This window comes from Mycolicibacterium iranicum (genome assembly GCF_002101705.1).
GTDB classification, from domain to species: domain Bacteria; phylum Actinomycetota; class Actinomycetes; order Mycobacteriales; family Mycobacteriaceae; genus Mycobacterium; species Mycobacterium iranicum.
The window spans coordinates 1-114,170 of record NZ_LQPC01000076.1 but is presented as its reverse complement, the minus strand read 5'-3'; the positions used below and the strand labels follow the sequence as shown (position 1 = coordinate 114,170).

The following is a 114,170-nucleotide window of genomic DNA, read 5'->3' as shown; positions in this document are numbered from 1 at the left end:
CTGGTGATCGCTTTGGTGATCGTCAACAGTTCCCGGCAACAAACGGTGGTGGCACCTTTGCCGTCGCAACCCGAGCCGACCTACACGCCCTCCCCCACCACGACATCAAGGACCCCGACCACGAGGACCCCCACGACCAGGCCGTCGACGCCGGTGCTTCCGCTTCCGACACTGCCGAGTTCGCCGACCACCCCGACCGAACCGGCGTTCCCCGGCGCCACTGACGCCGTCGTCTACACGGTCGAGGGCACCGGCCGCGCCATCAACATCACCTACGTCGACACTGGCGGTCTGCTGCAGACCGAGTTCAACGTGATGTTGCCGTGGAGCAAGGAAGTGTTGCTGCCACAGCCCGGCGAGACGTCGGCGAGCATCAGCATCATCAATGTCGGGCGTGAAGTGACGTGCTCGATCTCGGTCAACGGCGCACAGATGGATATGCGGACGGGCGCAGGTCTGACGATCTGCACGCCGGAGCGTTAGTCGAGCGGTCGGTGCGGCGCGTGCACCGGCAGGAACAGCACCAGCCCGAGGACCAGCACGAGCACCAGCCCGCCCATGCCGGCTCGGTAACTGTCGAACACGTCGATGAACAACGAAAAGAGCCACGGCGCGAGGAAAGTCGCGGCGCGCCCGGCCGTCGTGTAGAGCCCGAACGTGACGCCTTCTTTTCCGTGGGCAGCCATTCGCATCATCAGCGTGCGAGCCGAGGACAGGGTCGGACCGATGAACAGGCACAGCAGCAGGCCGCACACCCAGAAAGCCATGACGCCAGAAAGCACCATCAGCGTCAGCCCGACCACGATCATCGCCACCAGGGAGGCGAGGATCACCGGCTTCGACCCGACCCTGTCGTCGACGCGTCCGCCGACCACAGCGCCCAACGCGGCGACGACACACGCGGCGACCCCGAACAGCAGCACGTCCGCCTGAGAAACTTCGTAGACGTTCACACCGAGCACCGCCCCGAAGGTGAACACCCCGGTCAGGCCGTCCCGGAACACAGCGCTGGCACCCAGGTAGTACACGACGTTGCGATCGCGGCGCCACTCGGTGCGCACCTCCTGCCACAGCCGCCGGTAGGCGCTGAGGAAGCCGACCCGTGGCGGCTTCTCCTGCGCGTGCCTGGGCGTCAGGATCAGTAGCGGCAAGGCGAAGAGGGCGAACCAGGCGGCCACCAGCAGCATCGCCGCGCGCACGTTCTGCCCGTCGTCGACCGGCAACGCGAGCAGGCCGCGGGTGTCCCCGTCTCCGGAGATGAACCCCAGATACACCACGAGCAGAGCCAGCACACTGCCGAAATAGCCCAGCGCCAAACCGAATCCGGAGATCCGCCCGGATGTCAGCGGTGTGGAGAGCTCGCGCAGCATCGCGTTGTAGGGCACTGTGGCCAGCTCGCTGCACGCCGCCGTGCAGGCCAGCAGTATCAACCCCGGCCACAGATAGCGATGATCGTCGCGGATCAGGCTCAGCGACGCGGTCAGCAGCACCACCATCCCGGTCAGGATCGCCAGCGCTCTGCGCCGCCGGGACGGCGCGTCCACCCACACCCCGGTCACCGGCGCCAGCAGCGCCACCACCAGCCCGGCCAACGCCAGCGCACGTCCCAGCCAGCTGGCCGGCGTGGTGTCGCCCGGCAGATCGTCACCGACAGTCGTGGTCAGGTACACCGTGAACACGAATGTGATGACGATCGCGTTGATCGCGGTGGCTCCGAAATCCCACATCGCCCAGGCCGCCACACGCGAACGGGTCGCGGTATCGGTAGGCGGACCGGTCGTGCGCGACACGTCGCTCATGGACGCCCACGATATAGTCCGGCCCATGCCAGTACCCGCTCCCCGCGCGGACGCCCGAGCCGTCGTCACCGGCGCATCACAGAACATCGGCGAGGCGCTGGCCGTCGAGCTCGCCCGCCGCGGCCACCACCTGATCATCACAGCGCGCCGTGAGGAGGTGCTCAACGCGCTGGCCGAGCGGCTGCGCGCGGAGTACGGCGTGACCGTCGAGGTGCGCGCCGTCGACCTCGCCGATCCTGCGGCGCGCGACATCTTCTGTGAGGAGCTGGCGACGCGCGACATCTCGATACTGTGCGCAAACGCGGGCACCGCCACGTTCGGACCCGTTGCCAGCCTCGATCCGGAAGGTGAACGGAAACAGGTGCAGCTCAACGTCCTCGGCGTGCACGACCTGGTTCTGGCGGTGCTACCCGGCATGGTGCAACGCCGGGCGGGCGGCATCCTCATCTCGGGGTCCGCGGCAGGTAACTCCCCCATCCCCAACAACGCCACCTATGCCGCCACCAAGGCGTTCGCCAACACGTTCAGCGAATCCTTGCGCGGGGAGGTCAAATCGGCGGGCGTGCACGTCACGGTGCTGGCGCCAGGGCCGGTGCGCACCGACCTGCCCGACCCCGACGAACAGTCACTCGTGGAAAGGCTGATCCCCGACTTCCTGTGGATCGACACCGAGTACACGGCGAAGGTCTCGCTGGATGGGTTGGAGCGCAACAAGATGCGGGTCGTGCCCGGCGTCACGTCGAAAGCGATGTCGGCGGCCAGCGGCTACGCGCCCCGCTCGATCGTGGCCCCCATCGTCGGTGCGGTCTACAAGAAGCTCGGCGGCGACTAGCCTCCCCGCCGGAATGGCATTCCGGCAGCGAAAGTCGAAAGCAGGCCTGCCGGAATGCAATTACAGCGCGCCAGCGTCAGCGTCTGCGCCTGCGCCGGCCCGTGCCGAAGATGCTGCGGGTGATCTCACGTCCGATGACGGTGCCGGCTGACCGCATCGCGCTCTTGAATGCCGGGTTCGCCATCATCTGGTCGAGGAAGCCCGGCTCTTCCCGCTGCGCGGGCGCGGGCATCGGTGGGACCTCGACCGGCGGCGGTACGTACACGGGCGGCGGCGCCGGCGCAGGAGGCGGCGCCAAACTCGCGGCAAGCCGTTCGTAGGCCGAGTCCCGATCGATCGTCTGACCGTACTCCGCCTGCAGCGGACTGGCTTTGGCCGCGGCGGCGATCGCGTCGGGTCCGATGGTGTCCATCAGTGAGCGCGGGGCGCGAATCCTGGTCCACGCCACCGGCGTGGGCGCGCCGCGGTCGGAGAGCACGGTGACGATCGCTTCGCCAATGCCGAGCGACGTCAGTGCCGACTCCAGATCGTAGACATCGCTTTTCGGGTAGGTACGCACGGTCTTCGCGAGCGACTTCTGATCGTCGGGCGTGAACGCGCGCAACGCGTGCTGGATGCGGGCACCCAACTGGCTGAGCACCTCTTTGGGAATGTCGGTCGGCATCTGAGTGCAGAACAGGACCCCAACACCTTTGGAGCGGATCAGTTTGACCGTCTGTTCGACCTGCTCCAGGAACGCCTTGGATGCGTCGGCGAAGAGCAGGTGGGCCTCGTCGAAGACGAACACCAGCTTGGGCTTCTCGATGTCGCCGACCTCAGGCAAGGTGGTGAACAGGTCGGCAAGCACCCACATCAGGAACGTCGAGAACAGCACGGGGCGCGTGGCCTGGCTGCCGAGTTCGACAAGGGTGATGATGCCCCGGCCTGAGGGGTCGACGCGCAGCAGATCGCCGGGTTCGATTTCGGGCTCACCGAAGAACGTGTCGCCGCCCTCGGCTTCGAGGTTGACCAGGGCGCGCAGAATCACCCCTGCCGTTGTCGTGGAGACCGCGCCGATTGCCTTGAGTTGCGGCTTCCCCTCGTCACTGGTCAGGTACTGGATGACGGAACGCAGATCCTTCAGATCGAGCAGCGCCAGCCCCTGCTGGTCGGCCCAGTGGAAGATCAGGCCGAGCGTTGACTCTTGAGTCTGGTTGAGTCCCAGCACCTTCGACAGCAGAATTGGCCCGAAGCTGGTGATCGTCGCGCGGACCGGCACCCCGGTTCCCGACGTGCCCAGCGACAGGAACTCGACGGGATAGGAGGTCGGCGTCCAGTCGTCGCCGGTGTCGGCGGCGCGCTGGGCGACTTTCTCGCCGGGCTCCCCGGGTCGCGATAGTCCGGACAGGTCACCCTTCACGTCGGCCATCACCACCGGCACTCCGAACGACGACAGCTGCTCGGCGAGCACCTGCAGCGACTTCGTCTTACCCGTTCCGGTGGCACCTGCGACCAATCCGTGCCGGTTGAGCATGGCAAGCGGGATTCGTACCCGCGCCGCGGGGTTGCACACGCCGTCGACGACGACCGCCCCGAGCTCCAGCGCTGTACCTTCGACGGCGTAACCCGAGGCGATCTGCTGCGCCGGAGTGCTCGTGGGCTCCGTAGTCATGCGACGAACCCTATCTGGGCAACGCCGCGATTCGGTGGGTGTGGGCAGCCCGTGTCAAGCCCCGGGTCACTGCGGGGCTTACTGTTGAGCGCTGTGCGCGATGAACTGGTGTGGATCGACTGTGAGATGACGGGCCTGGACCTCAAGTCCGACCGCCTGATCGAGATCGCAGTATTGGTGACCGACTCCGAGCTGAACATCCTGGGGGACGGCCTCGACGTGGTGATCCACGCCGACGATGACGCGTTGGACTCGATGATCGACGTCGTCGCGCAGATGCACACCAAGTCCGGCCTCATCGAGGAGGTGCGTGCGTCGACCTTCGACCTGGCCACCGCCGAAGACATGGTGCTGACCTACATCCGGGAACACGTCAAGACGGCCAAGACGGCACCGCTGGCAGGCAACTCGATTGCCACCGACCGCGGCTTCATCGCACGGGACATGCCCAAACTCGACGACTACCTGCACTACCGGATGATCGACGTCAGCTCGATCAAGGAGCTGTGCCGCCGCTGGTACCCCCGGATCTACTTCGGCCAGCCGGACAAGGGCCTCGCCCATCGCGCACTCGCCGACATCCACGAGTCGATCCGCGAGCTGCGGTATTACCGGCAGACGGCGTTCGTGACGCCCCCGGGCCCGTCGACCAGCGACATCGCCGCGGTCGCGGCGGAACTGGGACCGTCAGCGCCTGACGATTCGGCTCCAAGGGACTCGACCGGCTAGTATGACCAAGCCGCTTTTCGAGCGGCGATGGTGGCTGTAGTTCAGTTGGTAGAGCACCAGGTTGTGATCCTGGCTGTCGCGGGTTCGAGTCCCGTCAGCCACCCCGGTACGGGGACGCCGTCTACTCAGGTAGGCGGCGTTTCTCGTATCAGATGCGTTGCGTGGCCCTCGATGACAAGGCCCTCGTCGTTGAATCGGAGCACCTCGCTCACCACACCGCCGTTCTGGTTCCGATAGGCGATCACGACGGTGTCGATGCCGCCGAACACACCCTCGACGGCGAAGGTGAGGTCTGGGACGCCCGCCAGCGCCCTCGTCCAATACTCACGCAGGGCATCTTTCCCCTGCACCACGCCGCCGGTGGATGGCAACAACTTCAGCGCGACGGGCGAGGTGAACAGGACAGCGTCGTCGAAGTGCGCGAGAACAGCTTCGACGTCGTGGTCGTTCCAGGCCCGAACCCACTCGTGGGCGAACTGCTCCGCGTCGATCAGCGGCGCGTCAGACGTTGGCGTTGCCGGCCTTCCACTGCTCCCACGGGATGTTCCAGTCGCCGAGACCGTCGGTGCCCGACAACGGCGAGCCGACGGTGTTGATGATTTCCACGATGTCTCCACGCTTGGAGTTGTCGTAGAACCACCGCCCATTGCTGGTGCTTACGTTGATGCAGCCGTGGCTGACGTTGCTCTCACCCTGGCTGCCCACCGACCACGGGGCCGCGTGCACGTAAATGCCGCTGTAGGAGATCTGGGTGGCCCAATCGACCTCGGTGCGATAACCATTGGGCGAGTTGGTCGGGACGCCATATGTCGAAGAATCCATCACCATGTGCGATCGGCGGTCACCAACGATGTACACCCCGTTGTTGGTCGGCGTGCTGTTCTTGCCCATCGACACCGGCATGGTTTTGATGACTTCACCGTTGCGGCGCACCGTGAGCGTCTTGGTGGTGTCGTCCACGGTGGTGATCATCTGGTCGCCGATGGTGAAACTTGTCTCAACGTTGTCCTGACCGAACAGGCCGTCACCGAGGTCGACACCATAGGTGTTGACCTGAACCTCGACCGTTGTGCCTGGCTTCCAGTATTCGGCTGGGCGCCAACGGACTTCGCGGTTGTTGAGCCAATAGAAGGCACCCTCGACGGGCGGGTTCGTCTTCACGGTGATCGCGCGCTGAGCCGCCAGCCGGTTCGGGATGTTCTCGTCGAACTGGATCGCGACCGGCTGCCCGACACCGACGACCTCACCGTCATTGGGCAGAACGTAAGGCATCGTGAGGTTTTCGGGCGAGTGCGTCTCGAACGTCATCTGACGGCTGGTCACGCCGCCGAGCCCGAGCGACTGCGCGGTCAACGTGTATCGCTTGTTGTAGCCGAGCGGTTCCGCGGTCGCCCACGTCAGCCCGTCCTCGGACAGCTCGCCGGCGACGGTTTCGCCGTCCTCGTTGACCATGGTCACCGACCCGAGCACGCCGTCCTCGGCGCTGACGGTGACGGGCGATCCGGCGCTGACCCCAACGGCCCCGTCTTGGACGGAGGCGGTCAGCTTGGGAATGAGGAGATCGCCGAAGGGGGTGCCCTTATCCGTGATCACCTGCGGCTTGGGCGGTTCGGCGTTCCCACCGCAAGCCGACAGTCCCAGCACCATCGCGGGCACAAGCGCAGCAACCACCAACCAGGACCGCTTCCGGCGCGCCCGGGCCACTGAGTTGACCTGCCACATAATTCGGCTCCACCTCGCATACAGGGCTCTTCGCCCACAGTTCGTCGGCGACAATTCTACGGTCAATTCTGGTATGTGCACGCGACGACAGCGTCGGCATCGGCCACGGCTTATCGCGATTTCATCCTGCGCCGCGGGCCTGTTATTGTCTCACACGCGCGCCGTTAGCTCAGTTGGTAGAGCAGCTGACTCTTAATCAGCGGGTCCGGGGTTCGAAACCCTGACGGCGCACCACACGAAATTCCCGCTCAGGCGGGGATTTTGTCGTTTCGGGGGTTGTGCCGCACGAGCTGGGCATCCGCCTATCGGGAGAACTGCCGCGGGTTCGACCTACCAGGGCGCCAGTAACCGATCACGCACAAACGAGCGGTGGGATCTCCCGGCCATCCAGCCGAGAAGTGCACCGCCCGTTTGAGTGCTGCCGCGTCAGCGGCGCGGGCCACCGGCGCCGGGCTGACCCAGCAGCGGGTTCATGGGCGCCCCGCCCTGAGCAGCGTGTTCGCGCTGATGCTGTTGCATCGCCTGAACCAGCGGATTCTCTTTGATCAGCTGCCGCTTGTCTTCCTCGGACAGCTCGTAGAACGTCCACATCCCCCATGCCGCAGGGCGCACATAAAGGGTGACCTTCTGACGCTTCCTGGTGTTCTGCGGCAACATCGCAGGGATAGCCACCACACGGTCCAGCGTCACGGCACTGGCGAGTTCCGCGGCGAGCTTGTCGACGTCGGTCCCCTCTTGCAGCTCGTACACCGAAGCCTGGTGGCTTGGCTGGGCCGGGCCTTGCAGGGCGAGAAACCACGCCATCCGGGGTCTCCTTCGCATTCGCTCGTCGTGGGTCAGCGTCAGCGTAGAGGACACCTCCGGCCGCCACCTCCAGGCCCCGGGCGGCAATCCCGCCAGCAGCTACTGGCAACGTCGCGGCGCAGCATATTTTACGATTGTGAAAATTCGCTGCGTTTTCGCACGCAGAGATCGCATTATATGCTAGATGTCACATGCGGGTAACCATGGTCTATTCCATCGTTACCACGCACGCAGTAACGGCTTCCAGCGCCTTCGCTAATTGGACGCCCATTGCGCTGGGCAAAGGCGACTCGTGATGTTATGGTGCAGTTAGCTGAAGCGTCTGGAGCGAACCCCGCCCTAGGCCACGGAGTGGAAATCGAGGAATTTGCTGATGTCAAGCCCCGTCGATTCGGTTGTCACCGAAGCCGATGGCGAGGAGTCCGCTCGTGGCGTTACCGCTGCGCAGCCGCTGGCAATCCGCAACTGCAGTCGCCTCGGCCGCGTAGCTAATCCGCCCGGCTTCTCGATTGCCGACTGGTTCCGGTCCGGCCGCCGTCGCTGAGGTTCTTCAGGGCCTGCGCGCGCGACGGATGACGACCACGATCACGACCGCGCTCAAACCGGCCAATGAAATCGCCACAGGCGGCCTCGTCACAAACCTGAGAACACCCGCCTTGATGTCGTCGGCAACACGACGAGGATTCGCCCGCTCGGCCAGCGAGTCGACCGTCAGCGCGAGCTGTTCGCGTGCCACATCGATTTCAGCCTTGATGGTGTCGGGATCCCGGTCCGCCACATCTACCTCCATGCCTCCAGCGCGCTGCGCGCCGGCAACGCCCCACCAACGGGCCCCAACCAACAGTTCTCGTCGCACTACCCTAGATGAGCCGGAGCGCCCCTGAGCGCCCCGGTCGAAGCAACGATCCGCATCTGCAGGGACTGCCCGGAGGAACATCCACCCATGTCGCAAACCCCCCGTCTCGAGGTCGGAGACAAAGCACCCGCGTTCAGCCTCGCCGACGCCGACGGCAACGCCGTCAAACTCTCCGACTACAAGGGCCGCAAGGTCATCGTGTACTTCTACCCGGCTGCGTCCACACCCGGCTGCACCAAGGAAGCCTGCGATTTTCGTGACAACCTTGCCGAGCTGAACGACGCCGGTCTCGACGTCGTCGGGATCTCCCCCGACAAACCCGAGAAACTCGCCAAGTTCCGCGACGCCGAGAAGCTGACATTCCCGCTGCTGTCCGATCCCGATCGCAAGGTGCTCGAAGCATGGGGCGCCTACGGAGAGAAGACGATGTACGGCAAGACCGTGCAGGGCGTCATCCGCTCGACGTTCGTCGTCGACGAGAAGGGCAAGATCGAAGTAGCCCAGTACAACATCCGCGCGACCGGGCACGTCGCCAAGCTACGGCGCGACCTGTCCGTCTAGGTCTCCCAGCCGGGCCAGCAGCAGCGCCTCTGCGGTGGCGGCCCGTTCCAGCACACCCAGGTGCAGGCTCTCGTTGATGCTGTGTGCCTGGGTGTCCGGATCCTCGACACCGGTCACCAGGATCTTGGCGTCGGGAAACGCCGTCGCGAACGCTGCGATGAAGGGGATCGACCCACCGACGCCGGTGTCGACGGCGTCATGTCCCCACGCCTGACGGAAGGCCACACGCGCGGCGTCATAGACCGGTCCGGTGGCGTCGATGGCGTACGGCTCGCCGAGGTCGCCGGGAGTCACGGTGACCTGTGCGCCCCACGGGGCGTGGCTTTCCAAGTGCCGGGTCAGCGCCGCGAGGTGCTCGGCCGCATCTCCCCCTGGTGCCACCCTCATACTGACTTTCGCACGGGCCCGCGGGATCAAGGTGTTCGAGGCTTTCGCGATGGAGGTGGTGTCGATGCCGATCACCGTGACAGCTGGCTTTGCCCAAAGTCTTTGAGCCACAGAGCCTGAGCCGATTTCCTGGACACCGGCCAGCACGCCTGTGTCGGCGCGCACGCGCTCTGATGTGTAGTCCACGTCGGCAGCCACCGCCTCGTGCAGGCCTTCGACAGCGACGTTGCCCTCCTCGTCGTGCAGGCTCGCGAGGAGGCGCACGAGCACGGCCAGGGCGTCGGGCACGACACCGCCCCACATCCCCGAGTGCAGCCCGTGGTCGAGCGTCGCGACCTCCACCACGCAGTCGGCCAGGCCCCGCAGTGACACGGTCAGCGATGGGATCTCGGTGCTCCAGTTGTCGGAATCGGCGATGACGATGACATCGGCGGCCAGGGCATCCCGATGCGCGGCCAGCAGTTTCGACAGCGACGGCGAACCCGATTCCTCCTCGCCCTCGACGAACACCGTCACCCCGACTGGCGGCACGCCGCCGTGGGCGCGGAATGCGGCGAGATGCGTTGCGATACCGGCCTTGTCGTCGGCGGTGCCGCGGCCGTAAAGCCGTCCGTCGCGTTCCGTCGGTTCGAACGGGGCGGTTGCCCATTGCGCAGGGTCGCCCTCCGGCTGGACGTCGTGATGGGCGTACAGCAGCACCGTGGGCGCACCCTCGGGAGCCGGGTGCCGCGCGATGACGGCCGGCGCACCGCCTTCTTCGACGATCCGGACGTCGCCGAATCCCGCCTCCGACAACAGCTTCGACACTGCCTCAGCAGACCGGTGCACTTCGGGGCGACGGTCGGGATCGGCCCAGACGGACTGGATCCGCACCAGGTCTTCGAGGTCGGCGCGGACCGAAGGCAGGACATCGCGGACGCGTTGCACGAGATCGCTCATGTGGTCAGGTTAGTGGCGCTCCCCGGGCTCGCTCTCTTCGGCGTCACGACGCTCCTCCTGCAGACGGTCCTTACTGCGGACCAGACGCAGCAACGTCACCAGCAGCAGTCCGCCGACGACGTTGCCGACCGCGGTGTATGCGAACCAGCCGAGCCAGTCCAGATATCCGAACGGCGCCTCGCCGGCGATGAGCGCGCCGAAGATCAGCAACGAGTCGAGCACAGAGTGGAACAACTGCAGACCCGCGAGCAGGAACGCACCGGCGACGGCCGCGGCGATCTTGGCCGGCATCGATTCGGTGCCGTGCTGCATGCGCGTCATCAAGGTGATCACCATGCCGCCGAGCAGAGACAACGCCACAGTTTCCACCGAGAGCGGGGCCGTCGCATAGTGGGCGGCCGATTCGACGGTCTTCTCGTGCAGCCGCGGTAGCGCAGTCATGATCAGCCACATCAGCATCCAGCCGCCGGCCAGATTGGCGAACAGAGTGCCGCCCCAGAGCTTCAACAACTGCCCCACGCTGGCACGCTTGGCCGCCACCGTGGTCACAGGTATCAAAAAGCCCTCGGTGAACAATTCGCTGCGGCCGAGGAGCAGCGCCAAAAAGCCGACGGAGAACGCGATTCCGGCAAGCAGCGGCTGATCCGTCGCCTGAAGCACGGCCAGGTACGCCACCACGCCGATCGCGATGTCGGTCCCACCGAAGAATCCCGTGACGAGCACTTCACGCCAGGTGCGGTGAAGACGCTGGGTGCCTTCGTCGACCATCCGCCGGAAGGCGTACTCGAGTGCGTCTTCGATCGGACTGTCGGAATCTCCGAGTTCGCGCTGACTCGTCTCCGGCATACTGACGCCCCCTTCGATGTGGCGTGTGGACCGCCGGGTACCCGGCTTGAGCGAACCGCCGGGATACCCCGATCGACGTACGTCAACCCGTTGGAGACGAATTAGTTTCGTTGCGTTCCACCGCGACGAGCGCGCGCGTACGCACGGTGCGCACCGGCGTGGCGACGTGCAGACACGCGCGCTCGCGGTGCGAGTCCTAGCGCTCCTCGAGGACGGCGACCGCGGCTGCGACGTCGGCTTCATGGGTCAGGGACAAGTGGATCGTCACCTCTTTGAGGTGCTCTGCCACCGCACCGGACAACCGCACCCGGGGACGCCCCCACATGTCGGTGATGACCTCGATGTCGCGGTGGATCGCTTCCGGCAGCACAGGGCGCTTCGAGAAGCGCGAGCCCGACCAGGCCTTGATGACAGCCTCCTTGGCCGCCCACCGCGCCGCGAGATGGCGCGCCGCCGACGAACTCTTGTCGGCGGCGTCGCGCCGCTCGCCCGGCGTGAACGTCTCGGCGAACACCGTGCCCGGCCGGTCCACCTGTTCCGCGAACTCCGGAATGGAGACGAGATCGATGCCTATCCCGACGATGCCCACGCGCAGCACGCTATCTCACGGGTCAACGCCGATACACGCCGCTGTCGTCGAGCCGGGACGTCACGTCGAGCAACATCGCCGCCTCCTGAGCCTTCTCCGGATGGTCCTGGTCGAAGCGACGCCCCTCGGGCCGCTCGTACATCGGGCGACCGCCGGCGATCGCCGACGCCAGCCTGCGCTGGCCTGCCAGCGCCCGCTCCTGAGCCTGGGCGGTGTACGCCGCCCGCTGCTCGGGGCTCAGCGTGGCCAGGAATGCCTGCGGATGTACCAGTGCGATCAGACCCGACACGTGACCGAAGCCGAGGCTGGTGACCAGACCCGCCTTCAGCGGGTACTTGTCGCCGAGTCGCAAGGTTTCGCGCGGCCACACGAAGTGCGCCGAGGTGGCCAACTCGTCGTCGACACAGTCGAGGCTGCGGTTGGGCGGGATGACGCCGTCGCGCAGCACCTGGCACAGGCCCATCATCTGGAAGACTGCCGCGCCGCCCTTGGCATGCCCGGTCAGGCTCTTCTGACTGATGATGAACAGCGGCGCGCCGTCGGAGCGACCCAGCGAATCCGCGAGCCGCTCATGCAGCTCGGTCTCGTTGGGGTCATTGGCCAGCGTCGACGTGTCGTGCTTGGAGATCACCGCGATGTCATCGGCGCCCACACCCAGCTTGGCCAGCGAGCGCGCCAGCTGCGAGTCCCTGCCGCCTCGGCCTGCACCCAACGCGCCGAGACCCGGCGCGGGGATGGACGTGTGCACACCGTCGGCGAACGACTGGGCGTAACCGACCACCGCGAGCACCGGAAGACCCATCTGCAGCGCGAGGTCACCGCGGGCCAGCAGCACCGTGCCACCGCCTTCTGCCTCCAGGAAACCGAGGCGGCGACGGTCGTTGGCGCGCGAGAACTTCGAGTCGCTGATGCCCTTTGCTCGCATCACCTCGGTGTCGGCGGTGGCTGCCATGTCGCCGAAGCCCATGATGGCCTCCAGCGTCATGTCGTCGAAACCGCCTGCCACCACGAGCTCGGCCTTGCCGAGGCGGATCTTGTCCACACCCTCCTCGACCGACACAGCTGCGGTGGCACACGCGCCAACCGGGTGGACCATCGCGCCGTAACCGCCGACGTAGCTCTGCATCACGTGTGCGGCAACGACATTCGGCAGGACCTCCTGCAGGATGTCGTTGGGCTTGCTCCGACCGAGCAGATTCCCGTGGTACATGGTCTGCATCGACGTCATGCCGCCCATGCCAGTGCCCTGCGTGGAGGCCACCAAGCTCGGGTGCACCCAGCGCATCAGCTCCGTCGGGGTGAAGCCCGAGGACAGGAACGCGTCCACGGTCGCGACAATGTTCCACAGCGCCACCCGGTCGATCGAGTTGGCCATGTCCGGGGTGATGCCCCATACCGTCGGGTCGAACCCGGTCGGGATCTGGGCGCCCACGGTGCGCGACAGCTTGGTCTTGCGGGGCACGCGAATCTCGGTGCCCGCCTTGCGGATCACCTCCCAGTCACCGGAATCCGGGATCGGCCGGGCCAGCGTGTGCTCCGGATCGAACTGGACGAACGCCCGCGCATCGGCCTCACTGGAGACCACGAAACGGAAGTCCTTGTCCAGGAACACACTGACCAGCAGCGGTGACGCGTGGTCGGGGTCGATCGCGCCGTCGTCGACGAACTCGCGAATGCCGCAGCGGCTGACCACCTCGTCGTGGTAGCGCTCGACGAGCTCGGACTCGTCGACCAGATCGCCGGATTCGACGTCGTACCAACCTGGTTGGGGATCGTCTTCCCACGTGATCAGGCCGGTCGTCCACGCCAGCTCCAGCACCCCGGCCGCCGACAGCTCGTTGTCGACCTCCATTTCGAAGCGGGTGCGCGACGAGCCGTAGGGGCCCAGCTCGGCACCGCCGACGATGACGACGAGCTCGGACGGGTCGACGTCGAGGTCGGCCCACTCGGGTGCGGGCGCACCGGCGATCGGGCGCGGCGGTGACGGCAGCGCGGCGATCATGTGATCGGCCGGCTCCTCGTCCCCGCTTCCGTCCTCGGAAGGAGCTTCGGCAGCTTCCTCCCGCGCCTTGGTGGCAAGTGCCGAAAGGTCCAGTTCGACCTCAGCCAGGCCGCCGGTCAGGTCGGCCTCGACGGGCTCGCGTGCTGCGGCCACCTTGTTCTCGACGTCGCACAGATCCAGCAGCATGCTTGCCATCTGCTCAGTCGAATACGTGGTGACGCCGGCCTCCTCGACCGCGTCGACGATCACGTCGTTGTGGCCCATCAGCCCGGTGCCGCGAGTCCAGCCGATCAGTGCGTGAGCCAGGCTGACCCGCTGCGCCCAGGACGTTTCGGCCTTCCATCGCGACACGACCGCATCCAGAGCCGACTTCGATTCGCCGTAGGCGCCGTCGCCACCGAACATGCCGCGGTTCGGCGAGCCCGGGAGCACGACGTGCAGGCGTGCCGCGATATCGCGGTCCGCTCCGATGCGCGACAGCCCGCCGATGAGCCGCTGCACGGCCCACAGCAGCACCTTCATCTCCATCTCGGAGCGCGAGCCGGCGTCGGACAGGTCACCGCCCACCCGCGGCGCCGCGAACGGGAACAGCAGCGTCGGGGTCAGCGCGTCCTTGATGTGAATCGACTTGGGCCCGAGGCTTTCGCTCTGCTCGGTCCCGACCCACTCGACCAGTGCATCAATGTCGTTGTAGGAGGCCATGTTCGCCGGCAGCACCCACAGCTTCGCGCCGAAGCGGGCATTGTCGCGGTAGAGCTGCCGGTAGAAGGCCAGTCGGTCGTCGTCGAGCTTGGACGTCGTCGCGACCACCGTCGCGCCGCCGTCGAGCAGTTGCGCCACCACCGATGCGGCGATGGAGCCCTTCGAAGCGCCCGTCACGACCGCGACCTCGTCGGTGTAGCGACCCTTGCCCGGGTTCTCGGCACCCGCGGCGACGCGGGCGTAGAGGGAGGCGTGGATGTTGCGCCCCGCTGCCAGGGCCTTGCCCTGCCAGTAGGTGGCCTGGGTGCCCACGACGTGACCGGTTCCCTCGAACCGCTCCGAGAGTCGGGCCCAATCAACCTCGATCTCGTCTTCGTCCATCAGCCAGATGCGGACGAGATCCTCACGGGCGCTGGCCCAGCGGTCGTCGAGCACCACTGCCTTGCGGCCGTCGAACACCGGCGCCACCAAACGTGGCCAGTCCGAACCCAATTCAGCGGTGACCAGATCGATCAGCTCTGCATCGGCCGTGGCCTCGGGGGTCGCGAACGAGTCGCCGAGGCCCAGCTGGTCGAGAATGGTGCGGGCCGCCGACGCGAGCACGCCGTCGGGTCCGGTGACCTGCTCGGCGAACTCGCCGAGCGCAGCGGAGTCCACGACTCCACCGCCACCGCCGGCAGCCGACGGCAACGACACGGGAACGCCGCGCCGGGCGCCGACCGCGGCCACCGCGGCGTCGATCGCCTTGTCGACGGCGGCGGCGTCAGCCAGCGCACCGTCGTGCAAACCGCCCAGCGCACCCCCGCGAACACTGGATCCCTCTCGGGTGCCCAGCGCGACCTCGACGGTGACGTGCTTGGCCCAGCCGTCGCCGAGCTCCCAGGTCTTCTTCACCCGCTCGGTGATGTAGGCCGGCCGCTTGCCCGACGGTCCGAAAACCGTGCGCAGCTGATCGTTGATCGCGTCGGACAGCACCGGCCCGAACGGCTTGTAGGTACGGGCCAGCTTGGTGACCTGTCCCTTCAAACCGGCGAGATCGGCTTCGGCGGCACCGTCGATGGCGCCGAGGTTCAGCTCGGAGCCGAGGTCGACCAGCATCTGGTTGCGGCGCGAGGACGCACCGTCGGTGATCGACTCGATGGAGTCCAGCGCCTCGATCTGATCGATGCGGATCTTGGCCGACAGCGCGATGAGCGCCATCGTCGCATCGGCGGCATCGAAGCCGATGTCGTCGGGTCGCGGAGCGCCCCCGGGCGCGACATTGGGCGCAGGTCCCCCGCTGGGCGCCGCAGCCGGAGCAGCCGGCGCAGCAGGGACGGCTTCGGCGGCCGGTGCCGGAGCAGCCTCAGCAGCCGGTGCCGGCGTGTCGTCGATCTCGGGCTCTGGATCGGTGTCGGTCGCGAACAGCACCGCGGCGTCACGCTCGGCGTTGAGCACCTCGGTGGTGTTGTGCGAATACTCCGGCAGCTTGAGTGTGTTAGCCGCTAGCCCTGCCACTGTGGGAGCTGATTTCACGCCGATCTCGACGAACCGCTCGATGCCCAAGCCCCCCGCGGCTTCCTCGATGAACAGCAGGTCCTGTGTCTCGATCCAGCGCACCGGGCTGGCGAACTGCCATGCCAGGAGCTCGATGACGACCTTGCGGCACAGCTCGCGCGGCCGCTCGTTACGCCAGGTGTCGTAGTCGGCGAGGATCTCGTCGAGCGGCTCGGCGGGCACCAGATCGCGGATCTCCTGGATGAAGTCGCGGTCCAGTGTGAACGGCCGCGGCACCAGGTTCGGGATGTAGCGCCCGATCAGCAGCTCCGGATCGGCGTCGGTGGGCATGACGCGCTCCAGCGAGCGGCGGAAGTCGGCGACGCCGACCCGCAACACCGAGGAGTGGAACGGCACGTCGATACCGGGGACCAAGATGAACGAGCGCTTGCCGCCGCTGATTTCGCGACGCCGCTCGACCTCGGCCTCCAGCTCCTCGAGGCCGCGAACCGTACCGGCGATCGCGTACTGCGAACCACGCAGGTTGAAATTCACGATCTGCAGGAACTCGCCTGTGCGCTCGGCGATCTCGGCGACGAAGTCGGTGACGTCGTTGTCGTCGAGGTCGATCTGCGACGGGCGGATCGCGGCCAGCCGGTAATTGGATCGGCCCTGGGCGTCGCGGGGCACGATGTCGTGCATCTTGGATCCGCGGTGGAACACCACCTCCAGTAGGGCTTCGAGCTCGTACACCCCGGACACGCATGCCAGCGCGGTGTACTCACCGACCGAGTGACCGCAGGCGATGGCGCCCTCCACGAAGGCACCCTGCTCGCGCATCTCGGCGACCTGGGCGGCCGCCACGGTGGCCATCGCAACCTGGGTGAACTGCGTGAGGTAGAGCACACCCTCGGGGTGGTGATAGTGCACGCCCGAGGCGATCAGGCTGGTCGGGTTGTCGCGCACGACGTGCAGGACCGAGAAGCCCAGGGTGTCGCGGGTGAACTTGTCGGCGTTGTCCCAGACCTTGCGGGCCGCCTTGGAGCGGGCGCGCACGTCCATGCCCATGCCCTTGGACTGGATGCCCTGGCCGGGGAAGGCGTAGACGGTCTTCGGGGCGGCGAGCTGGGCCGTGGCCGACATGACGAGCTCACCACCCGAACCACTCCCCTGGCTCGCTTCGCTCGCTGCCCGCCGAGCCTTCGCGGTGACCTCGATGATCTCGGCGCCACGGTCGATGCCGACGCGGTCCACCCGGAACTCGATCTCGTCGCCGGGCAGGACCATGCCGAGGAAACGGGAGGTCCAGCCGACCAGCCGGGCGGGCGGAGTAGCTCGACCGTCGGTTGCCGTGACGGCGTGCTGCGCCGCGGCCGAGAGCCACATGCCGTGCACGATGGGCGTTTTCAGCCCGGCCAGCAGTGCGGCCGCCCGGTCGGTGTGGATCGGGTTGTGGTCACCGGAGACGACGGCGAAGGCACTCATGTCGACGGGCGCGGTGACGACGACGTCGCGGCGCCTGCGGCGCGGCGTGTCGGTGGCGTTGTCGGTGATGGCCCCACCGGCACGCGGCGGGTCGGAGAGCTCCAGCGCTCCGGTGCGGCCACGGATCGCGAAACGCTCCTCGAGCGTCGCCAGCACCGTGCCGTCAGCGTCCGAGATGGTGACCGAGACCGGGACGACCCGGCCGACCTCGGTGTCGGTGGCCGCCGAAGCCGTTGCCTCGACGGTCAATTCGGACTTCACTGCAGGCATCGACTGCAGCAGGTGGGCGGCGTGATCGAGGTGCACCAGGCTGAGCAGGCCTTCGACGACCGGGAAGCCATCGTCGGTCACGGCCGATCCGATCGCCGAGAACACTGCGGGCCAGCACAGACCGACCAGCGCGTCGGGGACCAAGGTCAGGCCCGGCGCCAGCGGGGCGCCGAACGTCGCGGTGACGCCGGTGTGATCGGCGACCTTCTCGGGGTCCCACTCGACGGTGACCGTCGATGTGTTGTCCACAACGGACGGAAGGGATTCCGGTCCTTCGACGCCGGCAGCGATCGCCAGCACCGCGCGCATAGCCTTCGATGCGTCTTCGACGGTGACGATCGGCGCACCGCCGTCGGCGGTCGTCGCGGGCAGCGTGAAGCGGATGTCGATCCAGATGTCGGACAGCGGCACGCTCAGCGTCACGGAGGTGTTTCCGGCGTTGTCGGTCGACTGCTCAAGGCGCGCACCGGTATTGGGGTGTGTCGCGCTGGGCTTGCCGGGCACGTCGTTGACCTGCCACTCCTTCGGCGCACCGATGCGATGCACCGGGTTGATCGCGGTGCGTCCCGCCCACAGCACGTCAGGCGAGTCAAGCACCACGGCGAGCGGCCCGCTGACGTCGGCGCGGGCCTGACGTCGCGACACCACCGCGACCGGCTTCGCACCTGAGGCGAGCACGCGATCGACGATCTCCTGCTCGAAGCGATCGAGCAGCTCACCGACGGGCTCGTCGACGCGCGTGATGCCGGCGACGGCCTGCGTTCCGGGGATGATGCAGACCTGATCGGCGGTGTAGCGGGCGTCGTGGGCCTGCCACAGCGAATCCGAACGCCACCAGCGCCGCACATCCTTATCGATGACGGGCACGAAGTTGACCGGCTTCCCGGGCTTCTTGCACAGCGTCACGAAGAACGGCACGTCGGCGGGATGCAACCTGACGGTCTCGGCATCCGGGTAACGGGCCAGTAGCGCGGCGATCGCGGTTTCCGGATTATCAAGCAGCGCTTGACCTTCCGCGCTGGAGTCAAACAGCGACTCGATCGGACCGGAGTCCTTCTCGTTGAGGCGGGCCTCGGCGCGCTTGAGCATCTCCTCGAAGCGGTCGCGCCAGGTGTCGGCCAGCCACGGGCTGCCCGGCGCTGCGGTGTCGGCGGTGCTGTCGCCGTCGCCGATGGCCAACTCGATGTAGCGCTGCAGCCACTGCAGGTAGGACATGTCGGCGATGTCGCCGAAGTAGGGCTTGGCGGTGTTCGCCATGGCCGCGATGATCTCGTCGCGACGCTCGGCGACGGCATCGGCGTCACCGGCCACCTCGTCGAGCAGGCGACCGCAGCGCGACGCGGTGTTGTCGATCTCGTGGATGTCGGCGCCCAGCTGGCTACGGCCGCTGGCCATGCCGTTGATCGCCTTGCCCGCGCCGACCCAGGTGTCTGTTCCGTTGGTGTCGACCAGCAGCTGCTTGACGGCCGGTGAGGTCGTGGCCTCCAGCGTCGCCATGGCGGCGGTCCCTACGAGGATGCCGTCGACCGGCATCTCGGGGAAGCCGTAGGGCGTGGCCCACTGGCCGGACAGGTACTCCGCGGCCCGCTCGGGGGTGCCGATGCCGCCGCCGACGCAGATCGTGACGTTGGGATACTTGCGCAGCTCGCCGTAGGTGCTCAGCAGGAGGTCGTCGAGGTCCTCCCAGGAGTGGTGCCCGCCGGCGCGGCCGCCCTCGATGTGGACGATGACGTCGCGGTCGGGAACCTCGGCAGCGATCTTGATGACCGACTTGATCTGGTCGACGGTGCCCGGCTTGAAGGTCACCATGCTGATGCCGACGGAGTGCAGCTCTTCGATCAGGTCGACGGCCTCTTCGAGGTCCGGAATGCCCGCGGTGACGACCACGCCGTCGATCGGTGCGCCGGACTGGCGTGCCTTCTGCACCAGACGCTTGCCGCCGATCTGCAACTTCCACAGGTAGGGGTCGAGGAACAGCGAATTGAACTGGATGGCTCGGCCCGGCTCCAGCAGCTGCGTGAGCTCCTGGATGCGGGCGTCGAAGATCTCCTCGGTGACCTGGCCGCCTCCGGCGAGCTCGGCCCAGTGGCCGGCGTTCGCGGCGGCGGCGACGATCTTGGCGTCCACGGTCGTCGGCGTCATGCCGGCGAGCAGGATCGGCGAGCGTCCGGTGAGTCGGGTGAACTTCGTCGACGCCTTGACCGAGCCGTCGGGCAGCGCGACGGGCTTGGGGGCGTAGCTGGACCAGGCCGGCGCGACGGCGGGCGCGGCGCCGACAGTGAACAGACTGCGCTGGCCGGCTCGGGTGGCAGCCGGCACGATGCCGATGCCCAGACCGCGGATCACCGGTGCGGTCAGGCGCGTCACGGTGTCGCTCGGACCGAGGTCGACAATCCACTTGGCTCCGGTGGCGGCGAGACCTTCGACTTCGGCCACCCAGTCGACGGGCTTGACGAAAATGGTCTCGGTCAGTTCGCGGGTGAGCTCAGGATCCAGGCCGGTGCGCGCCGCCCACTCGTTGACGAGGTCCACGCCGCCCGCCAGGCGCGGGGTGTGGAAGCCGACCTCGACGTTGAGCTGGTTGAAGATCGGACGGAAGATGGCGCCGCCGCGGGTCTTGTTCTTGCGCTCCGCCTCTTCCTTCTCGGTGATCTTCTCGCAGTAGAGCTCGAAGCGGGCGAGCTGTTCCGGGGTGCCGGTGATGACGACCGAGCGCCTGCCGTTGCGGATGGACAGCGCCGGGGGCAGGACGGTGCGCACGTCTTGGGCGAACTCGTCGAGGAGCTCCGCCATCCGGTCTGGGTCGACATTGAGCACGGAGACCATCGGCGCCTTGTCGCCGCGACCGACCATCCCGCAGCGACGGGACACCAGCGAGCCGGCGGCGCCGATCAATTGACCGATGGCGAGCAGTTCGACGTCCCGGGTACCGCGGGCCTTGAGCGATTCCACGGCAGTGACGCCCTGTGAGTGGCCGGCGATGGCGATCGGGGGGTGACCGTCGAGGTCGAGGCCCTGGCGCTTGAGCGCCCGCTGAGCGGCCATCTGGGTGAGCAGGATGCCGGGCCCGGAGATGGCCGCGGTGGTGAGGTCTTTGGCCGAGGGCAGCGGCTCGTCGGCCGCCAGGGCCCGGATCCACTTCATGGGTTCGAAGCCGATGGGGCGGACGACGACGAGTTCTCGCGCCAGCGGCTCGAGGAGCAGCTCGGCTTCCGCAACCAGCTGGCTGATCTCGGATTCGATGCCGGCGGAGTTCACGAGCTCCTCGAGGTTCTCCAGCCAGGGACCGCCCTGGCCGCCGAACGCCACGGCGTAGGGCTCTCCGGAGTGCAGCCGATCGACGAGTGCGTGCGTTCCGGTCAGGGGTTCGAAGGCCTGGTCGGCCTCGTCGGAGCCGGTGGTCGCACGGTGCTGGTCGTTGATCGTCACGTCTTGTGTTCTCCTCGGTGCTATTCCGCGCTCTACATCGCTGGGGTGAGGCTCGGTGCTGTGCTTCTGGCGGGTGCCTGCCTGAGCACCCGGCGTGGGCCTTGCGATTCGGCGTCGAATCCGGCTGGTCTCGTCCGCGGCGCTATGGGTCGCAGTCGTCGCGTTCCATGACGCCCTTGGGCGGACACTCCAGCCGTACTAAGAGTGTCATAAGAGACGGACCCAGTTTGGCGCCTCAAATGGTTACTGGCGAGTTCTACGCATCGGTAACAGTGCGTTGCATAACGTGCTGTTTACTGCGGCCCGAAGCTATCCGGGACAAACGTCCTGCATGCGGGTGGTTACGGTCGAGTAAGGAAGAATCGCAGTTCAAAGCAGTATTGTTATCGAATCGTTATCTAAGAAATTTCGGCCTCAGCTGGTGTCACGATGCCGAACGGCTGGGCGACAAGATCAGAGAATGTGTCTTGTCAACGCTTCGCTGCGCGGACCGAAGTTTGCTGCCAAAACCTACTAATCAGTAAGTCCGGGTGCGAAAGTCAGGGAGTTCACCTCCGCTGCCCGATACCGGACCCGAGGATGTGGTCGACGGCGCCCGACGCCCCGCTGTGTCCAGCTGCCAATCGCACCTGACACCCGCGGGGCACCGCGGGGACTTCGCATACTCGGCGCCGGTGGTTGTGCTGCCACAATGAGCGCACGAGGCCGCATTACGCGTCCGATCGATCGCCGAGGAACCAGCGCGGACACGGCGCCACCCTGACACCGACGCCGTTCGTAGGCGAGGTCGTCACCAATGGCCGCGCAGGTCGGGCATCCGACGTATCACCTGCGGCTACGTGTGGTTGCCAGCAGCCGTGCGCCGCACTTACCCCGGTCGGTTCACGCGCCTCGACGCCAGTGCTCCCATGCTCCGCCGAGCAGGATTCCCGCGGTGTAGTCGGATGCGGATGTGACGATGTGACGACGCGTTGCCTGGTCGAAGCGGGCGGCGATGACGTTCTCCCCCAAAGCGCGATAGTCCTGGACAATCCTGCGGATCTCGTCCAACTCGTCTGCGTATGGCAGATAGTTGGCCCCGATGCGCGTCCGGTAGAGCTCGACGAGACTGGCGACGAACGCCTCGGCAAGATCGTCGACGGACTTCGCGGCGGCCTCGACGAACCTGACGAGCGCCCGCGCGTAGAGCCGCTGGTCGGGAGACCGTTCGAGGATCTCGGCGGCTGCGCTGTCGTTAACCCTGAGCTTTCCTCCGACGATCTCGGCGAGGCCGTATTCAACGAGCTTTCGGGCATCATCGCTGTCCGGATCGACGGTCACCGACGTGCTGTTGTTGTGCGACTTCTTCGACGGGCCCAGCACTGCCCGCTGCAAGCCGAGAATGTCTGCCAGGTCCGTTCCCTGACGCATGCTCGCGAAGAACTCCGCGATGTGTGCCGAGTTGTAGCCCTTGCGCAGCAGGTGGCTGATGGTGTTGAGCTGTGAGAGGTGATAGTCGTCGTACAGCGCCGACCGGCCGACCCGGCGAGGCGCGTCGAGCAGCCCGCGCTCGCGATAGGCGCGGATGTTCCGAGCGCTGACCCCCGACACCCGGGCGAGGTCTTCGAGTCGATATTCAGCCATGCAGCAGCGTCTCCACGGTTGCGGCGCACCAGGCACGTCGGAGACCTGGGCGGGACATGCACACACTGTAGCCCCCCGCGGTGCAAAACGAGCGAATTATCTCGATCATCAATCTTCAGAATTGCCTTTGCTCAATACGAACTTCTATCAGCGCGAATAATGAGCATATAGTCAATTTGTCAACGTTACTGTGCAGCTTTAGCCAACTTCTACACCCATAGGGTGAGGTTTGACCCCGCTACCTGTGAGCAATCCGATTGGCGTAAGGCACCGATAGTGCGCGACGATGGGCCTACCTGCCGCGTCGCGCAGGACATTAAGACAAAGCCAGCTAATTGTGAGGTGCCCGCTCGTGCGTGCCTGGATCGTCTGGGCGACCGGGCTGCTCGCCTACGTCGTCGCTGTCCTGGATCGAACCACGCTAGGCGTGTCCGGACTCGCCGCGGCGGATCGCTTCAGCACAGGACCCTCACTGTTGTCGACGTTCGTCGTCCTCCAAGTTGTCGTGTACGCGGGCGCCCAGGTCCCGGCGGGGCTTCTCCTGGACCGGTTCGGCTCCCGCGCGATGATCGTGGCCGGAGCCGCCACGATGGGTTCGGGCCAGCTGGTTCTTGCGTTCACCGAGTCGCTGCCTACCGCCATCGCTGCCCGCGCCGTGGTCGGGCTCGGAGACGCCTTCACGTTCATCTCCGTCCTGCGTCTCGTCCCCCACTGGTTCGCGCCGCGACAGATTCCGCTGGTCACGCAGCTGACGGGGATTTTCGGCCAGCTGGGCCAGGTGCTGTCGGCCATACCGTTCCTGGCCCTACTTCACGCCGCCGGCTGGTCGGCCGCGTACGTGTCCGCCGGAGCGCTCGGGGTGCTGTCGATAGTGCTGACCCTGCTCGTCGTCAAGAACACTCCGGACGGCGCCGCGACCACCGGCGAGGCGATGTCCGTTCGCGAGACCCTGCACAGCGTCAAGACCGTCTGGCTACGTCCGGGCACTCGCCTCGGATTCTTCACCCACATGGGGACGCAGTTCTCGCTCACCGTGTTCGCGCTGATGTGGGGCGTTCCATATTTGACGGAGGCGCAAGGACTCTCGGCCGGAGTAGCCGGTGCGTTGCTGAGCTTGTCCGTAGCCACTGCGGTCGCCTTCGGCGTGTTGATCGGGTTCTTGACGGGTCGGCTCCCCCACCGCCGGTCCCGATTGGTGCTGGCGATCATCGCGAGCAACGCTCTGATGTGGACCATCGTGCTCGCGCTGCCAGGCCCCGCACCATTGTGGTTGCTCATCGCGCTCATTACGGTGATGTCTTTCGGCGGGCCCGGTTCGATGGTCGGTTTCGACTTTGCGAGGACGTTCAACACCCGCGCGACCCTGGGCACGGCACAGGGCATGGTGAACATGGGCGGGTTCCTGGCGTCGCTGCTTCTCATGCAGGCGATGGGGATGGCGATGGAGGCGGCAGGCGGCATGTCCTTCGAGTCGTTCCGAGTCGCCTGGACCCTTCAGTACGTGGTGTGGACGCTGGCGATCGCCGGCATCCTGATCACCCGCCGGAAGGCGCGCAGGCAACTCGCCAAGGACGATCCGGTCGCATTTGCGGCTATGACGAAGTAGCCGACGTATTCCTCGCGACCGCGGCGGCTGCGTGCCGGTGTCCGACCAGTTCGTAGCCAACGACGGACACCACCGGCGCCAGCGTGACGACGAGCAGACTGTTGGCCATCGAAATGCCGTTGGCCGCCAGCAAAACCGCCAGACCGAGCACTGCCGCGGTGAGCACCACCAGCAGTACGTGAAAGCGTTCCACGGTGTACGCCATCAGTGAATAGAGCACGTAGATCGCCAGGATGTAGATACCAACCGGAATGACGACGGTCATCACCGTGGCCAGCGACGACAGCTTGGAGTGGTCCTCGATGTAGTAGGCGGCGGCGTGCAGGCCCGCCCCGGTCGCCACGATCGAGGCGAACACGACGATGTGCAGATAGCCGAACCAGAAGGAACGCTCTCGGCGGGCGTGCAGGATGTCGGCCTGCGGCAGGACGAAGTAGGTCCACCACATGCCAAACGTCAGACCGATGCCGGCGACGGCCACGAACACCGCTTCGATCGACCAGCCCTGCTCGCCGACCACTGCGGTCAGCGATGCGACTGTTCCCACCACGCCTTCACCGAGGGCGATGATCGTGAAAAGTCCGTACCTCTCGGCGATGTGGTGGGCGTGCCACGGCGTGCCGCCTTGCCGCAGTTCGGCGATCACGGGACCCATGATCTCGATCAGCACCAGCGACAACACGATGGCGATCGTGAGGGGCACCGACGTGTGGACGAAGATGGCTGCGACCCAGCCGATCTGGGCAACGGTGATCCACATCGCGTAGGTCAGGCATGCTTTGCGTCGCTGGGGATCCTGCCTGGCGGCCCGCAACCACTGGGCCACCATCGCGACGCGCATCACCACGTAGCCTGCGACGACCACGGCATTGTCGACGTGGCCGCCGTGCTCGATCGACGCATACATCTGGGGTAGTCCGAGCGCCAGGATGATGACGCCGACCATCTGCAGCATCGTCGTCAGCCGGTACGCCCAGTCGTCGGTGTCATAGGCCGAGGCGAACCAGCTGAAGTTGATCCAGGCCCAGCACACCGCGAACATCGCGAAGAAGAACGCGGCCAGCCCGGCCGCCACGTGTCCCTCGGCGAGCAGGTGCGCGAACTGCGACGCGGCGATGCCGAACGCAACGACGAAGGTCAGGTCGAACAGCAGCTCCAGCGGCGTTGCGGCTCGACCCGTCTCGTGCGGGTCGCGCCCGGCCATCTGCCTGATCCGGTGCAACTGGCCGATCGGTCGTTGCGGTTGCTCGCTCACTGCTGGTCCCCTTTCCTCCGCAGGGCAGAGCGTAGCCGCGCGGAGCGCGCTCGACGCGTCGGCCGAAGTCCGGCGCCCAATGCTCGTCGTCGACCACGTTCGTCCCGCCGCCACGATAAGGTTCGCGTCATGGACGCCGTCGGTGTGGTCTTGGCCGCGGGCCTCGGTACCCGCGTGGGCGCCGACGGGAACAAGGCATATCTGCCGTTGGCCGGGCGGAGCATGCTGTCGTGGTCGCTGGACACTCTGGCCCGGCTGCCAGAGATCGCGAGGACGATTCTGGTCTTCCGCAAGGGCGAGTTCGATCTGGCTCGCGATACCGTCCACCGCGAACTCGGCGATGCCGCAATTGAATTGGTCGAAGGTGGCGACACCAGGCATGCTTCGGAAACCAACGTCGTGCGTTATCTGGCCGGCGACATCGAGTCGGGCAGCGTCGACGTGATCGCCATCCATGACGCCGCCCGCCCCCTCGCGGGACCTGAAATGTTCCGCGAGGCGATCACGCTGGCACGCAAGTTCGGCGGCGCGTTGCCCGCCCTGCCGGTCGAGAACCTCGCGGCATCGGGCGACGAGGGCCTTGGCCCCGTGCCCGGCCGCGCAGCGCTGGTCAGAGTCCAGACGCCGCAGGCCTTCCGCGCCCGTGATCTGCTGTACGCCTATCGCAGCGCGGAGCGCGACGGGTTTGAAGGCACCGACACCTCCTCGTGCATCGAGCACTACACCGATGTCGAGGTGCGGACCTTCATCGGGGACACGGCCAACCTCAAGGTGACCTATGCGCGCGACATTGCCGTCGCACAGCGAATGCTCACCGATCCGAGCCGTCACTCCGGCACTCGATGACCGCGGCGAGATAGCTTGCATCGCGCGGCAATTCGACTGCCATGGTGTCGGTGTCGCCGTCGACCGAAGTCACTGACACCCCCGAGGTGAGCACCGCGTCAAGCTCGTCGATTCCAGGGCCGTGCGTGATCAGCCGGGTCAACACGGCGGCGTCGAAGCCCCGCGGGTACTGGACAGTGCGTAGCGGGGTCCGCTCCACGGTGGCCGTCACTGCGCCGTTGGAGTTCACCGCTTTGATGCTGTCCGTGACCGGACATACCGGAAGCGCCGCAACTGATCCGGCCCTCAGCGCAGCCACCACACGATCCAGCGTGGCGGGCGAGACCAGCGGCCACGCGATGTCGTGCAGCAGCACCTGGTCGGCGACTCCGGGGACGCGCAGCGCCGCGGAAATGCAGTCCCTCCTGGCGCCCGGGTCGTCGGCCACGCATACCCGCATGGCCGAAAGCCCCTGTTGCGCCAAGGATTTCTTCACCTCGTCGAGCAGCGGCGCAGCTGCTGCCACGATCACGTCAGCGACCGGCGCCAGGCTTCGCACGATGCGCGCGAGGGACGACTGCCCTGCGACGGGCGAGAACACCGCCTCGCGCCGGGACACCAGGGTCGTCGGAACGGGCAGGATCGCCGTCACAGTCACGGCGCTCGAGGCTATACGTTCTATACGGGATCGAACGAGTCGATCAGCCAGTTGCCGTCAATTTTCGTCAGACCGACCTTGACGCTGCTGGCCGCGAACGCGCCGTCGGGATTCTCCTTGCTAGTGGTGGTCTGGTTGATGAAGACCAGCACCTCGGCGGTATCTGGCGCAATTTCCGACACCGCAGCCCGGACTACCGACGCCGCGGTCTTGACGGACTTCTCCCGCGCCGCCGGTGTGACGATCTGCTCGGTGAATTGCGTGTAATAGGACAGGAAATCGCCGGTGAGCTTCGATTTGGCGTTGGCAAAGTCCTGGTCGAGAGACTCCGGCGAGTAGGACAGCAGCGCGACGGTACCCGTTTTGGCCGCATCGAGGGCGACCTGGGCCGCCGCGGGATCCGTCTCCTGGTCGGGGCGGTAGTCGTTGACGTAGAGCCAGCTCGTCAGCCCGGCCGACGCGGAGAGCAGAACGAACGCCAACACAGCGGCGGCGACCAGGGCACGGCCCGATCGCCGGCGTGTCTTCTCGGTAGGCGGGTCCTCGTCGATCTCCTCGTCGGCCGGCTCCGCGACCTCGGCCGCTTCGTCGGACGCTTCCGCGTCGGGCGAGTCACCGACGGTCTCTTCGACGTCGGTGTCGTCAGCGGTGATCTCGGGAGTGCGGTCTTCGTCGCTCACGGCACGAACTCGACTTTCGCCATCTTGATCTGACCGTCCTCACGCTCAAGGCTGACGCTGAGGCGCCATGTGCGTGGTTCCTGATTGGCTCCGGCGGTGTTGGTGACCCGCGATGCCGCCGCCACGAGCACCTCGGCCTTGTCGTCGGACATCGACTCCACGGCGGTGGAGTTGACCGTGACTTCGGTGACGACCTTCGAATCCTGGGCCACCTTCACGAAATCGGCCGCCTGAGACTCGAAGTCCGACTTGAACTGGCCGGTCGAGTTGTCGATGATGCGCTGGACGTCCGCCTCGGCGTTGTTGAAGTCCAACGACATCAGCGTGACGACGCTCTGCCGGGCGGCTGCCGAGTACTCGGCGGTTTGCTGCCGAACCTTCTCGGCGTTCCGGTGCTCGATGATCATGTAACCGCTGGCGGCGAGCCCAGCCACGGCACCCAGGATGGCCACGACGATCGCCGCGACAGCGACCCCGAACTTCGTCGGCTTCAGCCGCATTCTGCGGCGCTTGCGCGGCGCCTCGGCTTCCTGCGCCTCCTCGATGTCGGGGTCGGCGTCCGTAGACACCACGGTCTCGACGTTCTCGGGTTCGACGCCGTCGGCCTCGGCCGGCTCGGCGGAGGTCTGCGCCTCCGCGTCTACTGCGTCCGGCGCGGTGTCGGTGCCAACCTCCAGAGCCTCCCTGCGCAGCCTTGCTGCCCGGGCCCGAGCCCTGGCGGCCGCGGCCATGGCATCGGCCTCAGCGGCCTCCGCCTCGGCTTCTTCGGCGAGCGCCCGAGCCTGGTCGGCATCCGTAGGACGGTCAGCTTCGGCTCTCGCTTCGTCGACGCGATCGGCGTCGATCACGGAGTCGCGGCGCCTGAAAGACGGCACACCGACCTCCTTGTCTGCTGTGTCATCGCACGCTTGCGGTTGTGAGAATGTCGTTCTTCTTTTTTGAGTATCACCTATGACGATACCCCCGTCTCGGAGGTCCGGACAAAAGGCCTGTCAGCGGAAATGCTGTTTACGCGCTGTGCGGTCGCTCAGCGATCGAGGTTCAGAAGTTTGTCCTTCATCACCTTGCCGGTGGCGTTCAACGGCATTTCGTCGACGAACTCTACATAGCGGGGCACCTTGAAACCGGCCATTCGGTCACGACACCATGCGATCAGATCGTCGCCGTCGAGCGGCACCCTGGTGCCTTTGCCGGCGTTCTCGGCCACCACGAATGCCTTGCCGACCTGCCCCAGGCGCTCGTCGGGGACGCCGACGACAGCGGCCTGCGCCACACCGGGGTGTTCCAGCAGGAAGCCCTCGATCTCGGCGGGGTAGGCGTTGAAGCCCCCCACGATGAACATGTCCTTCTTGCGGCCAACGATGCGCAGGCGTCCCGCGTCATCCACGGTGCCGAGGTCTCCGGTGTGCAGCCAGCCGTCGCCGTCGATCGCCTCGGCGGTGGCCGCAGGGTCGTCGAGGTAGCCCTGCATGACCGTGTAACCCCGCACCAGCACCTCGCCGTCGTCGGCGATGCGCATCTCGACACCGTCGCAGGCGACTCCCGCGGTGGTCGCGATGTCGGTGAACGAATCTCCGGGCCGCGACAGCGTGACGGTGCCTGCCTCGGTGAGGCCGTAACCCGTCGCCAGCGTCTGGAAAGGCAGCTCTTCGTGTACCCGCCGGATCAGTTCGACGGGAATGTCGGCCGCGCCGGTCACCCCGGCCCGAAGTGTGGCGAGCTTCGACTTGTCGGGCAGCGACAGCAGCGAGTGGTACAGCGTCGGCGGGCCGGGCAGCATCGTGACGCGTTCACTGGCAATGAGTTCCACGACCCGGTCGACGTCGAATACCGCGACCGGCAGCATCGTCGCTCCACGAATGAACGACGCGATCAGACCGGCCTTGTAGCCGAAGGTGTGGAAGTACGGGTTCACCATCAGATAGCGGTCGCCCTGGCGCAGATCGGCCAGGTTGCACCACTCCTCGTAAAGTCGCAGGTTCTGCGCATGGTGCATCATCACGCCCTTGGGCCGCCCCGTGGTGCCCGACGTAAAAATGATGTCCGAGATGTCGGTGGACGCCAGGGGGCGACTGAAAGGTGTTCCGCTGGAAAGGAAATCAGACTTGAGGTCGATCACCGGCGGCCGCGCGCCGGACCACGAAGAAGGCAGCGTGTAGTTCACACCCAGGAAGCCCTGCTGCACCAAGACCGCCTTGGCGCCGCTGCGGGCGATGATGTCGCCCGCCTCCTCGGTCTTGAACCTGGTGTTGACGGGCACGAGCACCCCGCCGGCGGTGAGCAGACCGAATGCGGCGATGACCCATTCGGCGCTGTTGGGCGCCCAGATCGCGGCGCGATCACCTTTTTCGATACCGATCTCGGCGAATGCGCCTGCGGCACAACGAATCCGCTCGACAAGTTCGGCGAAGGACAATCGCAGCGAACCGTCGACGACAGCCTCGCTGTCGCCGAACCGGTCCGCTGCGCTGGCGACCAACTCGGGGATGGTCTGCCAGGGTTTGTCGGCGCTACTTCTCATCGGGCGTGGGGCGCCCTTGATCGTCGCAACGCGTGAGCCCGATACGTCACGTCGTGACGAGACGTCCCAGGTTGCCGCCCATGATCTTGGCCTGATCCTCCACGGACAGGTGCTCGAGCGCTGTCACGTAATGGGTGGGCTCAGCCAGTCCTTCGGGGTGCGGCCAGTCGGACCCGTAGAGCACCTGGTCGACGCCGATCAAATTGATCAGGTCGTCGATGCCCTCCTCGTAGAACGGGCTGACGTAGATGCGGTTCTTGATTTCCTCGATCGGGTTGCCCAAAAAGGCTTCCGGCGCCTTCTTCCATACCTCGGCCATCGAATCGAGCAGCGGGAACATCCACTTCGAGCCGGCCTCGACGATGCCGACCTTGAGCTTCGGGAAGCGGAACAGTGCGCCGTGAATCACCCACGAGGCCACCGCATCCTGGATGGGGCGCCACTCGTTGAGGATCGACATCGCGTTGGTCTGGAACGGCAGCATCTCCTGCGCCTGGCCATCCCACTCGGAGGTGTAGCGCGAGTAGCCACTGTCCGAGGAGTGCATGCCGACAAAGACGTCGTGGTGCACCACGCGCTCCCAGAACGGGTCGAACTCCGGCAGCGCGAACGAGCGCGGTCCGCGGAAGCCGGGCACCGGTGCCGGCCGGATCAGGATGGCACGGGCACCACGCTTGACGCACCACTCCAGCTCCTCGATCGCCTTCTCGACGATCGGCAGCGTGATGACGGGCGTGGTGAAGATCCGGTTCTGGTAGTTGAAGCCCCAGACCTCGTGGAGCCACTCGTTGAGCGCGTGGATGATCACGTGGATCGCCAGGGGATCGTCGGACAGGCGCTCCTCGATGAGGCTGGCCAGCGTCGGGAACATCAGGCTGCGGTCGACGCCGAGTTCGTCCATCACCTTGATGCGGGGTTCGGGCTCGAAGAACGCCGGAATCGCCTTCATCGGCTCGCCGAACAGCTCCCTCTTGCTCTTGCCGTCGGGGTTGCCGTACTTGAAGTACTCCTCCCATGCACCCGGCTTGGCGACCACCGAGAACGTGGGATTCGGGATGTAGTTGGAGATCTGACCTTTGAGCGCGATCTTGGTGCGCCCGTTGATCTCGACGTACTGGACGACGTCCTTGTACTCCTTGGGGAGGTACTTGGTCATCGCCTCCGGCGGCTCATAGAGGTGGTTGTCCGCATCGAACAGCGGGAACGGGATATCGACCCGGTGCGACAGTTGTCCCATGAAAGACTCCTTTTCCTATCGAGAGAATCGTATTCTCATTTTTGATGGGCCGCAACGGCCCCGTATTCACCGGCCGCCACCCTTTGACGGATCACGTACTTCTGGACCTTGCCGCTGGCGGTCCTCGGAAAGTCCTGCCCTGGCGGGACCCGGTGCAGTTCCTCCGGCCACTTCTGAGTGGCCACCCCGGCCCCCTTGAAGTGAGCACGCACGTCGTCGAGACTCGGCATCTGCTCGCCGTCGCGGATGCGCAAGACCGCGGCGGTGCGCTCCCCCAGCCGAGGGTCCGGCGCGGCGACGACGACCGCCTCGGCGACGGCCGACATGGATAGCAGGACCTCTTCGACTTCCAGGGCACTGATGTTCTCGCCGCCGCGGATGATCACGTCGGCCTTGCGGTCGGTGATGGTGAGGTATCCGTCGTCGTCGAGCACCCCGATATCGCCGGTGCGGTACCAGCCTTCGTCGTCGAAGGCCCGCGCGGTGAGCTCGTCGTCGGTGTAACCGATGCACAGGTCAGGGCCGCGGCTGAAGATCTCGCCGTCGGGCCCGAGCTTGATCTCCACCCCGGGGCGTGGATCTCCGTCGGTAAACAATCGTTTGGCTTCCGGCGCACTGGGTCGCGAGCCGGTGATCGAGGGGTGTTCGGTGCTGCCGTAGGAGCGGAACACGAACATTCCGAGATCGGTGAGCCGCCGCGTCACCGCGGCGGGCACCGTCGAGCCGCCCAGCCCGACTGTCTTGAAGTGGCGCAGATGGTGAGGCCTGCAGTCGGGGTGATCGAGCAGGCTGGTGACGAAGTACGGCGGGCCTCCCCCGATGGACAGGCCGTCGCGCTCCATCAACTGCAGAACCCGGCCGGGATCCCAGACGTCGCACAGATCGATCGGTGCACCTTCGAGGACCGGGATCAGCAGCGCGCCAACCATGCCGATGAAATGGCCGACTGGCGTGGCGGTGAGTTGCCTGCCGCGTTCCGGTGGATAGTTCTCCAGAAGCTGGCGCGTTTCGCAGCTCAGCGTCTGGTGGCTGTGAATCACGCCTTTCGGATCGCGGGTGGTCCCCGAGGTGAAGGCGATGAGCGCCGGTGCCGCAGGATCTGCGGGGATCGTTCCGGTCAGCGGCTCGTCGGCGAGCAGATCGTCGAACGGACGCGCATGGCCTGCGGCTGAATCCATCCCCACCAGAGCGACGATCGGGACATCCGCGCAGAGATCAGGCTGATAGCGCATGCGACCGAACTCCTCGGTCGTGATGAACACGCGCGGCTTCGCGACGGCCAGGATGTGACCGATTTCTTTGCGCCCATAGAAGTGCACGATCGGCACGATCACGGCTCCGAGGAAGGACGACGCCCAGAACGCGACGGCCGCCTCTCGCCAGTTCGGCAGCTGGAACGCCACGACATCGCCGGGCCCGACGCCGCCCGCCTGCAGTCCCGCCGCGAGACGTCGGGCGTCCCGTCCGACGTCGCCGAACGTGCCCGAGTAGGGGCGCGTGGCCGAATGCACGAAGAAACCGGCATCAGGGCTGTTGGCGAGCCCCCTGGCCAACAGATCCCCGAGCGTCTCGCGGGTCCAGTAGCCGGCCTGTTCGTATCTTCTGACCAGCTCCGCAGGAATCGTCCGCATGACTGCCGGCCACCCTTTCCCGTCTGCGAGGAGATACCGTCACGAGGACGTTGAGATCCTCGCAATCCGACGGTGATGCTATTCTCCGCCTGCGAGAATGCCAATACCGCAGAGGGAGAATGCCCGATGGTCGACCTCGAAATCGACGATGGTTTGGCGACCATCACCATCGACCGGCCGCACGCGCGTAATGCGATCTCGCTGGAGACCATGGATCAGCTCGACAAGGCGCTCGACGGCGCCGCGGGGGCCGCTGCGCTCGCCCTCACCGGCGCAGGCGACAAAGCCTTCGTGTCCGGCGGCGACCTGAAGGAACTCAGCGCGCTGCGGACCGAGGACCAGGCCGCGGCGATGGCCTTCCGGATGAGGGCGATCTGCGACCGCATCGCCGCATTCCCCGGCCCCGTGCTCGCCGCGCTCAACGGTCACGCGCTCGGCGGCGGCGCCGAATTCGCGGTGGCCGCTGACATCCGGGTGGCCGCCGACGACATCAAGATCGGCTTCAACCAGGTCGCCTTGGAAATCATGCCCGCGTGGGGCGGCGCCGAACGGCTCGTCGATCTCGTCGGCTACAGCAGAGCCTTGCTGCTGGCCGGCACCGGGCGCATCCTGGCGGCCACCGACGCAGAGCGCATCGGCCTGATCGATCAGGTCATCCCGCGCGCGAGCTTCGACGAGCAGTGGCGGCTGACCGCCCGCCTGCTGGCTCGCACCCCTGCCGGCGAGGTCAAGCGGGTGATGCGGGGCGTCTCGACCACCGAGGCCGTCGCCGCATTCGCCCGGCTGTGGGTGTCCGACGAGCACTGGACGGCTGCCGACAAGGTGATGAACAAAGGCAACAGATAGCCGCAGTCGCATACGCGCATTCATCGACCATGTTCTCGCTAGACGAGAATGGCATTTCCAGTTATCGTCAATCCCGTGTCGAGCACGCAGCGGGCGCTGGCGCCCGAAATTTCCACCTGGCCGAATGACGATCCGCAGCTCATCGGGAGTTGTTGTGGCACATGCGGTGCCACGACCTTCCCGACCCAGCAGCGCTGCCCCAAGTGCAGTGGCGGCGACATGTCCGACGTGCTACTCCCCCGCCGCGGGACTCTCGTGGCATGGACCACGCAGGGCTTCCCGCCCGGGCCGCCGTACAAGGGTCCTACGGGTAAGGATTTCGTGCCGTTCGGCGTCGGCCTCGTACAGCTCGATGACGTCATCCGCGTCGAGGGCAGGCTCACCGAAAACGACCCGGCGAAGCTGCAATTCGGCCAGCAGGTCGAACTGACCATGATCCCGTTCACCTCCGACGAGGACGGGACCGAGGTCGTCACCTTCGCGTTCCAGCCCGTCAGCAATTAAGGGGCACTGCATGACCAACTCCAACGATGTCGCGATCATCGGTGTCGGCCTGCATCCGTTCGGCCGGTTCGACAAGACCGCGATGCAGATGGGCGCCGAGGCTATTCAGTCCGCACTCACCGACGCCGGCGTGGATTGGAAGGACATCCAGTTCGGCTTCGGCGGCAGCTATGAGGTATCCAATCCCGACGCCGTCACCCGCCTGGTCGGCCTGACCGGCATCACGTTCACCAACGTGTTCAACGCCTGCGCCACTGCGGCGTCGGCGATCCAGCAGACGGCCGACACGATCCGATTGGGCAAGTACGACATCGGTATTGCCATCGGACTTGACAAGCACCCCCGCGGAGCCTTCACCGACGACCCCGCCAAACTCGCACTGCCGCAGTGGTATGCCGAGAACGGTCAGTTCGTCACGACCAAGTTCTTCGGGATGAAGGCCAACCACTACATCCACAAGCACAACATCTCGCAGGAGACGCTGGCACGGGTGGCGAACAAGAACTTCCGCAACGGCGTGATCAACCCGAATGCGTTCCGCCGCAAAGAGATCTCCGTGGACGAGATCCTGGCGTCGCCGGCCCTGAACTATCCCCTGACCCAGTACATGTTCTGTGCGCCCGACGAGGGGGCGGCGGCAGTGATCATGTGCCGCGGCGACATCGCCCACAGGTTCACCGACAAGCCGGTGTTCGTACGTGCCAGCGAGATTCGCACGCGCACCTTCGGCGCCTACGAGGTGCACGCGACGTCTGCACCGCTGGACGAGGATCCGTCCCCCACGGTGTACGCGGCCAAAGCCGCCTACGAGGCGGCCGGCATCGGCCCTGAGGACGTCGACATCGCTCAGCTTCAGGACACCGACGCGGGCGCCGAGGTCATCCACATGGCCGAAACCGGGCTGTGCGCCGACGGCGAGCAGGAGAAGCTTCTCGCCGACGGCGCCACGGAGATCCACGGCACCATTCCGGTCAACACCGACGGCGGACTCATCGCCAACGGCGAGCCGATCGGCGCCTCCGGGTTGCGACAGGTGCATGAGTTGGTGCGTCAGCTGCGCGGCGAAGCAGGCGAGCGGCAGGTGCCGGGCCAGCCGCGCGTCGGACTGGCCCAGGTCTACGGCGCGCCGGGTACCGCCTCCGCGACGATCCTGTCTCTGTAAGCATTTCGCGCGCCCCTCGCGGTTTGGTAGCCGATCGGCTACTCTCGCCTGAGGCGAGTAGCCGGTCGGCTACTCGAATCGCGATAAGGGGGTCGGATGCAGATTCTCGCCGAGGCCGAGGACCTGCCCCAGACGGCGAACATCCGGACCCAGCTGATCAGCCTGTGGACGGCACCCGTCTTCGGTGCCGTCTTTCTGATCGCGTTCGTCGCGTTCCCGGGCTTCCTGCCGCCGATGTCGCCGCAGATGAGCGCCGATCAAGTGGCGGCGTTCTACGCGGACAACACCGCGCTGATCCGCTTTTCCATGATCACCTACAACCTCTGCGGCATCATGCTCTTGCCGTTCTTCATGGTGATCGTGGTCCAGATGAAGCGGATGTCGACGCAGAGCCACGCGCTGGCGTATTGCTACCTGACCGCCACGGTGAGCGGCGCAACGCTTTTCGCGCTGGCCGACATCTTCTACCTCGTCGCAGCGTTTCGTCCCGACCGCAGCCCTGAGTTGCTTCTGCTCCTCAACGATCTTGCCTGGATCACGCTGGTCGCTCCGGTCGGTATTCTCGTCGCGCAGAACCTGCTGCTGGGTCTCGCGGTCTACCTCGACGCGGGCCCCCACCCCGTATTCCCGCGCTGGGTGGGCCATTTCGCCGTCGTCACCGGCCTGGCGATGGCACCCGCTGCGGCCGCTGCAGTATTCCGGACCGGCCCACTGGCCTGGGACGGGTTCATCTCGTTCTGGCTCCGTGGGGGCGCTTTGGTCGTTTTCGTCTCGGTGATGTTCTTCGTCTTGCGCGCGGCGCTGCGGCGGCAGGCGGTCGAGGAAGGCGTGTCGGCCCCTTGAGCACGACAGTCTCACCGCCGTCGGCCGGTGTGCCCACCCAGTCGGCGAGCAAGCGTGATATCTGGATCGTCTTCTCGATCGTGCCCGCGTTCTACACGGCTTTCGGCGTCATCTTCTTCGCGCTTGCCAGAACCATGCCCCCGCCCCGACCGGATGTCACGACCGCGCAGAAGGTGGAGTTCTTCGCCGCACACGGCCTCACCATCCAGATCGGTTTCGGCATCCTGATCCTCGTCGTCGGCGGTGCGGGCGTGGCCAACGGCATTGTCGTGTATCACATGAAGCGCATGACGTCGGGCTCGGTGATGGCCTACGTCTACCTGGGCGGCATGGCCGTCGGCGCACTTCCCGGTTGCCTGCTCGTTGCCTTCTGCTTTCTGGCGGCCACCTTTCGGCCGGATCGCGATCCTGAAGTGATGGCGTTGCTCTACGACCTCGGGTGCCTGTCCTATGTCGGATCACTCGGCTGCTTTACCACCGCGTATTTCGGATTCGCCATCGCGATCCTCTACGACCGCAACAACATCTTCCCGAAATGGCTTGCCTACGTGACGGTGTGGCAGATCGTCACCGAGATCTTGGCCGTCCCGGTGTTCGTCGCACCTTCGGGTCCGTTCTCTTGGAACGGTTCGATGTCGTTCTGGACCGGAACGGCGATCTTCGGGTTCTGGTTGTCCTGCGTAATCTTCTTCCTGAAGAAGGCCAACGAGCTGCAACCGGCCGACCAGGCGCCGCTGCCGTGAGCGATACGCAGGCCCAAGCGCGCTCGACCGCCGGAGCGCCGGGGACCGGGCACCTACCCGGAGACGTGGCCATCTGGGTCATGGTGCTCGGCGATCTCATCATCTTCGGCTCGTATTTCGTGATCTTCATGGTGCACCGCACCATGGCGGCCCCGGAGTTCCTTGCGGCGCAACAGCACCTCAATCTGACGATCGGCGCGCTGAATACTGTTGTGCTGCTGACCAGCTCGTGGTTCGTGGCGCGCAGCGTGGTGAAGGCCCGCGCCGGCGACATCGCCGCCGCCCTGCGGCTGACCTACTTCGGTGGCGCCTGTGGAGTGGCGTTCATCGCCATCAAGGCCTACGAGTGGACGGCCAAGATCACTGCTGGGCAGACGATGGGCGGCTCCTCCCAATTCGGCGAATTCTTCAACTTTTACTACATGCTCACAGGCGTCCACCTCTTCCACGTCTTGCTGGGTCTGCTGATCATGGGAATCGTGGTGCGCGAGTTGCGGAATCCGCGCAAACGCAGGATGTCGATGGTCGAGTCCGGTGCGATCTACTGGCACATGGTCGATCTGTTGTGGGTGGTCATCTTCGGCCTGCTTTACGTGATGAGGTGACCGATGACGACCAGAATCACCGCAAGAGATAACCGTGCCATCACTACTGTGTGGCTCGCGCTCACGGCGATCACCGTCGTGTCGTGGTGGCTGGCACCTGGTCATTCCGGGGGCCATGCCGGGGCGAGCGTTCCGATCACCATCGCGGCGATCGTGTTGGGTTTCGTCAAGTGTCGGTTGATCGTCGGCTACTTCATGGAGGTGCGGACGGCACCGAAGTGGTTGCGCCACAGCACCGATGCATGGCTCGTCACACTGTGGACCGCAGTGCTGGTGATCTACCTGTGGTGACCGGCTGTCACACGCGGGCCGACGACGCGTCCCAACCCTGAGCGAACTCCGGCAGTGGATCGCCCTCGAGGCGCCGAATCCACCGCTCGCAGAAGGCGAAGGTCTCGGCGTGGCCGGTGCTGATCCCCAGTGCCCGCTCCATGACCAGCGCCTGGGACACGCTCGTGGCGAAGACGGTCCACACCACGGGAGGCACGTCATCCGAGACCATCCCGTACCGCTTCAGCGCCTCGTCGATCGCTCGGTTCTGCTCCTGGCGGAAGCGCTCCGCGTAGTAGACGATCTCGGCCCGCAGCGCCTTGCGGTGATTAGCCAGCCCCATGAACTCCATCGTCAGCCTGGTCGCCTCGGGGGCTGTGCTGAACCTCCACAACGCCCACAGCGGCTGCGGGGACTGCAGTGCGGTGGCCAACACGGCAAGCCCCTCTTCCGCCCTGCGGTGGAACACCGCGAGGAACAGATCCTCCATCGTGCGGAAGTAGTAGTGCACCAGCTGCGGCTTCAGCCCCGCGTGATCGGCGACCCGACGCGAGGTGACCGCCGCGTAGCCCTCTTCGATGAGCAGCTGCTCGGCGGCGTCGAGCAGCACGACGCGATTCTTCGCATCCGGTGCCCCGATCCGACGCGGCGATGCCATGCTGACCTCACTCCTTTGCTGGTGTTCTACCCCAGACCGGCTTCGGCGATACCCGACGACATGCAGATCGCGACTCGCACGCCGCCCGAGATCCTTGACCCTAACTCTTACACCATGCTAAGCAGGTGCTCAGCATTTCTGAAACGGTGGTCGAGATCACTCGCCCCGTACGACCCGCAGCCCGGGAGGCCATGGACATGAGCGACTTCGACACGATCGACTACTTCACCGATCCCTCGCTCGTGCCTGATCCGCACCCGTACTTCGATCATCTGCGTAGCAAATGCCCGGTGGTCAGGGAGCCGAACTACGGGGTCCTGGCCGTTACCGGCTACGAGGAAGCTGCGACCGTCCTCAAGGACGCCGACACGTTCTCGTCCTGTATCGCGGTGGCGGGGCCGTTCCCGCCGCTGCCGTTCACACCCGAAGGCGACGACATCACCGACCAGATCACGGCGCACCGGCCGCAGATGCCGATGTTCGAGCACATGGTGACGATGGATCCGCCCGACCACACCAACGCCAGGTCGCTGCTCAACCGACTCCTGACGCCGAGCAGGCTCAAGGAGAACGAGGACTTCATGTGGCGCCTCGCCGACGAAGTACTCGACGACTTCATCGACAACGGCCGCTGCGAGTTCCTGTCTGCGTACGCAAAGCCTTTCTCGCTGTTGGTGATTGCCGACATGCTCGGCGTACCCGAGGCCGACCACGATGAGTTCCGCACCGTGCTCGGCGCGCCCCGGCCCGGCGCGAATGTCGGTTCGCTCGACCACAGCGACCTGGTCGGCGCCAACCCGCTCGAGTGGCTGGACGAGAAGTTCATCGGTTACCTGGAGGACCGCCGCAAGGAGCCGCGGGATGACGTTCTCACTGCGCTCGCGACGGCGAAGTACCCGGACGGCTCGACTCCGCCGGTGATCGAGGTTGTCCGTTCGGCGACGTTCCTCTTCGCCGCCGGGCAGGAGACCACCACGAAGCTGCTGTCGGCGTCGATGCGGGTGCTGGGCGACCATCCCGACGTTCAGGAACGCCTGCGCCGCGACCGTAGCCGCATCCCGGTCTTCGTCGAAGAGGCCCTGCGGATGGATGCGCCGGTCAAGAGCCAGTTCCGGCTCGCCAAGAAGAACACCAGGGTCGGCGATCTCGACGTCCCCGCCGGTACCACGCTGATGGTCTGCCCGGGTGCGGTGAACCGCGATCCCGGCCGTTTCGAGCACCCCCACGAGTTCGACCTGGACCGCAAGAACGTCCGCGAGCACATCGCCTTCGGCCGCGGCGTGCACTCGTGCCCCGGCGGCCCGCTGGCCCGCGTGGAAGGCCGCGTGTCGATCGAACGCATCCTCGACCGGATGGGCGACATCCAGATCGACGAGGAGCTGCACGGCCCGCCCGGGGACCGCCGCTACACCTACGAGCCCACGTTCATCCTTCGCGGGCTCACCGACATCAACATCACCTTCGAGCCGTTGCGCTAGGTCCGGCGAATCCCCCACGGCAGCTATAGCGCCGTTCTAAAATCCGGAAATGGTGTTCTACAAGACGCTTCCGCTTCTCGCTGCCTCCATGGCGGGAGCCTTCACCGTGAGCGCGGTCCTAGCCGGCGGTACGGCCGCGGCGCAGCCGCCCATGCATCACGTGAAGTACACCGTCGGCGCCAGCCAGGACATCGCGAACGCCGAGATCTACTACCGGCAGAACGATCCGCCGAATTGGGGCGAGTACAGCCACAATCCGTACCTGTACACCCCGAATGTGGAAGCAAACCTCGGCCCGAACCAGCCGTGGGTGTTCGAAACCTGGCTGGCCGACCCGAATCAATGGTCCATGGTCGTCGTCGGGCTGCCGTCGTCGTTGACGCCGCCGCTGGCCGATCCGGGGTTCGTATGCGAACTGCGAGTCGACGACGTTGTGGTCGCGACCGATTCGGGTACCAAGGGTGCGCTGTGCTCGCAGCGCCCCTGGTAAACCCCGCGGCCTACTGCGGAGGCGGGTTTCCCCCACCGACCGAGGCGTCGCCGCGCGCCCAGTAGGAGCGGTTGTCCTTGGCGATACACGTCAGGAACAGCCCGTCCGGCGCCTGCGCCACCTGACCGTCGAGCGCGGGGCACAGGTCGCCCTCGTTCTTGATTCCGTGCATCTCCGGTGAACGGAACCAGCGCGGCTCGTAGCGCCGCGGCGATCCGCAGAACACCAGGCGTCCCCAATTCGTCACGCCGAACGCGTAATACGTCGTGTTGGCGCAGTACGAGCCGAGAACCACGTCCGGCAGGATTCCCGGGGTGCAGTTCGGGTAGTTGCATTCTCCGCCGGGGGGCGGTGGGGGCGGTTGAGCCGCTGCGGCAGCCGCGGTCATCAGGACGGCAGGGGCCGCGATGGCAGCGAGCGCTGCGACGAGAGATCGCATCCGAACATTTTCCCATGCGGCGGAACGAAATTCTCGCTTTTGAAGAGCTGTACTTCGGGCACGGTTAGGCTAGATCCCATGCGTGCTTCACGTCTGGTCACCGGCCTCGCCGCAACCGCGATCACCCTGCTGGGAAGCATGGGAATCGCCCCCACGGCCTCAGCGGACGAAGAGGACTGGGGTGTCAACCTCAGCGGAACGTGGCGGGTGTTCTCCGACGGCGAGTGGGCACGCACCAACGAGGTGAAAATCAAGCAGCAGTCGGTCCTTGAGACGTGGACCGTCAACATGACGTGCCTCAGCCCGATCGAATGCACGGGTGAGGTGAAGAGCTCGCTCGGGTGGACCGGATCGGTCAGACTCGATGACTTCTACTACGTCGAACACGTCGTTCCGAACTGGATGCCTTGCCCCAACGGCACTTTCGCGACCGGATACCAGAAGTTCCTGCTCTGGGGTGTCGATCCCCCGACCCAGCACCGGATCAGGCGGAACATGTCGGTCATCGCCGGCCGCAACATCACCAAGAGCGACAGCGGCGCCTGCGGGGTCAATCTGTCGAAGGTGATCGAGCTGCCGGCGCGGCTCGACAAAATCGCCTGAGCCGCACCGGGTTCCTCGATCGATCACATCGGCAGCAGGTCTTGCCAGGTCTTGGGCGCTGTTCCCGTCGCCACATTCGTGACCTGGTGCATCGTTCCGTCCGGAGCGAGGTACTCCCCTGTCTGCGGGTTGTACTGCGCCGTGCCGACGGTCGGGACACCGGAATCGTTGCCGCCGAACGCACTTGGCGCCACCGGAACCGCGCCGCTGGCAGGTGCCGGCGCAACCGGTACAGCCTGCCCCGGTAGCAGCGGACCTTGGCCGGCAGGCAATGGGGCCGGCGGAAGGATCGGCGGTTGCGCCGGAGGCGGTGCACCGGGCACCATCGGGGCGGGAGCCCCCACCGGGAACGGCGGAGTGCCAGGCGCCGACACCGGTGGTGTCCCCGCCCGCACGGCACCCGGGGGCAGTGGCGTTCCCTCGATCGGAGTGTAGATACGGTCCGGCCCTTCGACGAACGAGTCGATCGGGACACCCTGGGACACCAGGTTCGGATCGAACGGATAGGGCCCGGTGATGTGGTTGCGAATCGCGGTGGGAATGAATCCTCGTGGATCGTTGCACAATTCGACGGTGGGGGCGCGCTTGCCGGGGTGCTCGATGCACGGGTAGTTACGCGCGCCGCGGACGTTCATCGGAGAGTCCTGCGGCAGCTTGCAGTACAGACCGTCCGGGGTGTCGACGGTCGTCTCGTCCTCGGGAGAACGCCACTGCGTCGACGGCAGGAATCCCACCGTGCACGGGTTCGGATCGCTGATGGTCAATGCGAAGTCACCCATCGGCAGACCGGTGGGGCTGTTCTGTGGGAGACCGAAAGACTGCTGGGCGGCGATGATTCCGGGGAACAGCACGAGCAACTGTTCGATCGCAGGGTTGTAGGTGAGCAACGTCTGCCCCACCGTGCTGAGGTTCGCCAGCAGGACCGGCAGCGTCGGCTTCAGCTGATTGAGCAGGGTGCTGACCTCCTGCGCGAATCCCGGGCCCTGCTGCAGCAGCGCGCGCACCTGCGGGTCGTTCTGCACCACCTGCGCCGAAATCCCGTTCAGGCTCTGCGCCCACGTCCGGATCGCATCGGTGGTCTCGGCCTGCGAATCGATCAGTGGTCGGCTGTCGTCGATCAGCCCGCGGAATTCACCGGAGACACCGTTGGCGTCCTCGGTGATCTGTGCGGCGGAATCGAGCAGCGAGCCGAAGTCCGGCCCGGCGCCGTTGAACGCTGTGAAGGTCTCGTCCAGCAGATCCGGGATCCGCTCCTTCGGCAAGCTGTCGACCATCGCGCTCAACTGGTCGAGCATCGGACCGACTTGTTGCGGAACCTTGGTCGCGGTGACCGGGATTCGGGACCCGTCCTCCAGGTAGGGTCCGTCGTCTGTCTCAGGGAGCAACTCGACGTACTGCTCGCCGACCGCGGACACGCTGCGGACCTCGGCACGCAGATTGGCAGGAATCTGCGGCGAAGTGTCAAGGGACAGTGTGGCTTCCGCTCCGTTCTCGGTGAGGGCCACCCCGGTGACCTTGCCGACCTGAACTCCGCGGTACGTGACGTTGCTGAACCGGTAGAGCCCGCCCGATTCGGGCAGCTCCAGGGTGACCGTCAGCCGGCCGACACCCAGCAGCGTGGGCACCTGCATGTAGGCGAACAGCATCACCGACACGCCGACGATCGACGCGATCGTGAAGATGATCAACTGGGTCCGGACGAAGCGGGTGAGCATCAGCCACCTCCTCCAGGTGTCGGCACGGCGGGTGCGGGTGGCACGGCCGGGGGCGGCGGTGTTTGCGCCCCATATGGACCGGCGAAGATTTGGTCACCACGCAGCGGTTGGGCTTGCGAAAGCCACGGCGCCGCAGGTGGTGGCGGCACCACCGGCAGAATCGGTTCAGCAGGGATGACCGGAGCCGGCGGTGGCGCGACACCTTCCGCCGCGGGCGCCACAGGCGCCTCCGGAGGCGGCGTCACTCCCATCATCAGCGGGTTGTACATGTAGTTCAAGTAGTACGGATCACCCGGTGCGGGAATCAGTTTGGCGTTTTGGTCACCCCACCGTGTTCCGGCGAGCAGCGTCTTTTTCAACCGCGGGTAAGTGAGGTCGAAAATCGCGTAGAGGTTGATGTAGTCGCCCCTGGTGATGCGGTCGGCGAACGTCGGCCCGTATGGGAACGCGCTGGCCCACAGCACCGCCTGGTTGAGGTCGGGTCCGATGTCGGCGAGCGCACCGAGGACGGGACCGAGGTTCTCCAGGTTCTTGACGAGATCGTCTCCGGCGTCGTTGACCAGCTGGGTGGCTGTGTCGCTGAAGGTTCCGAGCCGCTGAAGTGCTGTGGTGAAGGTCGGACGTTCCCTGATCAAGACATCGATGGCCGGCGGGATCTCTTCGAGCGCCCGGTCGATCACCTCACGCTGGTTGGCGAATGTCCCTGCGACTTGGCGCAGTTCCTTGATCGAGGCGATGATGTTTTCGCGCTGCTCGGCCAGGACCCCGACGAAATTGTCGAGCCTGGTGAGCAGTTCGCGCACCTCGGGCTCCCGTCCCGACAGCGCGGTGTTCATGTTGTGGATGATGTCGCCGATCTGGCCGAGCCCACCTCCGTTGGCGACGGTCGACAAGGATGACAGTGTCTGCTCGGTAGTCGGGTACGTCGACGACGAGTTCAGCGGCAGCGTGCTTCCGGGTTGCAACTTGCCCGTCGGCGCCTCACCCAGCGGCGGGTTCAGCGACAGGTGCATCGACCCCAGCAGGCTGGTCTGTCCGACAGTGGCTACGGCATTGGCGGGCACCACGACGTCGGGTTTGACCGAGATTTCGACGTCGGCGTGCCAGTTCTGCACCGTCATCTTGCCGACGCTGCCGACGACGACGTCGTCGATCATGACCGGCGAATTCGACTCCAGTGTCGCGACGTTCGGCACCTGCACGTGGTAGGTGACCGCGTCTCCCCCGCGTCCCACCGCACCCGGTAATGGCAGCGAGTTCACCCCTTGAAACGCGCAGCCCGAGAGCGACAGCGCTGCAGCGCAGCCCACGATCGTCAATGACTTCGCTCCGCGGATCATGATGGCGGCATCCCTTCTGCGGGCAGCAGGGGCCCAGCGGGCGCGGGTGCGGGCGCTGGCGTGGGCGGCAACAGCAGTCCGTCGACCGTCTGCGGCGGCTGAGGCTGCGCCGGGATGTTCGACAGGATGTTGGGCGGACCCGGCAGTGGCGCACCCGGATACAGAGCCGGTGACGGCGTCGCAGGCGCATCGGAGTCGGGCTGGTAGATACCCGGGGGTCCAGGAGGTGCACCCCACCCCGGTGGCGGCGGGATGTCGCCGGAGCCGGTGTATGCCGAGACGGTCGGCGGTATCTCGGGCGGGTCGCCCGGCCCGGCGCCACCGGGGGCAAGCTTGGGATCGGTGTAGATCGTCCGGTCGGGACTCACCGCGGGCCGCAGGTAGGCGTTGATCGGGAACGGCAGGTTGTGGATCGGGATCGAGCGCAGCGCGGGCCCGAGGTACTGCGAGCACAGCTTGGCGGTCTCAGGAGCGGTGGTGTTGGCGACGCCGCCGATCAGGCCGCACACGAACCACACCGGGTTGGAGAAGTTCGACACCGAGAACGCGCCGGTGACCGATCCGCCGTTCGGGTAGTAGATGTTCTCGAAGTTCGCGATCGCGTTCGGCGTGATGTGGAGAACGTTCTCCAGTGCCAGCTTGTTGTCGGCGAGCACCTGCATCACCTGGCCGAGGCTGCGGACCTGCTCGGCCGTCTGATCCCTGCTGCCGACGACGAACCGCTGAACCTCACCGATGGCGAACGACAGGTCGGTCAGCGCGGCGTCGAGGTCTGACCTGTTGTCGTCGATGACACTCGTCAAGGTGGCCAGGCGGTTCTGGAACATCACAATCTGTTCCTTGCTGTCGCGCAGTGCCGACACGAACACCTGGAGGTTCTTGATGATGTCGACGATGTTCCCGCTGCCCTCGGCGAAAATCCTTGCCACACCAGACAGTTGACGTAGCGTCTCGCGCAGCTTCTCGCCGTTGCCCTCCATTGCGTTGGCGGCGCTGTCGACGAAGCGCGAGATCGACGTCCCGTCCATGCCGGTCTGTGGTCCCAGTTCCTCTGAGAGACGCATCAATTGGGTTTTGACCTCATCCCACTCGACGGGGACGGCGGTCCGGGTCTCCGGAATGGAGCTGCCGTCGTCCATCGTGGGACCACCGCCTTCGCGGTAGGCCGGCGTCAGCTGCACGTAGCGGGCGGCGACCAGGTTCTGCGCGACGATCACGGCTTTGGCGTCGGCCGGGACGGGCACGTCCCTGTCGACGTTGAGCGTCATCTTCGTCAGCGTGCCCTCCGGCTCGATCTTGTCAATCGTGCCGACCTTGACGCCTGACACTCGGACCTCGTCGCCCGGGTAGATCGCCGTCGCCGTCGGGAAATACGCCGTGATGGTCTTCGGCCCGAAGAACACCTGCCGGACGAGGAAGGCCGCGCCGGCGATCAGGAGGATGGCCAGCAGGATCGCCGTGCCGGCCACCAGCCGCTTACGGGTTGCCATCATTGGGGAGGTCTCCAGGCTGGGGAAGGCTGTTGACGGGGAACGGAAGCTCGGCCCGCGGTCCGGCGTTGTCCGGCGGCTGTCCCTGTTCGACACCGCGCCGGAATCCGAAGGCGTATTCCAGGAACGGCTGTAACAGCTGTGCGGGTTGGATGTTCGGGATGAGCGCGTTGTAATACGCGCCGTTGGAGACGATCTCGCCCTGCGTGAGGTAGTACTTCGCCGCCCCCGGAAGCATCTTGGCGAGGTTGTCGCGGTTCTTCTCCAGCATCCGCGTCACGTTGTTGAGACGCTCCAGTGCGGGTGCGAGCTCGGCCTCGTTGTCGGCGACCAGACCTGACAGCTGCTGCGACACCGTCGAGATGTTGGCGAGCAAGCTGGTGATGGCGTAACGGCGCTCGTTGAGCACCGCGAGCAGGTCGTTGGCGTTGAGAATCAGCGCGTTGACCTGTCTGCTGCGCTCGGAGAAGATGCCGGTCACCTCGCCCGCAGTCCTGAGCAACTCGGCGAGGCTCTCGTTGCGGCTGTTGAGTGACTGGGACAGCCGCGAGAGGCCGTCGAATGTCGGACCCAGTTGCGGCGCAATCTGATCCAGCGTTGCCGACAGGGTGTCCAATGATTGGTTCAGCGACGCGGTGTCCGTGTTGGCGGTGTTGTCCGTCAGCTCGCTGACGGCATCGGTCAGCGAGTAGGGCGACGACGTCCGGGTGGCCGGTATGGCCTGCTGGGGATCGAGCGTGCCACTGCCCGCCGAGTCCAGCGCCAGCACCCGCTCACCCAGCAGGGTGCCGGTGCGGATGTGGGCGGTGGTGTCGGAGCCGAGTGCGTACTTGCCGTCGATCGTGAACCCGACAAGGGCGTCGCCGTTGTCCAGTTCGATGGACGACACCGAACCGACCTTGATGCCGGACAGGGTGACGTCGTTGCCGACGGTGAGACCGCCCGCTTCGGTGAACAGCGCCTGGTAACGCACGGCGGTGGCCCACTGCAGCAGGCGTTCGGGCTGCAGGCCGACGGCGATGACGAGGATGATCAGGACGACGCCGATGAAGCCCGCCCTGGCAAGTCGAGCACCACGATATTTCAGCATTATTCGTCCACGCACCTTCCCTCTTCTTGCTTGATCCAGGGGAAGACGACCGTGCGTCCCTCAAGATCGCTGGCGCGGAAAGAGATGCCGCAGATGTAGTAGGGGAACCACGCGCCGTACGAACCGACGCGGGCGAGCTTGCGATAGATCTCAGGCAGACGCTGAAGTGTGGCGTCGAGGCGGTCGAGATCGTTGTCGACCAGCGGCGCAAGCCTGTGCAGCTCGTCGACGGTGTTGGACATCGGCACCCGGCCTCGGCCGAGCAGGTCTGCGATCGAGGCGGTTCCGTTTTCGAGCGACGTGATGGCGGTGCCGATCGGGTCGCGATCGGCCGACAGCCCGCTGACGAGCTGCTCCAGTTTGTCGATGGCTCCGGAGAATTCATCACCGTCCTCGGCGAGGGTGTCGAGCACCGTTCGCAGGTCGACGATCAGCTCTTCGATGACCTGGTTGTTGTCGGCCAGCGAATTGCTGAACGACGACGTCTTGGCGAACAGTGAGTCCAGCGTCCCACCCTGGCCCTGCAGGATCTGGATCAGTGACGTCGTCAACCCGTTCACGTCTTCAGGATTGAGCCCCTGGATGACGGGCTTGAGCCCACCAAGCAGCACGTCGAGGTCAAGCGCCGGAGCTGTCCGGTCCTCGGGAATCTGACCGCCAGCCGGGACGATCTGGGTGGAGTCGGGGGTGTCGACGAGCTCCAGATAGCGATCGCCGACGAGGTTGAGGTACCGGATTGCGGCCTGGGTGCCTGTGGTCAGCACCGTGTTCTTGTCGGCGTCGAAGGTGACGAGCACCGACCTGTCGGCCTGCAATTCCACGTCTTTGACGGTGCCGACCCGGATACCGGCAATACGCACGGTATCCCCCGACTTCAGCCGGGACGCGTCCTTGAAGACCGCTGAATACTCGTTGGCCGGCCCGGTTCTGGTGTCACTGAACACCAGGAACAGGAACGCGGTCAGCACCGCCATCACGAGCCCGAAGATGGCGAACTTGATGAGGGTCGACACGGAGCGCGTCATCCCGGCATTCCGATCTGCGCCGTGTTGCGCGGCGGCCCGTCGAGGGGACCGAACAGCCAGTTCTTCAAGCCCTCAGAGTTCAGCAGAATGCCCTGGTTGCCGTACTGCGCGGGATTGGACCCGACGTCACCGACGATCAGGGGCGGGATGAACTCGGCAGGCATCTCGGGCAGGCCCAGTTCCGTGCAGTAATCGCGTCCGCCACTCTTGGCGGCCACCTTCGGGAGATCGCCGGGGTAGCGGTACCGCTCGACGCCCAGCGTCAAGCCCGACGACACGATGATGCCCGAGTATTGCGGTGGCGATTTCGCGAAAGGCACCAAGCCGCCGATGCCACACCACAGCGACTTCTTGTACAGATTCAGCAGACCGGTGGTGGGTTCGAGCTTGTCGAGCACGAAGGTCAGCGCTTCACGGTTGCCGCCGATGACCTCGTTGCCGAGGTCGGCCAGCCCGATTGAGCTGATGAGGAACTGGTCGAGATTGTCCTGTTCATCGACGATCGAATTGCCCAGCGTGGTGGTATTTTCCACCGTCGACACCAGGTCTGGTCCGGCGTCGGCGTATGCCTGTAGCGCCGGGACCATGGCCTCGATGTCGTGCGATAGGTTCGGCAGGCTCGGTTCGATCTTGGCCAGCAGCGCGTTGAAATCCGACAGCGTCTGCCCGAACTTCTCCCCACGGCCGTTGAACGCCTGCGAGATCGCCCCCAGGGTTTCGTTGAGTTTCGTCGGATCGACGCTGTCGAGCACCTGCACGAGCTGCTGGAACACGGTGTTGATCTCGACGGTCACGTGATCGCCTTCGAGCACCTGACCGCGCTTCAGTTCACCGCTCGGATTCTGTGGCGCCTCGAACTGGACGAACTTGGCGCCGAACACCGTCGACGACGCGATGTCGACGCTGACATTGCCCGGGATGAGGTGCATCTGAGACGGGTCGATGTCCAGCTGCAACTGGGCCTTGCCGTCGGGCAGATACGAGATCGACTTGACGGTGCCCACCTGAACACCGCGCATCTTGACCTTCGCGTCGGGGTTCATCACCAGGCCTGCGCGCTCCGAGAGCACGGTCACGGGGACGGTTTCGGTGAACTTGCCTGCGAACAAACCGATCGCCAGCGCAAGGATCAGCACCAGTGCGACCACAAGGCCGAGACCGGCAAGCGGCCGTCCAACGCTCTTGCTCATGTCCGCCTCCTAGCCCGACAGGTTGAAGTTGCCGTTGGAACCGTAGATCGACAGTGACACCAGCAGTGTCACCGACACGACGACCACCAGTGAGGTGCGCACCGCGTTACCGACCGCGGCGCCCACACCCGAGGGTCCGCCGGAGGCGAAATACCCGAAGTAGGTGTGCACCAGCAGGATTGCGATCGCCATCAGCACGGCCTGAAGGAACGACCACAACAGGTCGATCGGGTTGAGGAAGGTGTCGAAGTAATGGTCGTACAGTCCGCCGGACTGCCCGAACAGGACCACGGTGGTGAATTGCGATGCCAAAAACGACAAGATCACCGCGATCGAGTACAGCGGCGTGATCGCGACCATGCCGGCCACGATGCGCGTCGAGACCAGGTATTCGACCGGCCGGATGCCCATCGACTCCAGGGCGTCGATCTCCTCGTTGATCCGCATCGCGCCCAGCTGCGCGGTCACACCGGCACCGAACGTGGCGGCCAGGCCGATGCCGGCTACCACGGGCGCGGCGATGCGCACGTTGATAAACGCCGCCAAAAAGCCGGTCAGGGCCTCGATGCCGATGTTGCCCAGCGAGCTGTAGCCCTGGATCGCCAGCGTGCCGCCCGCGGCCAGGGTCAAGAAACCGACGATCACCACGGTGCCGCCGATCATCGCCAACGTCCCTGCACCCATGGAGATCTCGGCGATCAGCCGGATGATCTCCTTGCGGAAGTGCACCGCCGCGTGCGGCACCCCGCCCAGCGCACGACCGTAGAACAGCACATGGTCACCGAGGCGGCCCAGCAGCGACACCGGCCGGCCAAGCTGATCGATCAGCCGCGGGAAGCGCGACCTGATAACCGTCGAAGTACCCATACCCGCGCTATCCCGTCGTCATCCGGATGCCGATGGCGGTGACGACCACGTTGATCACGAACAGCGCCATGAACGCATACACCACCGTCTCGTTGACCGCGTTACCGACGGCTTTCGCGCCGCCACCGGTGATCGTCAAGCCGCGATAGCAGGCCACCAGCCCCGCGATCAGCCCGAACAACGCAGCCTTGATACACGAGATGATAACCTCCGGAACCCCGGTCAGCAGGGTGATCCCTGCAGCGAACGCTCCCGGGTTGACGTCTTGGACAAAGATCGAGAAGAAGTATCCGCCAAGGATTCCGATGATCACCACGAGGCTGTTCAGCAACAGAGCGACCAGCCCGGCCGCCAGCATCCGCGGCGTGACCAGTCGCTGTACCGGGTTGATGCCCAGCACTTCCATCGCGTCGATCTCCTCGCGGATGGTGCGCGACCCGAGGTCAGCGCACATCGCGGTGGCGCCTGCGCCGGCGACGATCAGCACCGTCACCAGCGGCCCGACCTGGGTGACCGCACCGAACGCCGCACCCGCACCCGAAAGGTCGGCGGCGCCCAGCTCGCGCAGAAGGATGTTCAGCGTGAACGACACCAGCACCGTGAACGGAATCGCCACCAACAGCGTCGGCGCCATCGACACCTTCGCCACAAACCAGCACTGCTCCAAAAACTCACGCCACTGAAACGGCCTGCGGAACACATACAGCACCGCATCCATCGACATCGAGAAAAACCCACCCACCGCCTGCATCGCACCCGACAACCCATTCGGCAGCGCAATACCCGTCGTCCAACGCTCCGGTCCCTTAACCGCCATGCGGGCCCTCCAGGATGGTCACTGCTGATACTGCTGTCGGTCCGCCTATGTTGTGCGCCAGAGCGATTCGCGCACTGTCAACTTGGTTGACGGCCTCGCCGCGCAGCTGAGAGAACAGTTCGACGCACTGAGCGACGCCGGTCGCGCCCGGTGGGTGCCCCTTGGCCTTGAGCCCACCACTGGGATTCACCGGCAGCGCGCCGCCGACGCTGGTCACTTCGGCCTCTAGAAGTTTGTAGCCGCCCAGCCTTTCGGCGAAGCCGAGATCCTCATAGCTCATCAACTCGATTCCCGTGAGGAAATCGTGCACCTCGGCGACGTCCACATCTTCGGGTCCCAGCCCCGCCATCGCGAAGGCCTGTTTGGCCGCCTTGGTGGTCGCCGGGAATGTGGTCAGGTCCTGCTTGTGCTGATGCATCACCGAATCGAGGCCCAGCCCGACACCGCGAACCCAGACAGGCCGGTCAGTGAAGCGATCGACGACATCGTCGGCGGCAATGACGAGCGCTGCGGCACCGTCACTCTGCGGTGCGCAGTCGTACAACCGGAACGGGGTCACCACCGTTGGCGCGTTCAGGGCCTGCTCCATCGTGATCTCAAAGCGCAACCGCGCCTTCGGGTTGTTCACTCCATGGCGATGGTTCTTGACCGCCACCATGGCTAAGTGTTCTTCAGTTGCCGGAGATTCGTGGAGATATCGACGAACATGTAAGGCAAAACCTGCCGGAGCGACCAGACCCAGCGGGTAATCCCAGGCCATGTCACGCGCCATGGCCTCCCATTCCCACAGCATGTCGGCCGACGTGGTGTCGCGGAGTTTGTCGGCTCCGACGACGAGAGCGACATCGAACGCTCCCGACGCCACCCCGAACATGGCGTTGCGGACCGCGTCATGTCCGGTCGCACAGGAGTTCTCGACACGTGTCACGGGAACGTCTGGCAGACCCAGAGTGTCGGCCAGGATACCCGACGGAAATCCGTCCGCGGTGCCCATTGCGCCGAACCACGCCGCCTGCACATCGCTCTTGGCCAGACCCTTGTCGACGCTGGCTGCGCACGCCGAGAAGGCCATGGGGAGAAGATCTTTGATTCCCAGCGCGAAGTGTTCGGCGAACGGCGTCATGCCGGCGCCGACGATGGCCACCCGCCTCATGCGGCGTCCTGATCGGGTTCGAATGCGTAGCCGTAGTCCGGAACCCCCGACCGCACGGCGACCCGGCGCAGCGCCATCCGGCCCCTCTCCCCGATGTCCACCGTGCCTGGCGTCGCGCCGGTGACCTTCACGAGTGCCCGGATACCGACGCCGTCCAGCTCGACGATCACCAACGAGTACGGCGTCGTCAGCCCGGGAACGGGGATGTGCACCGTCGTCTCGGTATAGACCGTGCCTGTGCGAGGCAGCGGAACCAACTCGTAATCGGTCGCCAACGCGCCGTCGGCCCCGACACGGTAGCGCGGCGGGAAGTCGAGCTCGTCGGAACCGGCGAATTGTCCTGCCTCCCAGCGGACCTTCGCCTCGAACGCCCGCTCGTAGGCGGCCAGCGAGATCGGGATGTTCGCATCGGATCCAGGCGTGCTCTCCGGTGTCGGGCGCGGCCGGGGCTCCCTGCGGTGGGTCTGTGCGGTTCCACCGCTGACGCTGATCCCTGACAGGATCGCCTGCTCGACTGCCACCAGTGGGCCGGTCCGGCCCTGCTCGGCAAGGCCCGCCAGGGCGAAGAGGCTGGCGCTCGCGCCGACCGTCGGCAGCACCGGCGGATCGCCGAGGCACAGATCGACCGCCCGTGCATGGTCGACGCCTGCGACGGCCACCGGGGTGTCCAGCCACGCCGCGGCCAACGAAGCAATCAAACCGCGCTCGTGCAGCAGCCGCGGGTCTCCGTAGTCGTGGACGTCTCCGGTTGCCCGCCGTGTGCGCACAGGAAGACTTCGTGCGACGCGCGCCGCGGTGCGTACCTGCAGCCCGCGTTCGGCGGTCAGGATTGCCGCCGCTCCCGCGGGCACAAGGTCGGCCCCGATGATCAGGGTGCGTGGACGCGCCGAACTCAGGGCGTCGACCGTGGCAGGCGCGCCGCCGAGACGTTCGTCGACCTCCAGCTCGGGATCCAGTCCGAGACCGGCCAGCAGGACCGCCGCGTTGCTGCTTTCCACCAGCGGCAGGTCGCGGCTGACGAGAACCACGCGTTCGACCGCGCCACCACCTGTCAGAGCCGCCCGCCCCGCCTCGACGGCCATCGTGACCGCGTCCTCGTCATCGCCGGCAACCCGCTGCAGGGACGAACCCCAGCAGGGAAGGTAGGTGCCGACGGATGCGACGTAGGGCATTCGTTAACTCCGGGCCGCTGACGTCACGTGACGGCGCCCGCGGTCTTGAGCTCGATGATGCGGTCCCAGTCCATGCCGAGTTCGACAAGGATGTCGTCGGTCTGCTCGGCGAAACCCGGCGCGGGACCTGAGGTGGGGGCGGCGACATCGAACTGCACCGGGTTGGCGACCAGCTCGAGTTCGCCTGCCTGCACCAGGTATTCGTTGGCGCGGATCTGGGCATCCTCGACGGCCTGCAGCGTGTCCTGCACGGGTGCCCACGGTCCTGCCAGCGTCGCGAACCGCTCGCTCCACTCGGGCAGCGACCGCTTCTGCATGGCCTCGGTGAGGATCTCGTTGGCCGCGGCGGTGTTCTCGGCAATCGATTCGGCGGTCGCGAAGCGCGGGTCGTCGATGAGGTCGTCGAGTTCCATGTGCCTGCACACGTCGGCCCAGAACTTCGTCGGCTGCATCATCACGAAGGAGATGTAGCGGTCGTCGGCGGTCGGGTACAGCCCGACGAGTGGATTGAACGGCGACCCTTGCGTTCCCGGCGGGAACGCCTCCATCCGTTGACCCAGATGTTTGGTCAGCGCCACCGTGTGACCCATCGACCACAGACCGCTGCCGAGCAGCGACACATCGACCACCGACGGCTCACCGGTGCGCTCCCGCTTGAGAAGCGCCGCCGCGATGCCGCCGGCGAGGTTGGTGCCCGAGATGGTGTCGCCGTAGGCAGGTCCGGGCGGGCCGATCATGCCAGGCATTTCCGGAGGCGTGATCGTGGCGGCGGTGCCCGCGCGGCACCAGAAGGCGGTCATGTCATAGCCACCCTTGACCGCCTCGTCACCGCGGGGCCCCAGTGCGCTGCCGCGGGCATAGATCACCGAGGGGTTCACTGCACGGATGTCGTCGACGTCGATGCCGAACTTCTGGCGGTGGCCCGGCAGAAAGCTGGTCAGGAAGACGTCGGCACGGCGCGCCAGTTCCAGAAGTACCTCGCGGCCTTCGGGCACCGACATGTCGAGCCCGATACTGCGCTTGAGGCGATTGGCATGCTCGATGTTCGGGTTCGGGTCGCCGTCGACGCGCAGCAGCCCCGTCTGACGGAGACCGCGCTGCGGGTCGCCGGTGACGGCGTGCTCGACCTTGATGACGTCGGCGCCCCACTCGGCGAGTACCGCGCCCGCCGACGGAACGAAGCCATACATTGCGACTTCGAGAACGCGGATCCCGTCCAGCGGCTTGCTCACGAGACCACCTCGGCAAATGTCTTGCTCTCCAGGAACTCTTCGAGCCCCGCCTTGCCCATCTCCCGGCCGATGCCTGACTGCTTGTATCCGCCGAACGGGCTGTCGGGACTGAAGTAGTTGCCTCCGTTGATGGAGAAGGTGCCGGTGCGGATCCGTCGCGCCACGGCCAGCGCACGGTCCTGGCTGCCGAACACCGCTCCGGACAGCCCGTAGATCGAGTTGTTGGCGATGCGTACGGCGTCGTCGTCGTCCTCATAGGCGATGACGGCCAGGACGGGACCGAACACCTCTTCCTGGGCGATCTCACTGTCGGGATCGACATTGGCGAGCAGTGTGGGGGTGTAGAAGTAGCCCGGATCGACTTTCTCTCCACCCGTGACCAGAGTGGCTCCCGCCTCGACGGCGCGCTTGACCATGCCGTCGACCTTGTCGCGCTGCTTCTCGCTGATCAGCGGGCCCATGTAGGTGCCTTCGGCCTTCGGGTCGCCGTATCTGACGAGACCGAAGTTGTTCTTGATCATCTCGACGAGCTCGTCCTTGTGTTTCTTCGGGACGAGCAGACGCGACGTCAGGGCACAGCCCTGACCTGCATGGGTGACCATGCTGAACGCGGAGAACAAGGCGGCCATGTTGAAGTCTGCGTCGTCGAGCACGATCGCCGCCGACTTGCCGCCGAGCTCGAGAAAGACCTTTTTCAGCGTTCCGCTGGCTGCGGCCATGATGGCGCGACCGGTGGGCGTGGATCCGGTGAACGTGACCATGTCGACGTCGGGACTGGTGGTCAGCGCCGCGCCGACGGCGGGGTCGGCGCCGGAGAGCACGTTCACGACGCCCGCGGGGATGTCGGTGTGGTTGGCGATCAGCTCTCCGAGGGCGAGCGTGACGAGCGGGGTGTCTGGTGCGGACTTGAGTACCACCGTGCACCCGGCGGCAAGCGCGGGTGCCAGCTTCGCCAGAGCGAGCTGGTTGGGATAGTTGTAGGCGATGATCGCGGCGACGACACCGCCCGCCTCCTTCTCGACCCAGCGGTGGTGCTGCATGCCCCGGCTCTCGATGTTGCCGAGGTCCTCGGTCAGCGGATAGGTCTTGAGCAGATCGGCGTAGTACCGCACGATCTCGATCGGCTGATCCAGTTGCGCGCCCTGGCACAGCGCGGGCGTGGCGCCGACCTCGGCGATGGTCAGGTCGGCGAGCTCGTCGCGATGCTCGACCAGCGCGGTGTGCAGCTGCTCCAGGCAGCGGATCCGCAGCGCGGTGTCCGTGGCCCAGCCGCTGTTGTCGAACGCCTCGCGCGCGGCGGCTACCGCAGCCTCGGCATCGGCGACCCCGGCGTCCGGTGCGTAGCCGAGCACCTCGCCCGTCGCCGGGTTGAGCGAGGGAAACGTCCGGTCCGCCTCGAGCAACTGTCCGCCGATCAGAAGGCGGCGGCTGACGTCGCGCTCAGCGGTCACCTCGCCCGAGATCGTGGCTGTTTCCGGCATCGTCCTCCTCAGTCCGAGCGTCATGCGATGGCTTGATGTGGGCTAATGTGATGGAAACTGCATTCTCATCTCCGGCGAATCATACATTCGCAGGATGAGAACTCAAGAAAATCGGAAGAACCATCGCTGCCTGGGAAGAACGGTGCGACAATCCACGCGCAAACGTCTCACCAGTGCGAACACACCCGGTCTCATGTCTTGCGATCCGGCATAATGCGAGAGTACGGTTCTCATAATCGGAAGGAAGATTCTTGATGATCGAGGAGATGGCCGGGGTTCGCGCGTGAAGAACGCTGTGGTGACTGGTGGAGCTTCGGGTATCGGCGCTGCGATCGCTGAGCGCCTACGCAACGACGGCCTGCGCGTCGCGACGATCGATCTGAACGCGGGCGACGAGAAGTTCTCCTACACCGCCGACGTCACCGACCGCGCCGCCGTCGACGCCGCGATCGAGGAGATTCATGCCGAACTGGGACCTGTCACGGTTCTGGTCAACGCCGCGGGGCTCGATCGTTTCAAGAAGTTCCTCGATCTGACCTTCGACGAGTGGCAGAAGGTCGTCGACGTCAATCTCAACGGAGTCTTCCACTGCACCCAGGCCCTACTGCCCGACATGATCGAGGCACGGTGGGGCCGCATCGTCAACATCTCGTCGTCCAGCACACATTCGGGGCAGCCGTTCATGTCGCCGTATGTCGCGGCCAAATCGGCGGTCAACGGACTCACCAAATCTCTTGCGCTGGAGTACGGGGAGTTCGGGATCACCGTCAACGCCGTCCCTCCCGGCTTCATCGACACCCCGATGCTGCGCAAGGCGGAGAAGCGGGGATTTCTCGGTGACACCGAAAAGCAGATCCAGCAGACACCCGTGCGCCGCATGGGCCGCCCCGAAGACATCGCCGCCGCCTGCGCATTCTTCATCTCGGACGAAGCCAGCTACATCACCGGCCAGATCCTCGGTGTCAACGGCGGTCGCAACACCTGACGAGGCAGCAGATTTCAGCGAAAGGACGAGAGTACATGGGACGTGTCCAAGGCAAGGTCGCCTTCATCACCGGGGCGGCACGTGGGCAGGGGCGCAGCCATGCGGTGCGACTCGCCGAAGAGGGCGCCGACATCATCGCGGTGGACCTGTGCGAGAACGTCGACACCATCGGATATCCACTGGCCACTCCCGAGGACCTCGACGAGACGGCCGCCTACGTGGAGAAGACGGGCCAGCGGATCGTCACCGCCAAAGCTGACGTGCGTGACGCCGCTGCGTTGAAAAAGGCACTAGAGGACGGTATTTCGCAGCTCGGCGGTGTCGACATCGTCATCGCCCAGGCAGGAATCGCCGGCATGAAGGGCACCCCGCCGCTGCAGGCGTGGACCGACGTCGTCAACACCAACCTGATCGGCACCATCAACGCCATTCAGGTCGCGCTGCCGCACCTCAAGGAAGGTGCATCGATCGTGGCGACCGGCTCCACCGCGGCGCTGATGGATGCACACAATAAGCCGAACCCGGGCAACGATCCTGGCGGCATGGCGTACATGACGTCGAAACGGCTTCTTTCGCAGTATGTTCACGACCTCGCCACCGAGCTCGCGGTGCGTGGCATCCGCGCCAACGTCGTGCATCCGACGAACTGCAATACCGACATGCTGCAGAGCCCGCCGATGTACAAGTCCTTCCGGCCGGATCTGGAGAACCCGACGCGCGCGGACGCCGAGCCGGTGTTCGGCGTGCAGCAGGCAATGAAGGTCAACTTCATCGAGCCCGAGGACATCAGCAACGCCATCCTGTGGCTGGTGTCCGACGAGGCCAGGTACGTCACCGGCATGCAGCTGCGCGTCGACGCGGGCGGCTATTTGAAGTGGTACGACTACCACGCCTAGGAGGGAAGGCCCGTGAAGGTTTTTGTCGACTCGGGGCGGTGCCAGGGGCACACGCTGTGCTCGATGATCGCACCAGATTCTTTTGAGCTCAGCGACATCGACGGTACGGCTTCACCGGTCAACGAGGTCGTGCCGGCCGAGCAGCAGGACGCGGTCCGCGAAGCGGTCCATTCGTGCCCTGAACAAGCCATTTCCATCGAAGAATAGAGCGATTTGGGTGTAGTTGGTCGCGCTGACAGTGACCAACTACACCGAAATCACCAGAGGGAGCAGAGCCTTGAGTGTCGACGACGTCGTAGACGGCACCGCCGACGACAGCCGCAAGAAGAACAGGTACCACTTCGACCGGCACACGCCCGAGTATCGGCTGCAGTTCGAGAAGATCACCGAGGAGATGCAGTCCAAATGCCCGATGGCGTGGACGGACGCCTACAACGGGCACTGGGTGGCGGCCGACAGTAAGCACGTCTTCGAGCTCGCTCGCTGCCCAGCGGTGTCCAATCACCATGACATCTCCGGGGAGACGCCGTTCCAGGGCATCACCATCCCGAAAGCCAGCCGCGCGACTGTTGTTCGCGGCGGCATCCTGGAAATGGACGAGCCCGAACACAGTATTTACCGCGGCGCCCTGAACCCGTACCTGTCCCCCGCGGCGATCAAGCGGTGGGAACCGTTCATCGACGAGATCACCCGCGCGGCATTGGACGAGCACATCGAGTCGGGGCGCATCGACTTCGTCGATCACCTGGCCAACGTGGTTCCCGCGGTGTTCACGCTCGCGATGATGGGCATCAGCCTGAAGAAGTGGAACGTCTACAGCGAGCCCACCCACGCATCGGTGTACACCCCGGAGCACTCCCCCGAGCGCGAGAAGATCAACGAGCAGCACCGCGAGATGGGCATCGATCTCATCAACAACATGATCGAGATCAGGGAGAACCCGCGCCCCGGTCTGGTGAACGCGTTGGTGCAGTTGCGGATCGACGGGGAACCGGCCCCCGACATGGAACTGCTGGGCAATCTGGGCCTGATCATCGGCGGCGGTTTCGACACCACCACCGCGCTGACCGCGCACGCGCTGGAATGGCTCGGCGAGCACCCCGATGAACGCGCGAGGCTCAGCCGCGAGCGCGAAACGCTGCTGCACCCGGCGACCGAGGAGTTCCTGCGCTTCTTCACCCCCGCACCCGGTGACGGACGGACGTTCGCCGAGGATGTCGAGGTCGAGGGCCACCATTTCAAGCAGTACGAACGCCTCTGGTTGTCGTGGGCGATGGCCAACCGCGACCCGGCCGTTTTCGAGAAGCCCAACGAGATCATCCTGGATCGAAAGGGCAACCGGCACTTCAGCTTCGGTATCGGTGTACACCGGTGCGTGGGATCCAATGTCGCGCGCACGGTGTTCAAGTCGATGCTGACCGCGGTGCTGGACCGGATGCCCGACTACGTGTGCGACCCCGAGGGCACCGTGCATTACGACACCATCGGCGTCATCCAGGGCATGAGGCACCTGCCCGCAACGTTCACACCGAGCAAGCCGCTGGGCCCCGGGCTCGACGAGACGATCGAGAAGCTGCAACGCATCTGCGACGAGCAGGAGCTCGCCCGGCCGATCACCGAACGCAAGGAAGCAGCGGTCATCGACTAGCTGCGCTGATCTCGCCCACGTTCCGCGGCGAAATGGTTCCATGAGTAGCGGCGAGAGTTGAAAGGACGGGCGATGAGGCTCAGCAAGATCGGGATTGTGGCGACTGCACTGATGGCGGTCGCGACACTTCTCGCGCCGCCGTCGTCGGCCAATTTCGCGATCGGCAACTACGACCTGCTCACCAACAGGTACACGCGCGCGTCGTGGTTCTGGTTCGTCTCGCTCTGCATTCCCGAGAAGAACCCGAATTGTCTCAACGTCGCCGCACGTCCACGCCTGGCGTACTACCAGTATTACGAGAGCAAGGTGTGGCTCGACAACGGCCGCTACACCTTCACCGTCGACGTGCCCGACGGGCTCCAGTGCCCCGGCCATGTGATGCCGACGCGCGAAACCTATTCCTGGGATGCTGTGACGCTACTCGGCACCATCGACTCGAAGTTCAACGTCGGCTGTTTCAACGGCCCGCCCGGCAGCCAGTTCTGGACCTTCAAGCTCCAGCGCCTGTGATTTGACCCCTTGCACCGCGAGCGCGCGTGTCTGCACACCGGCACGCCGCGCGGTGCGTACATTTCGCGCGCGTTCGCGGCCAGTCACAGCGACGAATAGCGCCGCAGGATGGCGTTGAAACGCACCCACATCTGCGCGGTGCGCTCTTCGGCGGTGACGACAGCAGTATCAATCGGCAGCACCTCTGCCAGTGCCGAGTGTTTGACGACGCGGGTGTCCAATACGGCGGGCGACCCTTCGAGCATGTGCCGGTAAGTGAGATTGCCGCGCTCGAACCCTTGCGTGTCGATCCAGTTGTGGAATCCCGGGTCGGTGTGGGCAAGGATCAGCCGCACCTTGCCGTCGTCGTCGACGAGTGTGCGGCTCGGCGTGTAGCTGACCGGACGGTAGAGGAAGTCCATGCTGTTGAAGAACACCCCCATGTTGGTAAGCGTCCACAGTCCGTCGTGAGCATCGAATTCGACGACGAGCGCGTCGTCCGGGGCGAGTGTCCAGTACATGTTCGCCGCGGCGCGCCCCCTCTTGACGTCGCCTTCCTCTTCACTGACGGCTGGGAAGCGGTTGGGCCGTTCGGCATCCACTCCCCCGTACATGAAGGGGAACTCCGGCCAGTCGGCCATCACGCCGGTCACGAATTCGCCAGCCCATGCAATCGCGTCGACCATCTGCTCCGCGGTGGGTACCGGTCTCGGCGAAGCCATGTCGGTCCGCTCGATCCGCAATCGCGCGGGCTCTTCGTTCCAGTGGTCAAAACCCTGTCGGATGAACAGCTTTCGCGATCCCGGTGTGGTCGGCAGCCAGTTCTCCCCGCGCCGCGGTCCGCCGACGTACACCTCGAATGTGCCGTCGGCCGCCGTGACGAGCTCTGCGCCGGTCAGGTTCGCCTCGGGCACATCGCCGAAAGGCTCATGCAGCACCCCGGGTCCCACGCGCCGGGGGCCCTGCACGGTGATGTTGAAGAACCGCGCCGTTCCGCGATCACCCACGATGCGGTAGGCCGATTCGCCGTCGATCCAGGCCTGCTGATAGGTGAAGTCCGCGCAGTCACCGCCCAGTTTGCGGCTCGGCCCGCAGAAGGCATGCAGGCTCGGATACCGGGTGTCCCTGGTCTCCAACGCGAGGTCGAACGCCTGCCCGAGGTTCTGGGTGAGGAACCGCAACGCGTCGACACGCTGCGCGCCGGACGCGGCGTTGTGATCTTTGAAGGCCCGCTCCCCGGCCGCTTTCAAGCGTTCGCAGAACGTCTCCCAGGCGCCAAGCAGCGCAGCGTCGTCCTGGCCGTCCCCATACGCCATCGCTATCTCGCACTCTCGCAGCGCGACAACATCGTCGACACAACGCCGCAGGCACGGCGGGCGGCCTCGACGGGCCCTTCACGGTCGATGCGGGGGCCGATCAGCTCGAGATCAAAGCCGTGCCGGTAGCCACCCCGAGTTGCCTGTGCGATCAGTGTTTCCAAGGGGATGGCGCCGTCGCCGGGAACTGCCCGCGCGGGCAGTTCCCTGTCGCCGAGGACGTAGTCGCTGAGCTGGATCAGCTCAGTGCGGGGCAGGGCACGGTCAAGCAGCGCAGGCAGGTGCGCCTCCGTCCAGCAATGGAACAGGTCGACACAGACGCCCACGCCCGCCGCTTCGGCCAATTCGATGGTGTCCCTGAGTGTGTGGGCGATATGGATGTCGGCGTAGAGGCTTGAGGCGTTCTCAATGGCCAGCGCGACCCCTGCCGCTGCCGCATCGTCGAGACATGGCTGTACCGCGTCGCAGAACCGGGACGCGGCATCTTCCCATGTGAGGTCGCCGCGGCCACCGGTCAGCATGTAGATCACTCGGGCGCCGGCCTCGCCGGCGGCCTCGATGACCCGCCGCAGACCGTCGGCGGTGTCGAACAGATGGAACACCGACTCCACCGAATAGCCCTGCGCGGAAATGAGTCCGGGCAACTTCGACTCGCTCAGTTGAGCATCGGTGAGACTGAGCCGGCGCAAACCCAGTGCCTCCCAGTGTGAGCACATCTGCCCGAGTGTCGCGCCGTGGAAAGTGACGGAGTGCACGGATAAACGCCCGATCGGGCCAGGCGGCTCAGCCACGATTCTCGATGGCAACCCCGAAGCGTTCCCGGAAGGGCCGGAACTCTTCGTGCAGCGCGTCCAGGTTCTCGCCGATGTCGGTGAGAAGGCTTGTGGAGTAATGGAACTTGCCGTGGCGGTCACCCTTGTTGGTGGCCAGGTAGTGCCGCATCCGGGACTCGGCGTCCTCGGTCAGGAAGCGGTCGCTGAAAGCGTAGAAGTCGCGCACCGTTGTCACCGGGTCGCCGACGAAGTCAGTGTACCGCACATGCCGTATCCGGGGATCGTCGACCAGCGGATTCGTCATCGTGTTGGCGACGCCGGCCCGTGTGAGGTCGAGGTGCATCTTCGCCGCGGCGTGCAGATCGATGGGACCGACGATGCCTTCCAGGATGTCGGCCATCATCATCGTGCGTGACGCAGCCACTTGCACGGGGTCTCGATGCAGCCACAGCAGAGTGGCATCGGGGTAGGTGTCGAACAGCTCGGCCAGACGAAATCCGTGGAAACCTTTGAGCACCCAGCGTTTCCGCGGCCGGTTGTATTGAAACTGTTGCAGCATCGCCCGGTGCAGCCGGTACTGGGCGGTTGGATCGGTCGGCAGCCCGCCGACCACGGTCTGCATCGGCACCCGCCACCACGCCGTCGGCGTCATGACGCGGAAGTCGAACGCCCAGGTGCGCTCGTCCTCGGGTAACCCGTCTCCGAGCATGTCGTTGTACGGATGGCTGTGCAGCCACTTGGGCATCTTGGTGTTGATCTCATGCCAGTGGGCGTCGGCGCGTGCCCGGCGCATGTCACCGGGCTCGACGATACCGGGCGGAGGGGACGGATACATGACTTCCCAGAACCGCAGCGCGCGCGAATCCGGGTCGACCGACATCAGCGCGTGCATCAGCGTGGTGCCCGAGCGAGGTTCACCGGTGACGAACATCGGTCGTTCGATGACCTCGTCCGCAATCTGGTATCTGTTTCGGTCCTCGATGAATTCGAGCCGCGTGGTCAGCAGCCAGTGACAGACGTAAGCAGCCTGACGGCAGCCCTGGGCATCCATCCCCAGGTTGTTGAGATGGCCGACGGCGATGCCGAAGCGCTCCGGCAGAGTGGGATCGCCGTAGTCGCGCAGGCCCGTTTCCGTCTCGGCGCGGCTCAACATGTCGGTAGCACTCAGCATCATGAGATTTCTCCGCACAACTGCATGAGCTCGTCCTCTGCTTCCCTGACGTTGCGCGCCGATTGCGCCGCGAATTCGAGACCCGCCATTGCCCCGTAATCAAGGATCTTCGGAACGCGCAGTCCAGCGTCGACAAACTCTTTGACCCTGTGCGCCACGTCTTTCGGCGTCCCGTGTGGGACCATCGCCAGGATCATCTCCGGCTCGACACGACCCAGGAACTCGACGAGTCGGTCGCGGGTCAGCGCGCCGGGATCAATGTCGTGGAAGCCTCCCCAGTCCTGCCCCATGGGATGCTGAAATCCGAACGTAGCCAACGTCTGCGCCGAAACCTGCAACAGGAAGGACTTCACCAACGGCGCATCGAGAATCTTCGCCAGCTCGGCGTCGTCGCGCCCGACGATGCAGACCTGGATGAAGCAGGGCGTTATCCGGTCGGGGTCGCGGCCCGCCCGATCGGCGGATCCCTTGATCCGCGCCAGTTTCGCGGCGTAATCCTCAGGGGTCCATGCCCCGGCAGGCCACCAACCGTCGGCGTAGCGCCCCGCAATGTCGAGGGAGCGGGGTCCGCTGGCGCCGATCCAGATCGGCGGATAGCGGCCGTCGAACGGCTCGGTGTCGAGCCTTGCGTGCTGCAGCCGGAAGTACCTGCCGTCGAAGTCGACGGGTCCGTCGCTGTCCCACAGCAGCCGGATCACCTGTAACGCTTCTTCGAAACGGCTGACGGGACGGCTGAATTCGAAGCCATAGGGTTCGATGTTCTCGCGCTCGCCGCTGCCCAGGCCGAGAATGAACCGACCCTTGGCCAGGTGATCGATGGTCAGCGCGCTCTGCGCCAGCGACGCAGGATGGCGCCGCACCGTGTCGACCACGCTGGTCACCAGCGGCACCTTCTCGGTCAACACCGCGGCTGCCGCCGCCACCGCCATGCCGTCGAGGTGCCGGTGCGGGGACGGCGACGCAACAGCGAGGTCGGTGAATTCTGGCGTCCAGATCGAGTCCGGCCAGAAGCTCACCATATGGTCCGGCAACCAGATCGAGTGATAGCGCCCGCAGTCCAACTGCGCCAACTGGCTCAGATCGAGCGGCAGTGTGGTGCGCATAAAGGCCGCGGGCTGGACCCTCATCCGAGGAGCTCCTACCGTCTGGGCAGACCGAGTACCTGCTGGGCGATGATGTTGCGTTGAATTTCCGACGTGCCCCCGGCAATCGTGCCACCGAAGCTGCGACAGTAGCGCTCGAACCAGCTGGCGAAGTAGTGGTCGAGGTTCATGTGGGCATAAGGGCCCGACGTCGTGGGATGGACCAGCCCGTCGGGGCCGGCGGCTTCCAGCGCGAGCCCCTCCACTCGCTGTTCGGCCTCTGCGCCGAGCAGCTTCGGGATGGACACCGACGCCACGTCCACCTCACCGCGGGCCGCTTTGGCGATGCCGACCGAGCCGAGCAGCCGCAGTGCTTCGTAGTCCATGATGCTGGTGGCCAGCGCATCCCGCTCAAGGACGGTCTTCGGCCGGAAGTCGGCGATGCAGTTGGCAATTCGATCGGCGAAGCCCAGCCACATCATGGTCCGCTCGTGCCCGAGTGATCCGTTGGCCACACCCCAGCCACCGTTGAGCGGCCCGACGAGGTTCTCGGCGGGGACGCGCACGTCGGTGAAGAAGACCTCGTTGAAGTCCAGGTTCTCGATACCGCACATGTCGGCGAACGGCCGGCACACGACACCGTCGAGGTCGGTGGGGATCAGCAGCACACTGATTCCCTTGTGCTTGGGGGCATCCGGATCGGTGCGGACGAAGGTGAGCAGGAAGTCGGCGTCGTGAGCGCCGGATGTCCACACCTTCTGGCCATTGACGACGAAATGGTCGCCGTCCTTCACAGCTTTGGTACGCAGGGACGCGAGGTCGGAGCCGGCACTCGGTTCGCTCATTCCGAGCGACGCAGTACGCTCGCCGCGCAGCACCGGGACGGCCCACTGATGCTTCTGCTCCTCGGTGCCGAACGTCAGCAGCGAGGCGGCAACGATGTTGACGCCCTGTGGGTTGAAGCTGTGGTAGATGCGGCGCCGGCACAGCTCTTCGGCATGAACGAAAGTCTGTAGGACGGAAGCGTTGCGCCCTCCGAACTCGGGCGGCTGCGCGGGCAGCAGCCAACCGTTGTCGAACAGCTTGCGTTGCCAGTCGCGCGCCCACTGCGGCATGTGTGAGACCGAGCGGGGACGCTCCAAAGTCTGCGCCGCCGACGGCGTGTGCTCGTCGAGGAACGCGGAGAACTCGGCGCGGAACTCCTCGACGTCAGCGTCGAAAGCGAGCTGCATCAGATATCACTCCCGTATTCCTGCGCGATCATGGCCCGGTGTTCGGCGGCCCCGCCGAGCAACAGCTCGCCGGCCTTGGCTCGCTTCAGCGCAAACTGCAGGTCGTTCTCCCATGTGAATCCCATGGCGCCGAACAGCTGGATGCCGTGCTTGAAGACCAGCGACTGACACTCGCCCGCGGACGCTTTCGCCATCGCTGCGGCCAGCCGGCGACGCGGGTCATCCGCGGCGATGGTCAGCGCGGCGAAGTAGGACAGCGCGCGGGCGCGCTCGATGGCGACGTACATGTCGGTCGCCTTGTGCTGCACCGCCTGGAATGTGCCGATCGCGACGCCGAATTGCTGGCGGCTCTTGGCGTGCTCCAGCACCAGGTCGAGGACGCGCTGGCATGCACCGACCATCGTGATCGCCATGCCCATCAGCGCGACGTGGCGGGCGCGTTCGGTATGGGCGTGCAGCCGCTCGGAGTCGGCGACGTGGGCACCGCGGAACGACACCTCGGCAACGTGCAGCACCGGGTCGAAGACGTCGACGCGGCGAGTCGTCGCCTTGTCTGCATCGACGAGAAAGACACCGGCGGGGGTGACCACGGCGATGCGCTCGGCACGGTCGCCGTCGAGGACGAAGCGGTCGGTGCCGGCGAGGACCCAGCCGTCGGCGTCGCGGACGGCGCTGACGCCGGAGTACACCGCGGCTCCGGCGCCGCCGGCGTCGAACCGGTCGCCGACGAGCGGTGCGAATTGCGTCAGCGTGGCAAGAAATGGAGTGGGATCGGTCGCCCGCCCCAGCTCCTCCAGGACGATCGCGAGTTCGACGGCGTTCTCGGGATCTGTCAGTTCGGTCCAGCCGGCGTCGAGATAGCTGTTCCACAGCGGCGCCGGGTCGACTCCGTTCTCGGCGATATCGCGAATCAACGACGCCGGGCACTGCTTGGCCACCGCGTCGCGCACGGTCTCCTGCCACAGCCGCTGATCTGCATCGAACTCAAGTAGCACCCGTACGCCTCCTAAAGACCACCCGTGTTGGAGAATAGCATTCTCAGAAGCGGGTGGAACGTTCTCGCCAAGCGCACATTCATTTTCGCAATACGACGGCTGAGCGACTGGTCAGCAACGACAACTACCAGCGCAGATGGTAAGCGAAGCGCTTGAGAACAGAATTCTTGCTAATGAAGAACAACGATCTACACTGAGGTTTGTGCCGTCGGTCGCGCCCTCGACCGCGAAGCGAAGAACGGACGTGGAGTGAAGGACAGAGTTTCGTGAAGGTTCTCAATGACGAGGCCGGGACGGTGCCCGTCGTCGTCCCGGTTGTTGATGCCAGCGTGCACATCTTCTGCCAGTCGAACAAGGACTTGCGCAAGAACTTTCTGCAGGAGCCCTTCCGCAGCCGCGGGTTCCCGGACTACGAGATGGACTGGTATGGCGCCCCCGGGGGCGAGTACGCCAAAGGTACTGAGGGTCCCGACGGGCAGTACCCCGGTTCCGACCCGGCGTTGGCCGCCAAGCACCTGTTCGACGAGCGCGGTGTGGATATCGCGATCCTGCACCCGATGACCCGCGGCATCATGCCGGACCGCCACCTCGGCACCGCCATCGCGTCGGCGCACAACGAGATGATGGTGACCCGGTGGCTGGAGCACCCCGAGTTCGGCGACAAGTTCCGTGGCACGTTGCGCGTCAACCCCGACGACATCGCGGGTGCGCTCCGCGAGATCGCCAAGTACAAGGGACATCCGCGGATCGTGCAGCTCGGCATTCCGCTGCAATCCCGCGAGCTCTACGGCAAACCGCAATTCTGGCCGCTGTGGGATGCGGCCGTCGACGCGGGCTGGCCGGTGGCAGTGCACTTCGAGGTGGGGTCCGGAGTCCAGCTGCCTCCGACTCCGAACGGCCTGACCCGCACGTACGAGCAGTTCGTCGGCTTCACGGCACTCAACTTCCTGTACCACTTGATGAACATGATCGCCGAGGGCGTGTTCGAAAGGTCTCCTGAGCTGAAGTTCGTCTGGGCCGACGGCGCCGCCGATCTGCTGACGCCGTTCATCTGGCGGATGGACTGCTTCGGCAGGCCGCATCTGGAGCAGACGCCGTGGGCGCCGAAGATCCCGAGCGACTATCTGCCCGGCCATGTCTTTTTCGTGCAGGGCAGCCTGGACGGACCCGGCGATGTCGACTTTGCCGGCGAGTGGGCGGGGTTCACCGGAAAGGACGACATGGTGATGTACGGGTCGAGCTACCCGCACTGGCAGCTCAACGAGCTGTCGGTGCCCCGCACTTACAGCGATGAGCAACGAGACAAATTGTGCTGGCGCAACGCCGCCGAGCTCTACGGCCTCGAAATTGGGGCAATCCCTGCCGCCGCATCGACCGGTGCCGCACAGTAGAGGTAGTGAGGAGGCCCCCATGACCACCACAGCCAATCCCCGCGTTCCCGCCGCCGAGCGGATCGCCGTCCGGTGCGTGGACTCCGACGTTCATCCCGCGCCCCGCAGCGGCGATCTGGGTCAGTACATCCCCGAGCCGTGGCGCAGCAGGTACTTCGGCACGCACAAGGTGGGCGACCAGATCTACTACGACGCCCCCGACTACGCGCACTCTTATGCGATGCGGGTAGACGCGTTCCCCCCGGACGGTGAATTCGCCTGCAGCGACCCTGATCTGGCGTTCAAGCAGTTGATCATGGAGGCCGGTGCCGACATCTGCATCCTGGAGCCCGCGGCGTACCCGGCGCGGATCCCCGAGGCGCAGCACGCGATGTCGGTGGCACTCAACCACTGGCAGGCCAACCATTGGCTCGACAGCCACAACAACTGGCACGAGCGCTGGCGCGGTTCGATCTGCCTGGCCATCGAAGAGCCTGAGAAAAGCGTCGAAGAGATCGAGAACTGGGCCGGGCATCCCTTCATGTCGCAGATTCTGATCAAGGCCGAGCCGCGGCCGTCGTGGGGCAACCCCAAGTACGACCCGATCTGGGCCGCCGCCGCCAAGCACGACATCCCGGTGAGTTGCCATCTGTCGCGCAGCCACTACGACGAGTTGCCGATGCCGCCGGTCGGATTGCCCAGCTACAACCACGATTTCATGGTCACGTACTCGCTGCTGGCCGCGAACCAGGTGATGAGCCTGATCTTCGACGGGACCTTCGACCGTCACCCGACACTGAAGATCGTGTTCGTCGAGCATGCATTCACCTGGATCCTTCCGCTGATGTGGCGGATGGACGCGCTGTACGAGGCGCGCAAGTCGTGGGTGGACATCAAGCGCAAGCCCAGCGAGTACGTCAAGGACCACATCAAGTTCACGACGCAGCCGCTTGATTATCCCGAGGACAAGACCGAATTGACCCGCGCGTTCGAGTGGATGGAGTGCGAGAAGATTCTCCTGTTCTCCAGCGACTATCCGCACTGGACGTTTGACGATCCCCGCTGGCTCGTCAAGCACCTTCCTGAACATGCCCGCGAACCCATCATGTTCCGCAACGGCATGGAGACTTATCGCAATGTGCCGGAGACCGTTCCGGCGCTCGAAGGTCAGATCCGGGTCTTTTGAACATGACCGAACCGAAGACACCCCGACTAGCACAGGGGCGCGAACATGTCGTCGCCACCATCGACGAAATCCCGCCCGGCACACACAAACTGGTTCCGATCGGACGCCACGGCGTCGGCGTCTACAACGTCAACGGCACGTTCTACGCGATCGCCAACTACTGTCCTCATGAGGGAGGTCCGCTGTGCGCGGGACGGACGCGCGGACTCAACATCGTCGACGACGGCGTGCCCGGCGACGCTGTGATGGTGCGGGACAAGGAGTTCATCTTCTGTCCATGGCACCAGTGGGGCTTCGAGCTGGCGACGGGCACCACTGCGGTCAAGCCTGAGTGGAGTATCCGCACCTACCCCGTCCGGGTCGTCGGCAACGACGTACTCGTTCAGGCCTGATCGGCGGAGCTGAGTTGCCCAACAAGAAGATCGAGATCAACGGCGGCTACGTCGTCTACGAAATCCTCGGCAAAGAGGGTGAGTTCATCGTCCTCACCCCGGGTGGCCGGTTCAGCAAGGACATCCCCGGTCTGAAGCCGCTGGCGAAAAAGCTGGTGGAGGGCGGCTACCGCGTACTGCTCTGGGACCGCCCCAATTGCGGCAAGTCCGACGTGCAGTTCTACGGCCAGAGCGAATCTCACATGCGCGCCGAGACATTGCAGCAGCTGATCACCAAGCTCGACATCGGGCCCGTCATCCTGCTCGGCGGGTCCGGGGGTGCGCGGGACTCGATGCTGACGACCATGCTCTACCCCGAACTGGTCCGGAAGCTGGTGGTGTGGAACATCGTCGGCGGCGTGTACGGCTCCTTTGTTCTCGGGTCCTACTACATCGTGCCCAGCATTCTGGCGGTGCGCGGTGCAGGCATGAAGGGCGTCGCGCACGTGCAGGAGTGGCAGGAGCGCATCGACGAGAATCCTGACAACGAGGCACGCATCCTGGAACAGGACCCGGCGGTCTTCCTCAAGCTGATGTTGCGCTGGCTGAACGCATTCGTCCCCAAGCCGGGTCAGACGATCCCCGGTGTCGAGGACGAGATGTTCGACAACATCACCGTCCCGACGCTGATCATCCGCGGCGGCGAGAACGACCTCGACCATCCGAAGCGCACCTCACTTGAGGTGAGCTGCCTCATCAAGGGTTCGAAGCTCATCGATCCGCCCTGGCCCGAGGACGCCTGGGAGCGTGCCGGCGAGGCGCGCGCCTCCGGAAAGGTGAAGCGTTTCAACATGTTCGACACATGGGTCCAGGCCGCACCGGCGATATTGGATTTCCTGAAGAAGTCGAAATGACACCCACACGCCCACCCCGGTCAGTCGACGGCCACGATCCGGACCTCACAGTTGGTCGACGCCTCAAGGGCGGTGTGGATCCGGCTTTCCGGGACGCGGGCCAGGTCGGCTCTGCGCAACGTGACGGTGATGATGTCCCAGCCTTCCTCACCGGCGACGCGCTCGATGACCCCTGTCATCCCGAACCCGGCCAGGACACCTTCGGCGTCCTCGTCGGTGCCGTGGCTGACGAAGGTCAACACTCCGAGCACCGGCTCGGTGGGGAACGCTCTGGCGCACAGGGCCGCCGCCGTGGACTGCAGCGCCGTCGGATCCGTTCCCCGCATCAGCAATTCGACTTCGCGGCGCCTGGGCGGCAGCGTGGGCAGCTTGTTGTCGATCACCTCGATGCCCGTCTCGGTCGCCAACCGCGCAAGTTCTGCGAACCCCGTCGCGAGCTGATCGGCAGTCAGTTCCCCCGCCAGATCGACGCCGACACGCACCACCGCTGTTCGCATGCAGGGAAGGGTAGCCGCAGATGAGTACGGCGATGAACACCGAGCTGACCGTCGCCGCGTGGCCCGGCCTGAGCCCGCGGCTGCTCCACGACGGGGCCGCCTCCGAATCGCTGGACGCGTACCGGGATTCCGGCGGCTATCAGCCGCTGACCGATCCCGGATCGCTGCTCGACGAGATCGGCAAGGCCGCGGTCGTGGGCCGGGGTGGTGCCGCGTTCCCGATGGCGGTGAAGCTGACGACGGTCCGCAAAGCGTCGCTTCGGGGGCTGGATACCGTATTGGTGGCCAACGGGGAAGAAGGCGAACCCGCCTCGGTCAAAGATCGCTGGCTCCTCCGCCACCGCCCTCACCTGGTGCTGGATGGACTACGCCTCGCTGCGCTCATCATCGGGGCGCGCCACGCACATGTTTACGTCTCGGATCACGCTGCGGCCGAATCGATTCGCGCCGCACTCGGCGAGGTGGGCGCCGATGGTCTGGACGGCGTGACCGTCAGTGTCTGCAGGGTGGATGCCGGTTACGTCGCCGGCGAGGAGACCGCCGCGGTGCGGGCCATCAACGGTGGCCCCGCGAAGCCGGCCGACAAGCCCCCGCGACCTTTCGAAGAGGGCGTGGGCGGGCTGCCGACCGTGGTCAGCAATGTCGAGACGCTGGCAAACCTGCCGTATGTCCACCACCACGGGGCTGCCGCCTATCGGCAAGTCGGAACCGAGGGCTCGACGGGCACCTTCCTGGCCACCGTGACCGGTGGCGGCGGACCGCCAGGTCTCTATGAAGTGCCGTTCGGAGCATCTGCCGCGGAACTCATTGCCCTGCACGGCATCCCCACAGACAGGGTTCGTGGCGCCTTGATGGGCGGGTACTTCGCGGGCCTTCTCGATCGACGCATCCTCGACATCACGATGGATCACGAATCTCTGCGGGCCGCCGGCAGCGGTCTCGGCTGCGGCGCGGTGTCGGTGCTCACCGACGAATGCCCCGTCGCCGTCGGCGCGTCGGTGCTGGCCTACTACGACCGAGAGAACGCCGACCAGTGCGGCTCATGCTTCAACGGGACCGCGGCGATGGCTGCTGCCGCCGGAGCTCTGCGCGACGGCACCGCCGACACCGACGACGTCGCGCGCCTGACTCGGTGGTCCGAAGTTCTTCGCGGCCGGGGCGCGTGCGCGACGCTGGATGCGGCCTGCAATATCGCGGCAAGCATGCTGGCCATGTTTGCCGACGACGTCGCCAGGCACCTGGACCGGCAATGCCCCGGCTGCGACGAGACCGCCTTCGCCGCCCTACGTCCGTTCGAGGTGGAGCCCCAGTGAGCGACAAGTTGCGGATCAAGCTCGACCGGACACTGTGCGATGGCTTCGGCACCTGCGCCAAGCACGCGCCCGAGTACTTTTCGCTCGACGACTGGGGCTACGCCGTCCTTGTCGGCGACGGGAACATCCCCGACGAGGACCGAGACGCGGTGCGACGCGCCCTGTTGGACTGTCCTGTGCACGCAATCATGGAACTCACCGAGCGCAGGCCCGACGAGACGCCCACTCCCCTGCTCGACGAACCCGACCTGGAGAACTTGAAGACCAGTGCTGATGCGGCGCAGTGGGATATGACGCGATGAGCCGACTTCCGTTGCCGCAATTGACCTTCGACAACGAATTCTTCTGGAAGTCCGGCGCCGACGGAGTGCTGCGGATCCAGGGGTGCGACGACTGCAAGTCGCTGATCCATCCGCCGCAGCCGGTGTGCCGTTACTGCAAGAGTCACAACCTGAGCCCGCGCGAAGTGTCCGGGCGGGCCGTCCTGTCTGCGTTCACGGTGAACGAACGCTTCTCCATCCCCGGGCTCCCCGCCCCCTACGTCGTCGCGCAGGTCGCGATCGAGGAAGACCCTCGGGTTCGGTTGACCACCAACATCATCGAGTCCGACCCCGACGAACTCGAGATGGGACGCGTCGTCGAGGTCGTCTTCGACCAGAACGACGACGTCTGGCTGCCACTGTTCCGGCCGACCGCCGAACCGGAGACGGCGCCACTTCCCGACGACGAGATCGCCCCGGAGGACTTTCCGACGTTCGTCCGCCCGATGCTGACGACGACGAAGTTCGAGGACGCTGCGGCGATCACCGGGATCGGCGCGTCCAAGCTGGGGCGGCGTCTGATGGTCCCCCCGCTGTCGCTGACTGTCGAGGCATGCGAGATGGCGATCGCCGATGCGGGATTGACGCTGGCCGATATCGACGGCCTGTCAACGTATCCCGCGATGGACGCGGTGGGCATGGGCGAGGGAGGCTGCACCGCGCTGGAGGGAGCGCTCGGCATCCGCCCGACGTGGATCAACGGGGGCATGGACACCTTCGGGCCCGGCGGTTCGGTGATCGCCGCGGTGATGGCCGTGGCCACCGGCATGGCCCGCCACGTGCTGTGCTTCCGCACGCTGTGGGAGGCCACGTTCAACCAGTTGATGAAGGAGGGGAAGGTCTCGCCGCCCGGCGGTGCGCGAGCCAACAGCTGGCAGGCACCGTTCGGCGCCACGTCGGCAGCGCACACGCTGGCGTTGAACGCGCAGAGGCACTTTCACCGGTACGGCACCACGAAGGAGACGCTGGGCTGGATCGCCCTGAACCAGCGCGCCAACGCGGCCCTGAATCCGACGGCGATCTATCGCGATCCGATGACGATGGACGACTATCTCAACGCCCGGCCGATCACGACGCCGTTCGGTCTGTACGACTGTGACGTCCCGTGCGACGGCGCCGTCGCGGTCATCGTGTCGGCGGTCGATGCCGCCGCGGACGCACCGAAGCCGCCCGTGTTCTTCGAGGCGGTCGGCACCCAGATCATCGAGCGCACCGACTGGGACCAGACCACGCTCACGCACGAGCCGCAGGTACTCGGCCAGGCCGCGCATCTGTGGACGCGAACATCGTTGCGGCCCAGCGACGTCGATGTCGCCGAGCTGTACGACGGCTTCACGTTCAACTGCCTTTCGTGGCTGGAGGCGTTGGGCTTCTGCGGTATCGGCGAGGCGAAGGATTTCCTCGACGGCGGCACGGCCATCGCGCGCGACGGGGTGATTCCGCTGAATACGCACGGCGGTCAGCTGTCCCATGGACGCACGCACGGCATGGGGCTTGTCCACGAGGCCGTGACGCAGCTGCGCGGCGAGGCGGGCGAGCGTCAGGTCGCCGGCGCCCGGGTCGCTGTCGTCAGCAGCGGTGGCCTGACGCCCAGCGGGGCCATACTGCTGCGGACGCAGGGATGACGGCGCCACCTCGCCCCCGCGTCGTCCTGGTCGACGGCGTCCCGATGTCGGCGCTCGTCGCGCAGGCGGACGAGCCACGCGCGGTGATCGTCGCGGTGCACGGCGGAGCGACCTCGGCGGCATATTTCGACTGTCCCGGTCGGCCGGATCTGTCGCTGCTTCGCGCTGCCACGGCTGCGGGTTTCACGACGATCGCACTGGACCGTCCGGGCTACGGCACGTCGGCGGTGTACGCCGCCGAGTTCGCCGACCCGGCCCGTCGCGTGGCCGCGGCGTCGGCCGCGGTGGACAAGATCATCGGCGGTGGGTCCGCGGGCGCAGGAATGTTCGTGATGGGCCACTCGGCGGGTTGCGAGCTTTCATTGCGCCTGGCCACGACACGCAACGACATCGTGGGCGTCGAACTCGCCGGCACCGGGCTGCGCTACAGCGAACCGGCCAAGGCGATCATCAGCGAGGCCACGGTCACGGCCCGTCCTGCCGGGCTGCGGGACCTGTTGTGGCAACCCACTGATCTCTATCCCGCCGAGGTGCTCACCGGTGCGCTGTCCGCGCCCGGCGTCGCCTACGAGGGCGAGGTCACCGCCCATTGGGCTCGTCGCGACTTCCCCGCCCTCGCGACCGAAGTGGCTGTGCCGGTGCAGTTCAGCGTCGCTGACCACGAGAAGGTGTGGGATTCCTCCCCCGCTGCCGTGGCCGCGATCACCGCGCTGTTCACCGCCGCACCACAGGTGCGGGTCAACGAGATGGCCAACAGTGGGCACAACATCAGTGTCGGCCTGACCGCCGGCGAGTACCACCGAAAAGTGCTGTCGTTCATCGAAGAATGCATCGCGGACGCACGCGGTCGCGATCGTGAGCAAGTGGAGGCGAGCTGATGCGGGTCGGATTCATCGGGCTGGGCAGCCAGGGTGGGCCCATGGCGCGGCGCATCGCGAAGGGCGGGTTCGAGACCACGCTGTGGGCTCGCAGGCCGGCCAGCCTGGAGCCGTACTCCGACACGCCGGCCAAGAGTGCATCCACACCCGCCGAGCTTGGCGCCGCCAGCGACCTCGTCTGCCTGTGTGTGGTCGGCGACGACGACGTCCGAGAGGTGCTCTACGGAGACACGGGTGTGCTCGCCGGGCTGGCCGAGGGTGGAATCATCGCGATCCACAGCACCGTGCACCCGGACACGTGCCGCGAGATCGCCGAAAAGGCGGCTGCCCGGGGGGTTTCCGTCATCGACGCCCCGGTCAGCGGCGGCGGGCCCGCTGTCGAGCAGGGCACGCTGCTGGTCATGGTCGGCGGTGACGAGGACGTCGCCGAGCAGTGTAGACCGGTGTTCGCCACCTACGCCGACCCCATCGTCTATCTGGGTCCACTCGGCAGCGGTCAGAACACCAAGATCCTCAACAACCTGCTGTTCAGCGCGAACCTGGGCAGCGCTGTCAGCACCCTGGAACTCGGTGAATCTCTGGGCATCCCGCGCGACAAGCTCGTCGAGGTGCTCAACCGGGGCTCGGCTACCAGCAAGGCCGTCGGAAGCATCGCGATGTTCGGCGGGACGCTGGAAGGCCTCGCCCCGATCGCCGGGGCGCTGCTGCAGAAAGACGTCCGCCACGCAGCGAGCCTGGCCGCGACCGCGAAAGCGCCGGAGGGGGCAGTGTTCACCGCGGCGGACGCGGCGCTCGAATCCATGGATTACCGGCGATGACCCACGTCGGTTTCGTCGGCGTGGGACGCATGGGCACCCCCATGGTGGCCCGCCTCGTCGGGGCCGGCCACCAGGTCACGGTGCTGGGCAGAACCGAGGAGAAGCGCACGGCGATCGCCGAACTGGGAGCCACCGCCGTGACCACAGTGACGGACACCGTCGACGGCGCCGATGTGGTGGTGGTGTGCGTGTTCACTGACGATCAAGTGCGCCAGCTGTGTCTCGAGGGCGAGCTTGTGGAGGCAATGGCGCCGGGCACCTCGCTCGTCCTGCACACCACGGGGAGCCCGAGAACCGCACAGACCATTGCGTCGACGCACCCGCATGTCGATGTCATCGACGCGCCGGTCAGCGGCGGTCCGCATGACATCGCCGCGGGCACCGTGACGCTGTTCGTGGGCGGCGACGACGCGGCGCTGGATCGCACCCAACCGGTACTGGCCAGTTACGGCGACCCGATCCTGCGCGCCGGCCCGACGGGGGCGGGGCAGCTGGTCAAACTTGTCAACAACACGCTGTTCGCCGCGCAGATCGCGCTCGTGGCCGAGGGAGTGCGCCTCGGCTCACAACTGGGGGTCGACGAGGCGCCATTGCTGAACGCGCTGGTGCACGGCAGCGCCCAGAGCCGGGTGCTGTCGATGGTTGCCGGAGCGGGCTCGGCGGAGAAATTCGTGTCGGCCGTCGGCGAGTTCATCACCAAGGATGTGACGGTGGTCCGCGACACCGTCGCACGCCTCGGGGGTGACCTCGGCGAACTCGATCGTCTCGTCAGGATGGTGAGCGCGTGACACGGCAGGGCACCATTGCCCAATCGGCTGACTTTCGAGACCATATGTCGCATACTGGATTCGTTACAGTAAAACAGCCTTTCGTAACGTTTCCGGCCCTGATCACGGCGCCGAGGAGGACATGATGACCAAGCCCAAATTGGTGTTCAATCCGGTCGCCCAGGAGTATTTCGACAATCCGTACGAGATCTACCAGCGGATGCGCGACGAAGCCCCGATCTACTACGACGAAGAGGGCGACTTCTACGCGCTGACCCGACACGCTGACGTCGCCGCAGCGTTCAAGGACTACGAATCGTTCTCGTCGGCCCGTGGTTGCGATTTGGGCATGGTGCGCTCGGGCGAACCGCCGCAGAAATCCATCATCTTCATGGACCCGCCGGATCACCGGCACATGCGCAGCCTGCTGAACAAGGCGTTCACCCCGCGAGCGATCCAGTCGCAGCGCGCCACCGTGATCGAACTGGTCCAGCACTACTTGAGCGTCGCCGACCCGGAGAACTTCGACGTCGTCCAGGACTTCTCGGGTCCGTTTCCCGTCGAGGTCATCACCCGCATGGCCGGCGTACCTGAAGAGTTCCGCCAGCAGGTTCGGCACTGGATCGACACCAGCTTGCACCGCAAGCCCGGTCAGATCGACATCGACGACGAGAACATGCAGGCCAACATCGACTCAGGCGTCTACTACTACGGCCTGGTCCAGGAACGGCGGCTGAATCCGCAGGACGACATGATCAGCCGGCTCATCGCAGCGGAGATCCCTGACGACGAGGGCAACCTCCGCAAGCTCGACGACGTCGAGATCGCCGGGTTCGCCACGCTGTTGGGTGGTGCGGGCGCCGAGACGGTCACCAAGCTGGTGGGCAGCGCAATGGTGGTCTTTGCGCAGCATCCTGAGCAATGGGAGATGCTGCTCGAGGACCGCGACCTGATCCCTGCCGCGGTCGAGGAACTGCTGCGCTACGTCGGGCCTGTCCAGTACAACGTCCGCTACAGCGTGAAGGACGTCGTGTTGCCCAGCGGCACCGTTCCCGCGTTCAAGCCCGTCTTCCTGATGGGTGCTGCGGCCAACCGCGACCCCCGCGCCTTCGACGACGCCGAGACGTTCGACATCACCCGCGACCGCACCCAGGCGCAGAACCTTGGCCTCGGCTACGGCATCCACAGCTGCCTCGGAGCGGCGCTGGCCCGGATGGAGACCGCGATCGCGCTGGACCACCTGCTCGACTTCATGCCGCGCTTCGAGGTCGATTTCAACGGTTTGCAGCGCGTCAACATGCAGAACGTCGCCGGATATCACCATGTCCCCGTGAAGGTTCTGCGGTGAACCTTCACGGGAACGGCGGGAGGGAGAAGTTGGCATGACCAAAAAGATCGAGGTCGATTTCGAACTCTGCGAGAGCAACGGCGTCTGCATGGGCATCATCCCGGAGGTTTTCCACCTCGACGATGACGACTATCTGCATGTGCTGCAGGACGAGGTCACTCCGGAGAACGAGGAACAGATCAAAGAATCCGTGCGGCAGTGTCCGCGGCAGGCGATCGCGATCAGAGACGAATGACGGCAACCGAGCTCGTCTTCGATCCGTTTTCAGAGGAATTCTTCAACGGGGCGTGGGAGACCTATCGGCGCATGCGTGAGGAAGCGCCGGTCTACTACAACCCGGAGCACGACTTCTATGCCTTGTCGCGGCACGAGGATGTCGCTGCGGCGTACAAGGATTTCGAAAGCTATTCGTCGGCATACGGTCTCGATCTGTCGACGGTGCGATCCGACGAACCGCTGATGGCCAAGATGATCATCATGATGGATCCGCCAGAACATCGGCAGATGCGCAGCCTGGTCAACAAGGTCTTCACACCGCGTGCCATCGAGGCGTTGCGCCCCATGGTCACCGCCACGATCGACCGTTATCTGCCGCCGGCCGATTGCGAGAAGTTCGATGTCGTGCAGGACTTCTCGGCGTTGTTCCCTGTTCAGGTGATCACGCAGATGCTCGGCGTGCCGGAGGAGTATCGCCAGCAGGTCGGCGAATGGGTGGATACCTCACTGCGGCGGGAACCGGGTCAGATCGACATGTCCGACGAGGGCATGCAGGCCGTTGGCGAGCTCATGGGGCTCTACTACCGAATCATCCAGGAGCGTCGCGCCGAACCGCGCGATGACATGTTCAGCAGGCTGGTCGCCGCCGAGATCGTTCGCGAAGACGGCGAGAAGCAGTCCCTTGATGACTTCGAAATCGCTGGTTTTGCAACTCTTTTGGGTGGCGCAGGCGCGGAGACCGTCACCAAGCTGGTGGGCAACGCGGCTGTCACCTTCGCACGTAATCCGGACCAGTGGCAGAAGCTGCTTGACGACCGAAGCAAGATCCCCGCCGCTGTCGAGGAACTGCTGCGCTACGAGGCACCCAATCAGTACAACGTCCGCCGTTCGATGAAGGACATCGAGCTGCACGGCGTTACCATCCCCGAAGGCAAACCTGTGTTCCTGCTGGCGGGTTCGGCGAACCGTGACCCGGACGCGTTCACCGACGCCGACACGTTCGACATCGACCGTGACCGCACCGAGGCACAGAACCTCGGGTTCGGGTATGGAGTGCACAGCTGCCTGGGCGCCGCGCTCGCCCGGATGGAAAGCGCGATAGCTCTGGAGCGGCTCCTGGACTTCATGCCGCGCTACGAGGTGAACTTCGACGAGTGCGCCCGTGTTTCCGCGCAGAACGTCGCGGGCTGGTCCAGCGTCCCCGTGCGGGTGCTGAGGTAGCGCGGCAACCGCACCGCGAGCGCGCGTGTCTGCACGGCAACACGCCGAAATCTGCGGCGGTCAGCGCGCGCTCGCGCGCCGCGAGCGTGCCCGTAAAGCCCCCGATCAGAAGCCGGAGATGATGATTCCGTTGCAGTCGGCCGCCGCCTGGCGCAGCTTCAGCGCCTCCTGATAGGCATCGGAGTAGTACCACTCCTTGGCCGCGTCGACGGATTCGAACTCCAGCAGCACCGTTTGGGTCCCGTGCCACTGTCCTTCCAGTGTTTCGGTAGCGGGCCCGAACGCCAGCACCTTCGCGTTCGCCATGGTCTGGGAGGCGAGCTTGGCGTACTCGGCCATGCCGGCCGGGTCCTTGATCTCCTCGGTGATGATCACGTAACCCTTCGGCGTTGTAGCCACAGGTGAACCCTCTCAGTCGATTTGGTGAATTGCTCGTTCGGGACAGTTGTCGATGGCTTCCTTGGCGGCCGCCTCCAAATCGGCGGGCACGTCTCCCGGATTGGCGACCGCCCAGCCGTCATCGGTCATCTCGAAAACTTCGGGACACAGCGTTAGGCACATTCCGTGGCCTGCGCACCGATCTTCGTCGACCGCCACCTTCATCGGACGTCGAACTCCAGATGCAACTCCGTCAAGCCACGCAGGATGTAGGTCGGAATATATTGGTAGCGCCTGTTTTCCCGCGGTCCGTGCATCTTCTCCGAGATCCGGATGTCGGTGGTGCGGTCGAGAAGTCGCTCCAACCCGACCCGGGTCTCGGCGCGGGCGAGCGGGGCGCCCGGGCAGCTGTGGATGCCGCGGCCGAATGCCAGGTGCTGACGCGCATTCTTGCGTTCGGGATCGAACGTGTCGGGATCCTCGAAGCGGCGCGGGTCACGGTTGGCGGCGCCGTTGATGACCATGACCGTGCAGCCGGCACCGAGAGGCTGGTCGCCGATGATGGTCGGCACGCGCGACAGCCTGAAGTCGCCTTTGACCGGGCTTTCGATGCGGAGGCACTCCTCGATGAAATTGCCCAGCAGATCCCGGTTTTCACGCAGCTTCGCCTGGATCTCGGGTTGGTCACCGATGACTTTCAGCGCCGTGCTGAGCAGCCGGACGGTGGTCTCCTGTCCGGCGGAGAAGACGTTGGTCGCCACGCGCACCACATCGCCGACTTCGGGTAGCGTGCCGTCCGGGAACGTCGCGGTGGCGAGTCCGGTGAGGACGTCGCCGCGCGGTTCGGCGCGGCGTTCCTCGACATACGTCGCGAACACCTCGTACAGGTACTCCAGCGGGGTCTTGTTCATCGTCTTGTCGGCGTTGCCGACGGCGCTGCCGTGGGTGCCTCGGGCCAGCCGTTCCAGCAGGTCGTCGCGGTCCTCCTCGGGCACACCGAGCAGGTCAGCGATCACCTGCAGCGTGAACGGGCCGGCGAACCCCTTGATGAATTCGCCCTCGCCCGGCGCCAGGAATCGGTCGAGGTTGTCGTCGGCCAGCTGCCACATCGCGTCCTCGTTCTCCTTGAGACGCTTGGGCGTGATGAGCCGCATCAGCAACGCGCGGTGGTCGGTGTGTATCGGCGGGTCCAGCGTCGGCAGCTGATCGCTGAACGGAATCTCGTCGCGGTGCTCGACGATCAGGTCGGTGACATCGTCGCCTTCAAGTGGTACCGGGAAGCCCGGGAACGGGCCTGTCACCGAGATGCAGGACGAGAAGGTCTCGGAGTCGTTGTAGACGTCGACGGCCTCCTGCCAGCCGGTGACCATCGTGACCCCGTAGTGCTCCTCCTTGCTCACGGGGCACTTGTCACGAAGTGCCTTGTAGAAGGTGTACGGGTCATCCGTGAGCCGGCTGTCCCTGAAGAAGTCGACCGTGGTGAGGTCTTCCGTCATGCCCACTCCGTTTCGACGATCTCTCGCAACGAGAACGCAATTCTCATTATTGCGTATCAGATTTTCATACTGGCACCGCGACGTCAACGAGAGCCGCGATCAGGGGCCTCGGGTTGGATGCCCAGCACGTTCACGGCGGCCCCGAGCAGTTGGTAGCAGCCGATCGTGAAGATCAGGTCCATCACCTGGCGCTCGTCGAAGTGTTCGCGCAGCGCCGACCACGTGTGGTCACCCAGCGTGTTCGACTCGTGGAGCTCGTCGACGGCCCGCACGACGAGTCGGTCCACGGGGTCCCGGGGGTCTCCCGCCCGGATCGCGTCGATGTCGCCGGCCGTCAACCCCGCGCGCTGGGCGATCGGGATGTGGTGGTCCCACAGGTAGCCGCAGGGGCGCACGTGTACGGCACGCAGCAGCGCGACCTCTCGCACCCGGGGCGACAACGTCGACGACACGAGCAGGTGCGCATTGAACGTCAGATAGGCCCGAGCCAGCTCGGGGTGGTGCAGCAGCGTGCCGAGTACGTTGCCCGCGTCGCGCGGATTGGCCCGCTCTGGAGGAAGGAGCGGGCTCAGCGCCGCTCGCGCCGCGTCGTCCCACTGCTCGGCGGGCAGCGGATCCAGCCGCGGATGGTCGGCCACTACTGGATCGGCTCGTCGCCGAGCACCGTCGTGCGCAGCATCTCGCGCTGCGAATCGGGGTCGTACGGCGCCGCCCGGTGCAGGACGCCGTTGTTGTCCCAGATGACGGTGTCGCCGACGGACCAGCGGTGGCGGTACACGAGTTCGGGTCGGGTGGCCCGCTCCAGCAGTTCGGCCAGCAGCGCCTGGCCTTTGTCGCGGTCCATGCCGACCACATAGTGCGCTGACGCACCCAGCACGAGGGACTTGCGGCCACTGCGGTGTGTCCACACCAGCGGGTGCTCGTGCGTCGGGCGGGACCGCCACCGTGCCACGTCCTCCGCGCTCGGGTTCGGGTGGACGCGACTCTGCGAGGCTTCCAGCGAATGCACGACCCGAAGTGTCGAGAACCGCTCCTTCTCCTCATCGCTGAACGCCTCGTAGGCGGCGTAGGAGTTGGCGAACTCCGTCTCGCCGCCGCGCTCGGCGACCTGGACGGCGGACAGCACGGTGGCCTTCTGCGGGCACTCGTCACCGGTAGGCGTGCATCCGTCGATGTGCCAGTCGAAGGTCGCCCGCAGATAGGAGGCCGACTTGTTCTTCGACGTGTCCAGGGTGATCGGATAGATGCCCGCCACCGGGTGGTGCCCGTCCGAGGAGTGGTCGACCGCGCCGAGGCGACGGCTGAACGCGACCTGTGCTTCGGGGTCCAGGCCGAGGCCCGGGAACACGAGCACCCCGTTGGCTTCCAGTGCGTCCAGTACCGCCTCGCCCAGCGAGTCATCGGCGGCCAGGCGATCGGGATCGACATCGAGCACTTCGGCGCCGACCGAGGGGGTCAGTTTGTTGATCGTCAGCAGAGTCATGGGTCCTGTCCTGTCTAGGGCACCGGTGCGCTGACGCGGTCGATGACGGCGTCGGCGGAATCGGCGGGTTTCTGCGTACCGAAGACCTCGACGGCCATCGAGACCATGATCATCGAGTAGACGAGGTGCAGCAGGTTGAGCACATCCTCGGGCAACTCGTCGAGCGAAAACTTGTCGCAGTAGTCGATGGCTTCCTCGAAGCGGGGTGTGAACGCGTCGTAGAAGGCGTGAATGTCCGCCATGGGAGTGTTCTGTCGGGCCTCCCAGCGCTCGGGTTCCGTTGCCAGACACCACTTCTCGGCGAACAGCTCGAGCTCGGCGAAGGGCTCGGGAAGACGGGGCATGGTCACACCCCCGCCGGGCTGCGTTCGGCCTTGTACCGCTCGACCCAGTCGACGGCGACGTGGTGGAGGTGACGGACCAGGATCTCCTGGTCGTTGAGCGGATAGTCGTCGACGACCGGTTCACCCAGGCCGTATTCGAGGGCCGCCTGGGTGCCGCCCAGCATGCCGGCGTCCTGGAGGGCGAACTCCTTGAGGACGACGGAGGCGACCTCGTGCTCGATCCGTTCACGGACGGTGCGTGCGGGATGAAAGGCGTTGTAAGCCTCGAACTTGTGGGTGTTGTGCGAGGTGGGCCAGTAGCGATAGAGAAGGTACCAACCGTGATAGATCAGGATTTCCAGGTTCGGGAAGATCTGGAAGTTGGTGATCCCCCACGGCTCGATGCCGCCCGGGTTCAGGCCCGCGGACTGGTGCGTCTCCGGGGTCCGCCACGGACCCACCAGTCCACTGCGCGTTGCCCTTTCGACCGGGTACATGAACTCGGGCGCGAGCAGCCACCGCCGGGTTCCCGCTGTCGACACGAGGCGGTGCGGCCCGTCGATCTGGAAATGCCCGCACTCGAAGGTCGCGTTCGGCTGACGCACTTCGGTCGGCACCTGCTGCGAGTGCAGGGACGGCACGTGGTAGTACTCCTGGAACGCGTCGGCGAAGATCTTCCAGTTGCTGTTGTTGTGCGCGACGAAATCGTAACGCTCGGTCATCATCTCGAACGGATAGTCGTCCAGCGCGGTGATCATCGGCCCCAGGAACTCGCGCAGCGTCTGCCGCGGCTCGGGGTCGAAGTTGATGAAGATGAAGCCGTTCCACACATCGCACCGCACTGGCTTGAGACCGTACTTCGTGGTGTCGAGGTCGAAGAACTCACCGGGCTGTTGCACGAACTTCAGTTCTCCGTCGAGTCCGTAGCGCCACCCGTGGTACTTGCAGGTGAACTGCCGGCACGCGCCCTTGACCTCGACGTCCGGAAAGTCGTTCCACACCAACTTGTTCCCGCGGTGCCGGCACAGATTGTGAAACGCGCGAATCTGCTCGTCGCGCCCCCTGACCACGATCACCGATGTTCGCGCGGCATCGATGTCCTTGGTCAGGTAGCTGCCGACACGCGGAAGTTCCTCGACACGACCGACGTTGAGCCAGGCGCGTTTGAAGACGGCCTCGCGTTCGAGTTCGTAGAACTCGGGCGAGATCGAGTCTCGGAACGAGACGGGTCCGGTGCCGAGCTCCGGATAGTGCTCCGTCCAGCTGCCCTCGGCGGGCTTGGGCCACTTAGGCATGCCGATCCCCTCGTCGTCGGAACCCCGTCATCACATCACCGACCCTCCGTTGACGCCCAGCGTTTGACCGGTGATGAAGCCTGCCTCCTCCGAGCAGAGGAAGCCGACCGCGGCGGCGATGTCGTCGCCGGTGCCGAGGTGGCCGACCGGGATGCTGGCCACCATCTGCTCGTTGGGGGGCAGGAAGCCCGCCGCCTGGGATTGGTGTTGCATCGGCGTCTCGATACCCGACGGCGGAACGTTGTTGACGGTGATGCCCATCGGGCCGTACTCGCGGGCCAAAGACCGCGTGAACGAGATCAGCGCTCCCTTGGAGGCGGCGTAGTGCGCCATGCCGGGCGAGCCCCGCTGGGCGCTCGAGGACGAAATCATCACGATCCGGCCCCACCCGGCCTCGAGCATGTCGGGAACAGCGACCTGTGTGCAATGAAACGTGCCGTTGAGGTTGACGTCGATCAGCCGCTGCCACGATTGCGGTGAGATCTCCAGGAACGGTGCGAAATCCACCAGACCCGCACTGGTCACGAGAATGTGAACGGGCCCTAGTTCGGTGCGCACCTTGGCGAAGGCTTCCTCGACGGCCGCGCGGTCGGTGACGTCGGCCACGACGCCGAGCGCGGTGACGCCATCGGCTCGCAGCTCCTCGGCAACCCGTTGCGCCGCTTCGCCGTTGAGGTCGAGGACGGCGACCTTGTGGCCCCGTCTGCCGAGTTCATGGCATGTGGACTCCCCCATGCCGGAGGCGCCGCCGGTCACCACCGCTACGCGCTTACTCATCGATGCTCATTCTCAATTGTTCACTCATAGACCACGTGGACCTTTCGACTTGTGGGCAGCGACTGGCAGGTCAGGACCCAGCCTTCTTCGACTTCGCCTTCGTCCAGCGCGTCGTTGATCCTCATCCGCGCGCTGCCCTCGATGATCTTGGCCATGCACGTTCCGCAGGAACCCGTTTCGCACGAAGCCGGCGCTTTCAACCCCTTCTGGCGTGCGGTCTGCAGCAGGGTCTCGCCCTGCCGGTGGGTGGCGGTGACCTTCTTGCGGTCGAGCTCGATGATGATCTCTTCGCACGCCTCGTGCCTATCGTCGGTGACGCCAGGAGGCACCTCGGCGATCGTGAACCGCTCGAGATGCAGGCGGTGTCTGGGCACCCCGGACTCCTGCAGTGCCGCTTCCACGGTGTCCATGAACGGGGCGGGCCCGCACACGTAGTAGTGTCCGGCACCGTTCGGAGCCACGAATGAGGTGACGGCCGATGCGGTCACGACTCCGGCGTCCTCGTCGTAGTGGTGTTCGACGGTCAGGCGGTCGGCGTGCTGGTCGATCAGGTGCGCCAGCGGATCCGAGAAAATGACCGAATCGCGGCCCCGGTTGGCGTAGAACAGCCACACCGGCCTGTCCGAGTCGGCCAGGGCGGTGCGCACCAGCGACATGATCGGGGTGATTCCACTTCCCCCCGCGAAGGCGACCAGCGGTTCGGATGCCGAAACATCCTCGGGCAGAACGAACTTGCCCTCGGGCGCCGCGGCGTGCAACTCGTCGCCCTCCGCGGCGGTGTCGTTGATCCAGTTCGACACCACGCCGCCGGGATCCCGCTTGACCGTGATCCGCAGTTCATCTTCCACGGGCGCCGAGGACATCGAGTAGCAGCGGCGCAGGTCGCGCCCGTCGACACTGACCCGGACGGTGAGGAACTGGCCGGCCTTGTAGCGGAAACGGTGCGAGCAGTGCTCCGGCACATCCAGTACCAGGGACACCGCATCGGAGGTCTCGCGCACGACGCGCCTGATGCGAAGCGGCGCAAAGCCGTCGGCGGTGGATTCCTCAACCATCCCCGCCATATTATCAAGTACTTGTCATTAAGCTCAAGGCTCCGCCTCCCCGGAATTGCATTCCGGCGGGATATTGTCGAGAAATCCTCTGCCGGAATGCGATCCGGCGATTACTGGTCGACGTGGTCGGCAAACAGTGTGTGTCCGGTCCCCTGCTCGACGACGCGCCCGAGCAGTTCCCTGAGAGTCTTCTGCTCGGCCTTGGACAGCACTCCGAACACCTTGTCGTGCGCCTCGATGGCGTCGTGCACGACGGCGGCGGCGACCTTGCGGCCCTCGTCGGTGAGAAACGCCTGCAAGATGCGGCCATGGGCGGGATTCTGCTTGCGCTCCACCAGCCCGCGCTTCTCCAGGGCCGTCAGCGCCAACTGCACGCCCTGGGGGCTGATCAGCAGCCGCCGCGCCAGTTCCGCCCCCGACAGACCCGGCTCGTTGGACAGCTGACGCAGGACACCGATCTGTGCGGTGCTCACACCGTGCTCGCTGACCGCCTCGTTCACGCTGGTGAGCGAGAAGTAGAAGGCCTGCTTGAGCAGCCACAGAATGTTGTCCGTGAGCTCGATACCCGCCACGTCGTGCACCTCCATGCCTAGACGTTAGCCGTCCCGGCCGTGATCCCGACTGTCTACATGGATCACGCCGTCCTTCATGACGAAGCGGATGTCCAACGTGGTCGCGATGTCGCGGGACGGATCACCGCCGACCGCGATGACGTCGGCGAGATAACCGGGCGCGAGCCTGCCCAGTTCGTCGTCGGCCTCGATGAGTTCGGCACTCGTGATCGTCGCGGCACGCAGCGCCTGCATCGGGGTCATCCCGCGGGCGACGAGCGCACACAACTCCTTGGCGTTCTGTCCGTGCGGTACTGCGGGCGCGTCCGTGCCACACGCGATGCGCACTCCCGCCGCGATGGCCTTGGGCAGCATCGCCTGCGCCTGCGGGAAGACGACCTCGGCCTTCTTGCGCAGTTCCGGAGCGATCCGGTCGACGGCCATCGCCTCGGTGAGGTAGGTCGTGGACACCAGGAAGGTGCCATGGTCGACCATCATCTGGATGGTGTCGTCGGTGGCGAGGAAGCCGTGCTCGATGCAGTCGATGCCGGCCCGGATACACGCGCGAATCGCACTGTCCCCCACCGCATGAGCGGCAACCCGGACACCGGCACGATGCGCCTCGTCGGCGATCGCGGCGAACTCCTCGTCGGAGTACTGCTGGGCTCCGGGGGCGGTGCTGTGCGACATCACGCCGCCCGAGGCCGAGACCTTGATGAGCTTGGCGCCGTGGCGGATCTGATACCGCACGCAGGCGCGGACGTCGTCGACGCCATTGGCGATGCCCTCGGCCACCGACAGGGGCATGATGCCCGGCGCGAGCCGCTGGAACACCGTCGGGTCGAGATGTCCCCCGTACGGGGTCACGGCGTGACCTGCCGGATAGATCCGCGGTCCTGGGTGCCATCCCTGTTCGATGGCACGCTGCAACGCGACGTCGAGGAGATAGCCACCCGTCTTGACCATCAGCCCCAGGTTGCGCACCGTGGTGAACCCGGCCTCGAGCGTGGTGCGCGCGTTCACCGCGCCACGTAGCGTGCGGTACGCGGGGTCGTCCTGGACGCCGTGCATCGGGCTGGGCAGCCCCTCCGGACCTCCCGGGCCACCGATGAGCAGGTTGAGCTCCATGTCCATCAGTCCCGGCAGCAGGGTGACGTCCCCGAGGTCGATGACGGTCGCATCGTCGGGTTCGGCGGGCGGGTTGACCGCCTGGATGCGGTTGCCCTCGACGACCAGGACCGCGGGTGCGCTGACGACGCCGGCCTCGACGTCCGCCCAGCGGGCGGCCCTGACGACGGTCGCGGTCACGGGACCGGTTCTGCGTCGCAGTCCAGCGACGTGGCGCCGGTGTCGGGCACCTTCGGCTGCTTCCAGCATTCGACGGGGAAGGACGCCTGGATCATGGAATAGAGCATGTGCATCAGGTTGAGCACATCGTCGGGCAACTCGTCCAGGGAGAACTTGTCGCAGTAGGCGATCGCCTCTTCGGCGCGCGCGGTGATGGCGTCGTAGAAAGCTTGCAATTCGGCCATCGAACTGCCCAGCCGCTTGGCGTAGCGCTCCGGTTCGGAACCCAGGCACCAGTCGGAGAACTCTTCGAGGTCGGCGAATTCCGGCGGCAGCTTGGCCACAGACTCATCGACGCTCATCGTCACACCCCCGCCGTCTTGCGGCGGTAATCCTCGACCCAGGCCGCGGTTTCGGTGTGCAGGTGGCGGATGAGCACCTCCTGGTCGCAGAGCACGAAGTCGTCGAGCACCCGGGACTCGACCATCGACTGCGTGGCTTCGAGAGTGTTGGCGTCCTGCAGGCCGTACTCCTTGAACGAGACGGCGGCCAGTTCCTGTGCGATGCGCTCCCGCGGCGTGCGCGGCGCGGGGAAGTACACGGTGCCCTCGAACAGGTGTGTGTTGACCGACGTCGGCCAGTAGTGGTAGGTCAGATACCACCCCTGACCCCAGAACAGAATCACGAAGTTAGGGAACAGCTGGAACGAATCCAGGCCCCACGGATCGCATTTCGCGGGATTCAGCCCGGCGGGCATCTCACCCAGGTCCGGTTTGTCCCATGGTCCGAAGAGGCCGCTCTGGCAGATGTCCTCGATCGGTTTGCGCATCTCGTCGGCCATCTCCCAGGCCCGGACACCCGACGTGCTGACCAGCCGGTGCGGGCCTTCGATGCGGTAGTGCGGCGCCTCGAAACCCGCCTCCGCGGCGGCCTTCGAGTACGCGGTCGGCGACTGGTTCGCGTGCAATACCGGTGCGTGGTAGAACTCCTGGAACGCGTCCATGTAGAGCTTCCAGTTGGCCTTGACCTCAGACCGGTAATGGAATCGCGACGTCATCCTGTCGAACGGGTATCCCTCCAGGTTGGTGATCATCGGGCCGAGGAAGTCACGCAGGGACTGTTCGGGCGCTTCGGTGTGACTGGCGAAGTTGACGAAGATGAACCCTTCCCACACCTCGCAGTGCACGGACACGAGGCCGTAGCGACTCTTGTCGAGGTCGAAGAACTCGCCCTCCTGCTGCACGAACGTCAGGTTGCCGTCGAGGTCGTAGCGCCACGCGTGGTACTTGCACGTGAACTGCCGGCACACTCCGCTGGTCTCCTCCAGCGGCATGTCGTTCCAGACGAGCTTGTTGCCCCGATGGCGGCAGATGTTGTGGTAGGCCTTGACCTCGCCCTTGGTGGTCCGCACGACGATGATCGAGGTGTTGACGACCTTCATCTCTTTGGTGAAGTAGCTGCCCTTGCGCGGAATCTGTTCGACGCGGCCAACATTGAGCCAGGCACGCTTGAAGACCGCCTTGCGCTCGACTTCGTAGAACTCCGGGTCGACGGAGTCCTCGTAGGACACCGGCCCGGTGCCCAGCTGCGGATAGTGCTCGGTCCAGCTGCCTTCTGCCGGCTTGGGAAATCGGGGCATCAAGTATCTCCTCGGGGCTGCCGTCACTGCCGCGCCGCCCGCGTGCGAAGCGACCAGGTGAGTCTCGCAGGCAAACACACAGGCGCAGACGCCTTTTCGTCATTTCGCAGAAGACGACATCGCCGACGGTATATGGTCGACCCATCAATCGCAAGTAGTTGATATTCACCGCTACCGATCAAGGGGAACGACACGGTGCGTCACGACGAGCTGTTCATCGCGGGGACCTGGCAGGCACCGAGCACAGAACGGCGCATCGAGGTGGTCTCTCCGCACACCGAGACGACGATCGCGTCCGTGGCGGCCGCCGCACCCGCCGACGTGGACCGGGCCGTCGCCGCCGCACGGGAGGCGTTCGACAACGGTCCCTGGCCGCGCACCGACCCCGCTGAACGCATCGCGACGGTGCGCGGGCTGGCAGAGATCTACGGCGTGCGCCGGGCCGACATGGCGGACCTCATCACCGCCGAGATCGGCGCCCCCATCGGTTTCGCCCAGCGCGCGCAGGTGGCACTGCCGTGGACGATGATGTCGGCGTTCTGCGATGTGGCGCAGCGCTACCCGTGGCGCGAGGACAGGCCCGGGCGCTACGGCGCCGACATCCGGGTCCTGCGTGAGCCGGCAGGGGTGGTCGCCGCGATCGTGCCGTGGAACATGCCGCAGTTCCTGATCGCCACCAAGCTGATTCCGGCGTTGCTCGCCGGGTGCGCGGTGGTGCTCAAGCCCGCCGCCGAATCACCCCTCGATGCGATCCTGCTCGCCGAGATCATCGCCGAGTCCGATCTGCCGCCGGGCGTGGTCAGCGTGCTACCCGGTGACGGCGCCGTCGGTGAGCACCTCGTGCGCCATCCCGGCGTCGACAAGGTCTCGTTCACCGGCTCGAGTGCCGCAGGCAGGGCCGTCGCGTCGGCGTGCGCGCGCGATTTGAAGCGGGTCAGTCTCGAGCTGGGAGGTAAGTCCGCGGCAATCGTGCTCGACGACGCGGACCCTGCTGCCGTCGCGTCGGGTGTGCGCTCGGCGAGCCTGTCCAACAGCGGCCAGATCTGCAATGCGCTGACGCGCATTCTCGTTCCGCAGACGCGCGCCGCGGAGTTCACCGACGCACTCGCCGCAGAGATGAGTGCCCTGGTGGTCGGCGATCCGACCGACAGCGCCACCCAGGTCGGACCGCTGGTCGCGCAACGACAGCAGAGGCGCGTCACCGGTTACATCGAGCAGGGAGTGCGAGACGGGGCACGTGTCGCACTCGGGGGCACCGGGATGCCCGACGGACTGGACCGCGGCTGGTATGTCAAGCCCACCCTGTTCGATAGCGCCGACAACTCGATGACCATTGCCCGTGAGGAGATCTTCGGGCCGGTGCTGACCGTGATCCCGTATGCCGATACCGAGGAGGCGATCCGCATCGCCAACGACTCGGACTACGGTCTGGCCGGCTCGGTCTTCACCGCCGACGACGAGCGCGGATTCGAGGTGGCGGCCAGAATCCGAACGGGCACGTTCGGCGTCAACCAGGGCTACCCGATGGATCCGTTCGCGCCTTTCGGCGGCGTGAAGGCCAGCGGCTACGGCCGCGAACTCGGGCGAGAGGGCATCGACGGCTACACCGAGACGAAATCGGTTGCCGTAGCGCCCCGTTGAGAGTCGTCTTCGATGCCGAACGTCTCGATCGCCATCGCCAGCGTGCACGTTCCCGACCGTGTCGGGCCGCGCCCGCTCCGGCGGCATCATCACCGATAGAGCACGCACGACACCGTCGTTCCACTGGTCCGCGGGTAGCGGCGACAGCCTCATTTCAGGCAGCTCCCCCAATCGATCGGCATGGACACCCCGGTGACGTAGCGCGAGTAGTCGGAGGCGAAGAACATCACAGCGTTGGTGATGTCCTCGATCTCGACCCCCGGCCGCGGCACGCTGTGGAACATCTGGCAAATCGGCGCTATGTCGTCCGGACCCGGGTTCTCCAGATCGGGGCGGAAAAGCCGGAAGGTCTCGTCGTTCATCACCATCGGCGAGTTGACGTGCGTCGGGTGCACGCTGTTGACCCGGATCATGTGAGGTGCGAGTTCGGCCGCGCACGACCGCATCAGGCCGACGACGCCGTCTTTGGCCGAAACATAGTGGCTCATCTGCGGATACGCCTTCATGCCTGCCACCGAGCAGACGCAATCTCGCATGAATTCGGGTGCAAACGTGCGATTTTGCGTCTGCTCGCCACCCATTGGGGGGTCAGTCGGGCAGCTTGATGACCGACGTATACATTTCGACGACCGGGCGGTAGAGGTCGACATCGTCGAGTTGGCTGCCCAGAACGACGGAGTCGCTCGTGGCCACCAAGGCCTGGGCGAACGTCAGCGGCGGGATGAGCAGCGTCGCGCCGAGCCGCTCCATTCCCTCGACGATGAAGTTGGCCAACTGGTCGACGACCTCAGCCCGCTTCTGCGCGACCCGATCACGCGCCTCCGGGTTGCGCAGGAGATACAGCGTGAACTCCAGACCCAGTGCGGCATGTTCTGCGCCGCGATCCTGGCTCAGTTGACGCCAGCGCTCGGCGATCTCATCGAGTTCACGGGCTCCGACGCGACTGGCGCTCGACATCACCTCGGCGAAGTTGTCGAAGTATCGGCGCCAGTATCGGTCACTGACCGCCAAGAAGAGGTCTTCCTTGGTGGCGAAGTGCTTGTAGATCGCACCCTTGGTGTAGCCGGCCGAGTGAGCGATGTCATCGAGAGTCGCAGGAGTGAAACCCTTTTCGGCGAAGACCTCTTCAGCGGCATCCAGCAGCACCGAACGCGTGTGTTCGAGCCTGCGTTCCCTCGTCCAGCGCTCCGCCATGACGGAAGTCTGCCACAGATTCTGGGTGACCTGTTGGATTCTCAGATACCAATGAGTATATTTGCACCCGACAGGTCGTTCCGGTTGCCGATGCGCGCCGGGCGGCCGCCATATTCGGCAAGGGGAATCGTCATGAGTGACCTGTCCAAGAAGGCCGCTGTCACCGAATCGCTCAGCGGGGCAACCAGTCTCAGTCCGCGAGGACCGTCCTGCAACGCGTTCAAGATCTGGGCGACCGTCGGCGGCATCGCCTTGGTATTCACCCTCTATGTGTTCATCCGTTGGGTCACGGGACCCTTCTTCGAGCCGGTCGCCGGAGGCCCGAGCGAGCCGCCGATGTACATGAAGATCCCGTTGATCGCCAACTCGGTAGTGCTCTGGGTCGGTTTACCGGTTGCGTTGTGGTTCTTCATTCTTCGGCCCTGGATACGGGAAAGGCGGATCACCCTCGACGGCATGCTGTTGGTGTCGATGGGTCTGATGATGTTCCAGGATCCGATGCTCAACTACTACAGCACCTGGTGCACGTACAACGCGTGGCTGTGGAACCGGGGTTCGTGGGCTCCGCACATCCCGGGCTGGGTCGCGCACGAAGAACCGGGCCACACGGTGCCCGAACCGCTGCTGACCAACATCCCCGGGTACATGTACGGCGTCCTACTGCTGACCATCGTCGGATGCGCCATCATGCGCAAGATCAAGAACCGTTGGCCCGAAATCAGCAATCTACGAATGATTCTGGTCACCTACGCGATCGCCTTCGTCTTCGACTTCGTGATGGAAGCCCTGATCATGCTGCCGATCGGCTTCTACTCCTACCCCGGGGCCATCCAGGCGTTGTCGTTCAATGCGGGCACGTACTACCAGTTTCCCGTCTACGAAGGTCTGATGTGGGGCGGCGTTCAAGCGGCGCTGTGCTGCCTGCGGTTCTTCACCGATGACCGGGGACGCACCGTCGTCGAGCGCGGGCTGGACCGCATCCGTGGCGGGTTCGTCAAACAGCAGTTCGTCCGCTTCCTGGCCATCTTCGGCGGTGTCAGCGCGTGCTTCTTCCTGTTCTACAACGTCCCGGCCACCTGGCTCGGCATGCACGCCGATCCATGGCCCGAAGACGTACAGAAGCGGTCGTACTTCAATCCGGGCATCTGCGGCGAGGGGACCGACCGGCCGTGCCCGAATCCCGACCTGCCGCTGCCGACCAAGCATTCGGGGTACATCAATCACGACGGTGAACTCGTGCTTCCCGAAGGCGTCGAGTTCCCCCCTGTCGTGCCGATCCAGCGCGCGAACGACGATGACGGGCAATAACTCACGGCTGCTGACGCCGACGCCGCCGTTCTACCGCACCGTCGGCGGGGAGGCCGACACCTTTCGGGCGGCGGCCCGCCGCGGCTCGCCGGTACTGCTGAAAGGGCCCACCGGTTGCGGCAAAACGCGTTTCGTCGAGGCGATGGCGCACGAACTCGGCCGCGAGCTGATCACCGTCGCCGGCCACGAGGACATGACGTCGGCCGATCTGGTGGGTCGCTTCCTACTCAAGGGAGGTGAGACCGTGTGGGCGGACGGACCGTTGACACGCGCGGTCCGCACCGGGTCCATCTGCTACCTCGACGAGATCGTCGAGGCACGTCAGGACACCACGGTGGTCATCCATCCCCTCGCCGATCACCGGCGGGAACTACCGATCGACCGCCTCGGTGTGACTTTGCCTGCGGCGCCCGGTTTTCAGCTCATCGTGTCCTACAACCCGGGCTACCAGAGCATCCTGAAGAACCTGAAGGAATCGACCCGTCAGCGGTTCGTCGCCATCACCCTCGACTTTCCGCCTGCCGGCATCGAAACCGAGGTGGTGGCCCACGAAGCGGGCGTCGAGGAAGCGGTGGCCGGGTCGCTGGTCGCCATCGGGAACGCGATCCGCGGGCTGGACCGTTCGGCTCTCAACGAGGTCGCCTCGACCCGGATGCTGATCCTCGCGGGTGGCCTCGTCGCCGAAGGGTTGAACCTGCGCGACTCGATCCAGTCGGCCATCGTGGAGGTCCTGTCCGACGACCCCGACGTGATCCGGGGCCTCGGCGAGTTGGTCGACGCCCTCCTGCCGCGTCGGTGATCTCCGATCTCCCGGACCCCGGGCGCTTTCGGTTCCTCGCCGCGTTCCTGGCAGGCAAGCCGGTCGAGGTGGCCGTGGCGGCTCCGGGCGAACCCGCATACACCGATGGAAGGACGATCTTCGTCGCCGCCGATGCCGACGCTGACGGACAACGTCTCCAGATACTCGTGCAGAGCGCGCTTCTCGGGGCGGGAAGCCTCGACGACAGGTATGTCAAACGGCTTCGGGGGCGGGCGACTTTCGCGCGGCGCTACCTGGCAGTCGAGGGCCATCGCGCGCTGGCCCAGGCGGCACGCGGGCTCCCCCTGGCGGGGGAAGTGAGCCGCGCCGCCCCGCCCCGGTCGGCCAGCCCCGAAGAATCTTTGCAGATCGTCGCGGGCAGAACCGAAGTGGACGCCCCACCGGAATGGTTCGGGGCGATCCGGCCATCGAAACTCCGCCGCCAGCAAGCAGATTCGACTACCAGGGCCACCGATGGCGACGTCGGCGTCCAGTTCGAATCCGTGGATCCCTCGGCTGCCGACGACGAGGACGACGAACCGTCCGAGAAGAGCCGGATCCTGAGACTGTTCGAGATGCCCCTCGGCGCCCGGACGGTCGCGGAGTTCCTGCGCACACTGTTCGGGAGTTCCCGTTCCGCCGCAAGCGAGGGCGCCGGCGGCGAGTTGTCGGTCGGCTCGACACGGCGGACGTCACGGGCGGGCACCGATGCGAGACCGACCCCGACCCCGATTCGCTTCACCGATGCCGAGAAGCCAGGTGCCGCAGTAGGAGTCGGAGGATCGTGGTTCCCGGAGTGGGACGTCCACCGCAACGGTTACCGCAAGGACTGGTGCCGCGTCGTCGACTTTCCGATCGCCGCCACGGTGGAACTCCGCACCCCCGGCCCCATTCATGACGCCGTCCTGCGGCGCAAACTCGCGCGGGTCGGCCTCGACCCGACGGTGTTGCGTCGACGACCCGACGGCGACGATCTGGACACCGAGGCGCTCATCGACCTGTCGGTAGATCTGCGCTCGGGCTACTCACCGCCCGAGCACGTGTACATCGACCGCCGCAAGCTGACCCGCAACCTCGGCGTGCTGATTCTGCTCGACGCATCGGGGTCCGCCGTCGACGCCGACGGCGACGGCCTGGCCGTGCACGACCATCAACGCCACGCAGCCGCCACCCTCACCTCGGTGCTCGATGAGCTCGGCGACCGCGTCGCCGTGTACGGATTCCGCTCGCAGGGCAGGCGGGCGGTGCAGCTGCCGCTGGTGAAGGGCTTCGGCCAGCCGTTCGGCGCGGCAGGCCGGGCCCGTCTCGGCCAGCTGCATCCGGCGGGTTATACCCGGCTGGGAGCAGGAATTCGGGGTGCGGGCGAGATCCTCAAACGCTCTGCGGGAACGCCGCACCGGCTGCTGCTGGTGCTCTCCGACGGCTACCCCTACGACGACGGATACGAAGGCCGGTACGCCGAGGCCGACGCACGCAAAGCTCTCGACGAGCTCCGCGGCGACGGGGTGGCGTGCCTCTGCCTGTCGATCGGCGCCGCCACCGACGCCGACTCACTCGAGCGTGTCTTCGGGTCGGCATGCCACGCGGTCGGCGCGACGCTGGCCGAGCTGAGCCCCCGAATGGACGAACTGTTTCTGACAGCCCTGCGGGAACTATCCGCTCCCCGCCCGCGCCGGGTATATGCTTCGCCCGGCAATCACAAGTAGTTGATAAAGGGCGGATAGAGGTGGCGACGTGACGACGCCTGAGCAACATGAACCGAACTTCGCCCAGCCCTGGGCGCCGCACCGGCTGAAGATCTACACCTGGACCGGGATCTTCACCTTCGCGATGTTCCTGTTGGTCACTGTCGGCGTCAGCATTGGCTTCATCGCGCCGACGTTCACGACCGACGTCGTCGTCAATCTGATCTTCGGCGTCCCGGTGATGCTGCTGCCGTTCGTGATCCTGTGGAACGCGCCGGGCGAGAAACGCACTCGGCTCGACAAGGCAGCCGAGTTGACGCTGTTCTACCTGCCTTACACCGCGGGTAGCCAAATCGGCTACGAACTGATGTTCCTGATCGGGCATCCACTCGGACTGTGGGCGCCCACGACCGACCCGGGGTGGAAATGGCTGTGGTGGCAGTACGGCCTCGCCGACACCCGCTACGTCAGCGGCAATCCGTGGATCTTCGCGCTGGAGATCGTCGGCGTGCTCACCGGGATCACGGTGTTCGTGATGTGGACCCGCCTCGTGCGCCCCGGGCTGCCCGCCGAATCGCGCATCCGCGCCCTCTGGATCACCTTCGCCGGGTGCGCGATACTAATGAGCAGCACCGCGGTGTACTTCCTCGCCGAAGTCGGCGCGGGGTTCAGCAACATCGGACAGGGTGCGTTCGGACTCGGGTTCAAGTTCATCGGCGAGAACATCCCCTTCATCGTGCTGCCGCCTCTGGTGCTCTACTCGATCCACCTGCAGATCGACTACCTGACGCGACGGGCAGGCGCGGAAGCGTTCAGCGCGCAGGCAGTCCGAGGATCCGCTGCGCGATGATGTTGCGCTGGATCTCCGAAGTCCCGCCCGCGATGGTGCCTGCGAAACTCCCGAGGTAGCGCGTGAACCAGCTCGCCGCGTACTGCTCCGGAGCGAACGCGTTGTAGGGGCCGGTCGGCGCGTTCCCGAGCAGCGCATCGGCCCCAGAGGCTTCCAGCACGTGGCGGTAGGCGTTCTGCTCAGCCTCCGATCCCAGCACCTTCAGGACAGATACCGCCGGGACGTCCCGTTCCCCCCGGGCGGCCTGCCCGAGTGCCGCGGACCCGAGCAGCCGCAGGGCGTAGAGGTCCATGACTGTGGTGGCGTATTTGTCGCGATCCAACTCGCCGCTGGGAATGTACGTTTCGAGCGTCTGCGCCATCCTGTCGGCGAACGACATCCACATCATCGTGCGCTCGTGCCCCAGCGACCCGTTGGCCACCTTCCACCCGTCGTTGAGCGGGCCGACGAGGTTGGTCGCCGACACCCGCACATCGGTGAAGAAGACCTCGTTGAAGTCCAAGTTCTTTCGGTCGTGGACGCTGGCGAACGGTCTGCGCTCGACACCAGGGGTGTCCGTCGGGATCAGCAGCGCACTGATTCCCCTGTGCCTGACCGCATCCGGGTCTGTCCGGACGAAGGTGAGCAGAACGTCGGCGTCGTGGGCGCCCGAGGTCCACACCTTCTGCCCGTTCACCACGAACTCATCGCCTTCCCGCGCCGCGCGCGTACTCAGGCCCGCCAGATCCGACCCCGCCCCTGGTTCGCTCATGCCGAGGGATGCCGTGAGCTCGCCCCGCAGGATCGGCACTGCCCAGCGTTGTTTCTGCTCGTCCGTGCCGAACGTCAGAAGTGACGCGGCGATGATCCCGACGCCCTGCGGGTTGAAACAGTGGTAGATCCGCCGGCGCGCGAGTTCCTCCCGATGGACGAACTGTTCGAGAACGCCTGCGTTGCGACCTCCGAACTCGGGCGGGTTCCCCGGCAACAGCCAGCCGTGCTCGAACTGCAGCTGCTGCCACCGGCGGGCCCATGGCGGCACATGCGCTGTCGATCGGGAGGTTTCGCGCGCGGCTTCGGCCTCGGCGGGCAGATTGGCTTCGAGGAAAGCGATGAACTCCGCGCGGAAGGCTTCGACCGCGTTGTCGAACGTCAGCCGCACGGGGCCCCCTTTCGATCCACGGTCCCTCAAACATATCAAGTACTTAACATTAGCGAGCCTATGCGCTATGACTGAATAGCGAAGGGAGGTCACTCGTGCTGCACGGCGAGAAGATTCTGATCACCGGGGCCACCGGCAAGATCGCATACCCGATCGCGCGGGCCCTCGCCGCGCGCAACGACGTGTGGGGCGCGGCCCGGTTGCGCGACCCGGCAGACCGGGACAAGCTCAGGACAGCTGGGGTCACCCCACTACCCCTCGATTTGAGTGCGGGCGACTTGTCCAGTGTCCCGGACGATTTCAGCTATGTGTTTCACGCGGCCGTCGACCCAGGGACGAGCGGATGGAAGCAGGCCGTCGAGACGAATGCGCACAACTCGGGCGACCTGCTCTACCACTGTCGTGCCGCGAAGGGCTTCGTGCTGTGCTCGACGGGTTCGATCTACGGGTATCAGGGCAGGCGTCCGCTCACCGAGGACGATCCCCCGGGCGTACCACTGCGCGCCAACTACAGCTTTTCCAAGGTTGCCGCCGAAGCGGTGTGCGACTGGGTGTCACGGCGCTACCGCATCCCGCTGTCGATCATCCGGATCTGCTCAACCTACGGACCCGAAGGGGGGTCTGCGGCCGACCGGCTGGATGCGATCCTGGCGCGCAGGCCGATCCGTTTGCATCCCGACAAGCCGAACAACTACAACCCGATCTACGAGGACGACTACGTCGAGCTCGGCATCCGTGCCATGGAGGTCGCCCGAACACCGCCTCAGGTGGTGAATTGGGCGGGCAGCGAAACCGTCAGCGTCGAGGAGTACTGCACCTACATGGGTCGGCTCGTAGGAGTGGAACCCATCTTCGAATACACCGCCGACGCCCACACACCGCTGTGGCCGGACGTGACTCACATGCACGAAGTCCTCGGCCGGACCAAAGTGCCGCGGCGAGAAGGGTTCCGGCGTATGGTGGCCGCCCGCTATCCCGAGCTCTCACTCGCCGACGCCGGACCGACCACATGAGGACCACCATGCAATTTCCCGGAACGCCGTCCGACGAGGTCGACGGAGTCCTCGCCGCGGGCCGCGGAGACATCACGACGCTGTTCGTGTCGATGGCCTCCCGCCACCCCGAGGGCCGCGACGCCGACTACCTGCGATGGCACACACTCGACCACCGACCGGAACAACACCGACTCCCGGCGGTGCGGGCGTCGCTGCGTCTGGTCTCGACGCCGCAGTGCCGGGAAGCCAGACTTCCCGGCGATACACGGTTCGATGCCATCGACCACGTGATGACGTATTTTTTCGCCGATCCGCTCGGACTCGAGGCGTTCAACGACCTCTCGCGCGCACTAGGGAATGCGGGCCGCAAGATCTCCCTGCTCCCGCCGGTCGACCGCGGTGTCTACGGAGTGCAGAGCAAGGTCGCCGCACCCAGGGTGAAGGTGGGCGCCGACGTCCTGCCCTGGTGGCCCGTACGCGGCGTATTCGCCGTGCTGGAACGCGAATCAGTGCAGGGCACAACGTTGCTCGATGTCGATGGGGTAGCCGGGGTGTGGTCGGCGTCGACCCTCGACGTCGATGCGGCACTCGCAGGCGCCAGATCCGGCCAGCACCTGACGTACTGCTTTCTTGACGACGACCCGGTGGTGGTCGCGCGCAGACTGGCGCCGGTGCTGACGAAGCGCTGGGAGGAGGCCGGCACGCAACCGCTGTTGGCCGCGCCGTTCTATCCGGTGACGCCGCACGAATGGGACCGCCATGTGCCGTGACGAAGGAGTGCCATGCGGGTCGGCTTGATGATGGGCTCGGACAAGGAGCGCGGTCGCCAGGACCGTTTGCCCGGGCTCATCTCCGACGGCGTCGCCGCCGAAAAGGCGGGGTTCAGTTCGTTCTGGTTCCCTCAGGTGCCCGGCTATCTGGATGCGATGACAGCGATCGCGCTTCTGGGTGCGTCGACGAGCACGATCGAACTCGGCACCGCGGTGGTTCCGATCCAGACGCGCCACCCGCTGATCCTGGCCCAACAGGCGCTGACTACCAATGCCGCCTGCCGGGGCCGCTTCACGCTGGGCCTCGGCGTCTCGCACGACTGGATCATCAACGGCCAGTTGGGCCTTCCGTACGGCAAACCGGTACGGACGTTGCGAGATCACCTCGACGTGCTCGCTGCCGCCTTCACCGGTCCGGGCCAGATCGGTGTCGAGAACGACGGCTTCCGGGTGCACAGCCCCATCGATGTCACCGACATCGCACCGCCGATCCTGCTGGCAGCACTGGGCCCGGCGATGCTTCGAATAGCCGGCGAACGCGCCGACGGCACAGTCCTCTGGATGGCGGACGAACGCGCGGTGGGTGAGCACATCGCGCCGCGCATCACTGCGGCCGCCGAGGACGCGGGCCGACCCGCGCCACGAATCGTCGCCGGGGTGCCAGTGGCGCTCTGTTCGCCTGGCGAGGTCGACGACGCGCGGACGCACGCCAGCGAGATCCTCGGGCACGCCCATTTCTCCCCCAACTACATGGCGCTGCTGGAGCACGGTGACGCCGAGGACGTCGGCGACACGATGGCGGCGGGGGACGAATCCGCGGTTGGACGCCGGCTTCGCGCCTATCGCGACGCGGGCGTCACCGACCTGGCCGCGCGCATCATCCCCCTTGGCGACGACTCCTCGGCCCGGCACCGCTCACGCGAACGCACCGCACAGTTCCTGGCGTCCGTCACCGCGGAGCTGTGAGGCGGGTCTGATCAGCGGCGCGCGCGAAGCACTGCGGCGATCACGGCGGCTCCGACCGAAATACCCACAGCACAGGCGAATCCACCGAGGACGAGGTGGCGTGGTGAGCCGCCCGACGCGAACGCCAGCAGCTGAAGACCTCCGGCGGTCAGCGCCAGCGCAGCGAATGCCAGCGCAGCGATCTTGAGGGCGCTCATCCCGTCATTCTGCCGTGCGCCGGTCGTCCTTCCCGAGCGCGTAACTCCCCATGAACTCCATCGGCACGCCGCCGACCGTGCAGAAGAACAGGTCGACACCGGGCACGCCGGCATCGAATACCGTGACGTCGTCGGCGTGTTTCCCCGCGGCGTCCCGGCTGCGCGCGAACTCATCGGTCAGAAACGACAGCGCGGCCAGCCCTTCGGGTGCGACGGCCCGCAACTCTTCGGGAACGTCGAGCACCTCGATCAGGCCGGCGTCTCCACTGCCGAGGATCGTCACGTCGGCACCGTCGGACGGCGGCCAGCCGAGCGTCGTCTCCAGGACCGGTCCCGGCACCCGCATCTCGTAGGCGACAGTCATCCCGACGACGTCGGTCAGGAAGGCGACAAAGTCGGAAGCCGAATGACTGCGCATGACGACGTGGTGAAGGTGATTCGGCATGGCCGAACGCTACCGAGGGACGGCGCCCGCGGACAGGGAATTCGCGAAACAGTTAGTTTTACTCTGGTCAACTATTGGCGTACGGGCCTTCTACTGCTAATTTCGCTGCGTGGCCGGAACCAAGCCCGAATCTGCAGCTGACCGAGGTCAGCGTCGGGCATCGTTTCAGCGGGCGCGTTCGACCGAGACGAAGCGGATGCTCGTGCAGGCGGCCATGGCGCTGTGGCGGACCAACGGCTACGCCACCACGACCGTCGCCGACATCTGCACGGCCGCGGGTGTGTCCAAGGCGCTGTTCTACTTCTACTTCCCCCGCAAGGAGGACGTGCTGTTCGAGGTCGGTGTGCTCTCGACGCGATCGGCACACCGTGCGATCCATGAGTTGCTCAAACGGCCCTATGAGATCGCCGACGTGTTGTCGGCGGCGCTGAGCGCCTTCGAACGATCGATGGCCCGCAACCCTCCCGAACTCATCATCGAAACGATCCTCGAGGGCTACCGGCACGAACACCGCATCCTGGCCGAAGCGGACCCACCGGACGCCGACGCGGACATGTTCACCGAACTCTTCACCCGGGCAAAGGCCGACGGAAAGCTACCCGCCGCGGTCGATGTCACGCATCTGGCGTATCTGGCGCAGACCATGGTCAGCGAAGGCGCAAGGCACTGGGCCGCCGGAGCATTCGGGAAACGGTCGTTCGCCGACGTCGTGACGGCGGACATCTGCACACTCATCAACGGATATTCGGCAAGGAGGCCGCATGTGGGATTTCGAGACCGACCCTGAGTACCAGAAGGTGTTGGACTGGGCCGACGAGTTCGTCCGCGAAGAGATTGAGCCACTCGACCTGGCTTTCCCGCATCAGCAGTTCACGCCGCTCGACGGCAAGCGCCGCGAGGCGATCGATCCCCTCAAGGAGGAGGTGCGCAGACGCGGGCTGTGGGCCACGCACCTGGGCGCCGACCTCGGCGGTCAGGGCTACGGCCAGCTCAAGCTCGCGCTGCTCAACGAGATCCTCGGCCGCTCCCAGTGGGCACCGATCATCTTCGGCTGTCAGGCGCCCGACACCGGCAACGCCGAGATCATCGCGCACTACGGCACCGAGGAGCAGAAGCAGCGCTATCTACGCCCCTTGTTGGACGGCGAGCTGTTCTCGTGCTACTCGATGACCGAGCCGCATGCCGGCGCCGACCCGACGATGTTCACCACTTCGGCGGTGCGTGATGGCGACGACTGGGTAATCAATGGCTGGAAGTTCTTCTCCTCCAACGCCGCCACCGCCTCGTTCCTCATCGTGATGGTGGTGACAAACCCGGACGTCAGTGCCTATCAGGGCATGTCGATGTTCTTGGTGCCCACCGACACCCCCGGCGTCAAGATCGAACGCAATATGGGCCTATACGGCGAACGCGCTGACGAGGGGTCGCACGCGCTGATCCACTACGACAACGTCCGCGTGCCCGCCGACGCGCTTCTCGGCGGCGAGGGCCAAGCCTTCGTCATCGCCCAGACCCGGCTCGGCGGTGGACGCATCCACCACGCGATGCGCACCATCGGCCTGTCCCGCAAGGCGCTGGACATGATGTGCGAACGCGCCCTGAGCCGCGAAACCCAGGGCAGCAGACTGTCGGACAAGCAGTTTGTCCAGGGCTACGTCGCTGATTCCTACGCCCAGCTGCTCCAATTCCGGCTGATGGTGCTCTATACCGCGTGGGAGATCGACAAATACAACGACTACAAAAAGGTCCGCAAAGACATCGCCGCCGTCAAAGTCGTCATGCCGACCGTGCTGCACGACATCGCTTGGCGCGCAATGCAGGTCCATGGCGCTCTCGGCGTCACCAACGAGGTGCCGTTCCTCGGCATGGTGACCGGAGCCGCGGTGATGGGTCTGGCCGACGGGCCCACCGAAGTCCACAAGACGACCGTCGCCAAGCAGGTCCTGCGCGACTACCGTCCCGCAGAGGGCACCTGGCCATCCGAGTGGATACCGGCGAAACGCGAAGCTGCACAGGCGAAGTACGCACAATTCCTCGAGCATGAGGTGGGCAACCTGTGAATGAGATCGACACCGGTCGGCTAGCCAGCTGGATGGATGGGGCCGCACTGCCCGGCACGGGCGATCCGTTGTCGGCCCGATTCCTCTCCGGCGGAACGCAAAACGTCATCTTCGAGATCACCCGTGGGGAGCATCGCTGCGTGTTGCGCATGCCGCCGCCGGGAGCTCCGCCCGACCGGGACAAGGGGATCCTGCGGGAGTGGCGGATCATCGAGGCGCTCGACGGTACCGATGTCCCGCACACGGCGGCGGTCGGCGTCTGCGACGATGCGTCGGTGCTCGGCCGCCCGTTCTACTTGATGGGGTTCGTGGACGGTTGGTCGCCGATGGACACCCATGGCCGCTGGCCCGAGCCGTTCGACAGTGACCCCTCCACCAGGCCGGACTTGAGTTACCAACTAGCCGAGGGGATTGCGCTGCTATCGAAGGTGGACTGGCGCGCGAAAGGCCTGCACGATCTGGGGCGGCCGGACGGCTTTCACGAACGGCAGGTCGACCGCTGGATCGGCTTTCTCGAGCGGATCAAGAAGCGCCCTCTGCCCGGTCTCGAGGTGGCCACCGGATGGCTCAAGGCGCACAAGCCGCTCGACTTCATTCCGGGCCTGATGCACGGCGATTACCAGTTCGCCAACGTCATGTACCGCCACGGCGCACCCGCCCAGATGGCCGCGATCGTGGACTGGGAGATGGGTACCGTCGGTGACCCCAAGCTCGACCTCGGATGGATGGTGCAGTCATGGCCTGTCGGCCATGACGCAGGTGACATGACCTACGTCGACATGAGCGGAATGCCGTCGCGCGACGACGTGGTCGCTCACTACGCCGAGGTCTCGGGCCGTCAGGTCGACGACCTGGACTACTACCTGATACTCGCCAAATGGAAGCTGGCCATCGTGCTCGAGCAGGGGTTCCAGCGCGCCGGTGACGACGAAAAGCTTCTGGCGTTCGGACCGGTCGTCACCAGCTTGATGGAATCCGCGGCGGGGCTGGCCGAGTCCACCGACTACCGCGGGTGAACGTACGGGCCGCGGTCTGTCCACGTCACGGGCCACCAGAGGTGGTGCGAGTCGAGGAGCGTGCCGTTGCCGCGGCCGGGCCGGGCCAGATCGGCGTGCGGGTCGCGGCGGCCGCCGTCAACTTCCCTGACGTCCTGCTCGTGGCCGGTTCCTACCAGGTCAGTGTGCCTACTCCGTTCGTGCCGGGAAGCGAGTTCGCGGGAATCGTCGAAGAAATCGGCCCGCAGACATCGGGTTTCGCCGTAGGTGACCGTGTGACCGGGACGGGGATGTTCGGCGCGTTCGCCGAACGCGTCGTCGTCGATGCCGCTTCCCTTGCATTGATCCCACAGGAGGTCGACCTCCAGGCCGCTGCCGCGTTCGGCGTCGCGCACCGAACGGCGTATCACACGTTGCGCTCCGCGGCCCGGTTGTCGGCGGGCGACGAACTCGTCGTGCTCGGCGCCGGTGGCGGCGTCGGCCTGGCGGCGGTGCAGCTCGGCGTCGCACTCGGCGCGCATGTCACCGCGGTGGCATCTTCACCCGAAAAGCTCGAAGCGGCAGGCCACTACGGCGCCGCACGGTTGATCAACTACACGACCGACCATCTCAGGTCAGCATTGAGGTCGGCGCTGCCAGACGGCGCCGACATCGTGATGGACCCCGTCGGCGGCGACCTCAGCGAACCGGCCCTGCGGTCACTCGGCAGGGGAGGTCGCTTCGTCACCGTCGGCTTCGCCTCGGGAACGATTCCCCGTATTCCGTTGAACCTCTTGCTCATCAAAGGGGTTCAGGTTCTGGGTTTCCAGTTTCAGGATGTCCCGCCTGACGAGTTCACCCGCAACGAACAGGAATTGCATGGACTTCTCACGACGGGGCGCGTCAAACCGCATGTGGGAGCGATCTTTTCGCTCGAAAATACTGCGGCAGCGCTGCGTCACGTCGCCGATGGCCGGGCGATCGGGAAGGTGCTGATCGACCTGAGCTGAGATCAGCTGGCCGGGACGAGGTCGGCAGCCACCGACGCCATCATGCCGCAGCAGAACACCTCGGTCGAGGCGACGGCCACGCCGTCGCCGCCGCGCGCCGCGGCGAGCGCCTGCGCCTTGAAGGCTCTAGCGGCTGCACTGAGGCGATGCTCGACGGCGTCGACACTGCTTCCCAGCTCAGCGGGAAGCTCTGCGCCCCAGAGGGTTACCTCGGTAGCGCCCTGATCGAGCGCGCCGAGCACGCCCCGCCGGACCCGGTCATCCTGGCCGAACAGGTCTGCAGCCACCGCGACGGTCTGCGGGTGCGGTCGCTGCTCCCAGGCCTCCAGAACCGACTCGAGGTCGAGGGTCTCGGCGCCGAGAATCTGCAGCGGACGGACGTCTTCCTCCGTGCCGACAAGGACGTTGACGTCCCAGCCCGCCATGACTCGGTCGTAGATCCAGCCGCCGGCGTACCGCACTGCGTCGAGCACGGTTGGTGCGACGACGTCGAGGCGGTACCTCATGTCGGGTTGAACGGTGCCGCCAGATCGCGCGCCAGCGACTCCGCGTATCCCTTGAATGCTTCGGTCAGCGGGATTGAGGGATCGAGCAACCATAATGTCTCCATTCCGTTGATGAAGGCGAGAATCTCCGTGGCCTTGATGGCCGCGTCGAAGTCTTTGCGGTACTTGCCTTTTTGCTGGCCGCGGGTGATGTTTTCCTTGAGGATGTCGGCCGCATCGCGGTAGCGCTTCTGCAGGCGGTCGTGCAGTGGGGCATCGGGCGAGATGTTCTCCACCAGCAGCACGATGAAGGTGCCGACCAGTTCGGGTGATCGCTCGAACCTCTCGGGCACCCTCGCGAGTTCGGTCACCAGGTCTCCAGACCTGTCGGCGTGCATCTCGTCGTCGAGGTCGCGCGCGTCGAGCACGGCGTTGAGCAGCTGCTCCTTGGACTCGAAATGGTGCAGTAGCCCCGCTGGCGTCACGCCGGCTTCTTTGGCGATCTGCGCCAGCGACGTGTTCCGCCATCCGTTGCGCGCCAGCAGTCGCTCGGCCACGGCCAGGATCCGCTGTCTGCGGTCCTCGCCTTTGGCGAACAGCGTCGCGTACGGGCGTCTGGACGATTCCAGATCGGTCCCGGCGGATTCGGGGGCTGACACTCGACTCCTCGGGGGCTCTAACCAACCTAGTGAACACACAGTAGGTAGGTTTGCCCGCTGTGACAAGGGTCTCAATGAACATTTCTGGGACAAAGTGTCACGCGGACCTCCGACCGGACGAGTGCGCAGCGTCCACCACCTGGTCTATACCGTAACCCCGGTGTGACATCGTTTTACCTGGTCAACACACATCGCTCGGGATACTTGGACCTCGATCCAGGGAGAGATACCGATGCCCGAACTGAACCATGTCCCCGCCGATACGCCGGCACACGAGATCGCCGATCGGCTTCGCCGAGACGGTTACGTCATCGTCGACAACCTCGTGCCGACCGCTGTGATGGATGCGATCGACGACGAACTGGCGCCGTTCTTTGCCGCCACCCCGCTGGGCTACAACGCGATGATCGGCACGAAGACCCGCCGGACCGGGGCCCTGGTAGCCCGCTCCCCCGCCTGCCGGACCCTCATCCAGAATCCGACCATGATGGATGTCTGCCGGGACTTCCTCGGTCATGCGTCGGCATTCCAGCTGATGCTCACCCAGGTGATCTCCATCGAGCCGGGCGAATCAGCCCAGTCCTTGCATCGCGATCAGAACGCTTTCGACTTCTACCCGTTCCCCGACGACTACCACGTGCAGTGCAACACCCTGTGGGCCCTGTCGGACTACACCGCCGAGATGGGCGCGACACGTGTGGTGCCCGGCAGCCAGTTCGGCGACAAGAAGCCCACGGACTACACCGATGAGGAGTGTCTGCAAGCCGAAATGCCACGCGGGTCGGTGCTGATCTACACCGGCAAGATCGTGCACAGCGGTGCCGCGAACCGCTCGACCAAGGTGCGCCGGGCCGTCAACATCAACTACTGCGTCGGCTGGGTACGGCAGGAGGAGAACCAATTCCTTTCCGTTCCCATGGAAGTCGCCCGGACACTCGACGACGAGCTGCTGAAGCTGATCGGGTATCAGGAAGGAGCCTGGGCAATGGGCTATTTCCGCGACTTCGAGGACCCGCTGCGCGCCGTCCGCGGCGAAGCAGTCGCATACGGCTTCGACGGCAGCAAGCTCACCGGCAGCGCAAGCGCCGCCTTCGAGGACCAGCTCGCCAACAGCGAATAGCCCTACAAGCCAAGCGACTTCGCGATCATCACCTTCATGACCTCGCTGGTGCCTGCATATATGCGCGCCACCCGGGCGTCGGTGTACAGCCGGGCGATGGGATATTCCATCATGTAGCCGTACCCGCCGAAGAGCTGTAGGCAGCGGTCCACTACCCGCTGTTGCATCTCGGTGCAGAACAGTTTGGTCCGTGCGGCGTCGGCTCCCGACAGTTCGCCCTCGACATGCAGCGAGATTGCACGGTCGAGCATCGCCTGGCCCGCCTCCACGTCGGTGGAGCAGGCCGCCAATTCGAATTTGGTGTTCTGGAACGACGCCACCGGCGTGCCGAACGCTTTGCGACTCTGCGTGTACTCGACCGCGGCGGCGATCGCCGAGCGCGCCTGGGCGACCGAACCCACCGCGACGGTCAGCCGCTCCTGCGCGAGGTTGTGGCCGAGATAGCCGAATGCCTCGTCCACCTCACCGAGCACATTGGCCGCCGGGACGCGGACGTCGACAAACGACAACTCGGCGGTGTCCTGAACCTTGCACCCCATCTTCTCCAGCTCGCGGCCACGCGTGAATCCCTCCATACCGTCCTCGACGACCAGTAGGGTCAGGCCCTTGCGCCGGTTGTCCGGGTCGGTGGACGTGCGGGCGACGACGATGACGAGATCGGCCTGCATGCCGCCCGTGATGAAAGTCTTTGCGCCGTTGACGATGTAGTCGTCACCGTCGCGCACTGCGGTGGTGCGCATACCGGCGAGATCGGATCCTGTGCCTGGCTCGGTCATCGCGATCGCGGTGAGCAGCTTGCCTGCTGCGAGTCCCGGGAACCAGCGGTCGCGCTGCTCGGCATTCGCGTAGTGCAGGAAATACGGCAGGATCACCTCAAGTTGCGTCCGCACGGTCGACAGCGTGACCAGAGCGCGGGCGGCCTCTTCCTGCAGCACCACGTTGTAGCGGTAGTCGGTCTGGCCACCGCCGCCGTACTCCTCAGGGATGGCGATGCCGAGGATCCCGAGTTCGCCCATCTGCTCGAAGACATCGCGGGGCATCCGGCCGCCCTTCTCCCATTGCGGATAGTGCGGCACGACCTCCTTCTCGACGAAATCGCGGGCAAGTTCCCGGAACGCCTCATGGTCCTCGGTGAAAAGATCTCTGCGCACGTGGTACTCCCTGACTACTTCACAAGTTCGACGAGTGTCGCGTTGGCGGTACCGCCGCCTTCGCACATGGTCTGCAGACCGTAGCGAATCCCGTTGTCCCGCATGTGGTTGATCATCCGCGTCATCAGCACCGCGCCGGAGGCGCCCAGGGGGTGGCCGAGCGCGATGGCCCCGCCGAGCGGATTGAGCTTGGACTCATCGGCACCGGTGTCGGCCAGCCACGCCAGCGGAACCGGCGCGAACGCCTCGTTCACCTCGAACACGCCGACCTCGTCCAGCGTTACGCCCGCTTTGTGCAGTACTTTCTCGGTGGCCGGAATCGGGCCCGTCAGCATAAGTTTCGGGTCAGCGCCGGTGACCGCGCCCGCCCGGTAGCGCACCAGCGGCGTCAGGCCGAGATTCACCGCGTTCTCGGCGGTGGTGACGAGCAGTGCCGCCGCGCCGTCGGAGATCTGCGAAGAGTTCCCGGCGTGGATGACGCCGTCCTCGGTGAACGCCGGCTTGAGCCCGGAAAGCTTCTCGACTGTGGTGCCCCGCCGGATCCCCTCGTCGTCGGTCACCGGGCCCCCATCGGTGAACACCGGGACGATCTGATCCTTGAAAGCACCGGCGTCCTGCGCGGCAGCGGCCCGCTCGTGCGACTGTGCGGAGTACTCGTCGAGCCGTGTCCGCGAGAAGCCCCACCTCTGCGCGATCATCTCTGCCGAGATCCCCTGGTTGAACGAGAAATCGTCGTAGCGCGCAAGGACTTTCGGCCCGTAGGGCATTCCGGTGGAGCGGGCGGACCCGAGCGGGACGCGGCTCATCACCTCGACTCCGCCGGCCACCACCACATCCTGCTGGCCCGACATCACGGCCTGCACCGCGAAGTCGAGCGCCTGCTGGCTGGACCCGCATGCCCGGTTCACCGTGGTGCCCGGGATGTGCTCGGGCCAGCCCGCGGCCAGCACCGCATAGCGCCCGATGTTGCTCGACTGGTCCCCCACCTGCGATACGCAGCCCCACACGACGTCGTCGATCACCTCGGTGTCGATCCCGGCGCGCTCCACCAGCTCGTTGAGCACCACCGCGGACAGGTCGGCCGCATGCTGATCGGACAACCCCCCGTTGCGCTTGCCGACCGGCGTGCGCACCGCTGCGACGATGACCGTTTCCCGCATTACCCTCACTCCTCGTTCGTGTCGTAGAGCGACCACGCTCCGGTGAACTCCGGCTCACGCTTGGCGGCGAACGCCGCGTAGGCCTCGCCGGAGTCCGCCGTGGCGAAGTTACCCGGCTGCGCACGAGCTTCGTTCGCCAGCGCCTCCCGCAGCGTCGCGTTCGCGCCGTCGTTGAGCAGCGCCTTGCTCTGCGCGAGCGCGAACGGCGGGCCCCCGGCGAGCCGTTTGGTGATGCCATCGACGAACGCGTCGATCTCCTCTGCCGGTTTCACCCACGTGACCAGGCCCAGTGCGTGGGCCTCGTCGGCGCTGATCATGTCGGCGAGCAAGACCAGACGCTTGGCCTGCTGCAGCCCCACGATCTTCGGCAGCAGCCACGAGCCGCCCAGGTCGACGGAAAGGCCCCGCTTCGAGAAGATCTGGCAGAACCGCGATTCCGAGGTGGCCACCACCAGGTCGCATCCGAGCGCCAGATTCCAGCCGGCCCCGACGGCGATTCCGGTGACCTTCGCGATCGTCGGGATCGCCAATTCGTGCAGCGCCAACGCGACGTCGGTGAGGCGGTCGAGTTTGTACCTCGGATGGATCTGCTCTCCGGTGCCGATGTCGGCACCCGAACAGAACGCACCCCCCGCGCCGGTCAGCACCAACGCTCGAACGTCGCGGTCACGCTTGAGCGCCCGCAGCGCATCGGCCAGCTCGACCCAGAGCCGGGCGTCCAACGCGTTCTTGCGCTCGGGACGATTCAGCGTCAGTGTGCGCACCCCGTCGCGATCCTCGGACAGCAGCACGTCACCCATAGGCCGGTCCGATCGCGCCGTCGGCCCGCAACTGCGCCACTTCATCGGTGGTGAAACCAATTTCGGTGAGCACGGTGTCCGTGTGTTCGCCCAGCCCCGGTATTGCGCCCATCGGTTGTTCGAAGTCGCTGATCACCGGTGGTGGGCGCAGCGCCCGGATGTCGCCCCGGGGTGTGCTGACCGTCCGCCAGCGGTTTCGTGCGGTGAGCTGCGGGTGCACGACGACCTCGCTGGGCTTGTTATAGCGTGAATTGCCGATGCCGGCGTCATCGGCCGTCTTCTGGATCTCGGCGAGATCGTGCCGGGCACACCAGCTTCCGATCGCCTCCTCCAGGATCTCCCGGTGCGCGCAGCGGCCGGGATTGGTGGCGAACCGCGAGTCCTCGGCGAGGTCGGGACGGTCGATGATGTCGCGTGCCACCCGTTGCCATTCGCGGTCGTTGGTGGTGCCGAGTACGACGGTCTGCCCGTCGCGGGTCGGAAACGCACCGTAGGGTGCCACCGCCGGCGAGCCGACGCCGAGCGGCTCCTGGTCGATGCCCGAATGCTGGGTGTAGGTCAGTGCATAACCCATCACATCGGTCATCACGTCGAAGAGGCTCAGCTCGACGTGGGGCGCGGGGCCGGCTTCTGCCTGCTGAGCACGCCCGTACAGCAGGGACACGATCGACATCGCGGCGTACAGACCCGTGGTGAAGTCGGCCAGTGCGGGACCGGGTTTCGCGGGCATCCCGGGATAGCCGGTGATCGCGCACGAACCGGACTCGGCCTGCACCAGAAGGTCGTAGGCGCGCTTGTGCGAAATGGGTCCGCCGGGACCGTAGCCGTCGATCTCGACGGGGATCACGCCGGGATGCCTCGCGGCGAGATCCGCGGGCGCGAGGCCGAGGCGTGCCGTCGCACCGGGCGCGAGGTTGGACACGAACGCGTCGGCGCGGTCGAGCAGCCTGTGCAAGATCTCCATCCCCGCGGCGGACTTGGTGTTGAGCGTCACCGATTCTTTGCCGCGGTTGCACCAGACGAAGTGTGCGGCAAGACCGCCCGGCCCGTTGACCACGTCGTCGTAGTGGCGGGCGAAGTCGCCACCGTTCGGGTTCTCCACCTTGATGATTCGGGCCCCGAAGTCGGCGAGCACCCTGGTGCACATCGGAGCTGCCACCGCCTGCTCCATGGCGACCACGGTGACGCCGGCCAACGGCCCTGCAGCTGGCTGTCGTCCTGTCACGTGCTCACATAACCATGCCGGCGATCGAAGTAGTTCATCGGTGGCGCTCTATCAGTAACTGCGGGGAAGACCGAGGACATGCTCGCCGAGGAAGTTCAGGATCATCTCCTGACTCACCGGGGCGATCTTCATCAGGCGCGCCTCCCGGAAGTACCGCGACACGTGGTACTCCTCGGAGTAGCCCATACCGCCATGGAGCTGCAGCGCGCGGTCGGCCGCACCGAAACCGGCGTCGGCGCACAGGTACTTGGCCGTATTGGCCTCGCGGCCACATGGTTTCCCGTTGTCGTAGAGCCACGTGGCCTTGCGCAGCACGAGCTCGGCGGCGTCGAGCCGGGCGAGCGAATCCGCGAGCGGGAACTGCAGGCCCTGGTTCATGCCGATGGGGCGGTTGAACACCACGCGCTCGTTGCCGTACTTGACGGCCTTCTCCAGCGCGACGCGCCCGATTCCGAGAGCTTCTGCGGCGATGAGCATTCGCTCGGGGTTCAGGCCGTCAAGGATGTACTTGAAGCCCTGGCCCTCTTCGCCGACCCGGTCGCTCACCGGAACCATCAGGTCGTCGATGAACAACTCGTTCGAGCTGACCGCGTTTCGTCCCATCTTGTTGATGGGCCGGATATCGACGTGGTCGCGATCGAGGTCGGTGAGAAAGAGCGTCATGCCGTCGGTCTTCTTCGCGCCGCGTTCCTTCAACGCGGCCGGTGTCTCGGTCCTCGTCAGCAGCAGAATCTTCTCCGACTCCAGCGCCTTGGAGATCCACACCTTGCGGCCGTTGACGCGGTAGTGGTCACCTTCGCGTTTGGCGAACGTCGTGATCTGCGAAGTGTCCAGTCCCGCACCAGGTTCGGTGACGCCAAAGCACACATGCAGGTCACCGTCGACGATGCGCGGAAGTGTGGCGGCCTTCAATTCGTCGGAGCCGTGCTTGACGACGGGCTGCATGCCGAAGATCGACAGGTGGATGGCGCTGGCGCCGTTCATCGCCGCGCCGGAGCGGGCCACTTCCTCCAGGAGCAGCGTCGCCTCGGTGATACCGAGCCCGTGGCCGCCGTACTCCTCCGGGATCGTCATGCCGAGCCAGCCGCCCTTGGCGATCGCATCGTAGAACTCAGTCGGGAACTCGTGGTTCTGGTCCTTCTCCAACCAATAGTGGTCGTCGAACTTCCCCGCCAGCTCCGCGACGGACTTGCGGATCAGCTCCTGATCCTCGCTCAGCTCAAAACTCATACCCGTCATTGCGGTTACTCCTCCTGACCGCCGAAACTGCATTCCACGCGGCTGCTTCTCGAGATTCGTCGCATGGAATGCAGTTTCGGCGAAAAGTTGCTCAGTCTTTGTTGCCGGTCAGATTCTTGGCGTTGGCCGCGAAGTCGGCGAAGGTGGCGCCGGTCTTCTCCTTGTTCGACAAGGCCTGGATGGAGACGTCGTGTCCTTGGGCGGCTTGGCGTAGGGCGCCGACGGTGGCTTGGTCTTTGGGGATGTGGGTGAA

General features: G+C 65.7%; 110 protein-coding genes, 2 tRNA genes and 2 pseudogenes (1 of these 114 running past the window's edge). 49 read left to right on the top strand and 65 right to left on the bottom strand.

The genetic code is table 11. The features are described from left to right. Positions 1–483 carry the 3' portion of an MmpS family transport accessory protein gene (locus tag AWC12_RS29730; protein ID WP_110808787.1) on the top strand. The gene continues 354 nt to the left of window position 1, outside the view, so only the last 483 of its 837 coding nucleotides appear in the window; its start codon lies beyond the left edge, outside the window; its stop codon occupies positions 481–483. Here the strand turns inward: AWC12_RS29730 and AWC12_RS29725 are convergent. Then, positions 480–1,799: an MFS transporter gene (locus tag AWC12_RS29725; RefSeq protein ID WP_085178409.1), complete on the bottom strand. Its 1,320-nt coding sequence runs from the start codon at positions 1,797–1,799 to the stop codon at positions 480–482. The genes AWC12_RS29730 and AWC12_RS29725 overlap by 4 nt on opposite strands. Positions 1,800–1,824: 25 nt before the next feature. Here AWC12_RS29725 and cmrA point away from each other — a divergent pair, with 25 nt between their 5' ends. Then, entirely contained in the window at positions 1,825–2,631 is an 807-nt protein-coding gene (cmrA, locus tag AWC12_RS29720) for a mycolate reductase (RefSeq protein WP_024448361.1), read from the top strand. Between the two features lie 76 nt (positions 2,632–2,707). Here the strand turns inward: cmrA and AWC12_RS29715 are convergent, their stop codons facing one another. Further along, the gene (locus tag AWC12_RS29715) at positions 2,708–4,282 is read right to left on the bottom strand and encodes a helicase HerA-like domain-containing protein (RefSeq protein WP_085178407.1); all 1,575 of its coding nucleotides are present in this window, start codon (positions 4,280–4,282) and stop codon (positions 2,708–2,710) included. Positions 4,283–4,375: 93 nt separating this feature from the next. Between AWC12_RS29715 and orn the strand changes: the two genes are divergently transcribed. Together orn and AWC12_RS29705 are read left to right on the top strand one after the other, a co-directional pair. Further along, positions 4,376–5,011: an oligoribonuclease gene (orn, locus tag AWC12_RS29710; RefSeq protein ID WP_085178405.1), complete on the top strand. Its 636-nt coding sequence runs from the start codon at positions 4,376–4,378 to the stop codon at positions 5,009–5,011. Between the two features lie 30 nt (positions 5,012–5,041). After that, a tRNA-His gene (locus AWC12_RS29705) sits at positions 5,042–5,114 on the top strand. 22 nt (positions 5,115–5,136) lie between these two features. On the opposite strand, the gene AWC12_RS29700 is transcribed toward AWC12_RS29705, so the two are convergent. Beyond that, positions 5,137–5,505, bottom strand: coding sequence for a nuclear transport factor 2 family protein (locus tag AWC12_RS29700; protein WP_085178447.1), 369 nt, complete (start codon positions 5,503–5,505; stop codon positions 5,137–5,139). Between the two features lie 7 nt (positions 5,506–5,512). Then, a complete protein-coding gene (locus tag AWC12_RS29695; protein ID WP_024448357.1) occupies positions 5,513–6,733 on the bottom strand; it encodes a L,D-transpeptidase in 1,221 nt (406 codons plus the stop codon). 158 nt (positions 6,734–6,891) lie between these two features. Here AWC12_RS29695 and AWC12_RS29690 point away from each other — a divergent pair. Next, positions 6,892–6,967: transfer RNA gene (locus AWC12_RS29690), tRNA-Lys, on the top strand. Between the two features lie 192 nt (positions 6,968–7,159). Here the strand turns inward: AWC12_RS29690 and AWC12_RS29685 are convergent. Beyond that, positions 7,160–7,537: a hypothetical protein gene (locus tag AWC12_RS29685; RefSeq protein ID WP_085178403.1), complete on the bottom strand. Its 378-nt coding sequence runs from the start codon at positions 7,535–7,537 to the stop codon at positions 7,160–7,162. Positions 7,538–8,087: 550 nt separating this feature from the next. Beyond that, positions 8,088–8,315, bottom strand: coding sequence for a DUF3618 domain-containing protein (locus AWC12_RS29680; RefSeq protein ID WP_024448343.1), 228 nt, complete (start codon positions 8,313–8,315; stop codon positions 8,088–8,090). A 165-nt stretch (positions 8,316–8,480) separates the two neighbouring features. On the opposite strand from AWC12_RS29680, the gene bcp reads away from it, so the two are divergent. After that, positions 8,481–8,954, top strand: coding sequence for a thioredoxin-dependent thiol peroxidase (gene bcp / locus AWC12_RS29675; protein ID WP_024448342.1), 474 nt, complete (start codon positions 8,481–8,483; stop codon positions 8,952–8,954). On the opposite strand, the gene AWC12_RS29670 is transcribed toward bcp, so the two are convergent. The 5 genes from AWC12_RS29670 to AWC12_RS29650 all read right to left on the bottom strand — a co-directional run bounded on the left by AWC12_RS29670 (position 8,931) and on the right by AWC12_RS29650 (position 22,702). Further along, positions 8,931–10,280: a dipeptidase gene (locus AWC12_RS29670; protein WP_085178401.1), complete on the bottom strand. Its 1,350-nt coding sequence runs from the start codon at positions 10,278–10,280 to the stop codon at positions 8,931–8,933. The two genes, bcp and AWC12_RS29670, sit on opposite strands and share 24 nt — an antisense overlap. Positions 10,281–10,289: 9 nt before the next feature. Beyond that, positions 10,290–11,126 (bottom strand): formate/nitrite transporter family protein, encoded by an 837-nt coding sequence (locus AWC12_RS29665; protein ID WP_024448340.1) that lies wholly within the window; start codon positions 11,124–11,126, stop codon positions 10,290–10,292. Positions 11,127–11,322: 196 nt separating this feature from the next. Beyond that, positions 11,323–11,715, bottom strand: coding sequence for a holo-ACP synthase AcpS (acpS, locus tag AWC12_RS29660; RefSeq protein WP_024448339.1), 393 nt, complete (start codon positions 11,713–11,715; stop codon positions 11,323–11,325). Positions 11,716–11,737: 22 nt separating this feature from the next. Then, on the bottom strand, positions 11,738–21,079 hold the full coding sequence (locus tag AWC12_RS29655; protein ID WP_085178399.1) for a type I polyketide synthase: 9,342 nt from the start codon (positions 21,077–21,079) through the stop codon (positions 11,738–11,740). 882 nt (positions 21,080–21,961) lie between these two features. Beyond that, the gene (locus tag AWC12_RS29650) at positions 21,962–22,702 is read right to left on the bottom strand and encodes a MerR family transcriptional regulator (protein ID WP_085178397.1); all 741 of its coding nucleotides are present in this window, start codon (positions 22,700–22,702) and stop codon (positions 21,962–21,964) included. 352 nt (positions 22,703–23,054) lie between these two features. On the opposite strand from AWC12_RS29650, the gene AWC12_RS29645 reads away from it, so the two are divergent. Then, positions 23,055–24,308, top strand: coding sequence for an MFS transporter (locus tag AWC12_RS29645; RefSeq protein WP_024448336.1), 1,254 nt, complete (start codon positions 23,055–23,057; stop codon positions 24,306–24,308). Here AWC12_RS29645 and AWC12_RS29640 read toward each other — a convergent pair. Then, positions 24,295–25,512: a low temperature requirement protein A gene (locus AWC12_RS29640; RefSeq protein ID WP_051226854.1), complete on the bottom strand. Its 1,218-nt coding sequence runs from the start codon at positions 25,510–25,512 to the stop codon at positions 24,295–24,297. The genes AWC12_RS29645 and AWC12_RS29640 overlap by 14 nt on opposite strands. Positions 25,513–25,692: 180 nt before the next feature. On the opposite strand from AWC12_RS29640, the gene AWC12_RS29635 reads away from it, so the two are divergent. Further along, a complete protein-coding gene (locus AWC12_RS29635) occupies positions 25,693–26,409 on the top strand; it encodes an IspD/TarI family cytidylyltransferase (RefSeq protein WP_085178396.1) in 717 nt (238 codons plus the stop codon). On the opposite strand, the gene AWC12_RS29630 is transcribed toward AWC12_RS29635, so the two are convergent. The 6 genes from AWC12_RS29630 to AWC12_RS29605 all read right to left on the bottom strand — a co-directional run bounded on the left by AWC12_RS29630 (position 26,375) and on the right by AWC12_RS29605 (position 33,115). Then, a complete protein-coding gene (locus AWC12_RS29630; protein ID WP_085178394.1) occupies positions 26,375–27,046 on the bottom strand; it encodes a 2-C-methyl-D-erythritol 4-phosphate cytidylyltransferase in 672 nt (223 codons plus the stop codon). The genes AWC12_RS29635 and AWC12_RS29630 overlap by 35 nt on opposite strands. A 20-nt stretch (positions 27,047–27,066) precedes the next feature. Beyond that, a complete protein-coding gene (locus AWC12_RS29625) occupies positions 27,067–27,726 on the bottom strand; it encodes a hypothetical protein (protein ID WP_085178392.1) in 660 nt (219 codons plus the stop codon). Then, complete coding sequence (locus tag AWC12_RS29620) at positions 27,723–28,601, bottom strand: Rv1363c family protein (protein WP_085178390.1); 879 nt, start codon at positions 28,599–28,601, stop codon at positions 27,723–27,725. Before AWC12_RS29620 ends, AWC12_RS29625 begins: the two co-directional genes overlap by 4 nt. A gap of 152 nt (positions 28,602–28,753) precedes the next feature. Further along, a complete protein-coding gene (locus AWC12_RS29615) occupies positions 28,754–30,247 on the bottom strand; it encodes a FadD3 family acyl-CoA ligase (protein ID WP_036465678.1) in 1,494 nt (497 codons plus the stop codon). Positions 30,248–30,293: 46 nt separating this feature from the next. Beyond that, complete coding sequence (locus AWC12_RS29610; RefSeq protein ID WP_024448329.1) at positions 30,294–31,484, bottom strand: amidohydrolase family protein; 1,191 nt, start codon at positions 31,482–31,484, stop codon at positions 30,294–30,296. 35 nt (positions 31,485–31,519) lie between these two features. Further along, positions 31,520–33,115, bottom strand: a complete 1,596-nt coding sequence (locus tag AWC12_RS29605; protein WP_085178389.1) for an AMP-binding protein — start codon at positions 33,113–33,115, stop codon at positions 31,520–31,522. 126 nt (positions 33,116–33,241) lie between these two features. Here AWC12_RS29605 and AWC12_RS29600 point away from each other — a divergent pair, with 126 nt between their 5' ends. From AWC12_RS29600 to AWC12_RS29570, 7 genes are all read left to right on the top strand, one after another. After that, a complete protein-coding gene (locus tag AWC12_RS29600; protein ID WP_085178388.1) occupies positions 33,242–33,961 on the top strand; it encodes an enoyl-CoA hydratase/isomerase family protein in 720 nt (239 codons plus the stop codon). 48 nt (positions 33,962–34,009) lie between these two features. Then, entirely contained in the window at positions 34,010–34,465 is a 456-nt protein-coding gene (locus AWC12_RS29595; RefSeq protein WP_085178387.1) for a Zn-ribbon domain-containing OB-fold protein, read from the top strand. A gap of 10 nt (positions 34,466–34,475) precedes the next feature. Next, positions 34,476–35,627, top strand: coding sequence for a thiolase family protein (locus AWC12_RS29590; protein WP_085178386.1), 1,152 nt, complete (start codon positions 34,476–34,478; stop codon positions 35,625–35,627). 96 nt (positions 35,628–35,723) lie between these two features. Continuing rightward, positions 35,724–36,470, top strand: a complete 747-nt coding sequence (locus AWC12_RS29585; protein ID WP_085178385.1) for a hypothetical protein — start codon at positions 35,724–35,726, stop codon at positions 36,468–36,470. After that, positions 36,467–37,213, top strand: coding sequence for a hypothetical protein (locus tag AWC12_RS29580; protein WP_085178384.1), 747 nt, complete (start codon positions 36,467–36,469; stop codon positions 37,211–37,213). Before AWC12_RS29585 ends, AWC12_RS29580 begins: the two co-directional genes overlap by 4 nt. A gap of 80 nt (positions 37,214–37,293) precedes the next feature. Further along, complete coding sequence (locus AWC12_RS29575; RefSeq protein WP_085178446.1) at positions 37,294–37,818, top strand: cytochrome c oxidase subunit 3; 525 nt, start codon at positions 37,294–37,296, stop codon at positions 37,816–37,818. Between the two features lie 3 nt (positions 37,819–37,821). After that, complete coding sequence (locus AWC12_RS29570) at positions 37,822–38,109, top strand: cytochrome C oxidase subunit IV family protein (protein ID WP_085178383.1); 288 nt, start codon at positions 37,822–37,824, stop codon at positions 38,107–38,109. A gap of 7 nt (positions 38,110–38,116) precedes the next feature. Here the strand turns inward: AWC12_RS29570 and AWC12_RS29565 are convergent, their stop codons facing one another. After that, positions 38,117–38,746 carry a TetR/AcrR family transcriptional regulator gene (locus tag AWC12_RS29565; RefSeq protein ID WP_085178382.1) on the bottom strand — a complete coding sequence of 210 codons (630 nt, stop codon included), beginning with the start codon at positions 38,744–38,746 and terminating at the stop codon, positions 38,117–38,119. 197 nt (positions 38,747–38,943) lie between these two features. Between AWC12_RS29565 and AWC12_RS29560 the strand changes: the two genes are divergently transcribed. Together AWC12_RS29560 and AWC12_RS29555 are read left to right on the top strand one after the other, a co-directional pair. After that, positions 38,944–40,224, top strand: a complete 1,281-nt coding sequence (locus tag AWC12_RS29560) for a cytochrome P450 (RefSeq protein ID WP_085178445.1) — start codon at positions 38,944–38,946, stop codon at positions 40,222–40,224. Positions 40,225–40,273: 49 nt separating this feature from the next. Then, complete coding sequence (locus AWC12_RS29555; protein WP_085178381.1) at positions 40,274–40,714, top strand: Rv2576c family protein; 441 nt, start codon at positions 40,274–40,276, stop codon at positions 40,712–40,714. A 10-nt stretch (positions 40,715–40,724) separates the two neighbouring features. On the opposite strand, the gene AWC12_RS29550 is transcribed toward AWC12_RS29555, so the two are convergent. Beyond that, on the bottom strand, positions 40,725–41,153 hold the full coding sequence (locus AWC12_RS29550; protein WP_085178380.1) for a hypothetical protein: 429 nt from the start codon (positions 41,151–41,153) through the stop codon (positions 40,725–40,727). Between the two features lie 78 nt (positions 41,154–41,231). On the opposite strand from AWC12_RS29550, the gene AWC12_RS29545 reads away from it, so the two are divergent. After that, a complete protein-coding gene (locus AWC12_RS29545) occupies positions 41,232–41,756 on the top strand; it encodes an Rv2253/PknI dimerization domain-containing protein (RefSeq protein WP_024448316.1) in 525 nt (174 codons plus the stop codon). Positions 41,757–41,779: 23 nt separating this feature from the next. On the opposite strand, the gene AWC12_RS29540 is transcribed toward AWC12_RS29545, so the two are convergent. From AWC12_RS29540 to AWC12_RS29485, 12 genes are read right to left on the bottom strand one after another with little or no spacing between them, the layout of a single operon-like run. Then, a complete protein-coding gene (locus AWC12_RS29540) occupies positions 41,780–43,471 on the bottom strand; it encodes an MCE family protein (RefSeq protein ID WP_085178379.1) in 1,692 nt (563 codons plus the stop codon). Further along, positions 43,471–44,811, bottom strand: coding sequence for an MCE family protein (locus AWC12_RS29535; protein ID WP_024448314.1), 1,341 nt, complete (start codon positions 44,809–44,811; stop codon positions 43,471–43,473). The genes AWC12_RS29540 and AWC12_RS29535 overlap by 1 nt, the downstream gene beginning before the upstream one ends. Beyond that, positions 44,808–46,304, bottom strand: a complete 1,497-nt coding sequence (locus AWC12_RS29530) for an MCE family protein (protein ID WP_024448313.1) — start codon at positions 46,302–46,304, stop codon at positions 44,808–44,810. Before AWC12_RS29530 ends, AWC12_RS29535 begins: the two co-directional genes overlap by 4 nt. Continuing rightward, positions 46,288–47,391, bottom strand: coding sequence for an MCE family protein (locus tag AWC12_RS29525; protein ID WP_024448312.1), 1,104 nt, complete (start codon positions 47,389–47,391; stop codon positions 46,288–46,290). The genes AWC12_RS29530 and AWC12_RS29525 overlap by 17 nt, the downstream gene beginning before the upstream one ends. Next, entirely contained in the window at positions 47,391–48,416 is a 1,026-nt protein-coding gene (locus tag AWC12_RS29520; protein WP_024448311.1) for an MCE family protein, read from the bottom strand. The genes AWC12_RS29525 and AWC12_RS29520 overlap by 1 nt, the downstream gene beginning before the upstream one ends. Further along, positions 48,413–49,606 carry an MCE family protein gene (locus AWC12_RS29515; protein ID WP_085178378.1) on the bottom strand — a complete coding sequence of 398 codons (1,194 nt, stop codon included), beginning with the start codon at positions 49,604–49,606 and terminating at the stop codon, positions 48,413–48,415. The genes AWC12_RS29520 and AWC12_RS29515 overlap by 4 nt, the downstream gene beginning before the upstream one ends. Before the next feature lie 9 nt (positions 49,607–49,615). Beyond that, entirely contained in the window at positions 49,616–50,473 is an 858-nt protein-coding gene (locus tag AWC12_RS29510) for an MlaE family ABC transporter permease (protein ID WP_024448309.1), read from the bottom strand. Positions 50,474–50,480: 7 nt separating this feature from the next. Beyond that, the gene (locus AWC12_RS29505; protein WP_024448308.1) at positions 50,481–51,290 is read right to left on the bottom strand and encodes an MlaE family ABC transporter permease; all 810 of its coding nucleotides are present in this window, start codon (positions 51,288–51,290) and stop codon (positions 50,481–50,483) included. Then, complete coding sequence (locus AWC12_RS29500) at positions 51,280–52,443, bottom strand: thiolase C-terminal domain-containing protein (protein WP_085178377.1); 1,164 nt, start codon at positions 52,441–52,443, stop codon at positions 51,280–51,282. Before AWC12_RS29500 ends, AWC12_RS29505 begins: the two co-directional genes overlap by 11 nt. Further along, positions 52,440–53,615, bottom strand: coding sequence for an OB-fold domain-containing protein (locus AWC12_RS29495; RefSeq protein WP_085178376.1), 1,176 nt, complete (start codon positions 53,613–53,615; stop codon positions 52,440–52,442). Before AWC12_RS29495 ends, AWC12_RS29500 begins: the two co-directional genes overlap by 4 nt. Positions 53,616–53,638: 23 nt before the next feature. Next, positions 53,639–54,847, bottom strand: a complete 1,209-nt coding sequence (locus AWC12_RS29490; protein ID WP_085178375.1) for a CaiB/BaiF CoA transferase family protein — start codon at positions 54,845–54,847, stop codon at positions 53,639–53,641. Then, positions 54,844–56,328 carry an aldehyde dehydrogenase family protein gene (locus tag AWC12_RS29485; RefSeq protein WP_085178374.1) on the bottom strand — a complete coding sequence of 495 codons (1,485 nt, stop codon included), beginning with the start codon at positions 56,326–56,328 and terminating at the stop codon, positions 54,844–54,846. The genes AWC12_RS29490 and AWC12_RS29485 overlap by 4 nt, the downstream gene beginning before the upstream one ends. A gap of 283 nt (positions 56,329–56,611) precedes the next feature. Between AWC12_RS29485 and AWC12_RS29480 the strand changes: the two genes are divergently transcribed. The 5 genes from AWC12_RS29480 (at position 56,612) to AWC12_RS29460 (ending at position 60,367) form a co-directional block, all read left to right on the top strand. Next, positions 56,612–57,313, top strand: a complete 702-nt coding sequence (locus AWC12_RS29480; protein ID WP_085178373.1) for an SDR family NAD(P)-dependent oxidoreductase — start codon at positions 56,612–56,614, stop codon at positions 57,311–57,313. 35 nt (positions 57,314–57,348) lie between these two features. After that, positions 57,349–58,209, top strand: coding sequence for a mycofactocin-coupled SDR family oxidoreductase (locus tag AWC12_RS29475; protein WP_085178372.1), 861 nt, complete (start codon positions 57,349–57,351; stop codon positions 58,207–58,209). A gap of 12 nt (positions 58,210–58,221) precedes the next feature. Continuing rightward, positions 58,222–58,416, top strand: coding sequence for a ferredoxin (locus AWC12_RS29470; RefSeq protein WP_024448301.1), 195 nt, complete (start codon positions 58,222–58,224; stop codon positions 58,414–58,416). Between the two features lie 70 nt (positions 58,417–58,486). Further along, on the top strand, positions 58,487–59,857 hold the full coding sequence (locus AWC12_RS29465) for a cytochrome P450 (RefSeq protein WP_024448300.1): 1,371 nt from the start codon (positions 58,487–58,489) through the stop codon (positions 59,855–59,857). Between the two features lie 72 nt (positions 59,858–59,929). Continuing rightward, the gene (locus AWC12_RS29460; RefSeq protein ID WP_024448299.1) at positions 59,930–60,367 is read left to right on the top strand and encodes a hypothetical protein; all 438 of its coding nucleotides are present in this window, start codon (positions 59,930–59,932) and stop codon (positions 60,365–60,367) included. Positions 60,368–60,450: 83 nt separating this feature from the next. Here the strand turns inward: AWC12_RS29460 and AWC12_RS29455 are convergent, their stop codons facing one another. The 6 genes from AWC12_RS29455 to AWC12_RS29430 form a co-directional block, all read right to left on the bottom strand. Next, positions 60,451–61,662 (bottom strand): DUF1214 domain-containing protein, encoded by a 1,212-nt coding sequence (locus AWC12_RS29455; RefSeq protein WP_085178371.1) that lies wholly within the window; start codon positions 61,660–61,662, stop codon positions 60,451–60,453. A gap of 2 nt (positions 61,663–61,664) precedes the next feature. Further along, the gene (locus AWC12_RS29450) at positions 61,665–62,378 is read right to left on the bottom strand and encodes a sugar phosphate isomerase/epimerase family protein (RefSeq protein ID WP_110808783.1); all 714 of its coding nucleotides are present in this window, start codon (positions 62,376–62,378) and stop codon (positions 61,665–61,667) included. 67 nt (positions 62,379–62,445) lie between these two features. Next, positions 62,446–63,609, bottom strand: a complete 1,164-nt coding sequence (locus AWC12_RS29445) for a sulfotransferase family protein (protein ID WP_085178369.1) — start codon at positions 63,607–63,609, stop codon at positions 62,446–62,448. Next, a complete protein-coding gene (locus tag AWC12_RS29440; RefSeq protein WP_085178368.1) occupies positions 63,606–64,733 on the bottom strand; it encodes an LLM class flavin-dependent oxidoreductase in 1,128 nt (375 codons plus the stop codon). The genes AWC12_RS29445 and AWC12_RS29440 overlap by 4 nt, the downstream gene beginning before the upstream one ends. An 11-nt stretch (positions 64,734–64,744) precedes the next feature. After that, the gene (locus AWC12_RS29435; protein ID WP_085178367.1) at positions 64,745–65,920 is read right to left on the bottom strand and encodes an acyl-CoA dehydrogenase family protein; all 1,176 of its coding nucleotides are present in this window, start codon (positions 65,918–65,920) and stop codon (positions 64,745–64,747) included. Next, complete coding sequence (locus AWC12_RS29430) at positions 65,920–66,915, bottom strand: acyl-CoA dehydrogenase family protein (RefSeq protein ID WP_085178366.1); 996 nt, start codon at positions 66,913–66,915, stop codon at positions 65,920–65,922. Before AWC12_RS29430 ends, AWC12_RS29435 begins: the two co-directional genes overlap by 1 nt. Before the next feature lie 266 nt (positions 66,916–67,181). Between AWC12_RS29430 and AWC12_RS29425 the strand changes: the two genes are divergently transcribed. From AWC12_RS29425 to AWC12_RS29410, 4 genes are read left to right on the top strand one after another with little or no spacing between them, the layout of a single operon-like run. Beyond that, positions 67,182–68,306, top strand: a complete 1,125-nt coding sequence (locus AWC12_RS29425) for an amidohydrolase family protein (protein WP_085178365.1) — start codon at positions 67,182–67,184, stop codon at positions 68,304–68,306. 19 nt (positions 68,307–68,325) lie between these two features. Next, positions 68,326–69,471 carry an amidohydrolase family protein gene (locus AWC12_RS29420; protein ID WP_085178364.1) on the top strand — a complete coding sequence of 382 codons (1,146 nt, stop codon included), beginning with the start codon at positions 68,326–68,328 and terminating at the stop codon, positions 69,469–69,471. A 2-nt stretch (positions 69,472–69,473) separates the two neighbouring features. Then, entirely contained in the window at positions 69,474–69,863 is a 390-nt protein-coding gene (locus AWC12_RS29415; protein WP_024448294.1) for a Rieske (2Fe-2S) protein, read from the top strand. A 14-nt stretch (positions 69,864–69,877) separates the two neighbouring features. Continuing rightward, positions 69,878–70,756, top strand: a complete 879-nt coding sequence (locus AWC12_RS29410; RefSeq protein WP_024448293.1) for an alpha/beta fold hydrolase — start codon at positions 69,878–69,880, stop codon at positions 70,754–70,756. 20 nt (positions 70,757–70,776) lie between these two features. Here the strand turns inward: AWC12_RS29410 and AWC12_RS29405 are convergent, their stop codons facing one another. Then, positions 70,777–71,253 carry a hypothetical protein gene (locus tag AWC12_RS29405; RefSeq protein ID WP_024448292.1) on the bottom strand — a complete coding sequence of 159 codons (477 nt, stop codon included), beginning with the start codon at positions 71,251–71,253 and terminating at the stop codon, positions 70,777–70,779. A gap of 20 nt (positions 71,254–71,273) precedes the next feature. On the opposite strand from AWC12_RS29405, the gene AWC12_RS29400 reads away from it, so the two are divergent. From AWC12_RS29400 to AWC12_RS29360, 9 genes are all read left to right on the top strand, one after another. Continuing rightward, a complete protein-coding gene (locus tag AWC12_RS29400) occupies positions 71,274–72,566 on the top strand; it encodes an NADH-ubiquinone oxidoreductase-F iron-sulfur binding region domain-containing protein (RefSeq protein WP_085178363.1) in 1,293 nt (430 codons plus the stop codon). Positions 72,567–72,574: 8 nt separating this feature from the next. Beyond that, the gene (locus AWC12_RS29395; protein WP_207576506.1) at positions 72,575–72,868 is read left to right on the top strand and encodes a ferredoxin; all 294 of its coding nucleotides are present in this window, start codon (positions 72,575–72,577) and stop codon (positions 72,866–72,868) included. Continuing rightward, entirely contained in the window at positions 72,865–74,511 is a 1,647-nt protein-coding gene (locus tag AWC12_RS29390; RefSeq protein WP_085178361.1) for a thiolase C-terminal domain-containing protein, read from the top strand. Before AWC12_RS29395 ends, AWC12_RS29390 begins: the two co-directional genes overlap by 4 nt. Further along, positions 74,508–75,389 (top strand): alpha/beta fold hydrolase, encoded by an 882-nt coding sequence (locus AWC12_RS29385; protein ID WP_085178360.1) that lies wholly within the window; start codon positions 74,508–74,510, stop codon positions 75,387–75,389. Before AWC12_RS29390 ends, AWC12_RS29385 begins: the two co-directional genes overlap by 4 nt. Further along, the gene (locus AWC12_RS29380; protein ID WP_085178359.1) at positions 75,389–76,207 is read left to right on the top strand and encodes an NAD(P)-dependent oxidoreductase; all 819 of its coding nucleotides are present in this window, start codon (positions 75,389–75,391) and stop codon (positions 76,205–76,207) included. Before AWC12_RS29385 ends, AWC12_RS29380 begins: the two co-directional genes overlap by 1 nt. Then, complete coding sequence (locus AWC12_RS29375) at positions 76,204–76,995, top strand: NAD(P)-dependent oxidoreductase (RefSeq protein WP_085178358.1); 792 nt, start codon at positions 76,204–76,206, stop codon at positions 76,993–76,995. The genes AWC12_RS29380 and AWC12_RS29375 overlap by 4 nt, the downstream gene beginning before the upstream one ends. 124 nt (positions 76,996–77,119) lie before the next feature. Then, on the top strand, positions 77,120–78,322 hold the full coding sequence (locus AWC12_RS29370) for a cytochrome P450 (protein ID WP_085178444.1): 1,203 nt from the start codon (positions 77,120–77,122) through the stop codon (positions 78,320–78,322). A 34-nt stretch (positions 78,323–78,356) separates the two neighbouring features. After that, a complete protein-coding gene (locus tag AWC12_RS29365) occupies positions 78,357–78,557 on the top strand; it encodes a ferredoxin (RefSeq protein WP_085178357.1) in 201 nt (66 codons plus the stop codon). Then, positions 78,554–79,759, top strand: a complete 1,206-nt coding sequence (locus AWC12_RS29360; protein WP_085178356.1) for a cytochrome P450 — start codon at positions 78,554–78,556, stop codon at positions 79,757–79,759. The genes AWC12_RS29365 and AWC12_RS29360 overlap by 4 nt, the downstream gene beginning before the upstream one ends. A gap of 105 nt (positions 79,760–79,864) precedes the next feature. Here AWC12_RS29360 and AWC12_RS29355 read toward each other — a convergent pair whose 3' ends face one another. The 13 genes from AWC12_RS29355 to AWC12_RS29295 all read right to left on the bottom strand — a co-directional run bounded on the left by AWC12_RS29355 (position 79,865) and on the right by AWC12_RS29295 (position 90,043). Further along, on the bottom strand, positions 79,865–80,158 hold the full coding sequence (locus tag AWC12_RS29355) for a DUF1330 domain-containing protein (RefSeq protein ID WP_268786666.1): 294 nt from the start codon (positions 80,156–80,158) through the stop codon (positions 79,865–79,867). A gap of 12 nt (positions 80,159–80,170) precedes the next feature. Then, complete coding sequence (locus AWC12_RS29350) at positions 80,171–80,362, bottom strand: ferredoxin (protein WP_085178355.1); 192 nt, start codon at positions 80,360–80,362, stop codon at positions 80,171–80,173. Beyond that, positions 80,359–81,633 (bottom strand): cytochrome P450, encoded by a 1,275-nt coding sequence (locus AWC12_RS29345; RefSeq protein WP_085178354.1) that lies wholly within the window; start codon positions 81,631–81,633, stop codon positions 80,359–80,361. Before AWC12_RS29345 ends, AWC12_RS29350 begins: the two co-directional genes overlap by 4 nt. 83 nt (positions 81,634–81,716) lie before the next feature. After that, positions 81,717–82,271, bottom strand: a complete 555-nt coding sequence (locus AWC12_RS29340) for a carboxymuconolactone decarboxylase family protein (RefSeq protein WP_234814203.1) — start codon at positions 82,269–82,271, stop codon at positions 81,717–81,719. Next, the gene (locus AWC12_RS29335) at positions 82,271–83,116 is read right to left on the bottom strand and encodes a TauD/TfdA dioxygenase family protein (RefSeq protein ID WP_085178353.1); all 846 of its coding nucleotides are present in this window, start codon (positions 83,114–83,116) and stop codon (positions 82,271–82,273) included. The genes AWC12_RS29340 and AWC12_RS29335 overlap by 1 nt, the downstream gene beginning before the upstream one ends. Before the next feature lie 14 nt (positions 83,117–83,130). Further along, on the bottom strand, positions 83,131–83,460 hold the full coding sequence (locus AWC12_RS29330; protein WP_085178352.1) for a hypothetical protein: 330 nt from the start codon (positions 83,458–83,460) through the stop codon (positions 83,131–83,133). A gap of 2 nt (positions 83,461–83,462) precedes the next feature. Further along, on the bottom strand, positions 83,463–84,734 hold the full coding sequence (locus AWC12_RS29325; protein ID WP_085178351.1) for an aromatic ring-hydroxylating oxygenase subunit alpha: 1,272 nt from the start codon (positions 84,732–84,734) through the stop codon (positions 83,463–83,465). Positions 84,735–84,764: 30 nt separating this feature from the next. Further along, entirely contained in the window at positions 84,765–85,511 is a 747-nt protein-coding gene (locus tag AWC12_RS29320) for an SDR family NAD(P)-dependent oxidoreductase (protein WP_085178350.1), read from the bottom strand. Between the two features lie 20 nt (positions 85,512–85,531). Next, the gene (locus AWC12_RS29315) at positions 85,532–86,566 is read right to left on the bottom strand and encodes a ferredoxin--NADP reductase (protein WP_085178349.1); all 1,035 of its coding nucleotides are present in this window, start codon (positions 86,564–86,566) and stop codon (positions 85,532–85,534) included. A gap of 110 nt (positions 86,567–86,676) precedes the next feature. Beyond that, positions 86,677–87,129 (bottom strand): MarR family winged helix-turn-helix transcriptional regulator, encoded by a 453-nt coding sequence (locus AWC12_RS29310; protein ID WP_085178438.1) that lies wholly within the window; start codon positions 87,127–87,129, stop codon positions 86,677–86,679. Between the two features lie 33 nt (positions 87,130–87,162). After that, positions 87,163–88,425: a metal-dependent hydrolase family protein gene (locus AWC12_RS29305; protein ID WP_085178348.1), complete on the bottom strand. Its 1,263-nt coding sequence runs from the start codon at positions 88,423–88,425 to the stop codon at positions 87,163–87,165. After that, a complete protein-coding gene (locus AWC12_RS29300) occupies positions 88,422–88,766 on the bottom strand; it encodes a hypothetical protein (protein WP_085178347.1) in 345 nt (114 codons plus the stop codon). Before AWC12_RS29300 ends, AWC12_RS29305 begins: the two co-directional genes overlap by 4 nt. A 2-nt stretch (positions 88,767–88,768) precedes the next feature. After that, positions 88,769–90,043, bottom strand: a complete 1,275-nt coding sequence (locus AWC12_RS29295; RefSeq protein WP_085178346.1) for an aromatic ring-hydroxylating oxygenase subunit alpha — start codon at positions 90,041–90,043, stop codon at positions 88,769–88,771. A gap of 195 nt (positions 90,044–90,238) precedes the next feature. On the opposite strand from AWC12_RS29295, the gene AWC12_RS29290 reads away from it, so the two are divergent. Beyond that, positions 90,239–91,684, top strand: coding sequence for an aldehyde dehydrogenase (locus tag AWC12_RS29290; protein WP_085178345.1), 1,446 nt, complete (start codon positions 90,239–90,241; stop codon positions 91,682–91,684). 149 nt (positions 91,685–91,833) lie between these two features. On the opposite strand, the pseudogene AWC12_RS29280 reads toward AWC12_RS29290, so the two are convergent. Further along, a pseudogene (locus tag AWC12_RS29280) lies at positions 91,834–92,202 on the bottom strand (SDR family oxidoreductase); the annotation flags it as partial. A gap of 70 nt (positions 92,203–92,272) precedes the next feature. After that, on the bottom strand, positions 92,273–92,878 hold the full coding sequence (locus AWC12_RS29275) for a TetR/AcrR family transcriptional regulator (RefSeq protein ID WP_085178344.1): 606 nt from the start codon (positions 92,876–92,878) through the stop codon (positions 92,273–92,275). 132 nt (positions 92,879–93,010) lie between these two features. Between AWC12_RS29275 and AWC12_RS29270 the strand changes: the two genes are divergently transcribed. From AWC12_RS29270 to AWC12_RS29255, 4 genes are read left to right on the top strand one after another with little or no spacing between them, the layout of a single operon-like run. Beyond that, positions 93,011–94,186: a spirocyclase AveC family protein gene (locus AWC12_RS29270; protein WP_085178343.1), complete on the top strand. Its 1,176-nt coding sequence runs from the start codon at positions 93,011–93,013 to the stop codon at positions 94,184–94,186. After that, entirely contained in the window at positions 94,173–94,985 is an 813-nt protein-coding gene (locus AWC12_RS29265; RefSeq protein ID WP_085178342.1) for a CbbQ/NirQ/NorQ/GpvN family protein, read from the top strand. Before AWC12_RS29270 ends, AWC12_RS29265 begins: the two co-directional genes overlap by 14 nt. After that, positions 94,985–96,691 (top strand): nitric oxide reductase activation protein NorD, encoded by a 1,707-nt coding sequence (locus tag AWC12_RS29260; RefSeq protein WP_085178437.1) that lies wholly within the window; start codon positions 94,985–94,987, stop codon positions 96,689–96,691. Before AWC12_RS29265 ends, AWC12_RS29260 begins: the two co-directional genes overlap by 1 nt. A 28-nt stretch (positions 96,692–96,719) precedes the next feature. Next, a complete protein-coding gene (locus tag AWC12_RS29255; RefSeq protein WP_085178341.1) occupies positions 96,720–97,520 on the top strand; it encodes an emopamil-binding protein in 801 nt (266 codons plus the stop codon). On the opposite strand, the gene AWC12_RS29250 is transcribed toward AWC12_RS29255, so the two are convergent. Further along, positions 97,483–98,661, bottom strand: a complete 1,179-nt coding sequence (locus AWC12_RS29250; RefSeq protein WP_085178340.1) for an acyl-CoA dehydrogenase family protein — start codon at positions 98,659–98,661, stop codon at positions 97,483–97,485. The genes AWC12_RS29255 and AWC12_RS29250 overlap by 38 nt on opposite strands. Before the next feature lie 95 nt (positions 98,662–98,756). On the opposite strand from AWC12_RS29250, the gene AWC12_RS29245 reads away from it, so the two are divergent. Genes AWC12_RS29245 through AWC12_RS29235 form a run of 3 tightly spaced genes read left to right on the top strand, consistent with a single transcriptional unit; the run spans position 98,757 to position 101,392 of the window. Further along, on the top strand, positions 98,757–99,674 hold the full coding sequence (locus tag AWC12_RS29245; protein WP_085178339.1) for an NAD-dependent epimerase/dehydratase family protein: 918 nt from the start codon (positions 98,757–98,759) through the stop codon (positions 99,672–99,674). 8 nt (positions 99,675–99,682) lie between these two features. Next, positions 99,683–100,426 carry a hypothetical protein gene (locus AWC12_RS29240; protein ID WP_085178435.1) on the top strand — a complete coding sequence of 248 codons (744 nt, stop codon included), beginning with the start codon at positions 99,683–99,685 and terminating at the stop codon, positions 100,424–100,426. Positions 100,427–100,438: 12 nt separating this feature from the next. Continuing rightward, positions 100,439–101,392: an LLM class F420-dependent oxidoreductase gene (locus AWC12_RS29235; RefSeq protein ID WP_085178338.1), complete on the top strand. Its 954-nt coding sequence runs from the start codon at positions 100,439–100,441 to the stop codon at positions 101,390–101,392. A gap of 11 nt (positions 101,393–101,403) precedes the next feature. On the opposite strand, the gene AWC12_RS29230 is transcribed toward AWC12_RS29235, so the two are convergent. After that, positions 101,404–101,589, bottom strand: coding sequence for a hypothetical protein (locus tag AWC12_RS29230; protein ID WP_085178337.1), 186 nt, complete (start codon positions 101,587–101,589; stop codon positions 101,404–101,406). A 4-nt stretch (positions 101,590–101,593) separates the two neighbouring features. Further along, positions 101,594–102,034 (bottom strand): VOC family protein, encoded by a 441-nt coding sequence (locus tag AWC12_RS29225; protein WP_085178336.1) that lies wholly within the window; start codon positions 102,032–102,034, stop codon positions 101,594–101,596. 196 nt (positions 102,035–102,230) lie between these two features. Between AWC12_RS29225 and AWC12_RS29220 the strand changes: the two genes are divergently transcribed. The 4 genes from AWC12_RS29220 to AWC12_RS29205 are packed head-to-tail and all read left to right on the top strand — an operon-like array spanning position 102,231 to position 106,078. Next, complete coding sequence (locus AWC12_RS29220; RefSeq protein ID WP_110808781.1) at positions 102,231–102,821, top strand: TetR/AcrR family transcriptional regulator; 591 nt, start codon at positions 102,231–102,233, stop codon at positions 102,819–102,821. Then, positions 102,796–104,094 (top strand): acyl-CoA dehydrogenase family protein, encoded by a 1,299-nt coding sequence (locus AWC12_RS29215; protein ID WP_085178334.1) that lies wholly within the window; start codon positions 102,796–102,798, stop codon positions 104,092–104,094. Before AWC12_RS29220 ends, AWC12_RS29215 begins: the two co-directional genes overlap by 26 nt. A 32-nt stretch (positions 104,095–104,126) precedes the next feature. Beyond that, entirely contained in the window at positions 104,127–105,110 is a 984-nt protein-coding gene (locus AWC12_RS29210) for a phosphotransferase family protein (RefSeq protein WP_085178333.1), read from the top strand. Next, positions 105,107–106,078 (top strand): NADPH:quinone oxidoreductase family protein, encoded by a 972-nt coding sequence (locus AWC12_RS29205; RefSeq protein ID WP_085178332.1) that lies wholly within the window; start codon positions 105,107–105,109, stop codon positions 106,076–106,078. The genes AWC12_RS29210 and AWC12_RS29205 overlap by 4 nt, the downstream gene beginning before the upstream one ends. 2 nt (positions 106,079–106,080) lie before the next feature. Here AWC12_RS29205 and AWC12_RS29200 read toward each other — a convergent pair whose 3' ends face one another. Beyond that, positions 106,081–106,584, bottom strand: coding sequence for a hypothetical protein (locus tag AWC12_RS29200; protein WP_085178331.1), 504 nt, complete (start codon positions 106,582–106,584; stop codon positions 106,081–106,083). Then, the gene (locus AWC12_RS29195) at positions 106,581–107,222 is read right to left on the bottom strand and encodes a TetR/AcrR family transcriptional regulator (RefSeq protein ID WP_085178330.1); all 642 of its coding nucleotides are present in this window, start codon (positions 107,220–107,222) and stop codon (positions 106,581–106,583) included. Before AWC12_RS29195 ends, AWC12_RS29200 begins: the two co-directional genes overlap by 4 nt. 232 nt (positions 107,223–107,454) lie before the next feature. Between AWC12_RS29195 and AWC12_RS29190 the strand changes: the two genes are divergently transcribed. Continuing rightward, on the top strand, positions 107,455–108,342 hold the full coding sequence (locus tag AWC12_RS29190) for a phytanoyl-CoA dioxygenase family protein (protein WP_085178329.1): 888 nt from the start codon (positions 107,455–107,457) through the stop codon (positions 108,340–108,342). Between the two features lie 2 nt (positions 108,343–108,344). On the opposite strand, the gene AWC12_RS29185 is transcribed toward AWC12_RS29190, so the two are convergent. The 6 genes and pseudogenes from AWC12_RS29185 to AWC12_RS31785 form a co-directional block, all read right to left on the bottom strand. Beyond that, positions 108,345–109,493, bottom strand: a complete 1,149-nt coding sequence (locus AWC12_RS29185) for an acyl-CoA dehydrogenase family protein (protein ID WP_085178328.1) — start codon at positions 109,491–109,493, stop codon at positions 108,345–108,347. 14 nt (positions 109,494–109,507) lie between these two features. Then, entirely contained in the window at positions 109,508–110,653 is a 1,146-nt protein-coding gene (locus tag AWC12_RS29180; RefSeq protein ID WP_085178327.1) for a thiolase family protein, read from the bottom strand. Positions 110,654–110,658: 5 nt separating this feature from the next. Further along, positions 110,659–111,453, bottom strand: a complete 795-nt coding sequence (locus tag AWC12_RS29175) for an enoyl-CoA hydratase/isomerase family protein (RefSeq protein WP_085178326.1) — start codon at positions 111,451–111,453, stop codon at positions 110,659–110,661. Further along, positions 111,446–112,678 (bottom strand): CaiB/BaiF CoA transferase family protein, encoded by a 1,233-nt coding sequence (locus tag AWC12_RS29170; RefSeq protein ID WP_085178325.1) that lies wholly within the window; start codon positions 112,676–112,678, stop codon positions 111,446–111,448. Before AWC12_RS29170 ends, AWC12_RS29175 begins: the two co-directional genes overlap by 8 nt. A 51-nt stretch (positions 112,679–112,729) precedes the next feature. Further along, positions 112,730–113,908, bottom strand: a complete 1,179-nt coding sequence (locus AWC12_RS29165) for an acyl-CoA dehydrogenase family protein (protein WP_085178324.1) — start codon at positions 113,906–113,908, stop codon at positions 112,730–112,732. Positions 113,909–114,008: 100 nt separating this feature from the next. Continuing rightward, positions 114,009–114,170, bottom strand: a pseudogene (locus AWC12_RS31785) (amidohydrolase family protein); the annotation flags it as partial.

Bases quoted from the DNA above. Each gene is read 5' to 3' on its own strand.
- AWC12_RS29725 (WP_085178409.1), bottom strand. From the start codon at position 1,799: ATGAGCGACGTGTCGCGCACGACCGGTCCGCCTACCGATACCGCGACC.
- cmrA (WP_024448361.1), top strand. From the start codon at position 1,825: ATGCCAGTACCCGCTCCCCGCGCGGACGCCCGAGCCGTCGTCACCGGC.
- AWC12_RS29715 (WP_085178407.1), bottom strand. From the start codon at position 4,282: ATGACTACGGAGCCCACGAGCACTCCGGCGCAGCAGATCGCCTCGGGT.
- AWC12_RS29695 (WP_024448357.1), bottom strand. From the start codon at position 6,733: ATGTGGCAGGTCAACTCAGTGGCCCGGGCGCGCCGGAAGCGGTCCTGG.
- AWC12_RS29685 (WP_085178403.1), bottom strand. From the start codon at position 7,537: ATGGCGTGGTTTCTCGCCCTGCAAGGCCCGGCCCAGCCAAGCCACCAG.
- bcp (WP_024448342.1), top strand. From the start codon at position 8,481: ATGTCGCAAACCCCCCGTCTCGAGGTCGGAGACAAAGCACCCGCGTTC.
- AWC12_RS29670 (WP_085178401.1), bottom strand. From the start codon at position 10,280: ATGAGCGATCTCGTGCAACGCGTCCGCGATGTCCTGCCTTCGGTCCGC.
- AWC12_RS29665 (WP_024448340.1), bottom strand. From the start codon at position 11,126: ATGCCGGAGACGAGTCAGCGCGAACTCGGAGATTCCGACAGTCCGATC.
- AWC12_RS29650 (WP_085178397.1), bottom strand. From the start codon at position 22,702: ATGGCTGAATATCGACTCGAAGACCTCGCCCGGGTGTCGGGGGTCAGC.
- AWC12_RS29640 (WP_051226854.1), bottom strand. From the start codon at position 25,512: ATGGCCGGGCGCGACCCGCACGAGACGGGTCGAGCCGCAACGCCGCTG.
- AWC12_RS29635 (WP_085178396.1), top strand. From the start codon at position 25,693: ATGGACGCCGTCGGTGTGGTCTTGGCCGCGGGCCTCGGTACCCGCGTG.
- AWC12_RS29615 (WP_036465678.1), bottom strand. From the start codon at position 30,247: ATGAGAAGTAGCGCCGACAAACCCTGGCAGACCATCCCCGAGTTGGTC.
- AWC12_RS29610 (WP_024448329.1), bottom strand. From the start codon at position 31,484: ATGGGACAACTGTCGCACCGGGTCGATATCCCGTTCCCGCTGTTCGAT.
- AWC12_RS29605 (WP_085178389.1), bottom strand. From the start codon at position 33,115: ATGCGGACGATTCCTGCGGAGCTGGTCAGAAGATACGAACAGGCCGGC.
- AWC12_RS29600 (WP_085178388.1), top strand. From the start codon at position 33,242: ATGGTCGACCTCGAAATCGACGATGGTTTGGCGACCATCACCATCGAC.
- AWC12_RS29595 (WP_085178387.1), top strand. From the start codon at position 34,010: ATGGCATTTCCAGTTATCGTCAATCCCGTGTCGAGCACGCAGCGGGCG.
- AWC12_RS29590 (WP_085178386.1), top strand. From the start codon at position 34,476: ATGACCAACTCCAACGATGTCGCGATCATCGGTGTCGGCCTGCATCCG.
- AWC12_RS29585 (WP_085178385.1), top strand. From the start codon at position 35,724: ATGCAGATTCTCGCCGAGGCCGAGGACCTGCCCCAGACGGCGAACATC.
- AWC12_RS29575 (WP_085178446.1), top strand. From the start codon at position 37,294: ATGGTGCTCGGCGATCTCATCATCTTCGGCTCGTATTTCGTGATCTTC.
- AWC12_RS29570 (WP_085178383.1), top strand. From the start codon at position 37,822: ATGACGACCAGAATCACCGCAAGAGATAACCGTGCCATCACTACTGTG.
- AWC12_RS29565 (WP_085178382.1), bottom strand. From the start codon at position 38,746: ATGGCATCGCCGCGTCGGATCGGGGCACCGGATGCGAAGAATCGCGTC.
- AWC12_RS29560 (WP_085178445.1), top strand. From the start codon at position 38,944: ATGAGCGACTTCGACACGATCGACTACTTCACCGATCCCTCGCTCGTG.
- AWC12_RS29555 (WP_085178381.1), top strand. From the start codon at position 40,274: ATGGTGTTCTACAAGACGCTTCCGCTTCTCGCTGCCTCCATGGCGGGA.
- AWC12_RS29550 (WP_085178380.1), bottom strand. From the start codon at position 41,153: ATGCGATCTCTCGTCGCAGCGCTCGCTGCCATCGCGGCCCCTGCCGTC.
- AWC12_RS29545 (WP_024448316.1), top strand. From the start codon at position 41,232: ATGCGTGCTTCACGTCTGGTCACCGGCCTCGCCGCAACCGCGATCACC.
- AWC12_RS29540 (WP_085178379.1), bottom strand. From the start codon at position 43,471: ATGCTCACCCGCTTCGTCCGGACCCAGTTGATCATCTTCACGATCGCG.
- AWC12_RS29535 (WP_024448314.1), bottom strand. From the start codon at position 44,811: ATGATCCGCGGAGCGAAGTCATTGACGATCGTGGGCTGCGCTGCAGCG.
- AWC12_RS29530 (WP_024448313.1), bottom strand. From the start codon at position 46,304: ATGATGGCAACCCGTAAGCGGCTGGTGGCCGGCACGGCGATCCTGCTG.
- AWC12_RS29525 (WP_024448312.1), bottom strand. From the start codon at position 47,391: ATGCTGAAATATCGTGGTGCTCGACTTGCCAGGGCGGGCTTCATCGGC.
- AWC12_RS29520 (WP_024448311.1), bottom strand. From the start codon at position 48,416: ATGACGCGCTCCGTGTCGACCCTCATCAAGTTCGCCATCTTCGGGCTC.
- AWC12_RS29515 (WP_085178378.1), bottom strand. From the start codon at position 49,606: ATGAGCAAGAGCGTTGGACGGCCGCTTGCCGGTCTCGGCCTTGTGGTC.
- AWC12_RS29510 (WP_024448309.1), bottom strand. From the start codon at position 50,473: ATGGGTACTTCGACGGTTATCAGGTCGCGCTTCCCGCGGCTGATCGAT.
- AWC12_RS29505 (WP_024448308.1), bottom strand. From the start codon at position 51,290: ATGGCGGTTAAGGGACCGGAGCGTTGGACGACGGGTATTGCGCTGCCG.
- AWC12_RS29500 (WP_085178377.1), bottom strand. From the start codon at position 52,443: ATGAGGCGGGTGGCCATCGTCGGCGCCGGCATGACGCCGTTCGCCGAA.
- AWC12_RS29495 (WP_085178376.1), bottom strand. From the start codon at position 53,615: ATGCCCTACGTCGCATCCGTCGGCACCTACCTTCCCTGCTGGGGTTCG.
- AWC12_RS29485 (WP_085178374.1), bottom strand. From the start codon at position 56,328: ATGCCGGAAACAGCCACGATCTCGGGCGAGGTGACCGCTGAGCGCGAC.
- AWC12_RS29475 (WP_085178372.1), top strand. From the start codon at position 57,349: ATGGGACGTGTCCAAGGCAAGGTCGCCTTCATCACCGGGGCGGCACGT.
- AWC12_RS29460 (WP_024448299.1), top strand. From the start codon at position 59,930: ATGAGGCTCAGCAAGATCGGGATTGTGGCGACTGCACTGATGGCGGTC.
- AWC12_RS29455 (WP_085178371.1), bottom strand. From the start codon at position 61,662: ATGGCGTATGGGGACGGCCAGGACGACGCTGCGCTGCTTGGCGCCTGG.
- AWC12_RS29450 (WP_110808783.1), bottom strand. From the start codon at position 62,378: ATGTGCTCACACTGGGAGGCACTGGGTTTGCGCCGGCTCAGTCTCACC.
- AWC12_RS29445 (WP_085178369.1), bottom strand. From the start codon at position 63,609: ATGATGCTGAGTGCTACCGACATGTTGAGCCGCGCCGAGACGGAAACG.
- AWC12_RS29440 (WP_085178368.1), bottom strand. From the start codon at position 64,733: ATGAGGGTCCAGCCCGCGGCCTTTATGCGCACCACACTGCCGCTCGAT.
- AWC12_RS29435 (WP_085178367.1), bottom strand. From the start codon at position 65,920: ATGCAGCTCGCTTTCGACGCTGACGTCGAGGAGTTCCGCGCCGAGTTC.
- AWC12_RS29420 (WP_085178364.1), top strand. From the start codon at position 68,326: ATGACCACCACAGCCAATCCCCGCGTTCCCGCCGCCGAGCGGATCGCC.
- AWC12_RS29415 (WP_024448294.1), top strand. From the start codon at position 69,474: ATGACCGAACCGAAGACACCCCGACTAGCACAGGGGCGCGAACATGTC.
- AWC12_RS29405 (WP_024448292.1), bottom strand. From the start codon at position 71,253: ATGCGAACAGCGGTGGTGCGTGTCGGCGTCGATCTGGCGGGGGAACTG.
- AWC12_RS29400 (WP_085178363.1), top strand. From the start codon at position 71,274: ATGAGTACGGCGATGAACACCGAGCTGACCGTCGCCGCGTGGCCCGGC.
- AWC12_RS29390 (WP_085178361.1), top strand. From the start codon at position 72,865: ATGAGCCGACTTCCGTTGCCGCAATTGACCTTCGACAACGAATTCTTC.
- AWC12_RS29385 (WP_085178360.1), top strand. From the start codon at position 74,508: ATGACGGCGCCACCTCGCCCCCGCGTCGTCCTGGTCGACGGCGTCCCG.
- AWC12_RS29380 (WP_085178359.1), top strand. From the start codon at position 75,389: ATGCGGGTCGGATTCATCGGGCTGGGCAGCCAGGGTGGGCCCATGGCG.
- AWC12_RS29375 (WP_085178358.1), top strand. From the start codon at position 76,204: ATGACCCACGTCGGTTTCGTCGGCGTGGGACGCATGGGCACCCCCATG.
- AWC12_RS29370 (WP_085178444.1), top strand. From the start codon at position 77,120: ATGACCAAGCCCAAATTGGTGTTCAATCCGGTCGCCCAGGAGTATTTC.
- AWC12_RS29365 (WP_085178357.1), top strand. From the start codon at position 78,357: ATGACCAAAAAGATCGAGGTCGATTTCGAACTCTGCGAGAGCAACGGC.
- AWC12_RS29360 (WP_085178356.1), top strand. From the start codon at position 78,554: ATGACGGCAACCGAGCTCGTCTTCGATCCGTTTTCAGAGGAATTCTTC.
- AWC12_RS29350 (WP_085178355.1), bottom strand. From the start codon at position 80,362: ATGAAGGTGGCGGTCGACGAAGATCGGTGCGCAGGCCACGGAATGTGC.
- AWC12_RS29345 (WP_085178354.1), bottom strand. From the start codon at position 81,633: ATGACGGAAGACCTCACCACGGTCGACTTCTTCAGGGACAGCCGGCTC.
- AWC12_RS29335 (WP_085178353.1), bottom strand. From the start codon at position 83,116: ATGACTCTGCTGACGATCAACAAACTGACCCCCTCGGTCGGCGCCGAA.
- AWC12_RS29330 (WP_085178352.1), bottom strand. From the start codon at position 83,460: ATGCCCCGTCTTCCCGAGCCCTTCGCCGAGCTCGAGCTGTTCGCCGAG.
- AWC12_RS29325 (WP_085178351.1), bottom strand. From the start codon at position 84,734: ATGCCTAAGTGGCCCAAGCCCGCCGAGGGCAGCTGGACGGAGCACTAT.
- AWC12_RS29320 (WP_085178350.1), bottom strand. From the start codon at position 85,511: ATGAGTAAGCGCGTAGCGGTGGTGACCGGCGGCGCCTCCGGCATGGGG.
- AWC12_RS29315 (WP_085178349.1), bottom strand. From the start codon at position 86,566: ATGGTTGAGGAATCCACCGCCGACGGCTTTGCGCCGCTTCGCATCAGG.
- AWC12_RS29300 (WP_085178347.1), bottom strand. From the start codon at position 88,766: ATGAGCGTCGATGAGTCTGTGGCCAAGCTGCCGCCGGAATTCGCCGAC.
- AWC12_RS29295 (WP_085178346.1), bottom strand. From the start codon at position 90,043: ATGCCCCGATTTCCCAAGCCGGCAGAAGGCAGCTGGACCGAGCACTAT.
- AWC12_RS29275 (WP_085178344.1), bottom strand. From the start codon at position 92,878: ATGGCGGAGCGCTGGACGAGGGAACGCAGGCTCGAACACACGCGTTCG.
- AWC12_RS29270 (WP_085178343.1), top strand. From the start codon at position 93,011: ATGAGTGACCTGTCCAAGAAGGCCGCTGTCACCGAATCGCTCAGCGGG.
- AWC12_RS29265 (WP_085178342.1), top strand. From the start codon at position 94,173: ATGACGGGCAATAACTCACGGCTGCTGACGCCGACGCCGCCGTTCTAC.
- AWC12_RS29240 (WP_085178435.1), top strand. From the start codon at position 99,683: ATGCAATTTCCCGGAACGCCGTCCGACGAGGTCGACGGAGTCCTCGCC.
- AWC12_RS29235 (WP_085178338.1), top strand. From the start codon at position 100,439: ATGCGGGTCGGCTTGATGATGGGCTCGGACAAGGAGCGCGGTCGCCAG.
- AWC12_RS29230 (WP_085178337.1), bottom strand. From the start codon at position 101,589: ATGAGCGCCCTCAAGATCGCTGCGCTGGCATTCGCTGCGCTGGCGCTG.
- AWC12_RS29225 (WP_085178336.1), bottom strand. From the start codon at position 102,034: ATGCCGAATCACCTTCACCACGTCGTCATGCGCAGTCATTCGGCTTCC.
- AWC12_RS29220 (WP_110808781.1), top strand. From the start codon at position 102,231: ATGCTCGTGCAGGCGGCCATGGCGCTGTGGCGGACCAACGGCTACGCC.
- AWC12_RS29215 (WP_085178334.1), top strand. From the start codon at position 102,796: ATGTGGGATTTCGAGACCGACCCTGAGTACCAGAAGGTGTTGGACTGG.
- AWC12_RS29210 (WP_085178333.1), top strand. From the start codon at position 104,127: ATGGATGGGGCCGCACTGCCCGGCACGGGCGATCCGTTGTCGGCCCGA.
- AWC12_RS29200 (WP_085178331.1), bottom strand. From the start codon at position 106,584: ATGAGGTACCGCCTCGACGTCGTCGCACCAACCGTGCTCGACGCAGTG.
- AWC12_RS29190 (WP_085178329.1), top strand. From the start codon at position 107,455: ATGCCCGAACTGAACCATGTCCCCGCCGATACGCCGGCACACGAGATC.
- AWC12_RS29180 (WP_085178327.1), bottom strand. From the start codon at position 110,653: ATGCGGGAAACGGTCATCGTCGCAGCGGTGCGCACGCCGGTCGGCAAG.
- AWC12_RS29175 (WP_085178326.1), bottom strand. From the start codon at position 111,453: ATGGGTGACGTGCTGCTGTCCGAGGATCGCGACGGGGTGCGCACACTG.
- AWC12_RS29165 (WP_085178324.1), bottom strand. From the start codon at position 113,908: ATGAGTTTTGAGCTGAGCGAGGATCAGGAGCTGATCCGCAAGTCCGTC.